The following is a 115,343-nucleotide window of genomic DNA, read 5'->3' as shown; positions in this document are numbered from 1 at the left end:
TCCTGCTTCATTTTCCGAAAACTTTGCAACGGTCCCTGTGCCGAAAAAGTGTTCACAACCCAGGCCGGAATGTCGCCGCCCGGATCGACCTGCAATGTGTAAACAATGCTGATTTTGTCTTTGGACAATGGTTTAATGATCCACAGTCCTTTCGAATGGCTGATACGGACAATGCCCGTTTTGGGCGGAACAAATCCAGGAACAGCAGGCGCATTGACCGTCACCACTTTAGTAACTTTGTCCTGCGTGACGCGGATATGCGCAACAAAATCGCGGTTGGAGAGCGGCCACGGCATGCTTACTTCTGAGTAATAATACAGTTCTGATGGAGAAATCTTTTTCAGCAAATCACACGATTTGGTATGAAAAACCCACTTTTCCGCCGCTTTCACATCGAGCAGCATTGTAACGAGCTGACCGGCAGTTGCTTTCACTTCGCATTCGACACGCAATGCATTGATTCGGGAATCGGGAACACTTTGGGAGAAAACCTTAATGCCGTCAGATTCAGTTACAAGCTTCCAATCGCGCTGCGCAAAAGCATTTGATATCAACAATAAAAACAGGGGAAAAAGGCTCAGTAAACGGCGCATGTCATCAAATAAACGTTCATTTCTTCATTTGCAACGCGGTTTGAGCCTTTATAATTCGCAACGGTCGAAATGCAGCAGCGGAATTTTTTCATGAAGCTTTGAAAAGTCTGACGCCATAAGCGATCAGCAGCAAGCCAAATATTTCTATCGCCATCCGTCCCATGCTGATTTGGTAAAAAAGTGATGGAAGATCGTTGTAAAGCCTGTCGGAGAAGAAAAGGATCAGAATAGAGAATGTATTAATGCAAAAAAAGCCCCAAACGATCAGGTTCAGGGCGTCGGTGCTCAGCGAGTTGCCGACTTTATTGATGAAGTGTTGTTTAAAAAAAAGAATGGAAACGATGATTAAATACAAAGCCAGGCAAAATGAGCCCATTTTTTGTGCATCCTTGTAACCTTCTACGAAAACCGTGTTACCGATTTCCAGCACAAAAAGACAAACTGAAACCACTTTAATAATGCGTCCGGTGTTGCCTTGGACAATGCGACTGAAAAATATGCCCAGAAACCAGAATTCATTGAGATAATAAAATGGCGAAATAAAAAACGTGTCGTCAATCTCGAAACGCGTGAGATAAGGCACGAAAAAATCGGGAAATGTATTGACCAAGCCGATAAACGACGATTCGAAAATCGCGATCAGCAGCGCGATCAATGCATACCAAAACAATGGCCTGAGAATCCGGTTGTGCGGCACGCCGCCGAAGCGCACCAAAAACACGCATAAAATGGCGCCTCTTGCGGCTAACAGCACATATCCAACCTTGATTACCCATTGCCCAAATTCCGATTCCGTCATGTTGGTATCCGCACCTTTACGCCCTCGCCGCCTTCGCCGCCGCCACTTTCGTTGCACGCATGTTCACTTCCGGCAATGATGAGTGATTTGCTCGGCGTGGTGTAAATGTAAATGTTCAAATTGTCAAATGAGCCGCGTAACATCTTGGTTTCCAACACAGAGCGCAACACAGCGAATCCATTGTTAAGATCCTGTTTGTTAAAATACTTGGAAACGCGAATGTCGGGTTTGCCGCTGGCCCGTTTAATGATGCGGAGCAAAATTCCATCGGCGCGGTTCCCGGTGTTCAGCACGCGGGAGATGGCAGCCTTGGTGCGGCATTTGAGCTCAAAACCCGCTGGAATAGGCTCTTGATTTTGCTGCATACTGTCAAAATCGGCCGTTGTGATGATAAAATCTGGCATGATGGGGGCTGTTTTGAATTTTAGTTATTTGGCAGTTTCGTAAGCAATGTATCTTGGGAAATGTTTACGGATGATCTTTTTCAGGTCGGCAAAAGAATAAGGTTCACGGTAATGTATGCCGATGGACGGCATTTCGGACAGTGAAACGTAGCACTTTTCGCCTTCCTGAGTGAACACCATAAAAGTTAAATTACCGGGTTGCAGGTGCAGCAGTGTGTAATTTGGCTCAAAATGATTGACATGCCAGCCTGTATTTTTCTCTTTGAAACGCAGCTTGACATTGGAAATGTTTTGATCCGTAAAATAGCTTTCCCGAATTCCAACAAATTCATAAGAGGCTGGCTCGTTGCCGGTTGCAGGTGTTTCAGCGATCATTATTTCCAGACTGTCCTTCTTGCTCGTCAGGACTTTGAGTAATTTCAATTCCTGAAAAGGCTCTTCATCAAGAAATTGTCTCAAACTCTGGAAACGCGACGTGATCACAGCCTCTCGCATTTTCAGTTCTTCCAGTTTTACCCGGAAAATGGATTCGTCAAGAAACAGGCCCATCACCATGTTACGGATGTCTTCAATACCGCCCGTATTTTGCAGTCCTGAAAATTCAATCGGCGTCGGTTCGGGCGGTGAGGCCATTAATGACGCAATGGCTATTTTTTCAAAATTGCAGACGACGGAAACGAGTGACGGATCGCTGCGGTTGAGATTGCGGAGATAAGAATAACTCATGTAAGCAATCTTGCCCGGCCCTGACACACAGATATTTGCGCTTGTATGATTCGAAAACGGGTCTACAATGTGCAGCAATTTTACATCCTGGCGTTTGACACAACTAATGACCACAACCGCATGATTTCCGTTCAAGATTCCGGGATATTTCAATCCCAAGATCACTGGTTTTCGGGCGTCCGTGTTGCGTTTCAGAAAGCTGAATGTAGGAATGTTGTCCTGAAATTTTTGAACTGAGCGAATTTTGAAAACTTCCAGCAAGATCTTCTGATAATAATTGTCATCATGGCTTAATGTGGGATAGCCGTCCCCTATTTCGCAAAACGTGTTAAGCATATCTTCCTCCGAATTGTCCACGCTGCCATCCAGGCCATAATAATGTTTTAAAATCCGTCGCTGTAAAGGCAGATCTGCCCGGGGAATGTTTTCAAAGCTGCCTTCGGGATTGAGGAAACGCGCGACCATTTCGATGCAGGCGGCCCAGCAAATGGTGGAATGCACCTGACGAATGTTTGGAAAATTGGGGATGCTCATGATTATTAGGGGTTAAACGAGCCGCCATTCGAGTGCCTTAACGACGGCTTCCGGGGCGGAATTGACATGAAGTTTTTCGTAAATGTGATTCACGTGTGTTGCCACCGTGCTAAAAGAAATGCTGCAAGCGTCGGCTATCATTTTGTAACTCATGCCTTTGACCATCAATCGTAAAACTTGCTGTTCCCGTTGCGTCAGCTCTACAAAAGTTAATTCACTTTTCACAAACTGGTGTTGAAACATTTCCAGTACACGCCGTGCAATCGAAGGCGAAAGGTGCGACCCGCCCGTGTTAACCTCCTGAATTGCTTTTACATAAACCTCGGGATTTGGATTTTTAATGATATAGCCTGATGCACCCGAGCATATGGCCTGAAAAATCTTGTCGTCGTCCTCAAAAACGGTCTGAATGAGCACCTTAACATCGGGCGCATGCTTCTTAATCTCGACCATTGCCTCTATTCCGGACCGGTGCGGCATTTGAATGTCCATTAAAACCACGTCAGGTTTGTGCTTTTTGACCAGCGGCCAAGCCTCTTTTGCATTGGGATAAGCATCTATAAACGAGATCCCTTCGGTTACAGAAAGATACATGGCAAGGCTTTCGCGCAGGTTTTTATTATCCTCGAATAGTAAGACACGAATCATGCACTTGATCTTTTGAGGTGATAATCACGTTTTTGATAAGGCAAAAATGGCAGCTTATTTCAACACAAAATATCAACAATTCTATGGATGCCGTTTTTACATTATCACACAGCAATCTGCGTTTTCAGCCGGGTTCCTTTGCCGCTTTCCGACTCAATGAGCAGCTCAATGCCGGCTTCCAATGCCCTTTCTTTGAAATTGAAAAGTCCATTTCCATCGCGTTCTTCGGACATATCAAATCCTTTCCCGTCATCTTCAATGCCAATTTGTATTACATCTTTCGAGCGCGAAACACGGACTTTCACCATGCTTGCCTCCGCGTGTTTCACCACATTATTTATCGCTTCCTTAAAAATCAGATAGACACTTTTGCGCTGGTCCATTGTGAAATTGACTTGTCCAAGATCCGTTTCCACTTTAAAATCAAAACCGATTTCCCGGCTCGAAAGCATGCCAGAAGCAAAGGATTCCATGCGGTCGAAAAGTTTCTGAATGTTGTCGTTTTTGGGGTTAATGGTCCAAACGGTGTCCTGCATCAATGCCACAGACTCTTTGGAATTGGTGATGATCTTTTCCAGGACCGGAAGCATTTCGGGCGGCGCTTTCTTTCTCAACACTTCAACAAAAATGGCAATGCTGTTCAAGTTAGAACCCACTTCGTCATGCAAGTCAGCGGCAATGCGGTTCCTCACTTGCTGCATGCGCAGTTTTTGCCTGAAATCGTAAAGCATAAACAAATAAATGCTGACGCCGATCAGCACGACAATGTAAACGGCGATGGACGGAAAAAACCACCATTGGTCCCAAAACCCCTTTTCCTTCGCAATGCGGATCTGAGATTCAAATTGCTTTTTATTTCGTTCAAACGACTGGATATGAAAAACATAATTACCGGCTTCCAGCTGCGCATAACGTGAAACAGGATATTCAGACTCGATCCAAACCGGATCAACGCCTTGCAATTGATAACGATAATAAACCGAATCGCCACTCGCCGGTCTGAACTCTACAATGAGATCCCGGTCGCCGGGTTTGAGTTGGATGCTGTCTCCCGAAATCGAATGCGGTTTTCCATTGACCAAAACTTTCCCGATCTGCATTTGAGCATGACACAAAATTGATTGAAAAATGAGCAGGAACAGAAGAGCATAACGCATGACACAAACCATGTTTCAACGTTTAAGAAAGCACCAAAGTAATGCAATATGTATTGGTAAACAAGCTGTTATCACTCGAAAAACAACTTATAACCTGTTTGTAAATATCATTGTAGGAGGCTTTTAAGCGTCTTGTAAAACTAGTTGAGATCCGGGCGTGACGAAGCAATTTCAATAAGCGAGTAACCGACCGCAGGCAATAACGCCGATCCACACGACGATGGAAACGACAGCAGAAATCCTTGCCGCAAATGGAAGTTGTCCGGACACGGAAGCGCCGTGTTTTTTGAAAGTGTAGTTGTGAAAAAAGAGCACATTAAGTGCTGCAATGAGTATCAACGCAAGTTTTAGCCAAAACACCGCATCAGTGCCCAACGCCTGCGCATTGGTAAGGAACAACAAAATGCCAGATGGGATCACAAGCAAAAGACCCCGCCGCGACCATGGCAACAGATGGTCGGCGAGGCCCGAAACTTGGAGGCTTTTGGAATAACCCAGCAGCCGAAGGTCAAACATGAAGGCGGCGCCCACCAACATAACTATACCCAGTATATGTACAATTTCCAAAGCCGGATACAACCACGCCGATTGGCGGATGCCAACCGCCCAGGATGTCTTTTCAAGCGTTTCAAAAAATGCAATTGCGGATGCCTGCACGGTTATCGCAATTCGTATTTCGTTCCGTCCACGAAGATCCGTTCGGCGCGCATTTCGGCTTCCTCCGTTTTGTGCGGATAAGCCACGAGCCTAACTTCTGTGCCTTTTTTGATCATTTCGGCGGATAATCCGCGATCAGTCATACGCGTTGTAGGCGCAAGAAAAACAGTCCACACTTTCTTGTTGTATTTAACTTTTGCCAATGCATGCGGATTTTCGTAAACCGATTCTTCGATCTTGCTTTTAAAATCCAGCACTTTTGTCTGGTCATAATCAGCCCATCCATGATGTAGGAACGTGAAGGACGCACCCAGAAAAAGTACAACTATTAGCAATGCACTCTTTAAATAAGCCATAACATGAAGCGGTTAGTGTTCTTTAAATTTAACCAAAACATTGGCTTTCCAAAAGTTTTTCCGTGCTTTCGTTTCCCCTTACCATGCCTACGTTTCGCCTGATCCATTTTACGTTTCACCTGACACGCCGTAGCGCGGCAGCTGGCTGATACGCAAATTTGAAGCATCAAATAAATTTATTAGCGATGAAACATTTCTTACTATTGACAATGCTGATCGCTTGTGTGCAGCTCCATGCGCAGCAGGCAACGCAAACGATCCGCGGGACGATCCGCGACGAAGTTTCCCAAACGCCTGTAATTGGCGCTTCGGTGATGTTGGTCCAGCAAGATGGCGCCAATCCGATCGGCGCCATTACGGATGTGAATGGCGAGTTTAAAATGACCGGCGTGCCGCAGGGAAGGCAAACGTTTCGCATTACTTCTGTGGGATATGAGGAACAGCGACTATCCAATGTGCTGCTTACTTCGGGAAAAGAAGTGGTCGTCAATGTGACGTTGACAGAGAACGTCCAGGCGCTGAACGAAGTTGTCGTGACTGCTGATCGACAGAATGATAAGACCAAGACCAACAATGAGTTATCACTTGTAAGCGGACGCTCATTCAACATTGAAGACACCAAACGTTATGCCGGCTCATTGGGCGATCCGTCGCGCATGGCGGCTAATTATGCGGGCGTGGTGTCGGGCGACGATTCGCGTAATGACATTGTGGTTCGCGGCAACTCCCCCACCGGAATGTTATGGCAATTGGAAGGTCTTAACATTCCAAATCCAAACCATTTCGGCTCGTTATCCGCCACTGGCGGACCAGTCAGCTTGCTCAATAACAATGTGTTAGCAAAGTCAGATTTCATGACCAGCGCGTTTCCAGCCCAGTATGGCAACGCTTTGTCCGCCGTGTTTGACCTGCGCATGCGGGAGGGAAATAATGAAAAATCGGAGTTTTTAGGTCAGGTGGGTTTCAACGGATTTGAACTTGGTGCCGAAGGGCCGTTTTCCAAAAATTCAAAGGCGTCCTATCTTGTAAATTATCGCTACTCAACATTGGGCGTTTTCAAAGCTTTGGGCATTCAGTTTGGAACAGGAAACGCGGTTCCGGATTATCAGGATCTCAATTTTAAAGTGGCAGTTCCGACCAGCGCCAAAGGGAAGCTGACGTTGTTTGGCATAATCGGCGCGAGCGACGTGCAATTCCTTGGCAATGATGTGGATACGACCGAGACGAACCTTTACGGGACGGAGAATTCAAACACGAAAGTCCGTTATGCGACAAACATTCTGGGCGTGTCATACGAGCACAGTTTGACCCCAAAGACATTTGCAAAATTGACGTTAGGCATGAGCACAACTGATCAGAAATTCAATGGTGACTCGATCAGCAATGTTACGCGGGAAGCGTTTGCAAATTCGGAGGGCCGTTTCAAAACGCGGAAATATTCAGCCACGTTAAATGTTCGGCATAAGATCAATGCGAAAAACAGCCTTTATGCTGGCGCTACGACCGATTTGCTCAATTTTGACCTTTATAACCGGAACATGTATCAGGCTGGAAAGTTTGACACGGTTCGGGTCAATGTCAAGGGTGAAAATTCGTTGCTTACGCAGGCCTATGGACAATGGAAATATCGGCTAAATCAAAGCATGTTGCTCACCACAGGCATTCATTTTCAACATTATCGTTTGAACGAGAAGGTTTCCATTGAACCGCGATTTGGATTTCAATATGCTTTCAAAAACGGACAATCGCTTAGCGCCGGATATGGGATGAACAGTCAGGCGCAGGATGTTTACACTTATTTTGTACAAACAAAAACATCTTCCGGTGCTGTCTTCACCAACAAAAACCTTGATTACACCAGGAGCCATCACTTTGTATTAAGCTATGAAAACCGGCTGACAGAGAATTTGTTACTCAAAATCGAGCCCTATTATCAAACAATCAACAACGCACCGGTCGAGCGAAGGAAGTCATCGTTTTCAGCGCTTAACATCGGCAGCTCGTTCGGGCCGTCGGATCGCGACAGTCTGGTCAATGGCGGAACTGGGCAGAATGTGGGGATTGAACTGACATTGGAAAGATATTTCAACAAAGGCTATTATTTCCTGATCACTTCATCGCTTTTTGAATCAAAATACAAGGGCAGTGACGGCGTTGAACGCAACACTGCATTTAACACGCGCTATGTGCTGAATGTGCTGGCAGGCAAGGAAGTGAAGGTCGGACGGAACAAAAACAGCGTTTTAAGCGCCAGCATCCGGACAACGCTGGTGGGCGGAAAATACATTTCACCGCTAAACCTGGAAGCTTCAAAAAACCGCGGCGAGGCTGTTTATGATGAACGGCGTGCGTTTTCACTTCGTCAGGACGCTTATTTCAGGACAGATTTGCGGTTTTCGTACAGAAGAGAATATCGCAAAAGCACCATGGAGTTTGCGCTTGATCTGCAAAATGTTACAGCAAATCAGAATGTGTTTCAGCAGACTTACAACCCGCGGACAAACAGCTTGGCGACTCAGTATCAGCAGGGATTTTTCCCAGTCCCCCTTTTCCGATATACTTTTTAATTGCATTTTGCATCGGCATATATGAAAGAGAACTATACATTGAATGATCGCAAAATGAGGCTGATCGGCATTCCGTTGCTGTCTGTGCTCATCCCTGTAATTGTCAATTTAATTCATGGCGAATCGAGATTCACCGTTCTCTTCATATATAACATTATGATATCAGCGGCGATCACCTTCTCACTTTGGGAAGGTAATCGCTTGATCATCATTAAAATGCGCAGGGTCTTCCCGGATTACAGCCAAACCGACCGACGCTTGCTGATGGAGGCTGTGCTCGCACTTGCGTACACATTCGTTGTAACATTTATCCTCGATGAAGTCCTTTGCAAGATCCTGCTAAAATCGAAAGGAACGCTGATCGGGTTCAGCATCAGCATCATTCCAACCATCCTTGTTTATCTGGTTTACGAAGCGGTTTATTTCTTTGAAGCCTGGAAAGCCAATGTTCGCAAAACCGAATCGCTGATGCGGGAAAGCGTGCAATCGCAATTGGAAGTGCTTAAAAATCAGCTTGATCCGCACTTTCTATTTAACAGCATGAACACGCTCGCAGCATTGATCGACGACGAGAACACAGATGCGCAGGATTATTTGGAAAGGTTATCCGACGTTTACCGCTATGTGCTCGTGAGCCGAAATAAGGATACGGTTTTGGTTGAAGAAGAACTGGCTTTTGTGGACGCTTATGTCTATCTCAATAAGATCCGTTTTCGGGATAATTTGTTGGTGGAGAAACAATTGAGCAGCGCAACTTACCAGCAGCACGTGACGCCGCTAAGTCTGCAAATGCTGATTGAAAATGCGATCAAGCACAATGTGGCATCGAAGGAAAATCCCTTGAAAATTGTGATCCGTGAAGAAAATGGCCAATATCTGGTCATCGCAAATAACATTCTTGAAAAAACGGTCCTTGAAAAGTCGACGCGCGTTGGTTTGCAGAACATCATTAATCGTTACAGCTTGCTCACAGAACGACGCGTTGAAATCCTGCGAAGCGATAACGTTTTCACGGTCAAAATCCCTTTGTTGGGAACTATGGCCTGATTTGCCCTAAAAAAACATGAAAGTTGTCATCATTGAAGACGAATATCCGGCGGCGGAGCGATTAGAAAAGTTGATTAAAAAACTAGATCCGCGGATTGAGATCACGGCAGTGCTAGAAAGTGTAGAATCCGCAAAGCGCTGGTTTGAAACGGCAAGCACCGTCGACCTGATTTTTTCCGACATTCAGCTTTCGGACGGACTGAGTTTTCAGATCTTCGAAGCATTCCCGGCGCATAGTCCGATCGTTTTCACGACATCTTATGACGAATATGCGATCAAGGCATTTCGAGTAAAAAGCATTGATTATCTGTTAAAACCGATCAAATTGCCTGAGCTTGCCGAGGCAATTAAAAAGTTTGACGGATTAAAGGAAGATTTCTCGCCGAAAGCTTACGCCAGAAAAGTGGAGTCATTGTTGGACAGTCTGGAAATGTCCAAGAAAGCATTCAAAACGCGATTTTTGGTCAAAAACGGAGAACAATTAATTCCTGTTCACCAGGATCAGGTTGCGTATTTTTACACTGCCAATGAGCTGTCATGCCTCGTGGGAACGGACGGTCGGCAATTTCTTGTCGACTATAAGCTTGAAGAATTGGAAGCCTTGGTCGACCCCGCAAGCTTCTTCCGCCTCAACCGCCAATTTATCGCCCGCGTAACCGCAATCCAAAAAATCCACACCTATTTCAACGGCAAACTAAAAATCCAGCTCCGCCCCGACACTCCACAGGAAATAATCGTCAGCCGCGAAAAAGCCCCGGCTTTTAAGGCTTGGTTGGAGAATTGAAAATGCCCGCTGATTTGTGATCAAGCGGGCATTTTCAATTGGTCAGGAGGACTAAATTTAGCCCAAAAAGCAACTATTTAATCGAATACCAATCCCTCAGCCTTACATCGATTTTGGAGTCGCCGGTGTTGACTAATTTTTTGAATGCTTCGGTGTCGCTGAATCCGTTTTGGCCGCGGAAGTGATATGGATACACGACTTTTGGCTTGAATTCGAGAACAGCATTGGCTGCCTCTGGCACGTCCATCGTGTATGGCAGATTCATGCAAACGAACGCCACATCAATGTTTTTCAACGATCGCATTTCAGGAATTCCTGCTGTGTCTCCACTGATGTACACCGTTTTATCACCAAATTTTAGGACATAACCATTGCCGCGTCCTTTCGTATGCTTTGCGTCAGCCGCTTCCGGAAGATTATACATTGGAATCGCCATGATCGAGACATCCAATTTGCTGATCGTCTGTCCATTGTTGACCACTGTAGTTTTTGCTTTCAATGCGTCGGACATCAAATCTGCGACAGCTTTTGGCGCAACAATAATCGCTTTACTCAAATCAAGTGCTTCAAGGGTTTTTGCATCAAAGTGGTCACCGTGAATGTCCGAAATCAGGATCAAATCAGGCGCTGCGATGCCAGCAAAGGTTTTTGCGCCGCCATAGGGATCAACATAAATTGTTTTTCCACCCCAGGTCAAGGACATTGTGGCGTGGTTGAGCGGCTGAATTTTCAACGGTCCTTTGGAAGTTTGAAGGTCGTCGGCAGCCGGAAGCTGTGCCCATAACGGGGCTGAAATCATGAGTAATAATAGTGCAAACGTCGTTTTCATGTTTGAATTTGGTTATTTGATCAAAGTAAGCTTTTCCTTTGATCTTTGCAACCGAAGAAGCGAACGACGGTTTTTTCAAGTTTTAAAAATTATTATTTATTTCAACTAATACATTGCTTAACGCAGTTACATTGATCAACGAACAAACCAAAAATTGCTATGAAAGTCCACACAACCAATTACAAAGACGCATTCATACAAGTCGCTGACGACAGTCCGGCAAAAGGAGGCGAAGTTCCGCCGGTAAAGGCGTCAGAAAAATCCGTTGCCACCATTCAGTTTGAACTCATCAAAGATCATCCTTACAAATATTCGTCCGACGACGTGCTTTTTCAAACATTCGCAACCCGAAACGGCATTAGCGAAGAAGAGTTAACCGCGGAACGTGAGAAATTCTTCTCTAAAGGTCAGGCCTGCCTTCGCGCTTCGCCATTAACAAAACGCTATGGCTGGGGCATCCACAGCGACGCAGACGGAAAAGTGGCCTTAGTAGGCGTCGATTCCGAAGAATATAAAAAGTTTTCGTCAGATGAAAAGCTGGAAGTTGTAAAAGCAATGCGGTCAAAACGGGTGTAATTACCGCCGCTCAGCTCGGCTGAAATTGAAGTAGCGATATTTTCCTAGCGTGGTGAAGTAAAGCGTTAGTTTGTAGGTTCCCCATGGATATTTTACTTCGCTAACCAATGTTTCTTCGACGACTTTTCCGGGAGATTGACCAGGCTTTTTCAGCAATTCAGAAATGACCCTTCCGTCCATTTCTTTGGGGATCGGCAGTCCGTAAATTGCCAAAATGGTCGGCGCAATGTCCACATTGGATGTTGGCAAATTAGTTGTTGCCAGTTTTTTAATGTCTGGCCCGAATGCGGTTAAGGCAATTGTAATTTCGTGTGGACTTGAACCGCCGTGACCGGCGACACCCAGGGCAAAATCAGCTCCGGCGAATCCATTGGTGTTCTTTTCATTGTTCCACTGCGGAGAAACGAGGATATCGCCCGTTCGCTTGGGATGATTAAAATGTATCGCATCGAACGAAAAAGTGCCTTCAAGCCAGCCTTTCGTGCTGCCGGGTTTGTATGCCTTTGTAAAAACAGCCCCTACCCACTCCTCTTTGTGAAGCGCAACAACAATCTTTTCAATGGTTTCCTCATTGCGATCCTTCACATAAATCAAGCCGTCAGCAACAACGACGTCATCTGATTCTTTATCTTTCTTAAAGCCTGCTTTGATCAGAAATTCAGTCAAATCCTGCTTTCCGGAATGTGTTACAAATCCGTGGTCGGTTGAAATGATGATGTTGTATTGCTCTGCGAGTCCGCGTGCATTTAATGTGTCCAAGATGCGGCCAAACTGTGCATCCACAAACTTGATTGCGTTCACCGCCTCGTCAGACCCAATTCCCTTTTCATGCGCAGCACCATCGGGATCCGAAAACCAGATGGCGCTTACTAGCGGCGCTTCTTTGCTCAAACTGTATTTTACCAACCCATCCGTGATCCATTTGTGACGGTTTTCATCTTCTGACCCCTCGGTTGCAACAGGCCCAATGTCGGCTAAAACCTGCGTTTTGAACGAATCAGGCAAGATCAGGCCCGGGTTAATGATGGCTCCGCCGCTAATTTTGTAATTCTGCAAAAATGCCTGACCCGTCGTTCCCGAACTGAAAACCATCATTTTTTCACCGGCGGATTCTAAAACTTCGCCAAGCGTCACAGCAGTCAGCAACGGTCCCGAAATGGCGGACATCACTTTGGAAAGATCCCCATGCGACGTGTTAATACTTTTGTTTTTATCAACTTCCGGGAAATACACTGCATTGCCCAGAATGCCGTGCGTTCCGGGATATGAACCGGTGGAATAAGATGCAGCATTGACGCGCGTAACGGTCGGAAAAACGCTGTGATGGCGCTCGCCGGTTGACGCCTTCTTTCTGAATGCGAACAGGTTAGGCATTTGCTGCTCCGTAATGTAATCCGGTCGCAACCCGTCGAAAAATACAAGCAGTGTTTTGTTTTTATTGCTTGTCGCGGGACTTGCTGTTTGCCCAAAAACCATTGGGCTGAAAGAAGCAATCAGCAGGAAACAGGCGAAGATTTTTGACTTGTTTTTCATGGATTGCAGCGGTTTAACTTACTTAATCTCAGCTGAAATAATTTTGTTTTCGGCCCGGTTAATGCCGAAAATGATTTGCTTATTCTTCTGCCAGTGATCCATCGCAATTCCTTGCCCATGCATCGGCGCGGGCACGGTCGCAATGTGTTCGAGTGTAAAGCCAGACTTTGGAATTTTCATAACATAAAGTTCGTCCTCGTCATGGCCCGTGCAATACAGCAGGTTGTCGTTGCCCCAGGCACCGCCGGAATTGCTTTTCGGCGTAAACAGGTCGACGATAATTTTAGGAAAAATCCAGGATTCCAGCTGCCTCCACTCCATATCAAACTTCACCACGGAAGTCCAGCGCACGTCGCGGCCTTCGCTTGCCTCCTTGCCTGCATAGTGCGCAAAACCGCACCACCAAAATCCGTCTTTCTGGTCAATCCAAGTCAGGGAACCGTGCTCAGCAATGCCAAAACTGTGGTTATCAATATGTTGCATGGTGTTCACATCGAATATTTCAATAGAGCTCGCCATTGGGATTTCGGGATAATTTGTATTTGCACAATACATTTTGCCTTTAATGACGACCCCGCTGTTCAGGTGTTTGATCCCATCTTTCGTCCCGTCCCACATTGCGACCTGCTCTCCGCCTGCCTTCTTATGCTTCGTAATTGTGCTGTTATTAATCACATAAAAATACATTTCATCAACCGCAACCGCCTGTTTCGCCTCCGCAACCTGAAACGACTGAACTTCCTTAACCGACTGCCCAAAACCAGCAAACGAGACAAAAAAGCTAACTGCCAGGAAGAACTGCACAAAAGCGCTGCGTAAAGACATAAAGAATAGAAATTTTTGCTCGCTAAAAGTAAAGAATTATTTTTCCAGGCGATTTACGCAATGATTAATATATTGTAAGAAATAAATTGAGAACTGATTGAGCGAAATGCATTAAAATGGAAGAAAAAACAGAACTCAGTGAAAAAATAGAGGCCTTACTAGCGGAAGGTGACGCCGCGATAGCAGACGCACGTTCTTACCTGATCAGTCGGGGCGAGTTGGTGGATCTGTCGCAATGGGTGACCATTAAAGAATATTGTGATCGCTTCGGGATTAGGAATGTCGAAACTGTTCTAAACTGGATTAAAAGAGGCATTATTCCCAAAGAAAACGTGCTATTGGTTGCGGAATTCAACAATACAAAATTGATAAAAGCTATCCCATATGGCGTAAGAACTACAAAAGTCTCCTAAATCCCCGCGTCAAACTCATTAACCATAATATCGCGCTTTTAACAGCTCCATCATGTACACATTAATTTCCCATTGGTTAGCAATGGGCATTTGGGTGTGGGGAAGTGACGGCATGTAGGGCGCGGGACCAAACTCAGTTGTTATGGTCAGCTGCGTGGCATTTTTTTGATGCGCCGCCACAACCTGATCCCACCATTTAAGGTGCGCTTCCAATGCTGACTCCCACTCAGATGCTCGCGGGTCGTTAACCTGCGGACCTTCCGGATGCCCTACCCGACTGTGAATGTGATCCGTATGCGCGATGGCGAGTGCCACCGCTTCGGCTTGATCTTCAAGCAATGATTCATGCACGTTGCACCAATGCGAAATATCAAGCGCAATTCGTAAACTGGGAATTTTGGTCAAATAATCTTTGGTAATGTGCGCTGCAAACAAGCTTTTTCCTCGATGCGTTTCGTGAATAATGCGAATGCCCGACGCATCAGAAAGCGAAGATGCGAGGCCGAAAAGCCGCTCATTTTGATCAAACGAAAAGTAATCTTTCCCCGTCTGGCAGTTGATAAAAATGGGCTTGGCCGCAATGAGATTGGTTAAATATTTTTCATAATTCGCCGCATGCGCATCAATGTCGGCCTCAATCGACTGCCAATATTGCCCGATCAATTCAAGGCCATATTTGGCGAGATTTTCCAAAATCGACTCTTTTTCTTTCGGCTCAAAAGGCAAAGCCATCTCCACACCATCATAGCCGGCTGCTTTTACCCGCTGGCAAAACTGGTCAAACGGCAATGTGTTCCCCCACTCGGGCGCATAAAATTTGATCTTCATTGTTGGACTTTGTCGGTTTGCTGGAAAAAGACTCACATCAGATGAATTCTACCAATATTTCGGCAAAATGGCTTTTAAGAGGTTGGCAGGCTGTTATTAATGATATTATTTTTAATTTGCCAGAAAACGATCCAACCTAGATCCTGAAATTTACAAATGAAGTTTGTCCCGGTTTCCAAATATTTTCTGCTACTAATCGTCCTCGTTGCACCCCAATTTTCGAGCGCGCAATCGAAGCTGGATAAACCCAACATTATTGTTTTTCTGGTGGATGATATGGGCTGGCAGGACACTTCCGTGCCGTTTTGGACACAAGTGACGGCGTTTAATAAACGCTATCGCACGCCTAATATGGAGCGCTTGGCAAGGGAAGGAATGAAGTTTACCAATGCATATGCAATGCCCGTTTGCACGCCGTCGCGCGTGAGCTTGCTAACCGGCGCCAATGCAGCACGAACGCACGTTACACATTGGACTTCACCGGATAAGGACAAAAACACGGACTACGAAGATCCCATCTTAAAGCCTGTTGACTGGAATATCAATGGTTTCAGTCCTGTCGCTGACATTGCGCACACATTCTATGGAACGCCTTTGCCCGCCATTCTCCAAAAAAACGGTTATTACACGGTTCATAGTGGTAAAGCGCATTTCGGTTCGACAGGCACGCCGGGTTCTGATCCAAAAAATGTCGGCTTTGATGTGAACATTGCCGGCAGCTCCATCGGCCATCCAGCGAGTTATCTTGGCGAAAAAAATTACGACAATCCGGTCAAAGGAAAGCCTCACCGCAATGCTGTTCCCGGCCTCGAAGCTTATCATGGCACCGATGTTTTCCTCACCGACGCGATTACGACCGAAGCATTGAAAGCAATCGAAAAACCGGTGACTGAGCAAAAGCCATTTTTCTTATATCTGGCGCATTATGCCGTTCACACGCCTTTGAATGCGGACAAACGTTTTTTGGACCTTTATTTAAAAATGGGGCTGGACAGCTCGGAAGCAAAATATGCGGCACTCGTTGAAGGCATGGACAAGAGCCTGGGCGACGTGCTTAACTTTCTGGATAAGAATAAGATCGGCGACAACACGCTCATTCTTTTTATGTCGGACAATGGCGGTTTGAGCACAACGCCTGCGCGCGGCGGGCAGGCCTGGACACACAATTTGCCGTTGAAAGCTGGCAAGGGTTCCGTTTATGAAGGCGGCATCCGCGAGCCGATGCTCGTGCGCTGGCCCAAGGTCGTTAAGCCTGCGAGTGTCGCTGATCAATATGTTATCATTGAGGATTTTTTTCCGACCATTTTAGACATTGCCGGAATTAAAAATCACAAATTGGTCCAAAAAGTGGATGGAAAAAGCTTTCTGCCAATTCTTAAAAATGCAAATGTTAAAGATCAGAGCCGTGAAATTTTGTGGCATCATCCGAACCGCTGGATTGCAGCGGAAGGGCCCAACATTCACTATGCAAGCGCTTTCCGCAAGGGTGACTGGAAACTGATTTACGATTACCGCAATGCCAAATTGGAATTGTATAATCTGAAAGCCGATATTGGCGAGCAAAATGATCTGGCAGCTTCGAAGCCTGAAAAAGTGAAAGAACTAGCCACATTATTTTCCAAAAAATTAAAGGAAATGAATGCGCAATGGCCGGTTTTTAAAAGCTCCGGCGAACAGGTTCCGCTGCCCGACGTCGTTGCCGCTAAGCTTTAACCGTTTCCAGCAACTGCTCATTCAAAATTTCAATAAAGTCGATCAGGACCGTATTTTGGTCGTTTTCGTTGAGATATAACTTGATTTTCCTGACGAAGTCGTAAAGCGGCTCGTAATATTTATGCCCGGTCTCATCCTGGAATTCCTGGATTGTAAAAGCATTTCCTTTTTTCATAATCAGGTAAACGGCGATGAAGAAATACGAGATCGGTAACTTACTGCCTTCCAGCACAGTGCCGCTTTGAAGCGTGGTCCGAAACCTGCATTGCTTGCATTGGAACTGTTGCTTCGGAGCCAGCCAGTAATGTCGCGTTCCGCCGCATTTTTTACAGGTTATGCCTTTTCTCAACCGCAATTCCTTAAAAGCTGCCGTAGCAACTTCCTCATTTTTGTAAAAATCTATCAATTTTCCGGTTTGCATAGTTTACACTTACAATGGATTCCATTTGTCCAAAACTACAAAATACAAACGAAAAAATATAAAGTCTATCGAATTAATATAGATTGGAAAATCAAAGGCCTGGTTTTTTAACATTCAGTACAAAACCAACATTAGAATCAATTGCTATGAGAATTGCAACATACAACGTGAATGGCGTGAATGGCCGACTGCCGGTGCTGCTGCGCTGGCTGGAACTTACCAAACCGGACGTCGTTTGCTTACAGGAATTAAAGGCTCCACAAGAAAAATTTCCTGAAAAAGACCTTCTGGAAGCGGGTTACAATGCAATTTGGCACGGGCAAAAAAGCTGGAACGGCGTTGCAATTCTTTCGCGCGGATTGGAGTTAAAGGAAGTTCGCCGGGAGCTGCCGGGCGATGAGGAAGATTTGCACAGCCGTTATATCGAAGCCATTGTCAATGGCATGCTGGTGGCGTGCTTGTATCTTCCCAATGGCAATCCCGCTCCTGGCCCGAAGCTTGATTACAAAATGCGCTGGTTCGAACGCTTCACTGCACACGCAGCCGAGCTGATTGCTTATGATGTGCCCGTTGTGCTTGCTGGCGACTATAATGTGATGCCTACCGAACTCGATGTTTATAAGCCGGAGCGCTGGGTTGACGACGCCCTTTTCAGGCCGGAAGTGCGGGCGGCTTTCAAAAATGTTGTGGATCAAGGCTGGACGGATGCCATCAGAAAATTGTATCCCGGTGAAACGATTTACACATTCTGGGATTATTTCAGAAATGCTTTCGGCCGTAATGCGGGACTTCGCATTGACCACTTTTTACTAAGTCCGCATCTGGATTCGAGGCTTGTGGCTGGCGGGGTGGACAAGGAAGTCCGGGGTTGGGAGAAATCAAGCGACCATGCGCCAACGTGGATCGAGATTAAGGACATTTAACAGCGCTTGCAACCGAATGTTCATTGTAAGCCGCCTGCAAATAATTAGGTAACCGACGCTGGAAAAGGTTGGTTATTTTGACTGCATGAAGACGGTCACACTTTTCAATTGGCTCGCAATCGGCGTCTATTCAATTGGCATTTTGGCAACATTACTATTTGCTAAAACCCAATCAGATCGGCTGATGGCTAACGGCATGTTGCTCATGCTTTACATTCCGCTGGCTATCCTCGCGGTGCTTAATTATTTGCCGTATAAGATGACCAAAATCATTGCAATGGTCATTAACATCTATCCCGTTGCAATGGGTGTGTTTTATCTTGGGCTTGGGAAGGTCATTGCCAGTTATCAGTCGAAAAGTTATGACCAGGAGGTTCGTGCGCAGGCGGATGGCTCGTTTTATTTTCAAGATCCACTGAGAAGAAATCTGGCCACGCACATTGCAGCCGGTGATATTAAGCAGTTGAAAAATGCATTGCAACAGCCCATTCCGAACCTGAATGCGAGTGGAGAAGACCACGTTGCTATGTTGGATTTTACGGCAATGCAGGCAGGCAAACTATCAAAGCAAACGGTTATTACAATGATCCAAATGCTGATTGATAAAGGAGCTGAAATTGAAACAAGAGACGCATTGCGCACGCCAACTCAATTCCTCGTTTTGGCTTCTGATCCTGATCTTCTAAAAGTCTTGTTGAAAAATGGTGCTGACGCCAATGCAATAGAAAAAGAACGGAATTATCACATCCTGTTTCTAGCGCTTTATTTGGATTCAACCGATCATTATAAAGCTGAAAAAGTAAGATTGCTGCTGGACCACGGCGCGGATCCGAATGCCTTGTCGCCTAAAAGTGAGGACGTGATTGTCTCGTCAATCCTGGCCGCCGCAGCGGATGCGGAAGAATGGGAAATTTGTAATTTGCTGCTCAAATATGGCGCAAAATTAGATTCAGTTTCGAAAGAAGGCCAAAATATAAGAAATGCAGTTGATATGCATTGTCAGCAATTTGAAGACTTGGATAAAATGCCTCCGTTGGAGCTCGCTTTTTTAAAAGAGCGCCTAAAAAATATGCGTTAGCATTGCTTAGGCGCTCTTTTCATTGCGAAATCAATAAGTAAGGCTTTTCAGATAAGCCATTGTTTGCGGCACTTGCGTTGCGTAACTCGGACTTTCGTCTTCAATGTAATAATGTTCGATTGCGGATTTTTTCGCAGCTTTTAAAATCTTAGGAATGTCAAGCTGGCCTGTTCCCAATGCGACATCGTTTTCAACTGGCGTTCCTCCGGAGAGATTTCCTTCAACGCCTTTTTTCAAATCCTTCATATGCATGAGTTTGAAGCGTTTCGGGTATTTTTCAAGCAAACCGGCTGGGTCGCCGCCTGGGAAAAATGCCCAAAGCAAATCGAGTTCGAAGCTTACATATTGCGGATCTGTTTTTTGGATTATGTAATCCATTAAAGTGCCGTCTTCATGTTTTTCGAACTCATAACCATGATTGTGATAGCAGAATGTGAGTCCGAATTCATCTTTCAACTGTTTTCCTATCTTGTTGAAATCTGCAACCGTTTTTTCTGCCATTTCAAGTGTAAACGGACCTTTATGCGGAACCCAGGCAACCCGAACGAACTTCGCGCCGAGCGTCTTAGCATTTTCACCAACCTCTTTGGTTTTGTCCAAAGCATCGGCATAGTTCACACCAAAAGAAGAGCATTTCATGCCGCGTTCGTCAAGCAATTTTCTGAGCTCCGCTGCTGTTTTGCCAAATAAATTTGAAAATTCCATATCCTTGATGGCCAGTTTTTGCAGCGTATCCAGCGTGGCAGCAGGATCTTTTGCCAGACTTTTTCGAAATGTGTAGGAAACCATTCCCGGCGTCTGCGGAAAAAGCGGTTTGCTCTTCTGGGCATAGGCTGCATTGAAGCCAAAAGTCAGTAGAAAAAATGCGATTAGCGATCTGTTGATTTTCATTGTCAAGGTTAAAGTGATTTTCAATAAAGACGAAAAAACGCTGATCATACCCTATTGTTTCAAATCCTTCGCAAGCGTCCGATTTGGCCAAACGAATGTCCGAAAACGAACAGCCGCCAATCAGAAAAATCACCTGAAAATGCATTCTGACATCGCTAACAAACATTTCAAAAAATGGTATGACATTTGATCGACATTATCGTATCAAATACTGAATGATATGAAAAGAACCTTCTTGGGAGAGTTTGAAGAAGTTGTTTTGCTGACTGTTGCCATTCTTGGCGAAGACGCATACGCCGTAACCGTCACGCAGGAATTGGAACAAAAAACCGGTCGTGTGGTCGGATTCAGCTCCGTGCATACAACATTGCAACGGCTCGAAGAAAAGCATTTTCTGTCGTCCATGATGGGCGGAGCAACTGCTGAACGGGGTGGTCGGCGCAAGCGGTTTTTCGCTGTTACGGCATTGGGTCGCAAGGCGTTAATGGAAGTCAAGCAGGTCAGAGAAGAGCTTTGGAATGCACTGCCGCCGCAAACGTTGCAATTAATGGGTTTGTAATATGATTAAGAACAATCCCTTACCCAAACCGCCCTGGTGGGCAACGAAGCTGCTTCATTGGTGGGCTGACCCGAACACTTCCGAAGAAGTTGAAGGAGACTTGCTCGAAATGTATGCTTACTGGCTCCAAACAGCTGGTTCACAGCGAGCTAGATGGCGATACGCTGTAAGTGTTTTCAAATTGCTAAGGCCATTTGCAAAGCGTAAAACATCAAAGGACTACACGAAAACTTATCTACTTAGCCATGCCATGATACAAAACTATCTCAAAATCGCTTTCCGGAACCTCTTGAAAAACAAGGGATATTCCGCTATTAACATTGGCGGCTTGTCTGTGGGCATGGCCGTCGCAATGCTCATTGGCTTATGGATGTTCGATGAATTGTCTTTTGATCGTTCTCACAAAAACCATGATCGTGTGGCGCAGGTTTTCCAGTTTGTCACATTTGAGGTTGAGAAATCCATTTACGACGTAATGCCTATTCCGCTGGCGGATGTACTCCGGGCCAAATATCCTGACTTCAAATCGGTTGCCTTATCCAAACGCCAGGGCCAGATTCTTGCGGCTGGTGACAAGAAATTTGAGAAATCCGGCAACTCCGTGGAGCCTGCGTTTCTGGACATGATCTCGGTTGATATGCTGGCCGGGAATTACAGTGCCCTGGATGAAGCCAATTCGATATTGCTCTCAGAATCGTTGGCAAAAGCGCTTTTTGGCAATGCAAGCCCGATTGACAAGCTAATCAAAATTGATAACAAGATTGACGTGAAGGTTACGGGCGTTTATTTAGATTTTCCGGCAAACAGCACGTTTAAAGAAGTGTCTTTTTTGACGCCGTGGAATTTATATCTCAACAATGATCCCTATGCGAAAGGGATGGCAACGGATTGGGATAGCAACAATTACCAAATTTATGCGCAACTGAAAGATGGCGCTGATTTTGATAAAACCTCTGCCAAGATCAAGGATATCAGAGTAAAGATGGAAAATCCGCCAGGTTACAAACCGGAATTTTTTCTGCATCCTATGGACAAATGGCACCTTTATGGGGAGTTTAAAAATGGTGTCAACACGGGTGGATTAATTCAGTTCGTCTGGCTTTTCGGCATCATTGGCGCTTTTGTTTTGTTTCTCGCGTGCATTAACTTCATGAATCTGAGCACTGCGCGGTCCGAAAAGCGTGCGAAAGAAGTTGGCATAAGAAAGGCAATCGGTTCGTTACGCGGGCAGTTGATCAGCCAGTTTTTCAGCGAATCGCTGCTTGTCGTATTTTTCGCATTCATGCTCTCCGTCTTTTTGGCTGCTGCGGCTTTGCCGTTTTTCAATGAAGTTTCCGGGAAAGAAATGTCTATTCTTTGGGCAAATCCCTATTTCTGGCTTTCCGGCATTGGTTTCAGTTTGCTTACCGGCATTATTGCAGGAAGTTACCCAGCGATTTATCTCTCCTCTTTTCAACCATTAAAGGTTTTGAAAGGCACATTCTCGGTGGGTCGTTTTGCTGCTATTCCTCGTAAGGTGCTTGTTGTCATGCAATTCACTGTTTCGGTAACGCTCATTATTGGCACGATCATAATCTTCCGCCAGATCCAGTTTGCCAAAAACCGCCCCGTGGGTTACACCAAACACGGTTTGATCGAAATCAAAATGAACACGCCCGAGTTGTTTCGACATTACAACGCATTGCGGTCAGATTTGCTGAATACAGGCGCCGTGACAGAAATGTCTGAATCTTCGGGTGCCATTACTACTCAGGACGGAGGCACGACCGATGTTTCATGGGAGGGAAAAAGGCCTGACATGCAGCCGCTGATCATGTCAAATGCTGTGACGCACGAGTATGGGAAAACGGTTGGCTGGCAGCTCACCCAGGGACGCGATTTTTCGAAAATCTTCTCAACGGACTCATCTGCAATGATCCTAAACGAGTCCGCAGTAAAGTTGATGAACTTTAAAAAACCGCTCGATTCGTTCGTAACCGCCAGCGGTAAGCCTTACAAAGTAATTGGTGTGGTCAAGGATATGATCAAGGAAAATCCGTTCGCGCCTGTCAGCCCTTCGTTTTTCATCATCAATTATCGAAATGTTGGCATGATCAATATCAGACTGGCGCCGGACATGAGTGCCAGCGAAGCGTTGGCCAAAGTTGAAAATGTATTTGAGAAATTTAATCCTGGCAGTCCTTTTACTTACAAATTTGCGGATGAAGAATATAACAAGAAGTTTGGCAATGAAGAGCGGATCGGAAGGCTCGCGAGCTTCTTTGCAATCCTGGCAATCTTCATTTCTTGCCTCGGACTTTTTGGACTGGCATCCTTCGTTGCCGAACAGCGCACCAAAGAAATCGGCATTCGTAAAGTGCTTGGCGCCTCTGTCGCCAATTTGTGGGGCATGCTGTCAAAAGACTTTGTTTTGCTCGTTATCATTGCATGTTTAATTTCCGTGCCGATCTCCTGGCATTTCATGAGTGAGTGGCTTAAAAAATATCAATATCACACAGCTATTTCCTGGTGGATATTTGCCGTAACCGGCATGGGCGCCCTTGGAATTACGCTCCTGACTGTAAGTTTTCAAGCGATCAAAGCCGCTCTGGTTGACCCGGTTAAGAGCTTGCGGAGCGAGTGATATTGTCTTTTTCGCAAAACCAGTTTGCCCCGAAAAGCAATGTTCAAGTCAAAAAATATTGATGTCAAAACCACTAAATAAGAACATCGGCTGAGATGGTCTGATCGTGCCGACTTTTACCAATATTTGCGCCCGACAACTTTAAATCTCAACCTAAATTCTATTACGTATGAAGACTTCAAATCTACTGCGATTTGCCCTTTTTGGCCTGACGCTCGCCCTTAGTTGCACAGACCACGCGCCGGACCCGGTTCAATTTAACAGCGAAGAATTTTCAAAAGGACAACTGATTGCCCCAATCGCGATCACCAAAGGCGACAACAACACACTTTGGGTGACGGAACAGGGCTCTGCGGCGGATTCGATCGACACATTTGACGGAAGGGTTTCTGTGCTGGGAGCTGACGGAACGGCTTATCCCGCAATTACCGGATTCAGGTCGAGAACCAGTCCTGAGCATATGCCTAGCGGACTGACACACTTACTTTACAAAAACGGATGGCTTTACATTCTGCACGGCGTGGAAGGTCGGCTTTACAAAGCGAATGTAGGCGCCTGGAAGCCGGGAGACGCTCCATTAGAGGCCAAAAATCTTGAATATGAAAACATTGGTGATTTTGTAAAAAATCAATTCCCTAATCCATCAACTGCTGAATCAAACCTTTATAACCTGACTTGGGGGCCAGGCGGTGACCTTTTCATCACGGATGCTGCCGGTAACATGATCGTTCGCAGAAAAAGTGATGGCTCATTAAGCAAGTTTGCGACTTTCGATGATTTCGTTAACCCAAAAGCACCGGTTGGCGGTCCAACGGTTGATTTTGTTCCAACAGGAATTGCATGGGATGGCAGCAAATTTTACGTAACATCGCTTACTGGATTCCCATTCAACAAAGACCTTGCGGAAATCAAAGTTGTGGATCAAAATGGCGCCGTGTCTGACTACAAAAAAGGCTTTACAACGCTTGTGGACGTTGTACTTACGGATAGCAACAAGCCGCTAGTCTTGCATTTCGCAGACTTTTCACCTGCTTTCGAATTTGTGCCTGGAACAGGAACAGTTTCAAACGAAGACGGACTTGTGGTCCAAGGTGGTTTGGTGATGCCAACTGACATTGAAAAGGTTAACACGAACACATATTACGTCGTTTCGCTTGGTCTCGGCAAAGTGCTTAAACTAACGTATTAATGCATTGAAGAACACTTGCTCAGAAACAAAAAAGATGCCTCCCTGTAATGGGAAGGCATTTTTTTTGCATGTTGAATAAAAGCAAATTATGTAGGAAACCAAATATTAAACACCGCTCCATGACCCGGACTTGACTCGGCAGCAATGTAGCCGTTGTGCTGCTCAACGATTTTTTTCACAATGCTAAGCCCGATTCCTGTGCCGGAATACTCGTGCTTGCCATGAAGTCGCTGGAAAAGACTAAAAATCTTCTCGCTAAATTCCTGCTCAAAACCAATTCCATTGTCCGAAAACGTGATGCGTTGAAAACGGTCCGTCGCGTTTACAGGCAATGGTGACACCACATCGGTCCCGTCAACAATGTTCGATTCAATTTTGATTTCGGGCTGTCCGGTTGAGAATTTAAGCGAATTACTGATCAGGTTTGAAAACAACTGATTGATCTGAAAACCATTTCCATGAATTTTAGGCAACTCACCGAACAGGATATTCGCGTGTTTTTCCTCTATTAGCAGCTCAAAATCTTCTTCAATGTCTTTTAGTATTTTATTAAGGTCAACCTCTGCGTAATCGTCTCCAATCGAAGCCAGTCTGCTGTAAGTCAAAACGGATTGTATAAGGTCGCTCATGCGCTGGGCTGATGCATTTATCTTATTATAATAAGCTTGAACGGCCTTTTGATCGTGGCCATTCTTTTCAATCATGTGGATAAATGTCTGGATTTTCCTTAACGGCTCTTGCAAGTCATGGCTGGCAATATAATTGAACGATTCCAATTCCTTGTTCGCCTTTAACAAATCCTGGGTGCGTTGCTGCACTTTCAGTTCCAGCCGCTGTTCCACTTCTTTCCGAGCCTTGAAAATCTTGATTTGTGCCTTGATCCGCGCAAGCATTTCATTTGCAGAAAAAGGTTTGACCAGATAATCATCCGCACCAATTTCCAAACCTTCAATCTTCGATTCCTCACCCGCTCTTGCTGTAACGAGCACAATGGGAATCTCAGCCGTGTTGGGATTGGTTTTCAGACGCCTTAACAATTCAATTCCATCCACTTCCGGCATCATAATATCACTTAAAATAAGCGTAGGGCGTTGTTCATGAATTTTGGCAAGCGCATCCGCCCCATTTGTTGCCGTTATCGTATTGTATTTTGTCGAAATTAAGGACTGAATGTGCTGGCGCATATCTGCATTATCATCCACAATCATGACCAGATCCCGCCCTTTGACATTCGCATCGGGATTATTTGTCGGTATTGTTTCCTGCTGCGCTTTATCGCTTGCGATCATTGCGGCAGCTTCCTGCAAATGCAGGCTTGAACCGGAAATCTCGAATTCGGAGTCGCGTTCTGATGTTTGCGAACCGGGTAAATGCGCCTTTCCAACAGGCAGCGAAACCGTGAATTTACTTCCTTCACCTTCCACGCTTTCGACATCAATTGTGCCCTGGTGCAACTGAACAAGCTCTTTGATCAGGGACAATCCAATTCCAGTTCCTTCATAAGTCCTTCCCGCCGTATTTTGGATCCGGTGAAAACGCTCAAACATGCGTGGCAATTCTGCTTGTGGAATGCCCACGCCAGTGTCTTCCACATTCAGCATCACATGCTTGTCATTGGCGTCTAGAGATAAAGTGATGGTGCCTTTTAATGTATATTTGAATGCATTGGATAGAAGATTAAAAACAATTTTTTCCCACATCTGCCGGTCCAGATACACCTGCGGAATGTCGTCGTTAGCAATTATTTTCAGCTCTAAATCAGCCTTTTCTATTACGGAACGGAAGTTAGCTGCAAGATTCCTGGTGTAATTAGCAACGTCAGTTAATACGAAATTGGCAAGATGCCTGCCACTTTCAATGCGGCTAAAATCAAGCAATGTATTTACGAGTTTCAGCAAACGCAATGCATTGCGGTGTGTGACTTCAATCCGCTGCTTTTCCGCACTTCCCAATTTGAGAAACGGCTGATTGAGCAACTCTTCAAGCGGCCCCAAAATCAGCATTAAAGGCGTTCTGAACTCGTGGCTAATGTTGGTAAAAAAAAGCGTTTTCGCCTTATCCAGCTCTTCAAGCGCATTGGAACGTCTCCGCTCCTCTTCGTAAGCAAGTGTGTTGTTAACCCCAAGCGAAATCTGGTCAGCAATGAGGTGAACAAAATTTCGATAAGCGTCGTCAAATTTGCGATATGGATTCAGCCCGACCGTCAGAATTGCGAGCGGGAACTGTTTGTTAGCAGATTTAATGGGAACGTCCAGAAACAACCGGGGCGAGACGTCCCAGGCTCCGCGCGGCAAAACCTGCCACCTTTCCGAACTGCTTGATTCAATAACGCCGTTTTCATTAACCGCTCTCGAAATGCTCACCGCATTGGCTGTGGCAGACTGCAAATCAATGATCTGCCCGAGTGGTTGCTGACCCGGCTCAAATCCGGCAGCGCCAACGATTTCAGCAATGCTTCCTTCGTGTTTTATTTTGTATAAAATCACAAAAGGAAAATCGCGCGTATTCATAGAAAGGGCTTTGACAGCCTGCGCATAAACCTCCTGCTCTGTTTTCTTTTGTGCAAGCGTGTCCAGCTGCTGCATGGTTTTGAGCGACCTTTCATTGATAATGCGCTCAGTGTCAGCCGTATTGTAGCATATTATTCCCTCCGGAAGCCCATCGGCTCCGAGCACGGGTGTGTAAGAGAATGTATAGTAAGTTTCCTCCGGAAATCCGCTGCGCTTCATAATAAGCAACTGGGATTCGACATATGTGCCCTCGTCTTTTTCCATCGCGCGTGAAAGGAGCGGCGCTATATCTTTCCAAATGTCTTGCCAAACCACCGAAGCCGGCTGGCCAAGCGCAATAGGATGTTTGCCTCGCACAATGTCAATGTAAGCGTCGTTGTAAAGCTTGATCAGCTGGCTCCCCCATCCTATCCAGATCGGCTGCTTGGAACTAAGCATAATCCGGACACACGTTTTCAGGCTTTGTGGCCACGATTCTGGTTTCCCCAAAGGTGTGGCATTCCAATCGTGCACGCGCATGCGCCCGCCCATCTCGCCTCCGCCAGCAAGGAATTCCAATGATTTTATTTCAGAATCAATCATCAAGGGTTGCCTAGACATATTCTGCCACAACTTTTTTTATTTCTTCTTTCACCTTATCTGTGTTTGCCTGTTTTTTGATAAGATCAGAAGCTCCCAGATCCTTGCATTTTTTTACAATGGCATTTTCATCTGAGGTTGAATACATTATTGCCGGGATATGGAACAATGCAGGTCGTTTTTTCAGCTCGACTAAAAATTCCATACCATTCATTCTCGGCATGTTGATGTCAATGAAAATAATGTGCGGATTGACTGAACCTTGCTCCAATTTTTCGAGTGCATTCAGACCGTCTTTTGCAAATACACATTCTGCATCGGGCAGTGCATCTTCAACCATCAGGGAAAATATTTCCTGATCGTCAATGTCGTCGTCAACTAGAAACACGGTCAATTTCGTTGGCATTAAGATGAAAATTCGGAGTTGGGATGTGGCGGCAAGATAATAAAAATCCTTGCTTCATTAAGCCGATATGCACGTCAGATAAGCCCTTTTTAAGGAGGAAGTAATGTCGTCATAACGCAGCGGTTTGGAAATGTAATCATCCATTCCGGCTTGAAGACAGTCTTCCCGGTCCTCCTTCATGGCGTTGGCAGTCATGGCGATAATGTATGGCTGGTCAATGTGTTGCTTGCGAATGCGACGGGTTGCTTCGAGCCCGTCGAGCTCCGGCATTTGCACATCCATAAAAATGACATCGCACTTTTCAGCGATTGCTTTGGCGACGACTTCAATGCCGTCACGCGTGACTTCGGGCTGGTAACCCAGCTTGCTGAGGATTTTCACAAATAACATTTCGTTGATCTGGTTGTCTTCGGCGATGAAGATTTTCAGTGGATATTTTAATGCAAAGTCCTCATTCAGTGGCGCTTTCACGGGAGACAATGCTGGTTCCCGCACTTGATCACCCTGATTTTTAAGTTCAAGTTGTATCAGTTGTCCAAGTTGCTGATGTTTGACAGGTTTGGTCAAAATCGCGGCAAATAAATCTCTGAAATTCTTTTTCTTGTCGTCCCCGACCGAGCTCAGCAAGAAGATCGGCAACGTCGGAAAACGCTCCTTAATCTTGCCAGCCAGCATAATGCCATCCATTTCGGGCATTTGCTGATCGCTAATTACTAGGTCAAATTTGGCACCATTATCTAATATTTCAAGCGCTTCTTTCCCGGATGTGGCCAGGGTCGGCAACAGTTTCCATTGCTCCAACTGCGCCTGAAAAATGCGCAGATTCGTCTCGTTATCATCAACCACCAACACACATTTCCCTTCATTTTCGGCCGTATTGAAGTGCACGTATTGCCGCTGCGTCTCCGTACTGATTTGCGCACAAATCGAGAATTGGAAACATGTGCCTTTGTCGGGTTCGCTGTCGACGCTGATAGTGCCTCCCATCAGGCTAACCAGTCGCTGACTGATCACGAGGCCAAGTCCCGTGCCGCCATATTTGCGCGTGTGAGAAGAATCCACCTGAGAAAATGCCACAAAGAGCCGGTCGAGCTTATCTGCGGGAATGCCGATGCCTGTGTCTTTGATCTGGAAATTCAGCTCGATCTCGTCGTCGCTGATATTTTTTACAAATTTTACAATGACCAGAATTTCACCCTGCTGCGTAAACTTTATCGCATTTCCGACCAGATTAATGAGGATTTGCCGGAGACGCTGGCTGTCGCCCATGATCTGGTTTGGCACTTGCGGGCTGATCTCGTAGACCAGATCGAGCCCGATTACGGCCGCTTTGGAAGAAAATATATCCAAAACGCCTTCAATGCAATCGCGCAAGTTGAAGCTGATCTTTTCCAACTCCATATTGCCCGATTCGATTTTGGAGAAATCGAGAATGTCATTGATAACCGTCAACAGACTATCGCCGCATTTGATAATCGTGTCTGTATATTCAGTTTGCTCCTCATTCAGAGGCGTTTGCGCCAGCAGCAGCGCCATCCCGATCACGCCGTTCATGGGCGTGCGGATCTCGTGGCTCATCGTTGCCAAAAACACGCTTTTAGCCATATTGGCTTTTTCGGCATCTTGTCTCGCGTGCAATTCGCGTTCATGCTGACCGTGCAATTTCGTATTCATTACTTGCAGATCAGCTGACTGCAATTCCAGCTCATGCTTCTGGTTATTGACCTCAATAGTCCTTTCTTCAACTTGCTCTTGCAAGTGGTTTTTCTGTCTCTTAATAACCCCAATCCTCCAAAAATAAACGCCGAAAACCAGCCCCGCAATCGACAGCGCCGCCAATGTTCGGAACCACATTGTTTGCCAAAATGGGGGTGTAATGTGCAGGATAATGCTCGTGCCTTTTGTATTCCAGACTCCGTCATTGTTGGAAGCTTTCACCTTAAACACATAATCTCCCGGGTCAAGATTGGTGTAAGTGGCTTTGCGGTTTGTCCCTGAGTAGATCCAGTTTTTGTCGAAACCTGCCAACTGATAGGCGTATTGATTTTTGTCTGAAAGCGTGTAATTCAATGCTGTAAATTCAAATGAAAGCATCGATTGCTCATAGGAAACCGTGATTTCTTTGGCTGCGCTGATTTCATTTGCAATCGGTGAATGCTCCCCCTGAACATGCACGGGCTGATTGAAAATCTGGAAGTCGGTGATAAAAACAGGTGGGATAAACGAATTGTATTTAATGCTGTCCGGGTGGAAATAGTTGAGCCCATATTGGCCGCCAATAAAAATAACGCCTTCCTTGTTCTTGTAAAGCGATAACCTGTTAAACGACCCTTCTTGCAACCCATCGCTGAAATCAAAATTTTTGAACTCGCTGATTGTTGGGTTTAGCCTGGACAAGCCTTGATTGGTGCTCACCCAAAGCATTCCGTGCGCATCTTCCGTGATTCCCTGCACGACATCATTGGGCAATCCATCCTTCTTTTGATAATGCTTAAATGTCTTAGTTTTCTCATCAAACACATTCAAACCGCCGTTTGTAGCAATCCACAGTTGCCCTTTTTTATTTTCAAAAATTGCATTCACCCGATTATTAGACAAGCTGTTAGGTTGCGAAACATGGGCTTTGAACGCTGTAAACTTGCCGGTTCGCTCGTCCAACATGTTTAGTCCATTCCCTTCGGTGCCGACCCAAAGATTGTGCTGCGAATCCAAGAGCAATGAAAGCACGACGTCACCGCTGAGCGAGCCTGTTATTTTGGGATTATGGTTGTACGCGATGAATGCACCTGTGGCTTTGTCAAATTTCAAAAGGCCTTTTGACGTGCCAATCCACAGACAGCGCCGATCAGCGTCGTTGATAATCACGTGAATGTTGGCCTTGATCGCCGAAGCCGCATTGCTGCCATTATTCAGATTATGTAACGTGCCCGATTTTTTGTCATAAAAGCTGAGCCCGCCCTTGTAATTTCCAATCCAAACATTTGCATTTTCATCTTCACACATGGTAATGATGTAATTACTCGCTATGCTTTTCGCGTTTCCTGAATCGTGTGTAAAATAGGTGAATTGATTAGTCGTCCTGTCAACCAAATTAATGCCGCCGCCATCCGTTCCCAGCCAAAGCTTTCCCGTAACATCCTCAATTACAGACAAAACATTGTCATTGTTCAGGCTTTGCGAGCTGCTCATGCTTGTCTTATACAAGCCAAACTTTAATGGTTCGCGGTCCAGCACGTTCACACCGCCGCTGTAAGTTCCCACCCACATTGTGCCTTGCGGATCGCAATACATGGCATAAATAGAGCCATTATTTAGTCCATCAATGTCATACTTATTGTGTCTAAAATGCTTGAACTGATAGTTTTCCTGCAAAATATTGATCCCCCCATTGCGCGTGCCGACCCAGATTTTTCCGCCTCCATCTTCCTCAATCGAAATCACATCATTATGGGAAAGTCCCGTCGGCTGATCATTGCGCTTGAAACTGGTGAATGTGCCAGTTTTGCGATCATACAAATTGAGCCCGCCGCCTTCGGTCGCAATCCACAATCGGCCGCGCGAATCTTCCACAATTTCATTAAGGTCATCGTGACTGATGGATCTGGGATTAGCTGGATTATGGCGATAATTGATGAAACTTTTGGTTGTGCTGATAAAGCGATTAAGCCCTCCACCGCCCGTTCCAATCCAGACAGTCCCATTGCGGTCTACCGTTATGTCACTCACCTCATTGTGGCTCAGGCTTCCCGAAAGGGCAGGATTGCTGATATAATTCGTGAATTTTTGGGATTTGGGATTAAACACGCTCGCTCCCGCACCGATGGTTCCCAGCCAGATATTGCCGTCCTTATCCTCTGCAATCGCATGGACTTTGTTGCTGCTTATGGTAGAATTATCGCCCGTTTTGTGTAGATAATTTGTAAAACTCTCGCGGTCGCTGTTGAACAAGCTTAGCCCGCCATCGTCAGTCCCCACCCAAATTCTTCCAGATTTGTCCTGGAAAATTGCGTGTACATAATTGTGGCTGAGACTTTTGGAATTTTGAGGATCGTTGCGGTACACAGTGAATTTGTAGCCGTCGTATTTGTTCAGCCCATCTTGTGTGCCAAACCACATGAAGCCGCGTTTGTCTTTTATAACGCAGGTGACATTATTCTGCGACAAACCCTGACCCGTGGTGAGGTGCCGGAATTTGGCATTAATATTTTGTGCAAAAGAATGGGTGAAAAAGAGAATTAGAACAAGCGCGCTGGTAAACGTTTTTTGCATGCAAACCAATCAGTTAGAAGTATTTCTACGTAAATTTAACTGAAATTGTTACTCTGCAAAGAAATTTTATAAAATAACGCCCAACAAGCGGTTCTTACAAAGAGAAGATTATTGGATGACCATTGTCTCCCGAAGTTTTTCAGCCAGCATCTCAACCGAGCTGGGTTTAGAAATCACCTTCAAAATGCCAAGGGCATCATAACTTGGCAAGTCGGAGAGCTGAAAACCGGTAAGGATAATGATTTCAGCTGAACTTGCTCCAAGTGCTTCATTAATAGAGAACAGGCATTTCGGAAACTCCATGGCAGGCATGTTGACGTCCACAAAAATGCTGTCAGGATGCGGATATATTCCTTTTTTGATTCTTTCAACGGCATCAAGGCAATCAAATGCGTGTTCGCAATTCACATCAGGAAATGCCATTTCCAATGCGTAGTTAAAAATTTCGTGATCGTCGGGATCGTCATCAATTAGCAGAATATTCTTATTCATGGCTGGCTCAATCGGTTACATTAATGAACCATTAAAATAATTATTCCCGAAAACGGTCCGAGATGAAAATTGTCCTATTTTCTGAATTTCATCTCAACAGCGGGAACAGGCATCACTACTGGGCTTGAAATCATGTAATAGCGGTTCAGCTCAGTTTTCGGCGCCTCCTTTTCTGAAAGATCAATGGATCTTTCGAAAAATGCTTTGAACTCGGACTTCGGGCTAAACAATGGCTTAAACACACTCAAACGGCTCTTTCTGGTGTAAAAGTCAGGCTGTTTTTCTCGAATGTGGATGGGCAGCTTTTGTATTTCAAGATCAAACGGAATGACCATCGTATATCGAACAGCGACTGCTTTCCCATTTTGCCGGGCAGGTGTCCATTGTGGCATTTGCTGTACAAGTCGTACAGCTTCTTCATCAATCCCCCACCCTGGCCCGTTCACAATCACTGGACTGCTGATATTTCCTTTTTCGTCCAAAAAAAATGAAACAAAAGCCTGACCTTCAATGCCCGCCTGCAACGCCTCGGCCGGATATTGCAAGTGATGCGCTAAAAACTTGACCAGTTCCTTATTGCCTCCTGGAAAGCGCGGCCACCTTTCCAGTGTCAATCCGCTGCCCAAAGTTTCATTCGCAACATCAGATGCTTTTCCGTTTTCGTGGGAAACATTGCTCTGTGCAACCCAGCCTGGCTTTCGTTTCAACGCAATTTCCAACTCCTTTGTCGACTTCTTAACGGTGATCTCGAAAGGCACATATTCGGAGTGATTAACTTGGAGCAAACTGTTCTCTGCAATGCCGTTTATTTCAAAATATCCTCTCAGATTAGTGACAGTTCCTGCTGTGGATTCTTTTACAAAAACGGCCACATTGGCAACGGGAATCCCATTTTCATCTTTGACCGTTCCTTTGATGTCGAACGTTTCCCGCCTGACAGCAGCATTAATGTCAACAATGAAAGCACTGAAAAGAAAGCAAATTAAAGTTGTGCGGAGAAATGTTGTAGTGGCAAGCGAGTTCTTAATCAGGCAAAGCGGCTTTTTCATGAGGGCTTCAATTTTGATCTTTTGAACGGAAAAGCATTGCGGGATAATTGTCTGTAAAATAGCAAATAACCCACTTTTTCCCAACGCAAAACGCATTCGGTTTATGCGCCCCATTCCACAACAAATTTGCACGCCCGAAAATAATTTTGGTAAATATTTTTTCGTACGAAGGATTTCCCGCTCGGCCCGCACGATCGCTGGCTTGCATCATATGCACAGGCTCGGCAGAATGCGTATACATGAGGTCGGTCACGCGTGGAAATGGCAAATGAGGCAGTCTGCAGCTAAAATGGGTGTTTATAAATCCATTCTTTTGCTCGAATCTGAAATTGTGCAGTCGCCCATTTTGCAGGGATTTTTTGCCAGTCCAGCCTTATCGTTCACCGGGTCTGATAATCAGTTATTAAACCGCATTAAAAGGATCATTTTCAAGATCAATAAACAACTTAGTTCTATGGATAAGTTTTCAATAGCAACAAGCATCATTGCCGTAACTTTCTTGTCAGCAGCGTATTTCGCACCAATTGAAGTTGCGAGAAAGGCCGCTGTTTCGCATCCTGTGCAAGAAACTGCGCTCGCCGCCCAAGGCAAAAATCAGATGCCAAAAGTGATAATTGGAGATTTTCATGCGCCCAGCAAACGTCTCAAAAAATCAGAACAAAGCGCACCAACTGACTCCTTACAAGTGTTGTCAGAAATTGATCAAAAAAGGCAGTTGCACAATGCGCGCAACTGCCTTTTTCTTACCATTTTTTAAATGTCCCGAGCGGCGGACCCACACGCTTGAAACCGTGTTCTTCTCTAAGCTTATCCTGTTCAGCCTCAGTCATATTTTTAGCAATGCCCTGACTTATTTTGGTAAAAAATTCCTCCATTTTACCAGCTGGCTGAAAAATCATAAGCAGCTTGCCTTCTTCTTCACCCACTTTTGAAAAACTGTGCGGAACCATTCTCGGCCCAAAAACGCTGTCTCCGGCCTTGGCTTCATAAGTCTTTTCACCAACCTTGATCATAAAAGTCCCTTTAAGCACATACCACCATTCGTCTTGCTCGAAGTGCGTGTGAAGTGACGGCCCGCCCTCTTTCATCCGTGAAGATTCAAAGACATAAATGTCGCCTTCCGTGTCTTTGGTCGAGATTTTTGTGGTAAATGTGTCTCCTTCAAAAAGCTTGATAGGACTGCCAAACCGGTCTGCGGTAGAATCGACTTTGAATCCTTCTGTAACCCTTTTTCTTTCTTTTGCAGCTGCCAGACTGCGAAATGGTGCAGCACTCATTGCACCCACGGTCAATAGAAATTGCAGGAATCCATTGCGTTTCATAAATTGAGTTTGTTTGGATTAAATTGTTTGATTATTAGCTTGTTGTTGTAACAAGTCTAACCTAATCCCGATGCATTTCAAAGCCGTTAACTAACATTGACTGAATCTGCATAACACGCTCGGCTCAATAGCGATACGTGAAAAATATCTGTTTTAAAAACGCAACGCTTTCGGTTTCGGTCAGTGTCTCTGCTTGTGAATGCCGTCACTGAGTAAAATTTTAGCCCACCTTTTATCGATATGAAAGCCTTTGCACTGATGATTGTCTGCCTGCTTGCCATTACTTCGTGTAATCAGGTGAATGATTTACAGACAGTTGAGCCTGAGCCAATCCCTTCCAAAGTAATTCAGCGGGTTAAGGAGCAGTTTCCTGTTGCAAAGGATCTGGTGTTCAGATCGCTTCTGGAAAAGCAGGTGTGGGAAGTAAAATTCAGTTCGGGAATGGATAAATATGTGTCAATGGTGGACAGTCTCAAAATGTGGCAGACTTTCAGATACAACCCGGATAGCATTCCAAAACAATTGACGGATCTGCTCAATGAGGGCGGTTTTAGAGGCGGAAAACTCTCTGAGAATACGGAGGATATTGGCTTCTACACAACACCAAACCGGCGCAATAAGGCCATTTACACGTTCTACGGACACGATTATGTATTGGACTGGCTGTTTGTAGACGCGCGTTCTGTAAGCCTGATGTTTAGTCCCGCGCTGTATTTTGTAACCTCGCCGAAATTGAGGGAGCTTCCTCCCAAAATGCAGGATTTTTTTAATGCCAATCCGGATTTGACGTATGACCAGGGCGACATTTATTTCCTCTTGAATAACGAAAAACTGTTCGATATGCAGGTTTCTTTTGACAAAGACGGGCAACGCGTTATTGGTCGGATGCTCTTCGATAGTGATGGTGATTTGAAATGGATTAGCCGCGCATTCAATGAGCCCGCAACGCCACAGGACCCGTCCAATGTGGATGAAATGCCCGACGCAATGCGCCAATACATTGAATCCTCGCCTGAACTCGCTGAGTTTTACACACTTAATATGGCAGCCTTTAAATGGCGGAGTGAGTACAAAGGATTTAGCAGTTATTACATACAGTTCAGCCATAAAACTGTGCGGCAAAACTGTGAGATGTTCTTCGATAAGGATGGCAATTTGATTAATAAAAGTTACTATTTCGCTTTGTAATAAGTTGCTCACGTTCAGTATTATATGAAGTTTTTTCTCTCAAAAAAATACAGTAATCTGACTACGCTGGTAAATGCCTGTCAAAGGCAGGACGCCAGTGCGCAGACTGCATTTTATGAGCGATACAAAGGGCGGTTGACGGGAGTTTGTCAGCGCTATGCTAAGACCAGAATGGAGGCAGAAGATATTTTCCAAGAGGCTTTTATCAAGATTTTCAACAACATACAGGATTTAAAAGACCCGGATTCGGCAGACAGCTGGGTGAAAACCACAGTGGTGCGAACGGCCATCAATTATTACCACCGCACAACGAAGCTGCAAGAACGGAACGGCTCTCTCGATAATATGGAAATTCAATTGGAGTCTGGTGACTATGAGCGCATTATAGACCAAATGAATGTGGACGACTTGCTCGTTGTGATCAACGAACTGCCCGATAAATACAGAACGATTATTAACCTGCATTTGATCGACGGATATACACATGCTGAAATTGGCGAACTCCTCTGCATTCCCGACGCCACTTCGCGGTCGCAATTTATGAGAGGACGTAATTTGCTTTTAAAAAAATTAGAACTTAAAGGGATCGTGCATCATGAAAACTTCTGAGGAAAAACTCAACGAGGCTTTGCGAGCAGCCCTTAAACGCAAATTTGACCATTTCGAAGCTGAGCCAGATCCGAGGTCTTTCGAGCGCATTCGAACGCACCTGAAACCTGCCCGACAATGGAAATATTTATTTTTTGCACTGCTGTTTATTGGAATCGGGATTACCGGCATCATGACAGACCAACATTTCCTCAAAAAAGACGCAGCCAATAAATTAGCCAAGGCCACTTCAACTAAAAAAATCAATGGTTCCCGTGCCTTCGCGAGGTCAAAAGCTCACGAAAAGCCAGAAAAGCAAAGTGTTGCATTGCAAGGGATTATGGATTTAAAGTCAAGTTTAACCACTTCCAAAGCTTTGTCTACGGTCGCCGTTTTGACAATTAGAGATCGTCAAAAATCTACTTTATTGGAGGAAAATACATTGAAATCAGAGATTGATATTAAAGATAATAGCGACGTGAAATCCGAAAAAGCCCTGTCGTTGCAGCAACGAAAAATTTTTAATAAACAACTGAAAGACAGCAAGTTAAACATTGCTAGCATTCCCTATGAACCTGAAAGCGAGTCAGAGCAGCATGCAATGCAGTCATTTAAATTTAATGCAAACCCGCTGTCCATCAATCAAGCAAGATTTACGTCGGCAGACGCCAATTTGCCTGGAATAAAGCTTCCCGTTCATGAAGCAGTCGGTAATCCTGTGAAAGAGAAGCTGAGCTTGCTTTTTAATGCTGCGGCTTTACAATCCTATCAGATTTTGACAGTGCCATCTGGTGGTCAGGAGTTTCAAAATTTCCAATTCCCTTCCACATTCTCTCTTCGGTCATTGGGTTATAAGTTTAGCATTGGAGTTGAGAAAAAGGGTTTTCAATTGTTAGTGCATTACAGCAGATTCCATCAATCCTATTCATATGAAATTGCTGGTAATGAATATGTTGTGCAACCGGTGGATAACGATAGTTACCATGTCGTTCGGCAAGGAATAAGGGTAAGCCAGAAAAAGGAATTCAGCCTTTTGGGAATGGGGATAAATAAACGGATCAATTGGGGAAATTCAGTTCAAAATAAATATTACGCCTCCGCAGGTCTGGAATATTCGCATTCGCTTCATGCCCGGCAAAGCATTGGCTGGGTAAATGTTGGCATAGGAAAACAATTTCCTGTGAGTCGCGGCGCTTCCGTTCAGATCGGCCCTTATGCAGAATTTAGCCCGGTAAAGTTTTCAGGATCAGACGATCCATTCCTTTACCAGCCTTACCGGGTTGGTATTTCGGCAGGATTGCGTTTGAGCCGATAGGCTTGTTTCAAAATCATCTGAAATTTCGCCCAGATGGAAAAATTTCAGTTTGAATATCTTTTCGAACCTGGGTTCGTTTGTTAACCGCCTGAGTCGCATACTCATCTTTTTCATCGGCACGTGAAAGCGTAAGAATCGCAGGCTTATCATCTTCAATGGTGGTAAGTTTTTTTAACAAAACAGACAAATCATAGCATTTCTGAACGATAACGTGGGTTACGTCGCCCTCGCGTTGCAATTTCCCTTCCACCATGAGCAGCCGGGCATACAAGATTTCTTTTCGATATTTTTCAAAAAGACCCTGAAAAACAACGAGGTTAGCAAAGCCAGTCTCATCTTCAATGGTGATGAAACAAACGCCGCCTGCCGTTCCGGGACGTTGTCGCACGAGCACGAGGCCCGCCACTTTTACGGGTCGCATATTGCCAATCAGGTCCAGTTGTTTGGTCGAAAACACATTCAATGACGCCAATTTCTCTCGCACAAAACTGACCGGATGCGCTTTCAATGACAGAGAAGTCGACGCGTAATCCTGCACAACATGCTCAGAAGCAGACATTAACGGCAGTTCGACCGGCGCTTCCGAAGCACTTTCCGAAGCATGGCCTTGAAACAGGCCAACCGGCCTGTCATTCAAAGCGGACACCTCCCACAAAGCCGCCCGCCTGTCCAAACCGATCGACCGGAATGCGTCGGCATCCGCCAACCGTTCCAGCGCAGCCTGCGAAACTCCGGCGTCGCGGAGTGAATGTATATTGGCAAATGGCTTGCTTCGGGCAGCAATCAAAGCTTGAATGTCCTCCTGCCGCATTCCTTTTATTTGCCTGAAACCCAGCCGGATCGGGCAATATTTACCTGTTTTTTCTTCCAAGAGATTATCCCATTCGGAATAATTAATGTCCACAGGCCTCACTTCAACATCATGCTTTCGAGCATCAATAATAATTTGAGCTGGCTGATAAAAACCCATTGGCATGCTGTTCAACAAGGCCGTGGCGAACACATCGGGATAGTAACATTTGAGATAACAAGACACATAAACCAGCAATGCAAAACTGGCGGCATGGCTTTCGGGAAACCCATAGCTTCCAAACCCCTCCAATTGTTTGAAAACGCGCAATGCAAATTCCTCTGTATAACCATTTTTGGTCATGCCTGCCACGAGTTTCTCCTCAAATTTTTTCACCATTCCCTTCACTTTGAAAGTGGCCATGCTGCGGCGCAATTCATCAGCCTCGGTCGGCGTAAAACCGGCGGCAACAATGGCAATTTTCATGGCCTGTTCCTGAAATAATGGCACGCCAAGGGTTCGTTTTAGAATTTCTTCAAGCTCTTTGGTTGGATATACAACTTCCTCCTCACCATTGCGCCTGCGCAAAAAAGGATGCACCATATCCCCCTGAATCGGGCCCGGACGCACGATAGCAACTTCAATAACCAGATCGTAAAAGCAACGGGGACGCAGTCTGGGCAGCATGGATTGTTGCGCACGGCTTTCAATTTGAAACACACCAATGGTGTCCGCCCGGCATATCATATCGTACACTTCCGTTTCATTTTGCGGGATATTGGCAAGCGTATAACCTTTTCCGTAATGTTTTTTTGCCAGATCAAAAGCCTTGCGGATGCAGGTTAGCATGCCTAGGGCGAGCACATCAATTTTCAAAAAACCCAATGTGTCAATGTCATCCTTATTCCACTCAATGTTGGTGCGGTCCTCCATCCGCGCATTCAGGATCGGGCAGAGATCTGATAGTTTGCCCTGCGTGATCACAAACCCACCCGTATGCTGTCCAAGCTGCCTTGGAAATCCCATGTATTGCTTGGTCAGATCAAGAATTTTGAGCAAATGAGGATCATTGGGATTAAAACCCTGCTCCACAACACGCTTACCGTCAAACCATTCGTCCGTAAATTCCCATATCGAATTGGCAAGTCGGTTAATGGCATCCAGCGACATTCCCATTGCTTTCGCAACATCCCGAATCGCGCCGCGCTGGTGCACCTGCGTCACAGTTGCAACGATTCCCGCCCGGTCCCGGCCATACTTTTGATAAATGTATTGGATGACTTCCTCCCTGCGCTCATGCTCGAAATCCACATCAATGTCCGGCGGCTCATTGCGTGCCGACGATATAAACCGCTCAAAAAGCAGATCAATTTCCATCGGATCCACAGAAGTGATTCCCAGACAATAACAAATCGTGGAATTAGCCGCCGATCCCCTGCCCTGACATAAAATTTTTTGCTCCCGCGCGAAACGCACAATGTCATAAACGGTTAGGAAATAAGGCGCATAGTCCATTTCCTGCACAAACTGCAATTCATAATGAATGGCATCCTCCACTTTTTGCGGAATGCAATCTCCAAAGCGCTCACGTGCTCCCTGCCAAGCCAGATCTTCCAGTTCGATCAATGGCGGACGGTTCCCGCTCGTTATTTCTTCCGGGTAAACATATTTTAAGTCGCTTAAAGAAAACTGACAAGCCTCCGCAATTTCCTGTGTGCGATGGACCGCGTCCGGATAATTCCAGAACAATCGCAGCATTTCATCATTTTCTTTCAAATAGCGCTCGCCATTTTGGTAAAGCAAAAACCCTGCATTGTTAATGGTGCATTTCTCCCGAATGCAAGTCAGGATATCCTGCAACTCCCTTCTGATCGGATTATGATAATACACATCATTCGTGGCCACCATTGGAACATCCAGTTGCTCAGCCAGTTGCGAAATGCGGTGAATTCTTTTGGTGTCATCGCCCTGGTAAGAGCGGGCAGCGGCAATGTAAATGTCCTTTCCCAACGCCCACTTGTATTCTCTCAATGCGTTCTTAAAGTCCAGCTCAAAATCAAAGTTGCTGTTAAGTGACGCGGGCGGGACAACGACCAGTTTCATTCCCTTGGCATACTTGAAAACATCCGCTCTGTACAAATCACATTTGCCCTTTTCGGTCCTGAGATTGCCTAGGGTTAGTAATGCAGAAAGCTGTGAATAAGCTTGTTGCGTTGTTGGATAGGCCAGCAAACTTGGTCCGTCCAGCAGGTCCAACCGACAGGCAGGAATAATCTTGATGTCCTTCCCTTTCGCAGCAGCATGCGCGCGAACGATACCAGCAAGCGTGTTCCTGTCCGTGATCGCGATTTTTTTATAACGATACTTCAATGCCTGCAACACAAGCTCTTCCGGGTGCGAGCCGCCCCGGAGAAAGCTAAAATTTGTCGTGACTTGCAGTTCAGTGTAAATCATTTTATTAGCTAAAATGGGTCATGCAAAAAAGCCATGTATAAACCAGTTAGAATTGTTATCACCGTTATAACCAAGTCGAAAAACCCAGTAACGTGCGCCATCTTCATCTTCCAGACAGAAATAATCGCGATGCAGACCTTGTTCCAGCCACCATTCCCGCTCAATCCTTTCCGGACCGTCCGATCTTTTAATGTTGTACACTTTCCCTTTGTATTTAAACAGCATGGGCGCATAATCGGGAATGGGTGCTGCAACACGGATAATCAAAGGGTTTTCCAATAAATGAACAGGTCTTGGCCGGTCAACCCGCCAGCTTGTTTGCGGCTTTTCTAATAAAGAATCAGCAATTTTTACAGATCTTTCGGGCCAATAATGTTCATCGGGCAAGTAACGGTGAATGGCCTGGATTCCAGTTCGGCCCGCGAGCCTATCCAGTAATTCCATCAAATGTACATTGTCATTGTTCCCAGTAAAATGCCATATCGACTCCTGAACCGGATCAACATCCTCAACAACAGGAGCTTCCAAAACAAATAACTCTATTCCAAGATCCGGCTCAATGGTTGCAATCTTCAACTCAAAAAGTCGGAACAAATGCGCAATATGATGTGAAGCGCGGTTGGTAACAATGTCAATTTGCTCCACTTTGCCATCCACTCTGTAACCCTTAAAAATCGCAGTTCGAAGTCCTTTTTCCTCTTTCACAAACCTGCTGCAAAGCATTTCCAAGAGTTTTTGCAAAGCGATTTGAATCCCGGTTGCCGTCACAATCGGCTCCATACAAGGCAGCCGCTCTTGGTAAGGCACAACTGGCTTAACTGGCTGAATAAGTTCGATTGCATGTCCCAAAGCCTGATCAATCCGTTCCAAAAGCTGTTGCCCAAACCGCCTTCGCAACACAGAACGCGGCATGTGGATGAAATTTTTGATCTGATAAAAGCCTAGCTTGTGCATCCGCTCTATAATCAACGGCTCCAACCGCAACGCAGCGGGAGGGAACGGCAACAGTGCTTCCAAAAGCCGGCTCGGTGGAATAATCCGCTTTTCATTCCCGAATCGCGAAACTGCCCAGGCTGTTCCAATGGTGTCCGCAATGGCTATGCTTATATCATAACCCGCATTGCGCATCCGCTCGGTCATATCTTTAAAATAGGCACGCTCCCCACCCCACAAATGTGCGCATCCGGTAATATCAAGGATCAGGCCTTCGGGTAAATCCACCGCAACCACAGGCGTGTAACGAATACAGCTTTCAGCCAGCTCATTTAACAACTCCTCAATCTTTACAGTTTTGTAATCAATTACTTCCAATGCAGGAATTAATGCTCTCGCGTCCGCCAGCACCATTCCCGTTGCAATGCCGCTGGCTGCCGCCTTCGGACTTATCGCCTTCACCACCAGCCTGCCACGCTCCGGCGCAGCCAGGACGAACTCCACGCCTTCAAGCTCAGGGCGCTCTTTTACGACCCAATCTGTGAGTAAATGTCGGAACCATATGGCGGCGAAGCGTTGTGGCATTGCACTATAAAATTTCAATACAAATAATTGATTATCAATTTATTAATATAATATTGATATTTTAGATATCTTTAATTTGGTTACAATGATATCAAATTGCTTGTTCACTCGCAAGATTTTTCTTTACTTTGTTTCAGTGAACAAAATCATTTTTACACACATAAACAGATCATCATGAATGCAAATCAAAGCCCCTCACTATTTGAAGAAATCCGTAAAACTGACGACAATGGCAACGAATTTTGGAGCGCCCGAGATCTGGCAAAAGTCCTAGAATACACAGAGTATCGGAACTTCAAACCCGTCATTAAGAAAGCGAAAGAAGCATGTAAAATGAGTGGGCAGCTTCCAGAAAACCATTTCGTGGAGTTGCACGAGATGGTATCGATTGGTTCAGGCGCCTCTCGACAGTTTGAAAGTGCTAAGCTCTCTCGTTATGCGTGCTATTTGGTTGTCCAAAACGCTGATCCGGCCAAAGAAGTGGTTGCACTCGGACAGACCTATTTTGCAGTGCAAACGCGTTTGCAGGAAATTCGGCAGATGGAAGAGTATGCTAAGCTTCCTACCGAAAGTGAAAAGCGTATCTTTTTACGGAGTGAAGTCACCCGGCACAATCTGCTGCTTGCAGATGCTGCCAGAACGGCCGGCGTAGTTGAACCGAAGGATTATGCCATTTTTCAGAATCATGGTTACATGGGCCTTTATGGCGGACTCGATGCGAAAGCCATTCATGAACGTAAGGAATTGAAAAAGAGCCAGCACATTCTTGATCATATGGGCAGCACTGAGTTGGCAGCGAATTTGTTCCGTACAACGCAAACTGATGATAAATTGAGGCGTGAAAATATTACTGGTAAGCGGAAAGCAAATCAGACTCACTTCGAAGTTGGCCAAAAAGTGCGACAGACAATTGTAGAACTGGGAGGAACGATGCCGGAAAATCTTCCGAAAGCAGACAGCATTAAGAGGTTAGGACAAAAGGAGCCGAAGCGAATTAGAAAGAAGTAATGTTAAAGCAACATGAGAAATGGAACAGTTGAAACTATTTGACGATCGGGAGCACCTTTTGTTGCCTCAGCATTTGATGACTTATGAGCCGGAGTTTTTCAATGCAATGGATAGCGAACGATTTCTCGACACTTTTCTGAAAACTGTTCCATTTCAGCAAAGCAAAGTCATGATGTATGACAAAGAAGTTTTGACACCCAGACTGAATGCCTGGTTTGGTGACAGACCGATGCGCGACGGCGATCGGCGCCCTCCTATTCCATGGACTGCCGAATTGCTCGAAATTAAAACCAAAGTCGAGGACCACACAGGAATGATTTTCAATGGCGTTTTGCTCAATTATTATAGAGACGGCCATGATTCCGTCGCGTGGCACAGCGATAAGGACACGATTGTCGGCCTGAAAACTGAAATCGCATCCGTCAGTTTCGGACAACCGCGCAATTTTGATTTCAGAAACAAAGAAAATCACCGGCAACAGCATTCGCTGGAATTGGGCAATGGCTCATTACTTTTGATGAAAGGCGATTTGCAGAAATATTGGGAACACAGAATCGCGAAATCAACCGCGCCCATGAAGCCGCGGATTAACCTGACTTTCCGGAAGGTTTTGTAATAGTTCGGTTTATGTTGAATCAAACATTGTTGTAAAGAGGGAATTTCTCGGGATTAGGAAAAAAAACGCTACTTTTCTGCGATTTCCAGTTCGTTGCATAGGCGCAACCACAACTTGACTAAATGCAAACCCAATGAGTGAGACCAAATTTAATATTGCCGTATTGATTGATGGCGATAATGCGCAGGCAAAATTCATGAAGGAAATGTTGGAGGAGGTTTCCAAATATGGTAAAGCCACCGTGAGGCGGATTTATGGCGACTGGACGAGCTCCAATATGAATAGCTGGAAAGAAATCGTCAATCATCACTCAATCAGCCCCATACAAAAATTTTCCTACACAACCGGAAAGAATTCAACGGACAGTTCGCTCATCATTGATGCCATGGACATTCTTCACAGCAAAAGTGTCGACGGATTTTGTATCGTTTCCAGCGACAGCGATTACACCGGATTGGCAAAAAGGATTCGGGAAGAAGGGCTGTTTGTAATGGGCATCGGCAGGAAAACTACGCCGATTGCATTTGTTAACTCCTGTGAAATCTTCACATTTAGCGAAAACTTAGTCGCAGAATTAGAGCCGCAATCGGATGAGCAGGAGATCAAAAAAATAGACGTTGCCCCGCAGGAAAAAATTCAAAAAGAATCCAAAAAGGGCGAGCCCAGACAGAAATATCCAAAAATTGACATAAGCGTCATTGATAAGGCATTCGAAATATCTACAAATGAAGAAGAGGAGGCACTGATTTCAAAAGTCGGGTCGTCACTCCGTAAAATTGATCCAAGTTTTGATTCCCGGACTTACGGGTTCAAAACGTTGACGCAGCTTCTCAAAAGCCTTTCTAAATATAAGATCGTTAATAATGAAGTGAATGGTCTTAATCACCCACTGATCAAGCTCAAATAAGCACATTCAGAATATTTCTGTCAAATAATAAAAGTTTTCGCTCCCAAAATTTGCGTAAGTAAATGCTTACATGTACTATTGTGTAAGCAAATACTTACATATTATGTCAATTGAAGCCAGGCGAGACGTATTTCAAGCCATAGCAGATCCAACCCGACGGCAGATTATCAACCTCATCGCGCACAAGCGAATGAATTTGAATGCCTTAGCTGAAAATTTCAATGTTAGCAGACCAGCAATCTCCCAGCACATTAAAATTTTGACAGAGTGCGGAATGGTGGTTGTAAAACAAGAAGGACGGGAACGATTTTGTGAAGCGAAGCTCAACGGACTGAGCGAAGTGTCCAATTGGGTGGATCAGTACAAACAGTTTTGGAATGAGAAGTTCGATTCACTTGGAAGCTATCTCAATGAAATTCAGGCCAATAATCAATCAAATAACGATCAATTAAACAACTAGCAAGATGGAACAACAAGCAGAAGAAAAAGCAGGATTGAAAATTGTCAGGCAATTTAATGCGCCTAAAACGTTGGTGTTTGATGCATTCGCATCACCGGAGGCATTCGGCAAATGGTGGGGACCAGCGGGAAGCCAGCTTTCAGTAGAAAGTTTCGACTTTAAGCCGGGCGGAAAAACCCATTACAAAATGGAGTCTAACGGTCACACGATGTGGGGATTATTCCAATACAAAAACATACTGCGTGCGGACCTGCTCGAATTCATAAACTCGTTTGCAGACGCCGAAGGGAACATCATCACTTCCCCGTTTCCAATGGATTTTCCACTAGAAATATCAAACAAAATCACATTAGAAGAAAGTGAGGGAGTCACTACACTAACCATCCAGGGACATCCGATAAATGCAACGCCAGAGCAAATTGAAACCTATAAGTCCATCACAAACAGCATGGAACAAGGATTCGGCGGAACATTTGATCAATTGGAAGCATACTTAACAGAACAGCAGCAATAATTTCAATTCGAGACGGTCCGGAATTACGGGCCGTCTTAATGTTTGAGAAATTCCTTTGGAACCGGGTTATTTTCAAGAAAGATTTTCATTTCCAGAGCTTTCCGGGATAGCGGTCGCTTAGCCGTTTAATGAATTTAATTTAAGCAATCATTTTAGGTTTAATTACAACGCCCTTACGCCCCACCAAAGAAATAACCGCATGAAGGAAAAAATAAAATATACTTGGTATTTCGAAATGGGTTTGTGCTTTCTTAATAGACGCTCTGTGAATGCGAAACACTTTGAGCTCCTGTCTGATCTTTATCAAAACCCAAACTTAATCCCAAACAAAATGATCAAACCACTTTATCCTTGCCTTTGGTATGACGGAAATGCGAAAGAGGCTGCGGAATATTACTGCGGCATTTTCAAGAGCTCCAAAATCACCGCCGAGAACCCGATGGTCGTTACATTTGAGCTTAACGGCTTCAAATTCATGGGTTTAAATGGCGGTCCGCATTACAAGTTTTCTCCGGCAACCTCCTTTGTTGTCGAATGCGATACACAGGAAGAAATCGATTATTACTGGGAAAGATTGGGCGAGGGCGGCTCCTACAACCAATGTGGCTGGCTAGATGACAAATTTGGAATGTCATGGCAAGTTGTCCCGTCCGTTTTACAAAAATTAATGGCTGATCCTGAAAAAGCACCGCGTGTCATTAAGGCATTTATGCAAATGAGCAAGTTCGACATTGCAACGCTGGAAAATGCCTGATAAGACACTTTTCGTCCTATGCCCTCATTTGCTATCCCTTATTCACGCCTGTCCCGAAAATTCAAAAATGCTCAAATTCATTCTTCCTACACTGCTTTCCCTTTCCTTCCCCACTGCCAAAGCGCAACTTGTTTCCGATTCCCTGCTGATTGAAGGGCATCAGCGCGTGTTTGTGTATGATAAATCTGTTCGGGTGAAACCTGGAGCCAGCCTCATTTTTCTGATGCATGGCTCGGGTGGTGAGCCCATGGGATTTGCGCCGCGTGCTGCCAAGTTGCAGGCAAGGGCGGAGGCTGAAAACTTGGTGCTCGTTTACCCGGCTGGTTATAAGAAATATTGGAATGAATGTCGAAAAGCCTCAACAGCCATCGCTAACAAGGAAAACTTGAACGAAGAGGCTTTCTTTTCGGCGATGATTGAGTTCTTTTTTGATAAGTATAAAATCAATAAAGCACACGTTTTTGCCACCGGTTTTTCGGGCGGCGGGCACATGTCGTATAAATTGGCGCTGACAATGCCCGGCAAGATCAAAGCCATTTCGGCCATTGTCGCCAACATGCCGACGGACGAAAACATGGATTGCACGCCCATGAATGTTCCCCTTCCGGTGATGATTACGAATGGCACGGCCGATGAAACCAATCCTTACAACGGAGGAGAAGTGAAAACCGCGGGCGTAACGCTTGGCACTGTACGCGCGACGGACATGTCGTTCCAATATTGGGCCAAACTCGATGGTTACAGCGGAGCGCCCGTCAAATCCATGATGCCTGACAACGACAAAGCCAATGATATCACGGTCGAAAAATATGCTTACCAAACCAAAGGCAAACCAGAGGTGACGCTTTTAAAAGTCATCAATGGCAAACACGAATTTTTCTCCGACTTCGACATTTTTGAAGAAACCTGGGCATTTTTCAAAAGACAAATGTAACCCAGGCAATTCTTACGCATCAGAACTAACAAACCGTTAGTGATGCACGTCACTCACTACAAATACAAAATAAATCAGGAGAAATTTGTGCAACTGTAAAGTTGCGCTTATATTTGCAACCATAACGTTGCATAATAATTAAGGCTATGCCGAAAGATTTAAGAAGAGACGTATTTCAGGCCATTGCAGATCCGACCCGCAGGGCGATTTTAAGCCTGATCGCATTGCAGGCGATGACGCCGAACGCACTGGCTGAGCACTTTGACACAAGCAGACAGGCCGTTTCCAAACACATTAAAATATTGACCGAATGCCAGTTGGTAACGCAGAAGCTGGCCGGCAGAGAGATATATTATCATTTCAATGCAAAGCAAATGAAGGAGGTGGATCAGTGGCTCGAACAGTTCAGAAAGCTTTGGGAAGATCGTTTTAACCAGTTAGACCAAGTTTTATTCAACTTAAAACCAGATGATTATGAAAACTAACCTTTTGATGAATTTTAATGTAGACAAGGAAAACAAAAAGATTAGCGTCGAAAGAGAATTTGCTGCCTCGGTGACAAAAGTCTGGGCGGCATGGACACAGAAAGAATTGCTGGATCAATGGTGGGCGCCAAAACCATGGAAGGCCAAAACCAAATCGCTCGATTTCAAAGAAGGCGGTCACTGGCTTTATGCAATGGTTGGTCCCGAAGGAGAAGAACATTGGGCACGCGCTGATTACGAGACCATTAGTCCTTTAAGAAGTTTTTCTGCAAAAGACGCGTTCTGTGATGAAAATGGCACTGTGAACGAAGCACTTCCTGGCTCGCATTGGGAAAATACATTCAAAGAGGAGTCCAACAACACATTGGTTTTCATTGAGATAACATTTAAGGAACTTGCTGATCTTGAAGCCAATATGCAAATGGGCTTCAAAGAAGGCTTCACATTGGGTCTGGAAAATCTGGACGAATTGCTGGCATTGCAGCAATAATATATCATTGCCGTTTCAAATGCTTCAAAGTTCCAGTTCAATGGACTTTGAAGCATTTTGTTTAAAAAAAGTGCTTTACGCCGTTTTAAAGACAGTCGTTTTTTCCTGCACAGCCATTTTATTCCTGATATACTGAAAACCGCCCGATGACCATTCCAGATCCCAGCTCGTAGGCTCGCCATTTCTTACTTTTTGCAATTCGACATTCCATCGTGGATGACCCACGCCGGGCATTCCTGGTTCGAGCTGACTCGCAATGGGCGCAACTTTCCAGCGGGAAACACTTGCCAATGTGTTGGCTGTGCGTGGATTGCATCGATGCAAAAATCCGGTAACCCGGCTTTGCTCCACCGCAAGCTGCAACCGCCGCGACTCGGTGAGTGTCACCTCACAGACCTCTCCCACAACGGCCGCGACCGCATCACATTTGAGCGATTCTTCAATGGCCCAAAGCAAATCTTCCTTTTTCTTGATATCAACGAAAATAACGCGGTCCGGTTCAATGCCAAAAAACTTTAAAGCCGGTGGAAAGAGCAGCCGATTAATGCTGATCCAAAGGCAAGAACCGCGTGCTGGCATCACCTTACCTAGCAATGCAGCCATAAAACCGGTCGTCGCGGCAGACTCTTCATTGGTGACACTTATAAATTCATGAATAGCCCCAACAGGGAAAATGCCATTCGGAAAAGCCAGCTCCATTTCTCCCAAACCAAAATGGTTACGCTGCCCGTCAGCATGCGAGCGAAAACCCTCCAAAGAAAGAATTTCCTTTTGTAACCTTTCAGCGATCTCACTCTTCGCAACTGGCTGTTTCATAGGTCATTTGAGTGAATTGTTATTTTAAGTAACAATATCATGATCTCAAAAATACCAAATTGCGCAATCAGCCGCAAGAATTTTAATTTATTAATTACAGTTTGCGCAACTTAATATTACGATACCAAACTGTGCTGCCCCAATCCTGCAACCCGATTCGACCAGCATAAGAGCCCTTCGCAATGGGTGCAGCTTTTAGTCCGCTGTTCGCAATTTTTTGTTTCCAATCGGCGCTATTCAGGTCATGTTCCTGAACGACGAACTCGTTTTGATAAACGGTTAACTTGCCCTTTTTCACAATAAAATGGATCTTATTCCACTCACCTTGCGGATTTCCTTCACGCAAACGCGCATTGGCCACACTAAAAAAATCACTCGCGCGATGTGTGTTCTCCTTTGCACCTTCATAAATTTTATCGTCGGTCACTTGCAGTTCAAGGCCAGTATCGTGCATGTTTTTGTTTTTGGGAGATTCGTTTACAAAAAAGAAAATCCCGCTGTTGGCATATTTGCTGACCTTCCACTCGGCTTTGAACTCAAAATCGCCGTTAATAACTTCATCTATAACAATGTCGCCGCCATTTTTCGCTTTGTTTCCGGCACGTTCGGGCACATTCAATTTAATGGCCCCTTGCTCAATCTGCCACGCCGTTCCCACTTCTTTCCCGCCATATGCATGCCATCCTTTCAAATCCTTTCCGTCAAATAACAGCTTCCAGCCATCCTTCTTTTCGGCGGCGGAAAGCGTGTTCAATGCCTGGGAAAATGAATTTGTAAATGCAAAAATCAAGGACAATGTTAACAGGGCAAAGCGGCTCATATTTTTTCGATTTTAATGTTAAAATACAAGTGTGTGCTTTAATAAAAATACTTGCCGGTCCGCAAAATGTTTGACAGAAATCCTCAGTCAGCCAGGACATTATTTACAATCGTCCCTGAGGCCTGTTCGCAAAAGTCTAGTCCCGAATAATCAGGATTATGCCCACCAATATAAGGAACGGCCATAATGTAAATGCGCTGATTGCCTTTGCCAAAATGGTCTAAAACCTGAAAATTATCATTGATCGCAATGCCCGGCACTCTCAGGTAAAAATCGCCATTGGCCAGCTGCTCCACATTGTCCCTACCTGCTTCCATTGCAGCGCTTCCCGTCTCGGCCGACCTGAACTTCAACAACGCCGGACTCACAGTCCCGTTGGTTATCAGACTCTTAAACGGAAATGCTTCAAATGGCAAATGCGGCTGGCCTACACAATTGACGAATGTATGATAATAAACGGCCTGCTCTTCCCCGTTGTCATCTTTGTAAAAATACGTCACACCACCACCATTCTCGGGATCCACACGACTATCGTCGCCTACGGTTATAATTTCAAGCCGTCCGGCGTCGTCCAATGCCAGCAACTCGTCGGCTGAACTCTGCGGAACAAACGCGATGACAACTGAAACAAGCGGCATCAATATCTTTTGCATGCGCTGCATATCTTCGGCAGACATATATTTGGCAGGATAATTCATCGCAAAACTCAGCACCGCCAGGATTTCTTTCCAGTGAATGGATTCCTCATTTCGGATTGACTTTTCCGCCTCCGCATATTCGCGCCTAAACAACATGAACGGCTCCGTTTTTTCGCGAACTTCCATCATGGAGTTCACAAATTCCTCCATTTTCATGTCCTTAATGCGCTCGTAAAACACGGGATCTTTCTCCCTGAACAGGTCCTTGAATGCTTTTTCAAACATAAAATCCAATTCAAGAAAACCATCATTTTCACTCCGGTTTTGCGCAACTTCTTCTTCGGAAAGCAATGCTTCGTCCGACAAAAGGGGATCTTCCAAATGGAAGCGGATGGCAGGGAGCAGCCCATTACGCGAATGCATGACGAGTCTGAAATCAGGGCTTGTGTCTGAGGGAATAAATTTTACTTTTCCATTTTCATCCTTTTCAAATGAGCCATTATGCCGCGCCAAAGTTCTGATTGCGTCAATGGCCGTGAGCGATGAACCTCTGATGGCGATCGGATGATTGAGCGCTAATTTGAGTTTGGATGGTGGATAAGGAGATTCAAAATAGCCTGGCGTGGTACCTTCGTGTTTGTTGGGCCAGTTATGTCCTGTACACACAATCACCTGATCGAATGTCGCCAATCCCAGCCGTTCCACGGCAATGTCAACGGCGTTTTCAGTGGGTTTATCAATGATATCCAGCACATTACAGCCTGTGTGAACGCAGGTTTCCAGTCCAATATCGGCTGCTTTTTTAAGCAAAAGATCAAATTGCCCAGCCAGATATTTACCAAAAAGCAATCGCGGCAAAACTTTGTATTCGTTGAATTTGGTTTTGTCAATAGTGAAACCTTCCAGCGCCTCGTCGGGAACTGTTTGGATCCATTCGCCAATGGAAGTTACAATTTCAGGGATCTCGTTATCAGAAACATTAGTAATGTGCTCATTGTTAGAGCCTTGATAACTGTAAGGCATTCCCGCGCCTAATAAATTTTTGCTTTCGTAGATGTGTATTTCCAGGTCGGTTTGACCCGCGTCTACAAATCTTTTATAAACAAACAATGCACTGGGGCCTCCGCCCAGGATGGCAATACGTTTCTTCAATTCTTTAAATATTAATATTAATGATAGATCCGATGGTTTTTCAAAACTTATACATAAACAATTATACCAAGCTTATTGGGAATGATTTTTTGAAAGATTCTTATAATTTCCATGGATCTTTGTCCGCACCATAATCTTCCGCAAATGCATTTATCAGAAATATGGATCTATCCTGTAAAATCCCTCGGCGGAATACGTTTGAAAGAATCGCAGGTGGAAGAAGAAGGACTGAAATATGATCGCCGCTGGTTGATTGTGGATGAAAAAGGCACTTTCCTAACCCAGCGGGTCAATGCACAAATGGCCTTGCTGGACGTTCAGCTCTATGAAGAAGGATTGCTTATCGCGCATCGTTATCAGCCTGAAAGACCAATTCTTATTCCATTCCAACGAAATTCGGATGCAGACATGCAAGTGAAAATATGGAAGGATTTCGTCACCGCCCGAACGGTTTGCGATGAGGCTGATGCGTGGCTTTCGGAACATTTGGGTAAAGCCGTTCGCATTGTAGAAATGACAGCAAACACCCAGCGCAAACAAGATCCAATGTATGCGCACGGCGAAAGTCACGTGAGTTTTGCAGACGATTTTCCTTTCTTACTGATCTCGCAGGCGTCACTGGATGACCTTAACAGCAGACTTGCTGAGCCGGTCACAATGAAGCGCTTCCGTCCCAATTTTGTTGTGGCGGGCACGTCGCCCTATGCGGAAGATCAATGGAAAAATATCAGCATTGGAGACACCAGTTTTGAAGTTACCAAACCCTGCGAGCGCTGCATTATGGTGACCATTGATAATAAAACGGGCATTAAAGGCTCGGAACCGCTGAAAACTCTGGCTGGTTACCGCAAAATAGACCGCAATATTTTCTTCGGCCAGAATGTGATCGGGCTGGGAACGGGGACAGTTCGGGAAGGCGACGAAGTTGTTTTGCTATCTTCTAAGCATTAACCGAAACTAGCTTCTCGTGCTTTGGCGCCGGAATAACGACCAGCGTGATGATCGTCGCCAGGACTAACGCGCCGGACATCAATGTATAAGACGCATTGAAATTTCCGGTTTCACTATTGAGATAACCCACCAGATAAGAGCCTGCAAACGAGCCTAATGCGCCCAAACTGTTGATTAAACCGATTGCGCCGCCAATCACATTTTTTGGTAAAACATCGGCAATTGCTGCAAAAAACGGCCCATATGGCGTGTACAAAGCGCCTCCGGCAATTACAAGCAGCACATAGGACAGCCAGAATTTTTCAGGTCCAAGCCAAACGGTGGCGTAAAGACATATGGCGGCGATGAGCAGAAACGGCCAGATAAAAACCTTCCGGTTGCCTGTTTTATCAGAAAAATAGGAAGCACTGAGCATGCCAATGACAGCCAGCAGATACGGAACGGACGACAGCCAGCCAGTTATAACCATGTTCATATCGGGCGCGGCTTTGATGATCGATGGCAGCCACATCACAAATCCATACACACCAACGCTCCAAAGCAGATATTGCAACGAGAGCAAAATGACCTTTTTGGACTTGAATGCTTCCGCATAGTTCTTGACCGGCTTAATGCCGACCTGCTCTTCTTGCAGGCGTTTTTCAAGTTCTGTTTTTTCAGAATCAGACAGCCATTTGGCCTCCAATGGGCGCTCATCAATCATTTTCCACCAAATGAATGCCCACAGAATTCCAGGTGCGCCTTGTAAAATAAACATCCACCGCCAGCCCATCGAATCGATCAGATAGCCGGAGAGCACGGACATCCAGAGCACGGTAACCGGGTTTCCGAGGATCAAAAATGTGTTTGCGCGCGAGCGTTCTTCTTTGGTAAACCACTGGCTCAGCAGGATGAGCATGGCGGGCATCACCGCACTTTCCACAACGCCAAGCATAAATCGGATGATGATCAGCGTTGTCGTGTCGTTGACCATTCCAGTCGCTGCCGCTAATCCGCCCCAGCAGATTAAAGAGATGAATATTAGTTTCTTGGCAGCTTTGTGTGCGGCATATTGCGCTCCGGGGATTTGAAAAAAGAAATAGCCCAGAAAGAAAAGCGAGCTCAGCAAGGTCGATGTGTTGGGCGTAATGTGCAGATCACCCGCCATTCCGCCGGCGACTGCAAAGCCAAAATTGGCCCTGTCCAGATAAGCCAGACTATAAGTTACAAACACAACAGGAATAATCCTGAACCACCTTGCCTGCGCCAACTTTGGTTTCATGCTTTATTCAATGAAGTCATTTTGTAAAAATGTTAAGGCACGAAATGCTCGATTATACTAGTTGAAATGCATTATGCGCTTCATCAAAAGCCTTACATTATGGTAAATAAAAGCGACCGGATACTTTGATAACTAATTGTCCCTGAATGTCATCAAGCTAATCTCAGTTGCCATGAAACACATTATGATTTTCGCGCTGCTCATTGTTGCGATGGCTTGTAAAAAAGATGATGTGAAGGAGCCCATGGTTGAAACCGAGCCTTGCCTGCTTCTGGGTTATGTGACCGACACAACGGGATCGGGCGCTCGTGTTGAGATCTTTTACAACAAACAGGATCTGATCAGCGGCACCACATACGCGTACACCGGATATTTTGGCGACACGACTAAAATGACGAGCACCGTAAGTTATTACGACCAGCAACGGCCGTCTGTCGCAACCAATGTGGTTCAAGAAATAAATGTCAAATTTGAATACGATGCCAATAAGGTTTTGGTCAAAAAAACCTGGTTTGAAAAAGAAACATTGCCCAGATATTCAACCCGGTTTGAGTGGAAAGCCGGCAAACTCGACCGCATCATTCAGAGTTCCTACGAAGTCACTGGCGCACCGGGCAGCACCCAAAATTACAAGGAAACAGAACATTCCTATGCCATGCTCGATATCGGCGATGACGGCAATTTGCGAACATTGAAACGCTTTCGAATGGACGGCAAAGCATTGGAATCATACGCATTCGAATATGACAAAAGCCCAAACCCATTCAGAAAACTATACGCAATCCAAAGCACTTATTTCGACCAATATGCCCATTTGATGTCGACCAACAACATTACACGCACAACCATTCGTTATCCCGAAGAACAAAAAGAATATGTTCAGGATGTGAAACGCGCTTATAATCCCGCCGGTTATCCGCTTGATGGCTTCTATCCGTCGCACCGTGCGCTTGCATTGGTTTATAAATGTCGTTAGCGTTTCGTGTCCGTCGGTTATTTATTTACAGGATTTCTCTGGAAGATGCTTTTGCATATATTGAGCATCATTTATCAACTTCTTTATGACCGGCAGTTCGCTCCCCATTGTCCGTTTCATTGCCATTGACGACAATCCGCTGGACTTATTTTCAATTACAGAATATGCCAAAGCGTTTCCTTTCCTTCAAAATTGCGGCACTTATCCCAATGCACTGGAAGGTTACGAAGCGCAGCAATACATTAAGCCTGATCTGGTTTTTCTGGACATTGAAATGCCGGGCATCAGCGGGTTGGATCTTTTGCGAAAAATCAGGGCCGACGTTTCAATGGCCGTTTTTATCACGTCACACCATGAGTTTGCGCTCGATGGTTACGAATTGTCTGCATTGGATTATATCCTTAAACCGCTCACAGAAGAACGCTTCGTGGAAACCGCACGCAGGGTGCGGGAATATGCGCTCATGAAGCAGCGCGCTGACGCTTATGAAGTGCTTTTTGAGCAGGATACGCTAACCATTAAAGAAGGTTATAACCAAGTAAAACTGGCACAAAAGGACATTATTTACTTGGAAGCGATGCAGGATTATACCAAGATCATCACCCAGCAAAAGAACTATGTGACCCTTTCTTCGCTCACTTGTTTTATGGAGCAGCTTCCAGCCGACCGTTTCATGCGCGTACACCGCAGTTATGCCGTTTCATTGAATCAGATCAAGGAGCTGCGTCACTCGGAAGTGGTTTGCAACAAAACGGTCATCCCGGTTGGAAAAACCTATCGGTCTGCCATTGCCAAGCTTAGAATCTGATCTCAAATGAAACAGACTTTACTCTTCATATGCGGCGTTCTTCTTTCACTATCAACCGCTTACAGTCAGATTATTCCCGATTTGACGCCATACAAGTCGGTCAGGGACAAGCTGGAAGCGCTTGCTGATCTTTGCGATTCACTTGCCAATATTGATGACCTGGAAAAGGAGAAGTTCGTGGCACATTATGCCTTGCGGCTCGCTCCTGCAAATGATTTTTATTATCGATCGATTTTCCATTACAACCTTGGTTATGCCTTTGAAACCTCTAATAGTGACAGCGCCTTTTATCATCATGAAAAATCGCTTGCACTCGCGCGCAAAGGCAAATTGCCACGACGTGTTCTGATGTCCCTTAACCGTCTTTTGTTTGAATACAACAATTCGGTTGGAAACAAGCAAAAGGCTGATGCAACGCTTCTGGAAGTGCTGAAAAGCATTGACACCACAAAAAATGAATATGAAAAAGCCTCGTTGTACGCAACAATTGGCAATTATTACGCCTCAAAAGGCGAGTATAACACGCAGGTCAATTATTTGCTCAAAGCGATTACAATCAAGAAGCAGCTGATTCAAGTTGGAAAAATTAAGGATCGGGAGGAACTCGTAGTGGACTTAATGAGTCTCGGTGAGCTGTATACTCAGCTGCAACAAGGAGAAAAAGGGCTTTATTATATCAAAGAATCAAGAAATTACATTGTTGCCTACAAGCCATATCTCAACTATTATTATAAGGATATTTCCGGGGCTTATTTGCTCATGAAGCAACCCGCAATGGCCCGGATTTACTATGACAGTCTAGCCGCAATGATCACTCCTGACGACAAGCAGACGGGTCGGCGATCTAACAAAATCGCGCTCGACCTGACATTTGCTGATCATTATCTAACCCTAAAAAAACTGGACAGCGCGCAACTTTACCTCGATCGTGCCAATGCGCTTGCGCCAAAGTGGGCGAGCACATTGCTGCTGTCGCAGGTCAATTTCATGACTGGAACTGTGCTTTTGGCTCGGAAACAATTTGAAAAAGCGCTGCCATATTTGAAAGCATCGGAGCCTCACAGCGATGGCTTGGGACTGGAGATTCACGTTGGCCTGTTGCAGTCGCTCGCTAAATGTTACGCCGCGACCGGTCAATGGCAGCAGGCCTATGCTTATTATGATAAATATGCGCCACTGCGGGATTCGTTGTATCTGGAATCGGCGCGAAAAAGCATTGCCGATGCGGAAGCGCAGTATCAAAACAAAGACAAGCAGCAGCAGATCGAAGTCAAGAACTTACAAATTGACCGCGCCAAAAAAGAGCGGCTCTGGCTTATTTCGGGCCTGACGCTTTTGGCAATTTCGCTCGCACTTTTGGCTGTTATTTACAGGAATAAAAGGAAGAATGCTGAGATCCTGGACATGAAAAACCGGGAACTGGCGTCGCTCATCAGCGAACTCGAAGAAGCGAATCGCACCAAAGCCAAGCTTTTCAGCATTATCAGCCACGACCTGCGCTCGCCGATCAGCCAGGTTTATCAATTTTTAAAGTTGCAGCAGCTTAATCCCAAGTTGTTAAGCGAAGGTCAAAAAGCAGAATTGAGTGAGAAAATCCAGACCGCAACCGGGTCACTTTTGGAAACCATGGAGGATTTGTTGCTTTGGTCAAAAACCCAGATGAACCAGTTTAAAGCAGACATTCAGCCCGTTGACATTTCTCATATTGCCGCGCAAAGTCTGCGGTTGCTGCAACTGAACATTGAAGCAAAAAATCTTCAAATACAAAATCAAATTCCGCCACAGATCATTGTAAACACAGACCCCTATTATTTGCAAGCCATCATCCGCAATCTTTTGCAAAATGCCGTCAAAGCCTCGGACGATGGCGGGATTATTCAATTAGGATTCACTGAAAGCGCACAGCGCAAAGCACTTTTTATAGAAAATTCAGGCGCTGCATTTACACAAGAAGGTTACACAACTATTTTATCCCAAAATGAAAACAACCCGGGCTTGTCTGGCCTGGGGCTGAGGCTGGTCGGCGAACTGTCCGAGAAAACGGGTTTAAAAGTTCGATTTGAAAATCCATCAGAAACACTAACAAGAACATTGATCGTTTTTCCTGACGACAATATTTATCAAACTAGTTCGAAGATTTAACAAAATCTCAACAAACGGTTACAAAAAAATTTCTAGATTTGGACGGACGTCAATCATTCGGATTTATGAAACAATTGTTACTTGCTTTTCTGATTTTTTCATCCATTTCCAGCATCGCGCAAATTGCTTTTGTCGATTCTTCTTTGACATGGGAACAACTTGCAAAAAAGGCCAAAGACGAGAATAAACTCGTTTTTATTCATGTGGAAGGCTCCGGCTGCGAGCAATGCAACACAGTCGCTACACAGGGTTTCAGCTCACCGATTTTAAAGGAAAAATTTGCAAAAAACTTCGTTTCCACGCGGGTTAACATTGAGTCTAAAAACGGCTTAAAATTTGCCGAGAAGTTTAAAATTCCGCATCCATTGATCTCGCTGTTTGTTGATGCGGATGGCAATGTGCTGCATAAATACGTAGGCTCCACTTCCAGCGGGATCACTTATGCGCAGCAAGCGGACATGGCCATTTCAAAAATTGGCCAAAAGCCCTTTGCAGCTTATGAAAAGCAATATGAAGCTGGGGAAAGATCACCGGCTTTCATTAGAGAGTTCATTACCAGGCAGAAAGAAATGCAAATGCCAATCGATCGTTTGCTTGACGAATATGCGGGCATGCTTACAATTGACTCGCTGCAAAACTTTGAGACCGTTAAGTTTATTTACAAACAAAGCCCGACAGTGGACAGCCGCATTTATAAGGCAATCCAGGCCGTGACACCGCGCAAAATAATCGACAGCATCTATAAAAACATTCCTTACCCTGAGGCAGTTGCGATAAATAATGGCATTATTGGAAGTACATTTCGCAAGGCTGTCAAAACAAAAGATCAAAATCTCGTTTTCCAATTATCCAGCTTCATCCAAGGCACTTATGGCAATGATTATGAAGTGGGCTACATGGCTTCACAAAGGAATTTAAATCAATACATGCACGCCATTAAGGACACGGCGCAATATATAATGGGTGTTTCAAATTTTATAAATCACCATTATATGATGTTATCCGTGGATTCGCTGAAAAGAATTGATGCAAAGCAACTCGCTCGTCAGCCGAAAACGCAACACAATGGTGGCCCGGGCGTCACTTCGAGCGTTGTGAGCTTTCCTCCACCTTCGCAGTTTTACCACATAGAGCTTAATGAGCACGCCTGGCATTTTTATGAAATGTCAAACCGCAAAAGTGATCTTGAAAAAGCGCTGATGTGGTCAAAGAAATCGATCGAGTGGTTTGATGAGCTGAATAAAGGAAAAAACCACCCGATGACGCTCGGTAACCCCGCTTATCTCGACACTTACGCGCATTTGCTCTACAAACTAGGCCACAAGGAGGAAGCAATCGTATGGCAGACAAAAGCAGTTGAAGCAAGCAAAGCGGCCAAACAACCATTTCCGACTATTGAAAAAGAGCTGGCAAAAATGAAGGCCGGCACGCTTTAATACTGCATTTATAAGCACACTGGCAGTAGCCGCTGACAGGTTTGTCTTTTCCATTGAACTCGGTAATTGTTACTGTGGCTCCACCGGAAATCCACGTTGCAGACTTGTCATAATAACCATGCATGTAAGGCACTTTCCCGAAAACCATCGGTGAAATGATCACCGTGCTTTCTGTCTCCGGCTGACCGGTTTTTTTGTTTTGTTTGCCCAAAATTATTGCAGGCAAACGCTGCCATTAACTGCCATCCCGGATTAATCGCTGCATTCATGTCACAAACTAACGCAACCGCAAGCTGAATTAGGAAAAAGAAAATCGGACTGATGGGTAATTTATTAGGGTTCTTTATTTTTGATTTTAACTTGTCAAAACCCTCAGAAAACCTTGAAGCCGCGTTTTTTCTCCCGATATGAATGGTGGTATCACCTCGCGATGATGCCCGTTTTTTTTGCCGTCGGCAACTATTATTTTATTGGAGAAAAATATTTCACAAGCCTCGACATTTTCCTTCCCGCAACGGCATTAGTATTTGTTCTTTATTGGTTCTCGATTATAACGCTCACCATGGTTGTGCGCTGGGTGATCAACCGTTATCCGCATGTCGATCAGACGCGCAAACGCCTGCTAATCACGCTGCTTGCCGTCGGTGGGCTTACGCTGCTGCTTGCTGTGTTTGATGTGTGGGCTTACAGTCTTGTTCCCCGATTTGCGGTTACATTCAAATGGCCCAATATCTGGCCGATTATGATCCTGGGCGCTTTTTTTGACATTTTCCTGTGCGCAATGCTCGGGCTTTTTTATTCACTGGAACAATGGAGGAACAATCAGGCGGAGAGTGAAAAGCTGGAAAGGCAGTCGCTGCAACACCAGTTTGATGCATTGAAAGGACAGGTTAACCCGCATTTCCTATTTAACAGTCTGAACACGCTTTCAGCGCTCATTGGTGACGATCAAGCAAAGGCGGAGATTTTCGTGGAAGATCTTGCCAGGATTTACAGATACATTTTGCAAGGTTCCAAAACGGACCTGGTGCCCGTCCAGGCCGAGTTTGAGTTTTTACAAACCTATGCACGCCTCCTGAATGCGCGTTATGGCGAAAGCTTGCAAATAATTCAGCCAGAACCTTACGCTGGTGATCTGTTTGTGCCGCCGCTTGTGTTGCAGGTTTTGGTCGATAATGCGATCAAATTCAATACAATGACAAAAATCAGACCATTAATTATTCGCATTGAAATCGCTTTCAGCCAGCGGATTCGCGTACAAAACAACATGCAAAGCAAAGTGCGGCCGATGCTAACCGATCAGGGCGGATTAAGCGAACTCAAAGCCAAATATCACGCGCTCAGCAATCGTGAAGTGCGAGTGGAGCAAACGGAGGCGCATTTTGTTGTCACGCTTCCCATGTTGTCGGCCAAAGCGCGCACGTAAAAATACGCATTGCACATTTCATGACAATTCATGTGTTTATTCAAACAATTGATACAATTATCATGAACCATTTCCTCAGGCTTCCTTTACATTTGAAGCAACCTAATCATTGACAGACGACGATCACGAGTGGACAGCACACCATGGCAACTGAAAAATTAACAGAAAAATTATCGGGAAGTTTCAGCTCCGGAAGCCGTTGGTCTTTCGTGCTTACGATGCCAGCTTTCCTGATGTTTTTCAATTATTTGATGGTTGGTCCGGGATTCATCCGTAGTTGGCAAACGTTCGCAGGAAGCACGTTTCTCAATGGATGTCTGCTGTCCATAACCTTTTTTATCCAAACCAAAGTCAACGAAAACATTGCCCAGCGCTATCCGCGACTGGACCAAACGCCCAGACGAATTTTCGTTTCAATTGCCTCGCATGCAGTGTTATCGGGCATTTTTTTGGCTTTAATCGCCTGGCTCTATATCGGTTTCAAGTTGTTTGGATCATCATTGACGCCGCACCGGATCTTAATGATTTACCTGATTAACATGGCCGCCATTTTGCTTGTAATGGGCATTCATGAATCTTTCAATGCGATCAGCAGATGGAAACAGCACGAGGTGAACCGCGAACGGTTGATGAAGGAGAATGTCAATGGACAACTTGAAAGCCTCAAAGCCCAGGTGAGCCCGCATTTTTTGTTCAACACATTGAATTCATTATCGACGCTCATTGCCGAAGATCCGGAAAAAGCGGAGCAATTTGTGGATGAAATGGCGCGTGTTTACCGCTATCTTTTGCAAACCAATCACGCTTCGCTGGACGAAGAAGATTTCAGCCAACTGACGACTTTGCGCAAGGAATTGTCATTCATGGATTCTTACGGACATTTGCTCAAAACGCGTTACGGCGATGGAATGAAGCTTTATATTCACGTCGAGAAGCATCTGCTGGATCACAAAATTCCACCGTTGACCTTGCAGCTTTTGGTCGAGAATGCAGTGAAACACAATGTAATCCGCGTCAGCCGGCCACTAACGATCTTCATTTTAAGCACGCAGCAGGGAGACTTGATGGTGCGTAACAATTTGCAGAAAAAAACGCTCACAGCAGGAGCAGAAAACCTTGAATCGACCGGCGTTGGATTGATCAATATCATTACAAAATATAAGCTCCTGAAAGCACATCAACCCACATTGCGAGAGCCTGTGATTGAAAGTAACCACGAATTTTTTACCGTAATTCTGCCATTAATTGCCTGAAAAATATGAACGCACTCATTGTTGAAGACGAAGATCTCTCGGTCCGGAGATTGAAGAAATTGCTGACTGAAACCGCTCCTGAGCTCATCATCAACGGCGTCACGGACAGCATTGAAGAAACGGTCGAATGGCTTTCTTCTAACCAGAGAAAAGGCAACGCAGACCCCGACATTATTTTTCTGGACATAGAACTGTCTGATGGACAAAGCTTTGAGATCTTCAATCAGGTTCAGGTTTCTAGCACGATCATTTTTACAACGTCATACGACGAATATGCATTGCAGGCTTTCAAGCTTAACAGCATTGATTATCTGCTCAAACCGGTTCACCGCGACGACTTGCAAAGGAGTTTACAGAAATACGAAAACATGCGCGCGCAGCCGGCAACGGATTCGCTGGAAGGAATTAAAAAGCTCCTTGAAAGTTTTAGAAAACCCGCGCGTAATGATTACAGGCAGCGATTTTTGGTAAAACAGGGACAGAAAATGCTCTCTGTGGAAGTCAGTGAGATCGCTTACTTTTTCACAGAAGATCGTTACAGTTTCTTTATCACCGACACCAATCAGAAACTGCTGGTCGATTATACATTGGATGAGCTCGCGGAAGTGCTTGATCCCGAGCGCTTTTTTCGGATCAATCGTGGCATGATGGTCACGCACAAGTCAGTCGACAAGATCGATCCGTATTTTGGGAATCGTCTTTCGCTAAGCCTGCGGCCTTTACACAACAAAGAAGTGCTGGTAAGCCGTGAGAAAGTGAGCGATTTCAAGCATTGGATGGGAAAATGATGAAGTAAGAATTTTTCATTATTTTATTGTTATATTTCCAGTAAACTCATGTTTACGATTTATGACAAATTTATACGCTCAATGTCAGAGCCTGATCGGCGTTGCAAGAAACGTGATCACCGGCACTGTGCTTATTTCGCTTGCCGCGTTCACGGTTCAGGACACGCCTCAGAAGCCGGATGAAAGCCGCTTCACCCCTATCGTCGTTTCCGACAATCTGGACGAACCCATGGTTTTTGAAGTGCTGCCCGACGGTTCGGCTTACATTATCGAGCGGAAAGGCGCTTTGAAAAAATACAATCCCTCGACCAAGTCAACCGACCTGATCGCCAACATTCCGGTTAACACCAAATACACGAGCGCAGAAGGCGTTTCCAGAGAGGCCGAAGAGGGTTTGATGGGTTTTACAATGGACCCGAATTATGAGAAAAACCATTGGATTTATCTTTATTACGCCCATCCAACCGAAAAAAAGCACATTCTCGCTCGCTTTGAGATCAAGGACGACCAACTTGTAGAAAGCTCCAAAAAGACAGTTTTGGAGGTGGAAACACAGCGCGAAGTTTGCTGTCACACAGGCGGCGGCATGACGTGGGACAAAGCCGGAAATTTGTATCTGGCGGTGGGTAACAACACTGGAAATCAAAAGGCTGCGCAAACAGATGAGCGTCCGGGAAGAGCCAGCTGGGACGATCAGGGACACGCTGGAAATACGAATGACCTGAGAGGGAAAATTCTAAAAATTCATCCTGAGCCAGACGGCTCGTACACCATTCCCGAAGGAAATCTTTATCCCAAAGGAACTGCAAAAACACGTCCGGAAATATATTCAATGGGCCACAGAAACCCATGGCGCATTACGGTCGACAGCAAAACGGGTTATTTGTATTGGGGAGAAGTAGGTCCGGATGCGAACGAAGATTCGGAGATCGGGCCTCGGGGTTATGACGAAATGAACCAGGCGCGCAAGCCCGGAAATTTTGGCTGGCCTTGGTTTGTGGGTGATAATCAAGCCTTTCCGGTTTACGATTATGCAGCGAATAAGCCATTGGCAAAAAAAGACCCGAACAAACCAATTAATGAATCGCCAAATAACACAGGTTTGAAAGAGCTTATGCCGACAGCTCCGAATTTCATTTATTATCCATATGGCGTTTCGGACAAGTTCCCGCTGGTGGGCTCAGGTTCGAGAAGCGCAACAGGCGGACCGGTTTATCACCGCTCCGATTTCAAAGCCCCTGCGCGTCCTTGGCCTGCATACTACGAAAACAAATGGATCACAGCCGACTTCTCACGTGGCTGGATCATGGCCGTTTCGATGAGCGAAAACGGAGATTATCAATCCATGGAACGCGTGTTGCCAAGTTACCATCCCGTGCAACCGATTGACATGAAGTTTGGCCCTTCGGGTGATTTATATGTGCTCGAATATGGCAGCAACTGGTTCCGAAAAAGCGAAAATTCAAGGCTGATCCGCATCGAATACAATGGCGGAAATAGAAAGCCAATCGTGCAGGTTTCGACGGATAAAAAGGGAGGGACGGTTCCGTTTGAGGCAAAACTGTCGGCTGACGGCACGAAGGATTTTGACGGAGATAATCTGAAATACAGCTGGAAAATAACCGGAAGCGGCGCTGCGCCAAAGACATTTAACACTGCAAACCCGACTGTGAAATTTGACAAACCAGGCGTTTACACCGCAAATCTGACGGTTACGGATGCCAAAGGCGCTGCCAATTCACAATCCATCAAGATCATTGCAGGCAATGAACCGCCGAAAGTTGCGGTAAGCCTGGAAGGCAATAAGACATTCTTTTTTGCGGGAAAATCAATTCCATATGCTGTTGACGTTGTCGATAAGGAAGATGGAAGCTTAGCCGATGGGAAAATCAAGCCAGACCAAATCGCGATCAGCATTGATTACGCCTCGGAAGGTTTCGATTATGCGGAAGTGATTCAGGGTCAGCGCAGTGTAGACGCTAGCACGCAGTTTGCCGTTGCGCAGGTTTTGATTGGAAAAAGCGATTGCAAGGTTTGTCATCAGCCCAATACAAAATCGGTAGGCCCTTCATTTGCAGACATTTCCAATAAATACAAAGGCCAGCCGGGCGTCACCGAGAAGCTGGTTGAGAAAATATTGAAAGGCGGTTCGGGTGTTTGGGGCGAAGTGGCCATGGCCGCCCACCCTGCCCTGCCCGTTGCGGACGCGGAAACGATTGTGAAATACATTCTGAACAGCACCGACAAAACGCTGAGCACGCTGCCCGTAAAAGGAGAATACACGCCAAAAATTCCTGCGAAAGATAATGGAAAAGGCACGGTGCTGATTCGAGCTGCGTTCACAGACCGGTCGGTGAGTGGCAATAAGGCCATTCCTGCGCAAACAACGGAGGAAATGATTGTGCTGCGCAGTCCGGAAATCAATGCTGCCGAGGCGCCCATTGTACAAGGTGCGGAAATGAAAGCGTTGGGAACGGCCGGCCTCGGTTTCAGCGTGGTCACATTTGCAAACAGCTTCCTGGCATTCAAAGAATTTGATTTAACGGGCATTAAGGAGCTCGAAATGAACGCCGCAGCGCAAAAACGCGAAGGCGCTATGGGCGGCAAGGTGGAAGTTCACCTGGACTCTCCAACGGGCACATTAATCGGTGAAAAATCGGTTGAAATCGCGCCGGAGGTGGATATGGCGAAGATTATGGCTGAGTTGGAAAGCCAGAAAAAACCGGGTGAAACTGTCAAACCACCACGCCGTCCGACCCGCGAGCCGGTTGTTGTAAAAATCGAACCGACGAGCGGCAAGCATGACATTTATCTGGTTTTCAAAAATGCCGAAGCCAAGCCCGTTGAACCATTGATGACGCTTTCGAAGATCACATTCAAACAATAAACTGCTAAGTTTCAATCACAAAACGATCGGCCAGGACAGCATTCACTCCTGGCTCGATCCGTTTTTCATGCGGAAGCGCATAAAACTCAGTCGTAAGCCGAAGCCCTTTTTCGGTCCTTTCAATTAAAACTTTCAGAAAACCGTGCTTGTTGTCGCAATAATTTTCAAGTGAAACATTGTTGAAAAGCGCGTTATTGCCCGTAAAACGCGAGTCACTTGTAGACGCCACAGGATGCAGCTCGTCATAACCACCTCCGCCTGCGACGATAAACGGGACCGTTTTTCCATCAAAATAACGCTTCGAAAATCTTTGGTAATTGTGCACATGTCCACTAAAGACAATGTCGGGGCGCACGCCGGTTTGTTCAAAAACACCATCCAGAAACTGGATCATCGGCAAGCTCGAACCGTGGTTAATGTCCGCTGAGTAAGGCGCGTGGTGCACGCACAAGATAATCGCTTTTTCGGGACGATCTGCGTCCGCACTTCTCAATTCTTCCAAAAGCCATTTCCGCTGATCCGGCGTGATGACGCCGAATTTGGTCACATTTCCATACATGCCAATTATCCTCGCAACAGGCGTAACGAGCGACCAAAACACATTGGGCTGCGTCATGCTCTTGCGCTCAGCGCCCCCACTAAAAGAAACGGTTTGCGACTGTTTGTCACAAAAAACCTTCATGAAAGGCTCTAAACTTTTATAAGAAACGCGGCTCTCAGGATTTACGTCGCTATCGTGGTTGCCTGGAATTGCGAAAATCGGTCCTGGATATTTTTGATAAGGGTCGAAGAATTGTCTTTTGTATTGACTTGCCTCGCCGAAATTGTAAACAATGTCGCCTAAATGATACAAGAACATCGGTTCCAGGCCAGTTCCGTCCGTTTGCTGATATTGCTTGATCATTTCCCCAACAACCAGTTTTTGGAAATCCGGATTGCGAATGCTGCCCGTGTCACCCAGCATATGGAAAGCGAGCTTATCGCGATCATTTAATGCCTGAACATGCTCTAAATCAAGATGATAAGGATATTTTCCGGAAGATTCAGGAACGGGTTGAAATTTATAGGAGTCGTCCGGCTGGTGCTTTTTAAAAACCGGTTTGTCGTATTTTTTATCGAAGAAAGCGTTCATTCAGATGCAAATAACCAATGTGCAATGATGCCCCGATTAACTCAGGGCTCAATTTCACAACGGGTTGGCGTCTTTTTTGGTTCTTTCCAAAACCTTTAAAACAGCAGCCGTTCAGCGCTTTTGCGTTTGAGTTTGACCAGACAAAGCAACGGCGCCTTGTAAATGGTGTCAATGTTGGCTTTCGGAATAAATTTCTCTGCTAGTCCAGCGTCGTCTGCCAGCACATAATCGTAATAAAATGGTTTTTGTGCATTAGGCAGTGAAGCAAACTCGCGGCGATAACGAATGTATTGCATTTGGCCGGGATTTGTCACTTTTGTCGCCGCCGCAGCCCAGTAATGATAAAAACCGAAGTCGTTGCGGAAGAGCACGCCAATGTTTTTCCGATCGCCATCAATGTGATTAAGCAAAGGTTTGAAGCTTTCGTAATCCAGCTGATGGCTCAGGAAATAACTCTTATCGCGTTCGGTGGCAAAAACCGTGGCTGTCTTGTCCTCATTGTAATAACCCAGTTTATCCAACATCCTAAAAACGCGCAGCCGCTCGCCATATCCCGGCCAGGATTTAAGCGGATGACACGTTTGTCCATCCGCAATGGTGTAATAGGAACTCAACTGATCCCTAAAACGCTTGGTTTGGGCAGGATCGGGTGAGCAAATGGCCACGGGAATGTGGGCGAGGAAGTTCTGGGTCAGATAGACGATCGGCACCAGCGCCTTATTTGGATTTCCGTAAACAAAAACGGAGGAAAGCATGAACAGCGGCATGGCGATTAAAAGAATCTTCCACCGATAAACATGTGAAAAAATGTAGCTGACGAGCACCGCTCCTATCGCAAAAAACGGCATATGCGTTCTGCTGCTCCAAAGCTGGAATTTTAATAATGTGCAAAACAGCACAAAGCCCAGCAATGCACAAAGCCAGAGCCATTTAACTTCCCATCGGCCACGCAGGAAGAACAAGGGCAGAGAAGCGATGATCATAAGCCAGAAGTGGAACGTGTTGGCAGCCATATCCTCATGAACGGAATAGCGTACACGGAACCAGTCGAGGCGCAGCGCAGGGTCGTCAATGTCCACACCGATCGCTTCATGAAATTGCCTTATCCCTAGTTCAATAAGCTGATTATAAGCAGTGTTAGGCAAGCTCATGTGCAAACTTGCATTCTTGACAATGCCTGAAACCGTAAAGAGAAAGCCATGCTTGTCCACCGGAATTTTTTCAGCAAAAAGCCGCGTTTGTTCCGGCGGGCTCATTACGCTTCCGAAGAGCGCATAATTACGCAGAAAAAACGGTGTGAAAATGATCAAAAACAGGCCAATAGACAGTGCCAGGACTTTTGCCGCGTAAATAAATTTGTATCGTAAAAGGATTCTGACAGCAAAGTAAATTGTGAAAGGGATGGCAAAAATGAGGATCGTATATTTTGTAAAACCGCCCAGAACGAGCGATAATAACATCGCCAGCAGCGTTGAAAAGCGCTTTTTCTCCAACAGTTCAAAACCGAAATAAACAAATGCGATGAAGAAGAAACATGCGACGTAATCAACCTGTGTGCTCGTGCTTTCGAATATGCCGATTGGTAAGGTCAGCATAAACATGGCTGCAAGCAACTGAGCGCCAGGCTTCATGCCCAATTTTTTAGCCAGCAAACTCACGGCCGCCATTGAGCCAATAAACGACCCGAACTGAACCAACCCCGCAAACTGATCCGATCCCGATAGCAGCACCGTGTGGAGCACGAGATATTCTGCGAAGACATTGAGATACAATTGAAAAATATGCTGCGTCGGAAAATGATCCAGATTGCCATTGTTAACCCAGAAAAGAATGCGGTTCAAATGGTAACTGTGCGTGTCAAAATTATTGGGAGGAGCATAAATCGCCAGAAACAGCAGAGGAACAATGTAAAACAGGCCAGCGCAAGTGACTACGATTTTGGCGGTCTTACTCATGCCTTTCAGTTGCAGAAACTGTTTCCACTCGCTCAAATGTGCGATTCGGAGCGGATTTGTTTTCCTTTGATAAAATAGATAAGCGGCGAGCGAAGTTGCTGTTATCAGCCAGAAGACAATGGCTGATGCGGATTTAATGCCGTCGAATGTTGAGAAGATTTCGTTGTAAACGAATGCCAGAACTGCACACGCGATCAGCGTTTGAACAATTGCGACCCGCAATTTTGAATAAATTCCTTCATTGGATTGTGCCAGATAGCACACAAGAAAAATCAAGAAAGCCGAAAACGGCAGTAAAATAAAACTCATCTGAAAAGAGGGTTTGAGCAAAAGTCGGCGCTCAGGTTAGCGATCAAAACTACAAATTATGTCCTGATTTTGGCGTCCCAGTTTTCAAACGACATTTATAAATTAGTTACCGGAAAATAAAATGGGCGCTGGTTATGAAAACCAGCGCCCATTTTAAAATTGCCTTGAAAGATCAAGGCTTGAACTTCAACTTTTGCGCGATGTTATCAGCGATAATTTTGCCGTGAATGAGACTGACTTCGCAAGTTTTACGGTAATGAATGCCCGCATAAACCCTCGAAATTGCCGCCTCCGCTGCCGCTTCGTTGAAAGAATTAAAACTGCGCGGACTAAACCCAACCAAGTTATACGGTGTGTCCGTGTAATGATAATTTTCTCCAAAAAGCCTGGTCAGCGTCTGCGCGGCTGCCGAAGATATCACCGCGTGACCCGATGGATATTCCGGATGCGGCGGCGTCGGAATCAGCGTATTCCAGGCCGGCTTGTTCATCACCGAACGAATGTAAGTGACGGGCCGGACGGTGTTGTAAAAGTATTTTTCCTTCAACAAGCTTACCGACGCGTCCGACATGGCAATGCCCAGTTGCGTGAATGCGACAGCAGCGACATCCAGTTTCGGCTTTTCAATGGCCAGGATCTGGCTTAATACATTGTGCCAGGAATTGTCAGGCCAGAACGTTGCGATGATCTTCTGCTCCCCTGTCAGGCTTTGCGAAATGTCATAAACTTCCTTTGCCTGCGCAAAATAGGGAGAAGCCGGATCTTCGGAATAGGCCATGGGCGCACCTTGTGGCGCATTGGCGTCACTGTTACTGACAATCAGTCGGTTAGCGCCCCAATTGGAAAGAATGGCGGCAGCGAACGCGGGCGGCGTAGGAACCCAATGTTCTGCGCCGGGCACAAGCTGATAAGGCGTTGTGTTGTCGTAGCCATCCGTTTTGGCCCAGGCCAAAATTGAAGCCGCAATCTCCTTGCCAAATGCTGCCGACCTTTCCAGCTCCGCAGCACTGCTTTTGGGCAAATACAGCGCCCAGTTAGCCGCTTCCAGCGAATCAACCGACGCTTTACGAGCCGCCGTGATGGCCGGAAACAAACTCCGGTTCATTTCCGCAAGTGCTGCGTTGGCGGACGCTGGCCAGTAATAACTCATGCCGGTGCTGATCTTTGGCAATGCTGGCAATCCATTTAGTTGCGGCGCAATCGACTGGTAACCAACCAATCCCGGAACGATGGATTCATACAATGCGATGCCCGCGTAAGCAAAGCGCCTTGCAGCAATTGGTGGTGGACCGGGCATGGCCTGCGAAAGTTTCAATTGCATGGTCAGCCAGGAATTCACTACATCGGCGGGGTAACTCCCCGCATCGGGCGTCTGCGGACCTTCGTGGTCTGTGCAGGAAGTGTTGATCAATGCGCAGATAAATAGGATAATCAATGCGCGCAAAAGCTGTTTCAATGGTTCAATCTGGATCATGGACGTAATCGTTTTTTGGTTGCAAAACTACCGCCCCGCCACGCCCATAATCTTGTAATCCTGATCCATTTCCAGGTATTTACGAGACCAATAATCTCATTGTTTTGTCAACAACCCCAATTTGAAAGATGAGGCCATAATTGGCCAAAACCGTAAAATAAGAACCAGCACAGGTTGTCACACAGTTTTTTGGATCGCGATAAGAAGTTGATTATCATTAAAATAGCATTTACACAACCACTTCAACAAGCACAATTATGAAAAATTTACAGACGATCGGCAAATCGCTTTCTTATTTCGTTTTTTGCATTTTGGGAATTGCCCTTTCCTGCACAGATCACGAAACGCCGGAAATTCCAAATGATCCAGAGTCTGCCTGCACGTTTCGAAACGGCTTACCGCGCACTTATCCCTGCGAATTCAAGATTGAAAAACTGACATTTTACAAAAAAGACGGCAGTGTAGCAGGCGAAATTTGGGCAGGCGCGAATGAAATCACGTTGAAACGATCGGAGGCGAAGGCTGACAACAACCCGGGTGCAACGGCAGTGGATGCTGTTGGCCAATTGACTTTTGATGTAAAAGCCACGATCAAGCGGATTGCTGCGCCTTCATTTCCCGTTTCGGCTGGCTATCAAATGCGCTACACGACGCACCCGTCCGGTCTTGCCGCGCTCACAACGCCGGGAGAATCTTATCAAACCGGTAGTTCTGTTCCGCTGACAATGGCGATAGGCAGCACTGCCGAAGTCAATTTTGAGCTGTCATTTCTTTATCAATTGGCCAACACGCCTGGCGGCATTAAGCCAATCATTTCTCGAGACTTAAAAGCATTCCTGATTTACAATGACGTTACATCAGCCAATTTGGATAAGCATCCGAGTTACATTGGTGATGTGGCAGAAGCTTCTCTGCCGATTGTAAACAAAGTTGCCGAGTAAGCTGCTAAAATTCTTTATCCCCGAACTCGCTGACCGGAAGTTTTGATTTTTTGGTCAGTAAGTTGAGGTTATAGCTGACATTGAGCAGAAAAATGTCTGTTTCCTGAATGTAGTTGGTGGTGGTGAAAAAGTTTTTCGCAAATGTCGTGATACGCTGCTCGTTTGAGCCTAGCAGGCCGAGATCCATGTTTTGCCATTGTAACAAAGCCGCCAGTTTACCTTTCAAAAATGTCTTTTTGACGGAAAGTCCCGGGTTCAAGAATCGCGAATCTTCTCCTTGCGCGGTGACTCTTTTCGACAAATAGTTGACCGAAAGCTGCAAACTCATGGTTGGAGACAACTTTAAACCAGTGTTCGCATTGATGGAATACACGATTCCCGCACTATTTACAGCGACATTGTTTTCGAAAAGGGAGCCTTTGATTTTGTAATCATATACATTGCCTCCGGCATAAAATTGCCACCATTTGGTCAGTTCCAATGTCGTTCCCGCCTCTATTCCCCAGGATGTGGCCACGCCTGCATTGGTATAAATCCGGTTTAAAATTGTGTCGTTATAGACGCTGTTGACTCTGTTAACGACGTTTTTGATCCGCTGATTGTAAGCCGTCAAAAAAGCATTTCCTTTTCCGAAATCCTTCACGACACCAATTTCCGAAAGGTCGATAAACTCCGGCAGAATGTTGGGATCACCCGATTCCAATGTCTCAGAATGCTCACGTTCGGGGAATGGGTTGAGCTCTGCATTGGTTGCCCGCTGCACGCGCTTGCTGTAACCGGCCTTCGCTTTGAAAGTTTTGCTAGCCTGATATTGCAGGTTTAATGTTGGAAAAAGATTGGACAAATTCAGATTGCGGAGCGGATCATTTCCAGCTGAAAATGCGCGGGTTGAATATTCATAACGCAAGCCCGCAATGTATTCGAGCTTGTCAGCTTTCGCGCCATATTGTGCGTAAACAGAGTGGATTTTTTGTAAAACTTTGGTGTTGCTGCTGAACTCGGGGACGATCTCAAATGAGCCGTTTTCGAAATTCAGATCCAGATATTGAAATTTTCCTTTTTGCTCCTGGTTACGAAATTGATAGCCCATTTCGATTTTTCCTTTGGGCAAAATAATCGTGTAATCTGCCCGCAAGCGATACGCTTTCAAAGGGTTTTCACTCGGATTTCGCGTGCTTTGAAGCACTGTTTCGCGATTTGGCTCGGCGCGGTTAATGTTCGTTGTCAAGCCTTCCAGATCCGCCTGTTCATACAAACCAGACACACTTAAAGCCGATTTGTTTGCAAAAGTGTGTGTATAGTCAAGATTTCCGAGCGTAATGTCGGCCGTCTTTTTAGCAATGTTTGAATTGAAATATGTGATGCGCCCGACTTCCTGCTGCGTTGTCAGATTCGTCTTTGTGTTGTGATAAATAATGTCAGCTCGCCGCGCCTGTGACCGGTAACCTTTGTACACGCCGGCGGAAAATGCATTGTTCGCATTTGGCGTGTAAGTGAGCGACGTGCGTCCTGTGTAATTGTAACGAATGAAACTGCGCTCGCCATCAGAAGGAAAGGACGTGAAAATATTGCCAATCGTGGTGTTCACATTGCCTACCCGCCTGCCTGCAATGTCATTTCGCAGATAACTCCCGCTCAGCTGGAAGTCCCATTTGGACGTCCGGATGTTGTAGGCAGCATCAGCGCCAAACCGAAGCGGACTTTTGAGATTATCGTAAGTGTAAACCGACGGCAATCCGCCCTGAACATTTGCCGAAAAAGACCGCTCGCCAGCTTGTGGCACTTTGGTTGTAATATTAATGATCCCAGCCTTGCCATCCGGATCAAACCGTGCAGAAGGCGAAGTGATCACCTCCACATTTTCAATCAAATTCGCAGCTATCTGGCTCAGCACCAAGGATGGATCTGATTGCACCGGCTTGCCATTAATCAAAACCAAAAACCCGGCCGACCCTCTTAATGTAATGTCCCCCTCGCTGTTGACGGTCACAGAAGGCGTATTTCGCAGGACATCGATGGCAGTGCCTCCTTTGCTTCCCAGGAATTTATCCGCACGGTAAACCTGCCGGTCAATCTTGTTTTCAACACCCGCCTTATCTCCCACCACATTCAGTTCGCTCAATGTTCTGGCGTCGGCACTGAGCTCGATGGCTTGCTTAATGGGCGCACTCTCCAATGCCGGAAGCGTAAGTCGAAACTTGTAATAACCAATGTATTGAGCTTCAATATAATACTGGCCCGGAGCAACATTTAGGAATTGATATCCGCCATTCTCGCTGGTAATGAGACCGTTGACCAATGTCGAATCCAGGCTCTTGTATAATGCCACTGACGCGAATGCCAGCGGTTTTTTAGACTCCTTATCCCTAACCTGACCGGAAATGGGAAGGTTATTTTGCGCATTCGCGGAAACGCCGGCAATCCAGAAAGTCAGGATTGCAATAAAAAATTTCATGGTGAGTATGTTTCGCCTGCCCGTAATGAATGGGCAGACAAATATATCTCTTGTGATTAAATAGACTTAGTAGAATAGGTAAAATAACTGGTATATTCAGGAAATTCCTTTGCGGTAAATCGCAGGCATGACGCCGATTTGTCTTTTGAAAAACTTGTTGAAATGAGACGGGTCGCTGAATCCCAGCCCGTATGCGATCTCGGAAAGTGTTTGGTCAGAATAGAGCAACAACTTTTTGGCTTCGATATTTAGCTTTTCAGTGATTATCTCGCCAGCCGACCTGCCCAGTGTTTTTTTACAAATGTTATTGAGCGTTTTAGAAGTAATGTGCAGCTGATTGGCGTAGAAACCAATTTCATGATCCGTCTTAAAGTTCGCTTCCAATGCACTGAAAAACTGCTTTAACTGCTCCGGAAGCGGGTTGATCTCCTCGGTTTTCGTTTCTCGCTTGATCAGGTTGAAAAGCAATTGGAGATAAGTCTGGATAACGGCGTGGTAATTTTCTTCCTTTCGGTTGAACTCGTTTTCAATGTTTGTAAAAATGTCCGTGATCGTTTCATTCACATGTTCCAATGCATAACCGCTCTTGAATGTGACCGGAAAAGCCTGGAATAAATAGTCATAAAACGGCTGGTTAAGCAGGAAATCTTTTTGCAGCATGATCACAAAGCCTTTCGGAATGGCGGTCAAATCCCAGCTGTGGATCTGCCCGGGCAAGATCATATACAAAGCGAATGGATTTACTTCAAATGCTTGATGGTCAATGTGATGTGTGCCAGCTCCTTCATGCAGATAAATAATTTCGAGGTAATCTTTGTGACCGTGCGGATCGGTCGTTTTAATCACCTCCTTCATTCGTTTAATCCTGAAAAGCTCGTCTTCCAGCAGTTTGTTTTTTATCGGGATGGTCATAGGTTGTGAATTTCAATACTTTGGCCGCAAATGCCGGACGGCATATTAAACAAAGATTTTGAAATTACAACCTCATCGCCTTCAAACGCAAACTGTTGCTGACAACGGACACAGAACTCAATGCCATTGCCGCACCTGCCAGCATCGGGTCCAGCAAAAATCCGTTCAATCCATACAACGCGCCGGCAGCTAGCGGAATCCCGATCAGGTTGTAAATAAATGCCCAAAACAGGTTCTGTCTGATGGTTTTCACTGTTTTTGCTGAGAGTTTGAGCGCTTTTGGAATCGTGTTCAAATCGGATGTGATTAGTGTCATTTTGGCGACGTCCATGGCGATATCCGAGCCTTTTCCCATGGCAATGCTCACGTCCGCTTGCGCCAATGCATGGCTGTCGTTGATCCCGTCACCAACCATTGCCACAACTTTTCCTTCGCGCTGCAATGCTTTGACAAAATCAGCTTTTTCCGATGGCATAACCTCTGCTTTGTAATGCTGCAAACCAACCTGACGCGCCACACCGGCGGCAGTTTGCGCATTGTCTCCTGTCAGCATATAGACGTCAATGCCCATGTTTTGCAAAGTTTCAATGGCCTGCCGCGACGTCGCTTTCACTTGATCAGCGATGGCAATCACTGCGAGCACATGCTGGCTGTCAGCAAAATAAATGACCGTTTGCGCTTCATTTTGCCAACTTTCAACAATTGTAAGCACGTCATTTTCAGCAGTCGCGTGGTTTGAGGATATCAGCTTTTTATTGCCGACAAAATATGTTACGCCATTGCTCACGGCCTTGACGCCTTGGCCTGTAATGCTTTCAAATGCTTGCAGAACAGCCGCTTCTGCGTTTCCCTGTTTCAAATGATTAACAACAGCTGCTGCCAACGGGTGCTCGGAAAGTGATTCCATAGCAAATAAAATTTCCTCTAAATGCCTTTGATCGGAAAGTTCGGAAGCCCATTGAATGCTCGTCACAGCCGGTTTTCCTTGTGTAATGGTGCCTGTCTTATCTAAAATAATCGCATCAATCTTATGCGCAAGTTCCAGACTTTCAGCATCTTTGATCAAAACATTATGCTCGGCTCCCTTCCCTACCCCGACCATAATCGCAGTTGGCGTGGCCAGGCCTAATGCGCACGGACACGCAATAACTAGCACGGTTACGGATGTGAGCAATGCATGCGTAAAGGCATTTTCACCGCCAAAGATCATCCAGACAGCAAATGTTATAACTGCGATCGCAAGCACAACCGGGACAAAAATGCCGGCGATTTTATCAACCAGCTTTTGAACCGGAGCCTTACTTCCCTGCGCCTGCTGCACCATTTTAATGATCTGTGCCAAAATCGTGTCGCCACCGACTTTCTGAGCTTCGAAAAGAAAGCTGCCTTTTTGATTGATCGTTCCTGCGAAAACCTTTTCGCCTTTCGATTTCTCAACTGGAACCGGCTCGCCGCTGATCATGCTTTCGTCTACAAACGAGTTCCCCTCCGTCGCAATGCCATCAACCGGGATCTTGTCGCCAGGTTTTACGATAATGATGTCTCCTACCAAAACTTCCGAAACGGGAATTGCGGTTTCAGTGCCACTTCTCATCACAGACACCGTTTTTGGCTGCAATCCCATCAGCTTCTTTATCGCCGACGACGTGTTTGATTTCGCCTTTTCCTCCATCAGTTTGCCCAAAGAAATGAATGCAATGACGACTGCGGCGGCTTCAAAATAAACATGCGCATGCAGGCCCCTTTCGTGCCAAAAAGCTGGATTAACAGTGTTGAAAGCACTGAAAAAGAAAGCAATGCCCGTGCTTAATGCTACAAGCGTGTCCATATTGGCTCTGCGGTGCCGCGCTTGCTTGTATGCATTAATGAAAAAACTTTTGCCCAAAACAAAAACAACTGGTGCAGCAAGCACCATCATGATCCAATTGCCATAAGGCAGCGCACGCGCCGAACCTTCCATAAAAAACATCCCGATGATCACAATCGGCGCTGACAAAATGGAAGCCCAGATTGTCCTTTTTTTCAGTTCCTGATAATGATTTTGCTGCGCTTCGGCCTGCACTTGCTGCGGATCTTCGGCGTCTACGACCAGGTCGTAACCAACGGAACGGATTGCGTTTTGAAGATCAACTGGCGAGAGGGAACTGTCGTAATCTGCCCATGCGGTCTGATTTGCGTAATTTACACCCGCGTCGTGAACGCCCTTCAAGGATTTCAGCATGCTCTCGACGCTCACCGCGCAAGCCGCACACGACATTCCCAAAACCGGGAAAGTTTGCTTTATATTTTTCGTTTTTAAATCTTTTGCTTTCGCTGAAACGGTCGCTTCCATGACTCTGTAATTTTATACAAAGTTAACCCTGTGACAAGCAGCAAAATTTACACAATTAGATCGATGCGTTGTATAATTATTGGGCGTGCCAGCTTGCGGTGCAAATGAGAGCATTGCGGGGCCGATCAGGCCATAAGTTGTCGGAAATTTCGGAGACAAAATCTGTCGTGAATCAATAGATTTGTCACACAACATCACTTTTGTTCTGCAAAGAGTTTAGCCATGTCAAATACAATTGAAACTGATCTTGTTAAAGCTTGTCTTCAAGAAATAGAAGCAGCGCTTTCTTGGGGCAGCAGCGCGGAATGGTCCAATTACGATTTTGAAAAATTGAGCGAAGCGATTTTTGAACAAACAAAAGTGCGGCTGAGCGTGACGACGCTGAAACGCGTTTGGGGACGCATTAAATACGACCACGCACCCAACACGGCGACGCTTAACACCATTGCTCAGTTCGCCGGCTACAACGATTGGCGACATTTTATAAAGCAGCATGACGTCCCGCCAGTTACAAAGATCACTGCTCCCATTCACGCGCCTCACGCACCTGAACCGGTTGTGAAGCAAAACCCAAAAACGCTTTCCTGGACGGTTGCGGCGGTGTTCGTGCTCATTAGTGCCGGTTATTTTATTTATCAAAATGTCCTCGGTTCAGGGACAGTTGATCCTGCGCATTTCGCCTTTAAAGCAGACAAAGTGCTTACCCTAGGCGTGCCCAATTCGGTCGTGTTTACTTATGATGCCGCAAGGGCGAAAACGGATTCGGTTTACATTGTGCAAACCTGGGACATTACGCGTAAAACGCTGGTTCCCAAGATGCAAACCAAGCATTCAGCGATTTACTATTATCCCGGATATTTCAATGCGCGGCTGATCGTAGACGGGCAGGTCGTCAAAAGACACGTTGTCCAAATCGCTACGGATGGCTGGCTTGGGCTCGTTGAAATGGAGAACAAGCCATTTTATTTTGACAAAAAAGACATAACGAGACCCGACCGGATTGAGATCAATGCGGATTTGCTGAACGCCAATAATTTCGACCTCAAACCAGTTGCGCCGAGGGTAAGGCTGTTCAATCAGCGCGATATGGGCACGTTGACGAACGACAACTTTGAGTTTGAAACAACATTAAGGAATGACTTTAAGGATGGGAACAACACTTGCCATTCCGTGGAAGTGCTCATTCAATGCAAAGACGACATCATTTTCCTGCCCCTCACAAATCCGGCTTGCATTGGTGACGTAAAAATGTATGCAGCCGGAAAAATGTTTGATAGCAAGTTCGCAGATCTGTCGGGCTTCGGCGCCGATCTGAGCAAATGGACCACGCTGCGGGTCACATGCAAGGATAAAAAGATGCAAATTTTTGTGAACAACAAAAAAGCATTGGACTTCACCTTCCCAAATGCCCCGACCGGCATTGTCGGCCTGCAATATCGTTTCAACGGCGTCGGCGCTGTGAAAGATACATGGTTCAAAGACGCCGCGAAGGAGCTCATTAAAATGTAAGTGTTTGAATAATAAGCTGATCTCCTTTAACAAGTCGCAGCGAGACGAAGAAGATGACCTCGTTAACACGCACATACAACTTCGGCAAAGCAACCATCAACCCAAAAAAAGCAAAGCAAAGTGAAGAAGAAACCCGCGCCGGGAATTAAGTGAATGGATTAATGATCATGCATTCGAAATCTTTGAAAAAAACGGCTATTTTAGAATCTGATTGCAAGTCTACGGGCAATCATTCGAATGCACTTTTCTATCAGCTAAGCAAACATGGAAAGCCATATCCTATCTCATCAACACACATTGCGCCTCCAACGTAAATGGCTTCATTAACAGCTTCCGCGTTGAAGCTGTGATTCGCAAACTTGGTGATCCGAAAGAGCAACACAAAACCGTTCTGGCGCTTGCATTGGAATCGGGTTTCAATTCAAAATCGACATTCAACCAGGTTTTCCGGCAACACACAGGCAAGTCGCCGTCTCAATATCTGCTGGTTCAAAAGTGAAACTTCCCATTGAGGCAACTCAATTCCTAATTAAGCCTTAATGCGTCCGAAAACACGAATTCGGACGCCCCAAAAGACGTTAGCGGGAAGTTGACTTTGACTCCTATCTGACAAAAAATAGAAGCAAATATGCCAATGCGCTCTCCCAGGTCAAAAACGGTCTTCCCGACAGCTTGTTCGTTCCTGCAATGGAGGCTTTTTACCAAGGCCATTTCGAAAGTTATAATCTCGTCGCAAGTCTTACAATTCCGCCTGGAATGGGCTTCGGCGCGCGGTTTAAGCTGGATCAAAAAAGGCATGCTTTCCATGTTTTCGGCGCATTTGCTCCGGCCAGGTTCGATGATTCCACGCAATTGGATATGGGTTTTAATGATGAGAAACATCGGTCGATCCTTCATTTACTTGCCACTGTTGCTTCCGGAGCTCGAAAAATACAACGGTAAGCAGCTGACTTCCTATGCACAAGCGGTTCAAAATGCAATGAATGTGTTGCTGGAAGAAGTTCGGAAGCATAAATAAGGCAAATTGTGCGGGGAAAGCGCGTTTTAAATCCTAGCGGCGTTAACCGCCTTTTTAACTTAAATTTTAACCGAAATTCCAAGCCAATTTCACCTCCGGCCCAACCTCCATTATAAGATCGTTTACAAAAAATCTCAACAAAAGTTAAAAACGCAATCCTATATACGATTGAAATGTAACCGAGCGTTAACGTGTTTTAACCCGACGCTAAGTATGCATAGAAAGCGCTACCAGTTACTATTTTTACTTTTGATTTCGTCCCGGCTTTTTGCACAGCAACAAGTTACAATCAGCGGTTTCGTGCGCGAACAAGGCAGTTTGGAATTGCTGCCGGGCGTAAATGTTTATCTGCAAAACTACTCCACCGGCACAGCCACAAATACATATGGCTTTTACTCCATCACAGTGCCAAAGTCCGATTCCGCTGTCATATCATTCTCATTTGTGGGTTATGCAAAACAGGATTTGCGCATCGCAGCTAATGCGGATCAACAGCTAGACATTTCGCTGGCAACCGACAACCAGCTTGACGAAGTCATTATTTCCGGCACGCGGCAAACAGAGAAAGTAAGCGAATCTGTGCAAATGAGCCAGATTGAAGTGCCAATTTCGCAAATCAAAAAAATCCCTGCATTCTTTGGCGAAAAGGATGTGATACGCGTTTTGCAACTCATGCCGGGCGTTCAAAAAGGCACGGAAGGACAAACCGGACTCTATGTGCGCGGTGGCGGTCCTGATCAAAATCTGATAATCCTGGATGACGCCGTGGTTTACAATGCGAGCCATCTTTTCGGTTTTTTCTCCGTTTTTAACAGCGATGCATTAAAAAGCGTGGAGCTTACCAAAGGCGGATTTCCCGCCAGATATGGCGGCAGACTTTCCTCTGTCGTTGAAATGAACATGAAAGAAGGCAGTAAGGAAAAACTGCACGGTGAAGGCGGAATTGGCCTCATATCCTCTCGCCTTACATTGGAAGGGCCATTGGCAAATAAAAAAGCATCGTTCCTGATTTCAGCCCGGCGCACATACATTGACGTGCTGGCCGCCCCGCTCATTGCGCAGCAACAATCCGGTTATGACAGCAAAGTGAAACCCGGCTACTTTTTTTACGATCTGAATGCGAAGGTGAATTATGATTTTGGAGCAAAAAACAAGCTATATCTCAGCGGATATTTCGGTCAGGATCGATTCAAGGTCAGGGAAAAGAGCACGAACAGTCAAAACACTTCGGGCCTTAACTGGGGCAATGCAACCGGAACGTTGCGCTGGAACCACCTCATTAACCAAAAACTTTTTGTCAACACGTCGGTGATTTACAGCCATTTTAATTTTAATATTTTTTCCAATGACAAGGATTTTGACAAAGGCGTTGTTGTCGATGAGTTTAGTTTGAAATACAACAGCCTCATCCGGGATTTAAGTTTGAAAACAGATTTCGACTTTTATCCAAATCCAAATCACAGCATGAAATTCGGCTTGCAGGCAACAACGCATCGCTTTGTGCCCTCCGCACTGGCATTGGAAGGAGACTTTTCTGACGATGAAATCGATTTACAAGCCAAGCCAATTAACACACTCGAAGCGGGCGCATACGTGGAAGACACCTGGCAACCATTCACGGCATTGAAGGTCAACGGAGGTTTCAGGTTGAGTTTGTTTGAGACCAAAACGAAAGTTTACATTCGCCCGGAACCACGCATTTCTGCTGCATTAAAACTCGCCAAAGACTTTTCTGTAAAAGCTTCATATGCGAAAATGAACCAATATGTTCATCTTTTAAGCAACACCGGGCTCGGTTTGCCAACAGATCTCTGGGTGCCTACGACCGACCGCATTGCGCCGCAGCAGTCGAGCCAGGTGGCATTCGGGCTTGCGAAGGATCTTGACAAGCCGGGGCTGGCGGTGACTTTGGAAGGTTATTACAAGACAATGAACAACATTATCAGCTATAAAGAAGGCTCTTCATTTATCAGTTTGAATGGTGAAAATGCGAATGAACTGAATTGGGAAGATAATGTGACAACGGGCAAAGGATGGTCTTACGGTGCGGAATTTATGGTGCAGAAAAAAACCGGGAAGCTTTCTGGCTGGGTCGGTTACACATTGTCCTGGACCAAATGGAAGTTTCCGGAGCTTAATTTCGGTGAGACATTTTACCCGCGCTATGACCGCCGGCATGACCTTTCGATCGTCGGAATTTACGAGCTTAGCAAACGGATCACGCTGTCGGCAACATGGGTTTACGGCACCGGCAATGCGCTTACCATTCCGATTTCAAAATTTGCGACATACGAAAACAGATTTGTGCCCTCCAACTGGGGCACGCCAGCCGGCACCGGACAGATCATGAATGAATACGGCAAGAAAAACAGCTTCCGGGCTGAATCCTATCACCGCATGGACGTCGCGATTCAGTTTCACAAAAAGAAAAAGCGGCATGAACGAACCTGGGAATTTGGGCTTTACAATGCTTATAACCGCCGAAATCCTTTTTTCTACAACATCAATTCCAAGTTGAATGGAAACCAGCAGACCAATGTGCTTACGCGCTACTCGTTGTTCCCGGTGCTTCCTTCATTCAGCTATAACTTCAAATTCTGAGCCGATATGCGCCTGATCAGCAACATTGTTTTGCCGAAAAATCTTACATTTTTTTCCCTTATGCTGTGCATTGTATGGTTGTCCGGCTGCGGAAGCCTGGTCAATGATCTCGATCCTGACAAGCTCGTCAAGGTTGAGTCGAAGCTGGCTGTTTCCTGTTACATTTCGCCGCAGTCGCCGAGATTAGAGGCCATCATTACCGAATCACAGCCATTGCTCGGTCCAGCAAGCTTTTATCCGGTCGTCGTCCCGAATGCCTCGGTTGTTCTTTCCGATGGAATTACAACTGTGCAGTTAATTTATGACGATTCTTTGCAACAATATATGGCCGATACGAACACATTGAAAATCGTTGCCGGGAAAACATACACGTTGGCTGTTAACGACGGAAAACGTTCCGTGAAAGCGCAATGCACGGTGCCCGATCAGTTGCCAAAGATTACCAATGCTACTTTTGAGAAAACGACGCTCCACGCCGTCGATACGATGGGAAAAGTCCAGATTTCATGGCAGGATGTAAAGGGTGTGACCAATTATTACGCCGTTCGCGGATCGGTCACCACAACGCTTGTCAACCTCAATTATGATTCGAAAACAGGTGACTATGCGCCTTTTCTTTATAGAAACAAACAGGAAGTTTTTTACGGAAGAAACATTTACAATGACGTTAACCTCGACGGAATTACATTCAAAAGTCCGGAAACGCTCTTTTTTATTCCGCTAAAACAGACCATAACTTATCAGGATAAAAGCGGTGCCATCAAGTCATTTTACAACGACGCAAAAATCGATGAGGTCCGTTTGGAAGTGTTAAGCATTGACGAGCATTATTATAAGTTTTTCCGCTCGCTTTCCAACAACAACAGTGACAACCCTTTTGTAGAGCCGACCCTTATTTACACCAATGTTGAAGGCGGACTAGGCTGCTTTGCTGCCTTCAATGCCGTGGGTGTGACGCTTGATCCGGAGTAAATAAATGGTTCAGCGTTTCTGAGAAAATGTCTATCTTGGCGGCAACGAAACCATGCATTTTCGATCCATTTGCCCATGAAGCCATCCATTGCCGTCTTGCCATTTGTAAACCTGAGCAACGATCCCGAAGAGGAATATTTCAGTGAAGGTGTCACCGAGGAGATCATCAATGTGCTGAGCCGCGTGCCAAGTCTGCTGGTGGCTGGGCGCACTTCATCTTTTATTTTCAAAGGGAAAGATCAGGATTTGCGCATGATCGGTGAGCAGCTGCATGTGGATCACATTCTGCAAGGCAGCTTGCGAAGCGCTGGTAATAAGCTGTTTATCAACACACAACTAATGAATACATCGGACGGCTCGCAGATTTGGGCCGATCAATATGACCGCAATCTCGACGACATTTTTGACATTCAGGACGAGATCGCACTGGCGATTCTTGGCGCTGTAAAAGTTGAGCTGCTGGGTGAAGAGCCTGCGACGACTTTCAAGCGATATACCAATAATAAAGAGGCTTATCAGCTCTATTTGCGCGGCCGGTTTTATCATAACAAATTCGCCGGAACGGAAGAATACAATAAAGCGATCGGCTATTTCGAATCTGCTATCACGCTCGATCCCACCTATGCAATCGCCTACGCAGGCATTGCTTCTTCCTATCTGAACATGTGGTTCTATAGGCATATGCCTGCTGCGAAAGCTTTGCCGCTTATTAAGCACGCCACCACGCAAGCCCTCGCCCTCGACAGCGAAATTGCGGAAAGTTATCTTGCGCTGGCCCGCATGCAAATGCTTAATGAGTGGGACTTTGCGGGTGCGTCGGCTGCATTCAAAAAAGCATTGGAGCTGAACTGGAATACGGCGGACTTGCACGGTCAATATGCCCTTTATCTGGCACTTACGGACAATCCTGCCGAAGCGGAAGATGAAATTTCGCTCGCATTGTCGCTCGAACCATTTTCGCTGATCAACAACTTTTATGCTGCCTACGTATATTGGATATCGGCGAACTTTGAAAAAGCGGTCGAGCAAGGCAGAAAACTGGTTGAACTGGAACCCTTATTTTGGGGCGGGCACATGATCATCGGCTTGAACCTGATCACGTTGCAGGACTTTCCGGCTGCACAGGATGCATTGGAAACCGCTCTCGAAATCAATTACAATGGCATCACTTTAAGTGCCTGCGGCGCACTGTTCGGTCTGTCCGGCGAAACAGAAAGTGCCTATGACATCATCACGCAAATGAATGCATTAAACAAAACACAGGTCGTTGCAAACTACGATATGGGCATTGTGTATGCCTGTGTGGGCGAAGTTGACAAGGCTCTAGATTACTTTCAAAAGGCAATTGATCAGCACGAGCCGCCCATGTTGTTTTTCAAATACATTGTAAGAGATTGGCTATCAAACAACGACCAGGCAATTCAATATGAATCGATCATCAAACAAGTAATTCGTGAACATTAGTGCATTCGTGGCTAGAAAAAGCCTCTTAATACAACATTGGCCTAATTTTTTATCATAAAAAGCCAAAAAACAAAGAGCCAAATGAAACCTGAAATCAAAAACATAATAGGCGGTGTCGCCGGAGCCGTGATTCTTAATCTGGTGCACGAAACAGCCAAACGCCTGTCTAACAAGGCCCCAAGAGTGGATCTTGTGGGCGAAGAAGCATTGAGCAAAACAGCATCTGCAATCGGCATCACGCCACCAACCGGCCAAAAACTTTATTTATCTACACTAGCGGCCGACCTTTCAAGCAATGCCGCATATTACGCAATGATCGGAAAGGGAGACAGGGACACGATCCTTTTAAGAGGCGCCGGTTACGGTTTAATGGCTGGACTGGGTGCAGTAGGACTTTCTAAACCACTCGGACTGAATGATCAGCCTGTCACCAAGACGAGCGAAACGAAGCTGATGACAATCGCCTGGTATTTGATAGGAGGAATTGCTACGGCTCTCGTCATCAAAAATCTGAAATAGCGAGTCAGTAATACAAATTACAATTATTGGGAGAGCAAGCGCCGTTACGGGCGCTTTTTTTGTGACTTCTAAAAGCCGCCGTTACTGGTATGTTTTTTTAAATGCCGCCCACAAGCGATATAAGCGGTCCATGCTTGATATCGAATTTCTGACATCATGAGCTACTTAAATAAGACGCAATATGGGCAATAATGAATTGGAAGCGTTACACCCAGTTGTGCGTGAACCTTCCCCATCCGACAAGATACAGCATGCGGCAAACGAGACATTGACCGGCATGGACGAACAGACTGGTGTGTTGAGTTACGAGTTGTTCATGGAGCTTGCCAATTACAGGGCCAATTGCTGTGTAACCATCTATTTACCTACACATAAATATGCGTGCCAGTGGAACGAGAGGCAGGATTTGATGCTCTTCAAAAACACATTGAAGAATCTTTCCGAACGACTCGAAGCAAGTGGATACGACGCAAGTGCGATTTCAAATATGCTCATGCCGGCATATGATTTGTTAAAAGATGACAAATTTTGGGCAAGCACAAGCAAAGGTCTGGCCATATTTTTGACAGAAGATTATTTCAAATGCATTAAAATGAACATTTCGCCGGAGCCCGAAATGACTTGCCAGAGGCGTTTTAACATGACCCCGGTGACTCCCGTTCTGGAACATTCGAAAGATGCGGTTACAAAATATGCCGATCAAACAAACACAGAACTTACATCTTCAACTGCGGCTGACGTGATTGAGGCGGCATATTACGGTCGCATATCCCATCTTTTTGTAGAAAAAGGCGCACATATCTGGGGATCGTTCGAAGAAATGACAAGCGAGCTGATCTTAACGAACGGAGAAAATTGGGATGATGAGGACTTACTCGACATGGCTGTGATAAAAACACTAACCAATCGCGGAAATGTTTTTTTGCTGGACAGGGACAAAATGCCTGTACAATCGCCCATAGCAGCCATTTTCAGATTTTAAAGAACAAAAAAGCCTTTCAAATCGATCTAAAAAAAAGCGCCTGCGGCTCAAATGCCCAGGCGCTTTTTCGTCACTTAGAATCCCTCAACTGCTGATTATATTGTTTCAGCACACTTTCCAGCCGAGCCCGCGTGTCCGGATCATCGCAATCAACGCGAAACCGGATTCCGGAGCGTTCGTCACCAAACACATGCAGCTTGACAGGATGTTCCGAAAAATTATACGTTGCAGTCAGATCTTGCATTTTGGCAATCTGATCATTCCAAGTGCTCTGACTTTTCGGACTGCAAACAAAACTGTTAATGGTTGTTAGCCTTTCCATGTTCAAAGATTTAGAAGTCACCGCCTCGGTTACAAAATCGTGCCAGCAAACTTCCAAGAAATGGCTTAAATCATCTTCTAAGAAACATTGGTCAGTCAGGCCGCTGTGTGCTCTGTTTAAACCTCAAACCAAATCCCACTGCTTCCGCGGCTTCCTGGACAGCAGTCGGTTTGCTTCTTTGTCGCCTACAAATTTTTCCTTAGCAGCATTCCAGTTGAGCTCTCGCTTCAGGCGATAAGAAATCAATCCCAAATGCATTGGAAGCGTCAATTCACGCGCATAAGCAAGATTTGATTCAGGTTGCGTTCTGTTTTTAACCGCATCCACAAAGTTTTGCTGATGTCCCGGCGACCGTGGATTAGTGATGGGAACGGTGGCAATGTCCTGCATTTTCTCACCGTTGATCGTGATCTCGCGGGTGTTGTAATCACAGATCAACGTGCCCTTATCACCCTCGAAAAACGCTCCTATCCCGCGGTCAGCGGCTCCCGGAACATTCGGCGGAACGGCTGTCCAGAAGATTTTCAATCCATCAAATTCATAATCCACATCCAGCGTTTTGGGTGCGTCAGCAATGCCAGCATAAGCCTGTCCACGCGCATTGATTTTTTTCAAACCTTTCGGTTGGATAGACGAGTAAACGACATCCGCAATGTGACACCAGAAATCGGCAAATTCTCCGCCAGAATAATCAAGAAAATAGCGATAAGTGAAATGGCATTTTTCAGGAATGTATTCGGTAAAAGGCGCAGGCCCGAGCCACATATCCCAGTTCAAAGTTTTAGGGACGGCCTGGACAGTCGGCGAACCGAGTTCCTTGGTGTTGGATTGCTTCCACAAGCGCACGGTGTGCACATTGCCGATGGCGCCAGATTTGATAATTTCAACAACCCTGTGAAAGTTGTCGCCTGCATGAATCTGGTTGCCCATCTGGAAAATCCGGTCGTGCTTATTCATGTGCTTCAACATCATCTGACCTTCCTTAACAGAATAGGAAAGCGGTTTTTCACCATAGACATCCTTACCCGCCTGAAACGCGAGCGTGGCAATTTGTGCATGCCAATGATCCGGCGTGGCAACCGTAATGGCGTCGATATCTTTACGATCCAGGATCTGACGGAAATCCGCATATGTATCAACTTTGGTGCCGGGCTTCATCGTTTCGAGCTTCTTACGCGTTTCGCCGAGATGCAGTTCGTCCACATCGCAAAGTGCCACAATCTCCACTTCGGGCAAGTCGGCAAACCATTTCATATGGTTATTGCCCATGCCGCCTAGGCCAATGTGCGCCACCCGCAGCCGGTCGCTGGCCGCAACTTTGCCATACAATGATGGTAAAATTGTAAAGCCCAGTGCGCCGAGCCCGACCATTTTTACAAAATCTCTCCTGTTGGTGTGCACACTCATTTGTTTGCTGGGTTTAGGATGATGGTTGCCTTTTGGGATTTTACAAAGTAAAGGTTAGAGCCATGCGAAAGTTACTCAAAGCTTCACGTTCCGTGCTTCTGTGATCAATAAGCATGAAAGCAAGATGCGAAAATTCGTCGTTTTTAACTATTTTTCACCACAAAGCATTCCTAATCCATTAATTGTAACATATTCGATATGAAACATTCTTTTCTCCTGATTTTTACTTTTTGTTGTGCAATCTGGCAGGGCACATTGTGTGCTGCCCAAAACAAATCTCCCAAAGAGCTTCCGCGCATTGCCATCGCAGGACTAGGCATAGAGTCCAGCACATTTTCTCCTGCGTTAACGACCGAGGAGGCTTTCCACGCAAAAAACGGAGATGAGATTTTCAGTTCTTATCCTTTTTTGGCCAAAGATTCTGCCGACCGAAACCGCGCCAACTGGCTTCCCGCACTGGTTGGAAAATCACTTCCCGGTGGCGCAGTGACACGCGAAGCTTATGAATCGCTCGTGAAACAGACATTGGCTGCCTTGAAAAAAAATGGCCCCTACGACGGACTTTTCTTTGACATTCACGGCGCAATGAGCGTGGTGGGTTTGGACGATCCGGAGGGCGATTTGATTGTGCGTATTCGTGAAGTGATTGGAACAAAAACGATTATTTCGACATCCATGGACCTTCATGGCAATGTGTCCTGGCGGCTTGCTCAAAATACAGACCTCATCACGTGCTATCGCATGGCGCCTCACGAAGATGCAATGCAATCAAAGAAAAGAGCGGTCGACAACCTGCTTGCCCGAATCGAAAGTGGCAAAGGAAAACCTGCTTTCAAGGCCTGGATTCCTGTTCCGATCTTGCTGCCGGGTGAAAAAACGAGCACCCGAATTGAACCAGGAAAGACATTATATTCCAAGGTTGCTCCGGCCGCCGTACAAAAAGGCGTCATTGATGCGGCGATATGGATTGGTTACGCCTGGGCGGACGAGCCTCGCAATCATGCAGTTGTGATGGTGACCGGCGATGATAAGGCTGTGGTTTCCAAAACCGCCGAGCAACTGGCAGCCAGCTTTTGGAAAGTAAGGTCGGAATTTGAGTTCGTCGCGCCCACGGGATCATTGAAGGAAGCTTTGGACAAAGCGGTTAAGAGTCAAAAACACCCATTCTTTATCAGCGACTCAGGCGACAACCCGACGGCTGGCGGCGCAGGGGATGTGACCTGGACATTGAAAGAAATTCTTGCCCGTCCCGAGTTCCAGTCAGAAAACGGCCCTGCCTTGATTTACGCCTCCATTCCCGGACCGGAATTTGTGAAAGCGGCCATTGCAGCTGGTGTAGGCAACAAGGTGGACGCCTATGCTGGCGCCAAAGTGGATGCACGTTTTGCTCCGCCATTGCGGCTTGTAGGCACGGTTGAAGCCATCGAACATGGTGACCGCAATGCTGAAACTGAGGTGGTTGTGAAGGTGGGAAGTGTGCACATCATTGTTACTGGAAAGCGGAAACCTTATCACAAAGAAGCAGATTTCACGAGATTGGGGCTTAACCCAAGAAAAGCGGACATTGTCGTGGTGAAGATCGGTTATCTGGAACCGGAGCTTTACAACATGCGCGCGGATTGGATTTTGTCATTGACGCCAGGCGGCGTGGATCAAAATTTGGAACGACTTGGTTACAAGCGCATTAAGCGACCAATGTTCCCACTGGATAAGGATATGAAGGAGCCTGACTTGAAAGCGCAGTTCGTTCCGGCATCAGACGCGAAATGATTATAAAGAAAGCGATCTCACATTGCTGTGAGATCGCTTCTATTTGTGTCCGTTACTTCGGGGCATATTTTAATTCAATGTCATCTGAGCATGACTCAGATCCTAATTATTATTTCGTCTCTTTTTCTTTTGTGAATTGTCAACAAGCGCACCAGTTGCCGTTCCGACTCCCGCTCCAATCAAAGTCCCCACAATTGCACCCTCAGCACGGTTTTTATTAACAAGCGCTCCGGTTACCGCTCCTGTTCCTGCGCCCACCACGGCTCCTTTTGCCATGTGATTCCATCCTTTTTTGCGGCGAGTTGCTGCTGGTGCAGGACTTACTGCCACATTGTTGCTGGCAACAGCCTGGTCAACCTTCGCATCTTTTTCCTCCGCCCGCACTCCCTCAGCCTGTTTCGCCGCCTCGCGCTTAGCCATCACTGTGTTCATCGAGTCAACAATCGCTTTCTTTTCCATCACAAGCTTCATAGAATCGATCGCAAACTGCTTTTCTTTCAATAACGCAGCCTCCTTATCAGCACCGCCATTGCAGGACGCCAAAAAGATCGCAGCACTGATTATTGAAATCGGTAATTTGTTCATTTTGATAATAGGTTGGTTAACATCACGGTCTAATCCTAAAATCGTGCCAGTATGACGCAGATCTTGTAGAAATGCATTGACATATATTGCTTAATATGGTTGATTGTGAGGCATTAAGGCATGGTATGGGCGGATGGGTGTTCGCAGTGCGGTCTTGCTATTATCTAAGTCCTGATATTCTTAGGTGGTGATCCTTTCAACAATTTCGATATGAATTTCGGAAATACCTTCGGGACAATCGCGGCGGGTTTCAATCCACCGAAACAATTGCGCCGGGTTAAAACCCGCCGCTAGGGATACGGGCCGAGCCTACGGCTCTTGTTGCTCGTATTGGTTGGATTGTTATATCAGAACTCAGAGGTTAGCGTTTAAAGGGATTACGCAAAGTGAAAAGCTCAAATTCTCGGTCCCAAGAGCCAGCGGCTCGACCCATATTCTAACAACGGATTTTAATCCGTTGTACGCGACGTTGGACCCGCCATGGCACGCGCCGTGGCACTCACCGGTAAACATTATGCATCCCACGAACAATCGCGCCGGGTTGAAACCCGCCGCTAGGGATATGGGCCGAGCCTACGGCTCTTGTCGCTCGTATTGATCAACTGCTTTATCCGAACTCAGAGTTTAGTATTTAAAGAGATTATGCAAGGTTAAAAGCTCAAAATCTCGGTCCCAAGAGCCAGCGGCTCGACCCATATCTCAACAACGGATTTCAATCCGTTGCACGCGCCGTTGCGCCTGCCGTGGCACGCACCGTGGCACTCGTCACCAAACGTAATGTATCCCCGCGAACCACGAACAATCGCGGCGGGTTCAAACCCGCCGCTAGGGATATAAGCCGAGCCTACGGCTCTTGTCGCTCGTATTGATTTGACTTCTTTATCCGTACTCAAAATCTAGCTTTCTATGGGGGATGCATGGTTAAAAGCTCAAAATCTCGGTCCCAAGAGCCAGCGGGTCGACCCATATCCCAACAGCGGATTTTAATCCGTTGCACGCGACGTTGCATCCGCCATGACACACGCCGTGGCACTCACCGGTGAACATTATGCATCCCACGAACAATTGCGCCGGGTTAAAACCCGCCGCTAGGGATATTGGCCAAGCCTACGGCTCTTGTCGCTCGTATTGATCAACTGCTTTATCCGAACTCAGAGTTTAGCATTTAAAGGGATTATGCAAAGTGAAAAGCGCAAAATCTCGGTCCCAAGAGCCAGCGGCTCGACCCATATCCTAACAACGGATTTTAATCCGTTGCACGCGACGTTGCACCCGCCATGGCACGCGCCGTGGCACTCACCGGTGAACATTATGCATCCCACGAACAATCGCGGCGGGTTCAAACCCGCCGCTAGGGATATGGGCCGAGCCTACGGCTCTTGTCGCTCGTATTGATCAACTGCTTTATTCGAACTCAGAGTTTAGCATTTAAAGGGATTACGCAAAGTTAAAAGCTCAAAATCTCGGTCCCAAGAGCCAGCGGCTCGACCCATATCCTAACAACGGATTTTAATCCGTTGCCCGCGACGTTGCACCGCCGTGGCACTCGCCATAGCACACGCGGTGGCAAACGCCGTGGCACTCACCAGTAAACATTATGCCCCCCACGAACAATCGCGCCGGGTTGAAACCCGGCGCTAGGGATATCGGCCGAGCCTACGGCTCTTATTTGCTCGTATTGATTGGACTTCTTTATCCGTACTCAAATCTAGCTTTCTATGGGGGATGCAAAGTTAAAAGCTCAAAATCTCGGTCCCAAGAGCCAGCGGCTCGACCCATATCCTAACAACGGATTTTAATCCGTTGTACGCGACGTTGCACCGCCGTGGCACGCACCGTGGCACTCGCCGTGGCACACGCCGTGGCACTCACCGTGGCACGCACCGTGGCACTCGCCGTGGCACACGCCGTGGCCCTCACCGGTGAACATTATGCCCCCCAGAAACAATCGCGCCGGGTTGAAACCCGGCGCTAGGGATATCGGCCGAGCCTACGGCTGTTGTTGCTCGCCTGAATTGCATTAACCCCAGAATTCCAAATTTGCCGCTTAAACGCCGCAGAAAAACCGGGACAAAGAAGTAACTTCAAAGATTAACTTTGCTTCAAAACAACTTCATGATGAGCAAATTAACCATATCTGACCAAATCCGTTTTTTACGGAAAAGCAAAGGATTTTCGCAGGAAGCTTTGGCGGAAAATGCGGGCATTAACCTTCGGACATTGCAGCGAATTGAAACGGGAAATACGGTCCCGCGCGGGGAGACGCTGCGGCTGCTCGCGCGGGCGCTGGATGTGTCGGTGCAGGAATTGTCGGAATTTATTAATGAGCAGCCAATTTCCACGGAACAGGATCCGGGTTTTCTGAAACTGATGAGTCTTTCCGCACTCACATTCTGGTTTATTCCCTTTGGAAATATTTTAATCCCGCTCGCATTCTGGATCTTCAAAAAGAACAAGATCAATGGCGTTGCAGAACTTGGAAAGCGCATTGTAAACTTTCAGATCATTTGGTCTGTCGTGACTTATGGCGTGGCAGTGCTCCTGATTTTTCCTGCATTTTTTGGAGAAACATATATCGACCCCTTTCTCATGATGCCAGTGATGTTGCTGTTTTTCATTGCCAACACAATTTACATCATCATTTCAACTCGAAAAATTTCTCGGGGCCAAAACCAAGTTTACGCTGAGGTTTGAAGATCGGTTTAGATGTGTCTATAAATGAGCACTTTGAGCTGCAATGTGTTTCTGGCAGGCTTTTTGTCTGATCGCGGAAAACTGATTGCTATGCTTCATCAAAAAACGATCGATGACCTCTTAACGATTCACGAAATTTACATGGAACCAGATGTGCCCACTTACGAGCGGGGACGGGAAATTTTAGCTAAATATCCTGATGCCAAGCACATTGAGGTGGAATCGCATTGGAAGATTCCTGAGCTTTTTGGTTTCGAAGGTTCGGTGGATGACTGGCTTTGGAACAAAAAGAATGTGCTGATCCTGGGCACAAAGAAGGGCCTTACTTGCCGGCCCAACACCCGGAGCTCTCACTGGGTCGCGCCATCCCAGTCCAACGGCTGCACCATGTCTTGCTCCTATTGTTATGTTCCGCGCAGGAAGGGTTATGCCAATCCGATTTCCATTTTTGTGAACATTGAGCAGATTATGAAATATTTGCGCGGACACGCCGGGCGACAGGGAATCAAGCCCGAAGCGGACCTGATCGATCCGGAATATTGGGTTTATGAAATTGGTGAAAACGGCGATTGCTCAGCGGATGCAGCGATTTGTGACAATGTGAAGGACATGATCAACCTTTACAAAGAGTTGCCCAATGCCAAGCTCACATTTGCGACTAAATTTATAAACCGCGAGATGCTGAATTACGATCCGCAGCGCAAAACGCGCATTCGCTTCAGTTTGATGCCGCACCAAATGTCCAAGCTGGTCGACGTCCGTACAACGCCTATTAGCGAACGCATTGCGGTGATGAATGAATTTAAGGATGCTGGATATGAGGTTAATGTCAGTTTTGCGCCGGTGATTTATTACGAAGGATGGCTTGACGACTGGTATGCCCTATTCGAGGAAATGAACCAGGTTTTGGACGAACAAACAAAAGCACAGTTAGCGACTGAGATCATTTTCTTAACCCACAATGACCGCCTTCACGAAGTCAACATGGGCTGGCATCCCAAAGCTGAGGAAGTGCTTTGGAGACCGGAAATTCAGCAAGTAAAATACAGTCAGACCGGTCAAAAAAATGTTCGCTACAAGAATAATATTAAACGAGAAATCGTGTCGGAGTTGGTTGAAGCTGTAAAAACGCAATTGCCTTATTGCCAAATTCGCTATGCTTTTTAAGTCAATCACTTTCTTTGTTAACCTGTCCGGTTTCTACTACGCCATCGTTTTTGTATGAGGCGATTATCACGCCAGTTGAGGAAACTGCGTGTCCGGTCATGTTGGAGCATGGATTTAGTAAAGTTGGCATTTCCGACTTCTGGAAATGAACCCTTTGAATTGACTATTTAGCGACCACGAATACGCCTTTATCCCCAAACTTTCCAACCTCCATCAACTTTGCCTCGCATTCCTTTGCCTTGGCGGCGTCACCCTTTTTAATGTAAAGCTTCGCCAGTCCGGCAAGCCCGATGCCGCTATTGGGAAACCGTTTCAAAACATTTTGATAAACCTCCGCAGCCTTATCGATTTTCCCCGCTTTTTCGTAAGCAGTCGCGAGGCTGACCGCGACAGGGCGGGGATAACTTGGCGGCTCACTGTAACCCAGAGCAATTTCCCCTTTTTGCGCTTTTTCGAGAATTTTGACGGCGTCGTCATATTTTCCCTGAGCCGTTTTGACACAGCCTTGCAGTTCCTGAGAAGCAACATTGAGCCAGTTTTGGTGCCATTTTTGCATTGTACTATCCTTGCCCGCCTGCTTTTCATTTCGCCATAAAAACGCGTCCAATGCATCAGAATGCTTTGCCGCCTCTTCCGTTTTCCCCTTTGCGATGGCGTCCATGCCTTTTACAAAATGCAATACTCCGTCGCGGAAATTCATGTTGGAAAGATTGAAAACCGTATCCTTATCGACGATCAGTTCGAGCTGCGCGGCGGCTTTGTTCCAATATCCGAACGCCATCTCCATCCGCGCCGGCGCCATGAGCCCCTGACCGAAAAATGTGCCGTCATAAATTTTCTTCCTATCCTTATTGATCGGCATATCTTTCAATTTTTGGGCATAAAACAGACCCTCCTGATAACGCCCGTCATGCGCACAATTGGATATTAAATAGTTGATATTGTGAATGTAATTCCAATTGTCCACTTCCTGGATGCCATCGTTTTTCATATAAGCCGAATCCGTTTTCACAGCCGCTACAAATGAATCATGCGCCTTTTTGTAATCCCCCACCCGGTTGTAAATGTGCCCCGGCATGTGCACAATGTGGCCCGAAGCGGGGGCCAACGAGGCCAACACGTCAGCACTTGCGAGTGCTTGTTCTGGGCAGCAATTTTCCATTTGATGAATCCAATAATGGTGAAATGCGTGGTTTTGGGGGTCGAGGCGCTGGACGTCTTTCAGCAGGAATTCGGCGTAGATTGTGCCATCTCGGGGGGTGAGATCACCGTCGTAGCCGCTCATTTTTCCCAAAGCGAGCATCAGCTTGGCGTTAATGTCGTCGGGAAATTTGTGAACGATCAACTCATATTTTTTAAGCGTTTCGGGCCAGCCTTTTTCTTTCAGCGAATCACCTAAAAGGGCCATTTCGGCATAAAGCTTCTCATGCTCGTTTGCTTTTTTAACCAATCTTTTGATCTGCTTCACCGCCACTTTTCGGGTTGCCACCAACATGCTATCCTCGTCCGGACCCGGCACTTGCAGCAGCCCGACGTAAGGCATCACCGCATTCGAATCATTGCGAATGGCTTCTTTGAAAGCGCGATAAGCTTCCAAATCCCAGAAATCATGCAGTAAATTCAGTCCCTGATTATAGTAAGCCTGCGTTTTTTCCGATGTGGTCTCGATCTTCATCTCCGATTTTCCTATGCCGGTCATTAGTTTCGGCGCCGGAAGATTATGAATGTAAAAAGTCTTTGCTCTCGAAGCCTGCATATGGGCTAAATGGCTGTGGTTTGTTTTGTCGTCATCGTGGTGATCGTGTTGCGAATAACCGGCGGTTGCCAATGCCAAGAGGCTTAATAGGAGAATTGTTTTCATCTTAGAAATCAGTTGAGGTTCATTAGTTTGTTTTCTAATTTACTGTATTTCAGCTGATTTTGGATTTGTTGTTATTAAGTGGTTTGGTGGGTTTGGGTTGTTGTTAATTCTTGGCTTATTCCGCTATTCAGTTCTCTTACTTTTTGTCTTGACACAAAAAGTAACAAAAAGGTCAAGGCGAAAAAAAGCTTCTTGCGCACATAGCCTACGCACCCCCGCTTTTTCGCCGTGGCCTCCCGCGCATATTTCACTTTTTCGGACAGATTAATGTCGCTAAGAAAAACCACCCTTTCCAATTCGCAAACGTTTGGAATCACTTGACGTCATCGAGGAATAGAGACTCTTTCCTTCTTGCAACCCGCCTTTTCTGCTGTGCGACGGGTTCGACTTCAATGGTGGGATTCAAAGTGATCTCCAATTTATTTTCAAAATACTTTACCGTAACCTCCTCACCGCATTCAAATCCTAAATCGAGCAGCCACTTTCCGCAAAGCCTGATTTCAGGCATAACCACGTATTGATACCAAGCCCGCGGAACATATTTTCTTGTGATTTTCAGACGTCGCTCGCGAGGTTGAAGAGATTTATTTTCGTGTGTCATGGTGTTTATATTTAGCTATAAGATCGATAAAGATAGTAGTATTTGCAAAAACAATGCGCATAATATTACTATTTAAAAGCGTATAGACGATTTTTAATCTTGAAATTATTTTGTATAATATTGACACGAAACAGCTAAAAACAGGCTTCTCGTGTCCAAATTACGTCTTAATAGAATCAAACTTGTTCTCGTAGAAAAGGAGAAAACTAGCCGGGATTTGGCCAAACATTTGGATAAAACTGAATCTACCGTCTCACGTTGGTGCCGGAATGAGATTCAGCCTACATTGGAGACGCTTTATGAGATTTCGGTTTGGTTGAAGGTTGATATTCGGGAGTTGCTGGTGAGCACGGCAAGCTGAGCTTGAAGCTAAACTTATACAATGCCTGTCAATCGCGAATCCTGAGATTATCGGCAAGGCAAACAATTTCCGAATTGTACTATTCTACTAAACACCTTCCCTATCAGAAGAACTTCAACCTTCTGCTGAATAATAGTAAACTATTGACAACCAACCTTCGTTAGTCAAACCGAAGGCAAATGGACGCATTTAGAAACAGCAGATATTTTCCTCAAATCATAACTATTTTAATACCACAGAAAAGCCCTGACGAAATGTAGGGCGTTGAAACAGACATTATCATGATACGATTACTAAAACACACGAAACAGAATAAAACAAATGAGCAGGGCCGGGAATCTTCGGCTAATCGTTACTCTGTACTTTATACGCTTAAAGGACAGTATCAACATGTGGGATGTTCATCGGAGGAAGATGCGCAATATGTGCTGGGGATGTTGATGAAAGATGGCAACCGCATCCCGGTCGGGATATACGATTCAAAAACGGATTCTTTCGAATGGGAGATCATTGGCCAGTATTTTCACAGCCGCGACTCCATCACTGATCAGCAAGAACGTCTACACGAAGTGCTCAACATATCGCGCACATTGCGCCGTCGCGATTCCAGCTGGCAGGCGGGTTATTTGCAGAAACCTAGCTTTTTTGCTTAACAGCAGACATTGGATACGGGCCTACTTGGTTGCGCCCGCCTACAACAATATAGAGATTTCTTTGCTAGACTGGCATTGCTCTATGTTGTTGCTCAGAAACTCCTCCGCCATTCCTACCGAATATGTAAAACAATCAACGCCACAATTGCAGGCAGCGCCTGCACGAAAAATATCTTTTTGCTTGCGGTTAGTGCTCCATAAATTCCGGCGACGATTATGCAGGTGAGGAAGAAAACGGCAATGTAAAAGGCCCAATGGTCGTCTTCGATGAAGAATGTCCAGATCAAACCAGCTGCTAAAAATCCGTTGTAAAGACCTTGGTTTGCAGCAAGTGTTCTGGTTGGCTTGAACAGGTCGGGAGCAAGTGAGCCTTTGAATGTTTCCTTGCCCTTGGTTTCCCAGGCGAACATTTCAATGTAAAGAATATAAAGATGTTCAAGCGCAACAATGCCGACAAGGATTTTTTGAAGGATTTCCATAAGTTGCTCGGTCAGGTTGGTCGTTCGTTGACTTTCATGATTTCACTAAGCCAATTGCAACAAAATTTTCAGCTTAGTGTTTAGATAAGAAAGTTCGGCATCTGAAAGTCTGCCCAAAAGACCTTTCGCCAATGATCGATCAAGCGTAGCAATTTTGCTGGTTTTGATTAAAGACAGCTTTTTAAGCCCGTTTGTAGTCGTTGGACTGAGCGGAACATCGGTTGCCTCTTGCCAGCCAATATTTGATGTGATAAAACAAACGGTTAAGTCAAGATTTGTTTCGACAAGAACCACTGCCGGTCGCAATTTACTGCTGCTTAGATCTGGAAAGGTAATCAATACAATGTCTCCCTTAGCCATTGTAAATTTCCCTTAAATCTGCGAGTGAGTAAGATCATCTTCCTTATTTAGAAAATTGAAGGACGAACTATCCGCGATTAAGCTTTGGATCTCACTAGTTAGTTGGTATTCTTCATATCGTTTCCTTACATAATCTGCAAATTCGTATATTTCTTCTGCCTTGTCGTTCGGAAGCTGATTTATCGCTTCAATCGTCTGCTCGATGATCGCTTGTTTTGTCATGACTTGATAGTTTGTGTATTTCAAATATAATGATTGTGTTTATGGCCTCAAAGAAACAATATTTCCCACACCACTTTTTAACATCAGCGGCTGCACCATTGGAATTTCATCCAAAAAATGCAGCCGCTTAAACAGAAACTCTAAACTCTTGACTTTAAGCTCGTAACGCCTCACTTAAAACTTACTTCAACCCCTTCCCAGTAGCGGCCCAGTAAATTCCGCCGTACAAATGGTCCAGGAATGATTGATCGGAGTAAACCAATCCGATGTGGCCCAGGCCGGTGTAAAATCCGCGGCCGCCGTCGTAGTTGTGATACCAGGACATAGGGTGTTCGGCGCCCATGCCGGTCCCTTGGTTGGTTTTTGGATCGTATGTTTTTTCGTCCAATGTGATCAGGATTTTCAGGTCGTCGGCGTTGTATGGTTTTTTGTATTCATACCATTCGTCAGTCCAAAGAATGCGTTTTGGAAAACGCTCCAAACCTGGAAAGTTGCTGTCTTTCACGTCCAAAAACGCGGTTTGCTGCGCTGGGTGGGTTTTGAAATACATTCCTACCAACTTGCCATACCAGGCCCAGTCATATTCCGTGTCGGCCGCTGAGTGAATTCCCACGAAGCCTTTCCCGCTTTTAATATATTTTTCAAATGCCGCCTGTTGTGCATCATTCAAAATATCGCCCGTCGTGTTCAGGAAGATAACGGCCGCATAATTAGCCAGACTTTTTTCATTAAAAACATCTGCATTTTCCTGCCAGTCGACAGAAAAGTTGTGGCGCGAAGCAAGGTTGCGGATTCCGTCAACGCCTTCATGAATGGAAACGTGGTGAAAGCCGGCGGTTTTGGTAAATAATAAGACCTTAAACTGCTGTGCCTGAGAAGCGGCGGTGCTCGCGATAACAAAAAGCAGAGCCAGTAATTTTTTAAACATAATAGTTTGGATTCGGTGTTTAAAGGGATTTTGTAATAAGTATTAAAACAAAAAGAAGCAGGAATATACTTTCCAATGCTTCATTTTCCCGACTGCCAGCAAAGTGAACAGCTAACATGATAGACCGGAGACAGCATTTCTCTTCATATCCTTAAATGCCCAAACAGCCATCGCATTAATCACTTGTTCCAGCTCCCGCCCAGCCTCGGTGAGTGTGTAAGTAACATATGGCGGCACAACGGGCCTGGCTTCCCGAATCAGCAATCTGTCGCTTTCCAATTGCTTCAAGTGCTGAATCAGCATTTTTTCGGTGATATGCGGCATTGCTTTCTTTATCTCCGAATATCGCTTGTTGCCCGATAGCAAATGAAACAAAATGATCGGTTTCCAATGTCCGCCAATCTTGTTCATCACATATGTGACCGGACATTCCTGCATAACAATCTCCCTGTTGGCATTATATGTCGAGCTTTCTTTGACCTTTGTCATGATACACACTTTGGGGTAAGTACTTGTCTAAAAGTAAGTACAAATATAGCTTTGCTGCACAATTAAACAACTTACAAACATGAAATATATCATCACAGGGTCGTTAGGAAACATTAGCAGACCTGTTGCAAAAAATCTCGTTGCAGCGGGACAAGACGTAACCGTTATCAGCAGCAATCAAGGAAAACAGTCCGAAATCGAAGGTCTGGGTGCTAAGGCAGCAATTGGCTCTCTGACTGACGTTGCGTTTTTAAAGGAAACATTTAAGGATGCAGACGCGGCTTACCTAATGATCCCGGCAGATTTTTCGCTTGCGGATTATGGCAAGTTCCAGTATGAAGTGGCGGATAATTATCTGGAAGCGCTCAAAGGCAGCAATATTAAGCATGTGGTTTTGCTCAGCAGCCTGGGTGCACACATGCGCAAAGGCGCCGGCCCTATCGATGCATTGGGATATCTTGAAGAGAAGTTGCTGGAAATTCCAGACCTGAACGCCAACTTCCTACGCCCTTCTTATTTCTTTTCCAATCTGTTCACCTTTGCGGGGATGATTAAGCATGCTGGCATTGCAGGAAACAATTTTGGAGACACGGATGAAAAGCTTGTGCTGACGCACACGGACCACATTGCCGAGGTGGCGACAGATGCTTTGCTCAATCTTTTCACCGGCAAAATGATCACCAACATTGCTAACGACGAGCGCCATCCAAGCGAAATCGCTGCCATCCTGGGCAAGGCGGTTGGAAAAGAAAACACGCCTTGGATCGCCTTTTCCGACGAGGACGCATACAACGGCATGCTAGGCGCTGGCCTCAATGAAAGCTTCGCGAAGCTTTACGTTGAAATGGGGCAGGCAATTCGCAGCGGACAAATGCAAGCAGATTATTGGCAAAATCGACCTGAAAAGTTGGGGCATTACAAGTTGGAAGATTTTACGAACGAATTTGCAGCTGCGTATGCTGGGGCTTGATTATCTTCCCATCTTCAACCTTGTCTGCGCGCCGCCTGAGGCATCTTTCAGTTCTACTTTAAGACCGCCTTCTTTTACAATTCTTCTGTCAATGACAAGTGTTATTTGCTGAATTCCTTGCGGCAATGCTGTTGCAATATTGCCGTCGGTTACTTTAAGTGGTTTGTTGGCGGCGAATGCGGTTACTCCATTGTTGATGTTTGACGAAAGCGCCACGTTTCCTTTGGTGAGCACTTCGATGTCAAACCTAACAATGCTGATCGATTTGCCGCCAGCGGATTCAATGACAGGCAATTCGTCCAACGGCAATGCGCCGGAAACTTTGCTGTAAACTGGCGAGGCTGTGATTTTGGCGCCCTTTGCAAAAATTAATGTAGGATCTGCTGACAATTTATTGGCCGTTTGTTTATCAGCTGTAACGCTTTCCCAGCGCCTTACAAACCTTGTATTAGGAACCCGAAAATCTCCCGATTCGCCCAGTTTCGTCAAATAACCAACTAAATCAATAAATTCCGTCTGGTCTAGACTGGCAGTTAATCCGGGCGGCATAAGTGAGCCGGGAACTTTCTCCATTGCCTGCACCTGACTTTTCGCAATCGAAACCTCCTTGCCAGTAACATCGCGGATCACAACTTCCGACGCGCCGTCGCTAGCCAGATAACCCAGCATGTCGGAGCCGTCTTTTTTCACAACGCGCTTTAAATCGTAACCTTCCTTAATAGACAAGTTGGGATATAAAATCGAGCGAATGATCGTTTCTGCTGGCGAACTCGTTCCCAAGCTGCTTAAATCGGGGCCAATAAGTCCGCCTGCGCCGCCAATTGCGTGGCAGGTTGTGCAGCTTGATTCTGCGCGCCGGAAAATCTGTTCACCTTTTGCCGGATCGCCTTTTTCTCTGACCAATTTCGCCAGACCAGCGATTTGGTCATCGTTCAAATCCTGTGGCATCTTCTGCGTCGGTAATGCGCCGCCCGATGCTTCCAATGCTTTTTTTAATGCCAACATTTCGTCAATGTTCTGGCGCGTCCATCCTGCGCGGGCCTGAACGAGTCTCCTACCCGCTTTGGCCGTTGCTTCGGGGATTTTTTTTGCGGCAATGGCATCCGCGAGTGCAGCTGCGCCCGGATTTGTGGATACGAATGCCATGAAAAGTTCGGTCATATCCGTTTCGGCAGGCAATGTGCGCATGAGATCTGTGCCAATGCGCGCCGCTTCTTTTGGGTCTAATGTGGCCAATTGAGCCACAGCAATCACGCGAACTTCCGGCGTATTCTTCGGGCCTGCGAGCTCTGTTGTCAATTTCAATGCCTTGTCTTTGTCGATGGCGTTGAGCGAAGCCAATGCGGCTTTTTTGGTGTTTGGGTTTCCGGTTTGAATCAAACTGGCCAGGCGATCACTTAACTGGGTCAATTTCCACAGTCCGATCAACCGGATCGCACTCAGGCTTACTGCTTCATCCTCACTTGCCACCAGCGAGGCAATGCGTTCAGGAGCCTTGTCCGGCTTCACATTGCGCTGAGCAGCAGCACTTTCCAATGCTGCCAACTGTGCGGAAACGTTTTTATCTTTTCCTTGCAGCGCCAGATCTAGCAAAACATTCAGGTCCGAAGACTGCCCTAATCCCGCTATGCTGCTGAGCACGTCATTTTGATATTCTTCGGGATTCTGACCTTTTTCATAAAGCCGGACAAGCATAGACGCAGCCTCAGGGCTCGTTGCCGATTTCAATGCATAAGCGGTTTTCTTCGCGTCACCCAAAAAACCAGGATCTGATTTCAACTTTACTAGCCAGATTGGCTCCAATTCCCTCACCGTCTGCCACAATGCGAAGTCAAGAAATTCGTCCATTTGTCCGTCTAAAACCGACAATGCATTCTTCGCAGCATCGGCGGTTTTCGTTTTGCGTAAGGCGATCACCGCTTCCATCCGCACCTGCGCATGCTCGTCCTTCACCGCCTTGGCAAGCAACGCAGGCACATTCTGAACTTTTGGAAACCATAATTCCAATGCCCGCAATGCTGCCGCGCGTGCATTATGGCTTTTTGCATTCAACAAATCTGTTAAAATTAGTTGATTAAAGGTTTCCAATGTCTGGTAAACCCAAAGCGCTTCCAGCAAATTGTGCTCGTAATTTGCATCATTCTTATCCAATGTCTGCACCCATTTTTCCAAGGCAGGAATCACCTCTTTTGCGCCTTTTGCTTTCAAAACCTGCTTGGCTTGCAAGCGCGTCCATTCTTCGGGCAATTTCAGCGATTCCAATAATTCGACAGTGCTGGCCTTTGCCAATTGCGGCTTCTTAACCAGCGGACGATTTTTTGCCACAATGCGCCAGATGCGACCATGTTGCTGATCACGCCGCGGATCGTAGAAATCGACTTCACCGTGTTGAATAATGGGATTATACCAGTCGGCAACGTAAATCGCGCCGTCCGGACCGACATTGATATCGACCGGACGAAATGCAACATTATCCGTCCACATCAGGTCGTCCGCTTGCGTTGAAGCGTAACCTGCGCCTTGTTCTTCCAACTTAAAGCTGTTGATGCGGTTGGCGCGAAAGTCGTTTGTGATCATTCTGCCTTGCCATGCATCGGGCAAATGCGTTCCGGAAACCACATCGAGGCCGCTATGCTTTGGCTGACCCGGATTAAGGCCTCTCATGATGCGCGCTGCCCCTGGTGCCGTGAGGAATGTCGCACCCGGGAAGCCGTAGTTAATGCCTTCACCACCAGCACCATCCGTAAGAAATGACTGCCCCCAACGGTCAAATTGCAGACCCCAAGGATTAACCAAACCTCTCGCATAAACTTCCATATCCAGATTGCGTGTGTTAAGCGCCCACACACCGCCGCCTTCCAATCGTTTGATTCCAAAAGGCGTTTCGACGTGACTATAAATGTAGATGGACTGGTTGAAATACATGCGTCCCTCGGGTCCCCAGCGGAAAGTGTGGATCAAATGGTGGGTGTCTCCCGTTCCGAAACCGTTCAGAACTCTGCGCTTTTTATCCGCTTTGCCATCACCGTCCGTGTCAGCGAAATGCAAGATCTCGGTTGAATTGGCAACATAAACGCCTCCGTCTCCCGGCAAAATTCCCGTTGGCTGAATGAGGCCTTCTGCGAAAATGGTCGACTTATCAGCTTTGCCGTCGCCGTCCGTATCTTCCAGAACGAAGATTTTGTCATTGGCAGACTCACCTGTTTTCAAATGTGGATAAACTGTGCTGCTAACAACCCATAATCTGCCCTCAGCGTCCCAGTTCATCTGAATGGGTTTGGCGACCATTGGGTCGGATGCAAATAATGTAACTTCAAAGCCATCAGCGACTTTGAATGACGCAAGCTCTTTTTGCACGTCCGGATCTGGATCCTCCTTGATGCGCTGAACATTGTTCGAAGAGGTCGTCAACAGGATCGTCGCCAGGAGCGTCGCCCCATATAGTAGTCGGGTTGCTTTCATATTTTTATAGGCAGTTAGCAAACCACCTTTCTGATGTTGTTAATGTCTGATTTTGAAATAAATTCCCATTCTGAGCATGCGGAAGGCTTACTCCATTTTCCTCAACTCATACACCACTTCTTTCGGCTCGCTGTTGAGAATAATCTGGCCTTCGAGCCATTTGATGAGAATGTTCTGTTCTTCAAGCCCTTTCACATGACGGCCCTGCTCATATCTGCGAAAACCAACGATGTAAGTTTGGTTCAGCGGACGATATTGAAAAAAGTGTAACTCATTCTTTTTCAAAATCATGTTACGCACTTCTGCAACCTGCGAGAATTGCGGCCCTTGATGGATCGCAACACCTTTTTCCCAGTCTTTGGCGGAAGCAGCCGCAACCTGAATATGCTCGGAAACCAGCACATAATAACCTTTTTTCAGCCCTGAGATCTGCACAATGCGTGCATTGTCCGAAATGACATTTGTTGAAGTTGGCGAAGGCAGTGGAAGATATTTGTTGTCTACGGCAAACTTGGCGAGCGTAGCCGCGTTGTCTGTCGTTAATGCGCGGCCGTTGGAGACATCGGCTTTATTATTGGAAATTGTGATAGCTGTTGTTGCTTTGGCAACTTCAAGACCCAACGCTTTTTCCAGGATCTTAGCCAAATGATAATAACCGAGTTCATTTAAATGCACTGTGTTTTCAATGATCGGTTCCTTTTTGCTGGCGCTTAATATGGGATTGTAAATGTCGACAAACAGCTTTTTACGCTGCGTTGCAACCTCTGAAATTGTTTTGGAATACAGTTCAAGATCCGCATTTCGCTCGCTGATGTGCTGGGCGGTGTCGCTTGAAACGACCGGGATTGTTGAAAATAGAACGGTTTTAGCGCCTAACTGGTCAATTTTATCAATTAATTTATTCAAACCATCCTTGAAATGCGCGACGCCAGCTTGGCCTTCCTGCGCTTCCACGCCTCCATAAGCAAGAAAAACAACCGTCGGCTGCGTTTTGGTGATGTCTTCCATCAAATGCTCATACGGCGTTGGAGGATTGGTGTAAGTGCTGCGCGCCTCTCCCCAGACATTGTCGCCTGTCCAGCCTAAGTTCCTGAATGTTATGCCTTTGTCTGCAAATCGCGTGGTAAGCGCCAATTCGAGATAGCCAAACTGAAAATCGTTTTCAAAGATTGAATTGCCCAGAAAAACGACACGATCGCCGTCTTTTAATGCAAAAGGGCCCGGAGATGGGGCCTGCGCTGTGGCGGGAAAATTTGATAATGTAATTAATAAAAAGAAAATGCAGCCCAAAACGGCCGTTACGCGTGTCTTTCTCATGCATGTTGGGTTTAGTAATGCCTTGGAACAATGTATAAAGGAAGACGCGGAGATAACTTAACCGTTGGTTGGAATAAATAAATGCGGACGGCCTCGCCTAGTTGAAGGACTGCCTGAATTCCAATGGAGAAAGATTCGTTTTGCGTTTAAAGATCTTGTTAAAAGACTGCGGATGCTCAAATCCGAGTTGATAAGCGATTTCAGCAATGCTCAGATTTGTCGTGCTCAGCACGCCTTTTGCTTTCTCAATAAGCTTATTATGAATGTGTTGCTGCGTATTTTGACCCGTATGCGTGCGCAGCATATCACTCAAATAATCTGGTGACACGTTCAGTTTTAGTGCAACGTCTTTCACCGTCGGAAGAGCCAGATTGAGGTTGTTATTGAAATGCGCTTCCAGCAACTCTTCTAGCTTCACCAGGAGGTCGTTGCTGGCAGCTTTGCGGGTGATAAATTGTCGGTGATAAAAACGGTCTGCATAATTCAACAGCACTTCTATTTGCGAAATGATGACGCGCTGACTGAAACTGTCAATGTTAGATTTGTATTCCTGTTCAATGTTTTCAAGAACGCCATAGATTGTATTTTCCTCTTTTTTAGACAAATACAATGCTTCATTTACTGCATAGGAGAAGAATTTGTAATTTTTTATCTCGGTCGCGAGCGGATGTCCCAATAGAAAATCGGGATGGAACAGGAGCATAAAACCGGATGCCGGCCTGTCGCCTACTTCCTCGTAGCAAATTTGACCGGGCGCGATAAAAGACAAAACGCCTTCGTCAAAATCATAATAGTTTTGTCCATACCGGACTTTGCCATTAAAATCTCTTTTGACTGCGATAACATAAAAATTAAGGACGCATCCGTCACTATAATCGGTCGGGGAATAGAAGATTTCGTCAAACCGCACGACGCTTACCAGCGGATGTTCTACTTGTGCAATGCCATGCATGCGGTGCAGCTCGCTAATGGACTCAATCACAATCGGATTGTATTTCTTTTTCATCATATTTCAGAAAAGAGAGCCGTTGTCAGTCAACGACTCCCTTGTTTAAATCATTTGTCAATCCAACCCATGCCGGCCTCGTCGTAACGCTCACCCGTAACGCCCAAAGGCACAATACTTTCCAGGTTCGCAATTTCTGCCTCAGTTAATACAATATTTATGGCAGCAATGTTCTCTTCGACGTATTTTACACGCTTCGTCCCCGGAATTGGAAGATGCCCTTTGGCAATGATCCAGGCAAGTGCGAGCTGCGATGAAGTTACATTTTTTTCGGATGCCAATGCTTCGATCGCATCTGCAAGTTCGAGGTTTTTATAAAATTGCTCCCCTTGAAAACGTGGAATGCTTCTGCGGAAATCGTTTTCCGGAAAATCGTCCGGACTGGTAATCCTTTCACCAGAGATAAAACCTCTCCCAAGCGGAGAATAAGCCACAAATCCAATGCCCAGTTCTTTCAATGTGTCCAATATGCCCGCTTCTTCGACTGTTCTTTCAAACAACGAATATTCTGTTTGCAATGCGCTGATCGGGTGCGTCGCGTTTGCTTTGACAAGCGTTTGAGAGGAAACTTCCGAGAGCCCTAAATAACCCACTTTTCCTTCCTTAACAAGCTCGGCCATAGCGCCGACCGTGTCCTCAATGGGCACTTCGGGATCCAATCTGTGCAGATAATAAAGATCAATGTAATCCGTCCCGAGATTTTTCAATGAACGCTCGACAGCTTTTCTGACATAATCCGGTTTGCCGTTGAATTTCCAGGTAAGCTGCTCATTGTCATCGATTTCAAAACCAAATTTGGTTGCGATAACGTAACTGTCGCGGTTTCCTTTGATTGCTTTTGCGATGAGTCTTTCATTCAGCAGCGGGCCGTAAAGATCGGCTGTGTCCAGAAAGTTTCCGCCCAATTCCAATGAACGGTGAATGGTTTTGATCGCTTCCGTCTCATCCGCTTTACCATAAATATCCGCGCCTGCAATTTGCGTCATGCCCATGCAGCCCAGTCCTATATTGGGCACTGTGAGTCCCTGCTTTCCCAGTTTAAATTGTTTAATGCTCATTTTTTTTCATGTTTTATTTGATACAAAACTACCGTTCGCTAAAAAGACGACTGTATCCAAAACAAGGAAGGTTGTATCCAAAAACCGGCCCAGCAATTTTCCGTCAAATTTCCGACCTTCGTCGCAAAATCTATACACAACCTCAATCCACAATATGCGATTACGTTTTTTATGCTTGCTCCTTTTTGTAGCGCGCCTTTCCGCAGCTCAAACGGAGGCTCCCCAGCAATCCCTGAATCATTACATCAATTTCCTTGACAAAACCACGGAGCAGTTTATCAGGCGGTTTGAGATGCTTTCGAAATATGAAGCAGCAGTAACGCAGCATCGCAAAAAGCCGGTTGTCCTGCCCAACCTTCCTTCATCGGGCCCATTGGAAGAATATTATTTCAAAACGGCAAAAGCAGGAAAAGGATTAAAAGCGATTGAACGTGAGGAGCTTAACATCGAAACCGAAGCAATATGGCAACACTTGAACGACCTTGATCTAACCTGCAAAAAACTGGAAACGTATGTTCATTTGAAAACTTACGAAACGGATCGTTTCAAACAGTCGGACGAGCACATTGCAAAAATTCAGGAATATTTCGAGCAATACAGCAAGCAAAAAGACGCTTTTTATAAACAAATTCATCAAATTTATCGTCGCCAGCCATCCTATTCTTCGTCCGACTCCTATTTAATTACTGAAAAAGCGATAGAACAAATCATCCTCAACCAAAGGCAGTTGCTTGATTCCCTACCCTACTTTTTGAATGCAGAAACACGCGCTGAGTGGCCGATTGAAGCGGTGAGAAGGAGCATGCTGGACGATGAAAAGTCACTGGAAACGATCGCGAGCACACATTCAAAACTTAAATATCCGGCTTCTGACGCATTGCTTTCTTTCAAATCGGCGCTGGCTTCCATGCAAGATGTAAAACGCCGGATTATTGACAGTTACACGTTTACAGCCAGACAATCCGCGGCGCATGGAAACGATGCATATGTCTCGCTAATGAACCAATTCAACCAGGATTTATTGGCATTTTACAAATCATTCGTCGATTACAGCGTAACTGCGCGGCGTCTGCTTTATTATCCTGCTTTCAGCCCGGTTTTCCTGAAATCCGCGACCGTCAGCGGGGTTAAAAAGTTATCCTTAACGCCAAATTTTCAGGATAAGCCTGCGCCGACATTTAATGTTAAGAAATCAACTTCACCAGCGTCCGCCGCCCTAAACAAGACGCTGAATGATTATGTTGAATTTGTAAATGAATCGCTGCGGCAGATGCATTTGTTGCAATTGACACTGCGCAGTTATCAATCTTCGGCTGAATATTATCGTGATCCTGCAAAGGCACAGTCGCGCTCCGGCCTGACTTACTCACATGAAAAATTTCAGCTTCCATCCTCTGCCTATGCATTGCTTCTGAATGCAAGCGCTTCCGTTCCAGAGTCTTACCGCGCATCCATTAATAGCCAGACGGAAGTTTTGATGAACATATTGAAAGAAATGGATCGCCTTAGCATTGAATTGATCGCTTACACGTCTGAAAAGCAATATTTGAAAGATCAATTAAAACGATCCGATGACATTCTGGATCGCTATATGACGCTTTTTGAGACGTTTGACCAAAAGAAAGAACTGCTTCATACAGACTTGCGCCGCATTCATGAAAGCTTTCCAAGCGCCAATCCTGCCAGCTCATGGATTATTGCGGGCAATGTTTTGCAAAAGGCGATGGACGATGATAGAGACGTTTTGTTTGGGATCAAAAGCTTTTTAAAATCAGGACAAACGCAGCTGCCCAACACAGCAAACATTGAGTCGAATGCCAGGCAACTGATTGCAGATGAATACACTAACCTTAAAGGTCTGCAACGTTATGGACGCAGCAATGGCCTCTGCCCCTATTCACCTTATGAGGATCTGGCGGCCAATACAACGCGTTTTGCGGCGATGACACAACAGGTCAAAACGAACTTCAATGGCAGCGGTCGGCATCCTTTTGAGTCATTCTATTATTTTTATAACAATGAGCTGGTTTATCAATACAACAAATTCGTCGAGCTGGCAAAAGGCGGTTTGTTAAAAGCGGTCAACCAGCCGGATCTGTTCATTCTTCGTAAAATATCTCCTGTCAAAAATCTCCAGCAAACTGCGCCTGAACCCGAAATAAAAGAAAGCATCCAAGATCCTGAACCAGGGAATATTGCGGCGACGAAGCCGATTAAGTCGGTTGACAAAACGGAAAATCAAGCACAACCAACGACAACGCAATTCGAGCAGAAAACCGATACCGTGTATGTGGAACGCGTGAGAGTCGACACTGTTTTTGTGGATCGAGGCAATGTAAATCAACCGGTTACGCGCTCGCTGGACGGCTTTGCTACGAATAATATGGTGCTCTTGCTGGATGTTTCGTCTTCCATGAACTCCCCTTTTAAGATGCCGCTTTTGAAACGATCGATCAAATCAATGCTCACATTGCTTCGTCCGGAAGACCAGATTTCCATTGTTTTATATTCGGGAAAAGCGCGGGTTGTACTCAAACCAACGTCCGGGTCCAAATCCTCCGAGATCGCGCGAATGATCGATTTGCTGCAATCTGACGGCGATACAGACGGGAATGAAGGCATCCGCTTGGCATATAAAACGGCAAATAAGCAATACATTCGGGGCGGCAACAACCGCATCGTTCTCGCCACCGACGGCGAATTTCCGGTCAGCGACGAGGTTATGACGATGATTGAGCAAAATGCGCGTCAGGACCTTTACTTAACCGTTTTCACATTCGGCCGCCATGCGCACACAGGTCTGAAGCTAAAAAAATTGAGTGAACTGGGCAAAGGCACGTACGCGCACGTGACCGAGGAGAGCGCCGATTTACAGCTGATTTTGGAAGCGCAAGGAAAGAAAACCGCGGCCCGTTAATTACCAAGCCCGTTCTCAACTGACGCAGACGTTTGTTCCAAACCATCCCGGACTGAAAAGCTCAAAAACTTAACACCTTATTAATTAACCATTACCCAACTAAAATCTACAACATGACAGCAAACACGACGACGCTGACCACGCAGGAAGTTGCAGCAAGATTTCATGAACTTGCGCAGGAAGAGCAGTGGAGTGCGATCCAGGACGAATTTTTTGCAGACAATGTAAAAAGCATTGAGCCCGAAAATTCCCCATATTTTTCAAATGCAGAAGGCAAAGCGCTCGTCCGCCAGAAAGGTGATGATTTCCTTCAAAAGATAAAGGCCATTCACAGACTCTACACCAGCGAACCGATAGTTACTGGCAACCATTTCGCCGTAGCAAGAGAAATAGATGTCACCGTCCTCGGCTCCGGCAGAATCCAAATCAACCAAATCATGCTCTACAAAGTCCAAAACGGCAAGATCGTTTCGGAGCAGTTTTTTTATTAAGGAGGATATTTGAATTTGAGAAGGTTGATCGGAATAAAAAAAGCGTCTCTCGGCGCTTTTTTTATTCCGCTGGGATTCGAAGCCGTTCGCGGCCCCGGCCAGGACCCATACATTAAACGAAAAAAGCGCCCTTTGAGGCGCTTTTGGTGATCCCGCTGGGATTCGAACCCAGGACCCATACATTAAAAGTGTATTGCTCTACCAGCTGAGCTACGGAATCCTATATTAATTTACTGTTAAACATCAGTCACTCTTCCCCCCTGCCCTGTTCCTCAATCGTGGTGCAAAGGTACATTTTAATAATTTTCTTCCAAATCGTGGGGAAAAGTTTTTTGAGCCTTATACGTTGCCCTTCACCTAACATTCTGTCTTAAAGACAAATGACTTTGCAAAAAAATTTGTCAAACGCAGCATGATGGCCCCGGCGTATCTTTTGAATGCGATATCATTTCAAAAATCCGTCATGATTTTGCCAAAAAACTACTACGAGAGAACTAACTCTCGGATTAACTGCATATTAAGCTTTTTGTAAATTTTTAGTTAGCCTTGTTGGAACTTAATAAATTATTACTACATTTCGAACAATTAATATACTACAAACATATTCTATAATTGTCTATATACGTTTGATTTGACTATTACTCCTCTTTCTCAAATAGTTAAACACCCCCATATCAGCTTTTCAAAACAGGGTTCGCCCCTTACACCTGAAAACAAAACACTTCTTTTTTTAAAGTTTTGTCTAACCGTTTTTTACGACCTGTTTATTTTTAATTCAACTTTTACCTGATTTACATTGATGAAATTTTTACAGAAGCTAGTGTATGCGAGCGGGTTGCTGAGTCTTATGATGGCGGCAACCCCGGATGACGAGTTGCAGAAGAATCAGTTTGCGCTAGCGACGCAGGTTAACTGCGGGGGAAGAACCTGGACTCACGACGAATTACTGGGCAATGTAGGCGGAAGGCCGGTTTACACGATCATCCACGAAAACAGAATCTACATCAGATGGGACGGAAACCCAGATCAAAGCCGCAAATCACAGGCATTTGATAACACGGCCATCCTGTTGCACATGGACAACAACAGGTTTCCTAATGATGAAAATGGAAACCGGATTGTCAATTCTTGCGTCAATTCCATTGATCCAAGCACTATGGGCAACAATTATCTTGGCGCCCAGCAAGGAAACATGATCCCGTGTAACGGAAAACCCATCACGGACGGACTGCGACTAGGGACATATATCGGTGGTGATAATGTAAAAACGTTCCAATATGCGATCATTAAGGATGGTTTGCTTCGCGTGAATTTTCACCGTGAGACGAACACTTACAGTCGCGATGCGATTTCGATGGGCTTGATTCGCCAGACCATTGAGGGTGAAAATGGAAGCTCTATGAATCCTAATATGGGGTTCACCTTGAATTACAACGAGGTTTTGAGCTGCTTTTGGAATGAACTTCCGAAAAATCCGGATTCAGTGGTTAACCCGGAGCCTAACTGCCCTGGCGGACCTACAATCGGAGGCGTAAGCAACATTTCACAAACCGGCTTGCGTTTTTCATATTCCGGTAGCGGCGTTCCTAACATTGACTGGAGAATCAAATCAGGCGGCACAGTTGTTCGCAACGGCCGGACTGGAAATCTGGGATCTACCAATGTCGACATTTCATTCTCGACGCTTTCTGCCGGAAATTACACTTTGGAAATTGAAGGCGGTGACTGTACTTCATCTGTAAGTTCTGCATCATTCAGTGTTAACCAGCCAAACTGCCCGAGCGGACCAACGATTTCAAGCGTAAAAAATGTTTCACCAACGGCTCTTACAGTTGATTTCAACGGCTCAGGCATTCCTAACCTTACATGGCGCGTAAAACAAAATGGCAATGTTGTCAGAAATGGCAAAACAGGTAATCTGACTTCTAATTCAACTTCCATCACATTTAACAGTCTTGGCGCCGGCACTTACGCATTAGAAATAGAAGGTGGGGATTGCAGCTCTTCGGTAAGCACTTCAAACTTCACGATCGTTCCGGGAACATGTCTTGGCGGACCTACTTTGGGCGCCATCAGCAATATTTCGGCATCTGGTCTTCGCTTCCAATTTGACGGAAACGGTGTTCCTAACATTACGTGGAGAATCAAATCCGGTTCCGAGGTTGTCCGCAATGGAAAAACCCCTGGCTTGACTTCTTCACTTGTTGACATTTCATTCGCTACGTTGAACGGTGGAAATTATACATTGGAAATCGAAGGCGGCGATTGTGTTTCTTCGGTAAGCTCCAAAACATTCTCGATCGGCTCAACCAACTGTGCTTCGGGACCGACTATTTCAAGCATTAAGAATGTATCTTCAACAGGTCTAACGGTTGATTTTAATGGCGCAGGCGTTTCGAGCGTTACGTGGAGAATCAAACAAGGCGCTAATACGGTTGCGAATGGCAAAACAGGAACTTTGAGCTCAAACTCTGCTTCCATTACATTCTCCGCATTGGGCTCCGGCAATTATACATTGGAAATCGAAGGCGGAAACTGTACTTCTTCTGTTAGCACTTCCAACTTCTCAGTATCGCAGCCTAACTGTGCCAGCGGACCAGCAATCACGACCATCAAGAACGTTTCCGGCACAAGCCTGACGGTTGATTTTAATGGTTCGGGCATTCCAAACCTTACATGGCGCGTAAAACAAAATGGTAATGTTGTAAGAAACGGCAAAACCGGAAATCTTGGTTCAAACTCTGCTACAATAACATTTGCAAGTCTGGGTGCAGGCACTTATTCGCTGGAAATTGAAGGCGGTGATTGCGTTTCTTCGGTAAGCGCTTCCAACTTTACAGTTAACCCAGGCACATGTCCTGGCGGACCAACGCTTGGGATGATCGCTAACATTTCGGCATCTGGTCTTCGCTTCCAATTTGACGGAAACGGTGTTCCTAACATTACATGGAGAATCAAATCGGGTTCCGAGGT

General features: G+C 45.8%; 97 protein-coding genes and 1 tRNA gene (1 of these 98 running past the window's edge). 51 read left to right on the top strand and 47 right to left on the bottom strand.

Translation table 11 applies throughout. The features are described 5' to 3' along the window. From LZG73_RS04960 to LZG73_RS04925, 8 genes are all read right to left on the bottom strand, one after another. Window positions 1-593: the 5' portion of an START domain-containing protein gene (locus tag LZG73_RS04960; RefSeq protein ID WP_233846612.1), read on the bottom strand. The gene continues 52 nt to the left of window position 1, outside the view; the window shows 593 of its 645 coding nt (coding positions 1-593); its start codon is at window positions 591-593; the stop codon falls past the left edge of the window. Between the two features lie 88 nt (window positions 594-681). Continuing rightward, complete coding sequence (locus LZG73_RS04955) at window positions 682-1,392, bottom strand: hypothetical protein (RefSeq protein ID WP_233846611.1); 711 nt, start codon at window positions 1,390-1,392, stop codon at window positions 682-684. After that, window positions 1,389-1,796, bottom strand: coding sequence for a hypothetical protein (locus tag LZG73_RS04950; protein ID WP_233846610.1), 408 nt, complete (start codon window positions 1,794-1,796; stop codon window positions 1,389-1,391). The genes LZG73_RS04955 and LZG73_RS04950 overlap by 4 nt, the downstream gene beginning before the upstream one ends. Window positions 1,797-1,820: 24 nt before the next feature. Beyond that, window positions 1,821-3,056, bottom strand: coding sequence for a hypothetical protein (locus LZG73_RS04945; protein ID WP_233846608.1), 1,236 nt, complete (start codon window positions 3,054-3,056; stop codon window positions 1,821-1,823). A gap of 12 nt (window positions 3,057-3,068) precedes the next feature. Then, a complete protein-coding gene (locus tag LZG73_RS04940; protein WP_233846606.1) occupies window positions 3,069-3,704 on the bottom strand; it encodes a response regulator transcription factor in 636 nt (211 codons plus the stop codon). A 104-nt stretch (window positions 3,705-3,808) separates the two neighbouring features. Continuing rightward, entirely contained in the window at window positions 3,809-4,861 is a 1,053-nt protein-coding gene (locus LZG73_RS04935) for a histidine kinase (protein ID WP_233846605.1), read from the bottom strand. 171 nt (window positions 4,862-5,032) lie between these two features. Continuing rightward, window positions 5,033-5,518, bottom strand: a complete 486-nt coding sequence (locus LZG73_RS04930) for a DUF6644 family protein (RefSeq protein ID WP_233846604.1) — start codon at window positions 5,516-5,518, stop codon at window positions 5,033-5,035. Window positions 5,519-5,520: 2 nt separating this feature from the next. Then, window positions 5,521-5,874 (bottom strand): DUF6152 family protein, encoded by a 354-nt coding sequence (locus LZG73_RS04925; protein WP_233846603.1) that lies wholly within the window; start codon window positions 5,872-5,874, stop codon window positions 5,521-5,523. 185 nt (window positions 5,875-6,059) lie between these two features. Here LZG73_RS04925 and LZG73_RS04920 point away from each other — a divergent pair, with 185 nt between their 5' ends. From LZG73_RS04920 to LZG73_RS04910, 3 genes are read left to right on the top strand one after another with little or no spacing between them, the layout of a single operon-like run. Then, window positions 6,060-8,441 carry a TonB-dependent receptor gene (locus LZG73_RS04920; RefSeq protein WP_233846602.1) on the top strand — a complete coding sequence of 794 codons (2,382 nt, stop codon included), beginning with the start codon at window positions 6,060-6,062 and terminating at the stop codon, window positions 8,439-8,441. A gap of 21 nt (window positions 8,442-8,462) precedes the next feature. Further along, window positions 8,463-9,488 (top strand): sensor histidine kinase, encoded by a 1,026-nt coding sequence (locus LZG73_RS04915; protein WP_233846601.1) that lies wholly within the window; start codon window positions 8,463-8,465, stop codon window positions 9,486-9,488. A 16-nt stretch (window positions 9,489-9,504) separates the two neighbouring features. After that, window positions 9,505-10,272 carry a LytTR family DNA-binding domain-containing protein gene (locus LZG73_RS04910; protein ID WP_233846600.1) on the top strand — a complete coding sequence of 256 codons (768 nt, stop codon included), beginning with the start codon at window positions 9,505-9,507 and terminating at the stop codon, window positions 10,270-10,272. Between the two features lie 73 nt (window positions 10,273-10,345). Here the strand turns inward: LZG73_RS04910 and LZG73_RS04905 are convergent, their stop codons facing one another. Continuing rightward, window positions 10,346-11,101 carry an MBL fold metallo-hydrolase gene (locus LZG73_RS04905; protein ID WP_233846598.1) on the bottom strand — a complete coding sequence of 252 codons (756 nt, stop codon included), beginning with the start codon at window positions 11,099-11,101 and terminating at the stop codon, window positions 10,346-10,348. 159 nt (window positions 11,102-11,260) lie between these two features. Between LZG73_RS04905 and LZG73_RS04900 the strand changes: the two genes are divergently transcribed. Then, complete coding sequence (locus LZG73_RS04900) at window positions 11,261-11,677, top strand: DUF6157 family protein (protein ID WP_233846596.1); 417 nt, start codon at window positions 11,261-11,263, stop codon at window positions 11,675-11,677. Here LZG73_RS04900 and LZG73_RS04895 read toward each other — a convergent pair whose 3' ends face one another. Continuing rightward, window positions 11,678-13,210, bottom strand: a complete 1,533-nt coding sequence (locus tag LZG73_RS04895) for an alkaline phosphatase family protein (protein WP_233846594.1) — start codon at window positions 13,208-13,210, stop codon at window positions 11,678-11,680. 18 nt (window positions 13,211-13,228) lie between these two features. After that, window positions 13,229-14,035 carry a hypothetical protein gene (locus LZG73_RS04890; RefSeq protein ID WP_233846592.1) on the bottom strand — a complete coding sequence of 269 codons (807 nt, stop codon included), beginning with the start codon at window positions 14,033-14,035 and terminating at the stop codon, window positions 13,229-13,231. 116 nt (window positions 14,036-14,151) lie between these two features. On the opposite strand from LZG73_RS04890, the gene LZG73_RS04885 reads away from it, so the two are divergent. Next, complete coding sequence (locus tag LZG73_RS04885; RefSeq protein WP_233846590.1) at window positions 14,152-14,448, top strand: hypothetical protein; 297 nt, start codon at window positions 14,152-14,154, stop codon at window positions 14,446-14,448. Between the two features lie 18 nt (window positions 14,449-14,466). On the opposite strand, the gene LZG73_RS04880 is transcribed toward LZG73_RS04885, so the two are convergent. After that, window positions 14,467-15,276 carry a sugar phosphate isomerase/epimerase gene (locus LZG73_RS04880; protein ID WP_233846589.1) on the bottom strand — a complete coding sequence of 270 codons (810 nt, stop codon included), beginning with the start codon at window positions 15,274-15,276 and terminating at the stop codon, window positions 14,467-14,469. A gap of 156 nt (window positions 15,277-15,432) precedes the next feature. Between LZG73_RS04880 and LZG73_RS04875 the strand changes: the two genes are divergently transcribed. After that, complete coding sequence (locus LZG73_RS04875) at window positions 15,433-16,989, top strand: sulfatase (protein ID WP_233846588.1); 1,557 nt, start codon at window positions 15,433-15,435, stop codon at window positions 16,987-16,989. Here LZG73_RS04875 and LZG73_RS04870 read toward each other — a convergent pair. Continuing rightward, window positions 16,979-17,410, bottom strand: coding sequence for a transposase (locus LZG73_RS04870; RefSeq protein WP_233846587.1), 432 nt, complete (start codon window positions 17,408-17,410; stop codon window positions 16,979-16,981). The two genes, LZG73_RS04875 and LZG73_RS04870, sit on opposite strands and share 11 nt — an antisense overlap. A gap of 146 nt (window positions 17,411-17,556) precedes the next feature. Here LZG73_RS04870 and xth point away from each other — a divergent pair, with 146 nt between their 5' ends. Beyond that, the gene (gene xth, locus LZG73_RS04865; protein ID WP_233846586.1) at window positions 17,557-18,333 is read left to right on the top strand and encodes an exodeoxyribonuclease III; all 777 of its coding nucleotides are present in this window, start codon (window positions 17,557-17,559) and stop codon (window positions 18,331-18,333) included. Between the two features lie 85 nt (window positions 18,334-18,418). Further along, window positions 18,419-19,411: a hypothetical protein gene (locus LZG73_RS04860; RefSeq protein WP_233846585.1), complete on the top strand. Its 993-nt coding sequence runs from the start codon at window positions 18,419-18,421 to the stop codon at window positions 19,409-19,411. Between the two features lie 30 nt (window positions 19,412-19,441). Here LZG73_RS04860 and LZG73_RS04855 read toward each other — a convergent pair whose 3' ends face one another. Further along, window positions 19,442-20,302: a sugar phosphate isomerase/epimerase gene (locus LZG73_RS04855; RefSeq protein ID WP_233846584.1), complete on the bottom strand. Its 861-nt coding sequence runs from the start codon at window positions 20,300-20,302 to the stop codon at window positions 19,442-19,444. A 220-nt stretch (window positions 20,303-20,522) separates the two neighbouring features. On the opposite strand from LZG73_RS04855, the gene LZG73_RS04850 reads away from it, so the two are divergent. The 3 genes from LZG73_RS04850 to LZG73_RS04840 all read left to right on the top strand — a co-directional run bounded on the left by LZG73_RS04850 (window position 20,523) and on the right by LZG73_RS04840 (window position 24,673). Next, the gene (locus LZG73_RS04850; protein WP_233846583.1) at window positions 20,523-20,861 is read left to right on the top strand and encodes a PadR family transcriptional regulator; all 339 of its coding nucleotides are present in this window, start codon (window positions 20,523-20,525) and stop codon (window positions 20,859-20,861) included. Between the two features lies 1 nt (window position 20,862). Then, window positions 20,863-23,484 carry an ABC transporter permease gene (locus LZG73_RS04845; RefSeq protein ID WP_233846581.1) on the top strand — a complete coding sequence of 874 codons (2,622 nt, stop codon included), beginning with the start codon at window positions 20,863-20,865 and terminating at the stop codon, window positions 23,482-23,484. Between the two features lie 169 nt (window positions 23,485-23,653). Continuing rightward, the gene (locus LZG73_RS04840; RefSeq protein ID WP_233846579.1) at window positions 23,654-24,673 is read left to right on the top strand and encodes a ScyD/ScyE family protein; all 1,020 of its coding nucleotides are present in this window, start codon (window positions 23,654-23,656) and stop codon (window positions 24,671-24,673) included. Between the two features lie 86 nt (window positions 24,674-24,759). On the opposite strand, the gene LZG73_RS04835 is transcribed toward LZG73_RS04840, so the two are convergent. From LZG73_RS04835 to LZG73_RS04815, 5 genes are all read right to left on the bottom strand, one after another. Continuing rightward, a complete protein-coding gene (locus LZG73_RS04835; RefSeq protein WP_233846578.1) occupies window positions 24,760-27,783 on the bottom strand; it encodes an ATP-binding protein in 3,024 nt (1,007 codons plus the stop codon). Then, window positions 27,776-28,168, bottom strand: coding sequence for a response regulator (locus tag LZG73_RS04830; protein WP_233846577.1), 393 nt, complete (start codon window positions 28,166-28,168; stop codon window positions 27,776-27,778). The genes LZG73_RS04835 and LZG73_RS04830 overlap by 8 nt, the downstream gene beginning before the upstream one ends. 57 nt (window positions 28,169-28,225) lie before the next feature. After that, window positions 28,226-32,437 (bottom strand): hybrid sensor histidine kinase/response regulator, encoded by a 4,212-nt coding sequence (locus tag LZG73_RS04825; RefSeq protein WP_233846576.1) that lies wholly within the window; start codon window positions 32,435-32,437, stop codon window positions 28,226-28,228. Between the two features lie 108 nt (window positions 32,438-32,545). After that, window positions 32,546-32,929 carry a response regulator gene (locus LZG73_RS04820; RefSeq protein ID WP_233846575.1) on the bottom strand — a complete coding sequence of 128 codons (384 nt, stop codon included), beginning with the start codon at window positions 32,927-32,929 and terminating at the stop codon, window positions 32,546-32,548. A gap of 74 nt (window positions 32,930-33,003) precedes the next feature. Further along, a complete protein-coding gene (locus LZG73_RS04815; RefSeq protein ID WP_233846574.1) occupies window positions 33,004-33,978 on the bottom strand; it encodes a TonB family protein in 975 nt (324 codons plus the stop codon). A 103-nt stretch (window positions 33,979-34,081) separates the two neighbouring features. On the opposite strand from LZG73_RS04815, the gene LZG73_RS04810 reads away from it, so the two are divergent. After that, window positions 34,082-34,735 carry a hypothetical protein gene (locus LZG73_RS04810; protein ID WP_233846573.1) on the top strand — a complete coding sequence of 218 codons (654 nt, stop codon included), beginning with the start codon at window positions 34,082-34,084 and terminating at the stop codon, window positions 34,733-34,735. Here the strand turns inward: LZG73_RS04810 and LZG73_RS04805 are convergent. Beyond that, window positions 34,722-35,300, bottom strand: coding sequence for a cupin domain-containing protein (locus LZG73_RS04805; protein WP_233846572.1), 579 nt, complete (start codon window positions 35,298-35,300; stop codon window positions 34,722-34,724). The genes LZG73_RS04810 and LZG73_RS04805 overlap by 14 nt on opposite strands. A 240-nt stretch (window positions 35,301-35,540) precedes the next feature. Between LZG73_RS04805 and LZG73_RS04800 the strand changes: the two genes are divergently transcribed. Genes LZG73_RS04800 through LZG73_RS04790 form a run of 3 tightly spaced genes read left to right on the top strand, consistent with a single transcriptional unit; the run spans window position 35,541 to window position 38,391 of the window. Further along, window positions 35,541-36,488, top strand: coding sequence for a hypothetical protein (locus LZG73_RS04800; protein WP_233846570.1), 948 nt, complete (start codon window positions 35,541-35,543; stop codon window positions 36,486-36,488). 24 nt (window positions 36,489-36,512) lie between these two features. Beyond that, the gene (locus LZG73_RS04795; protein WP_233846569.1) at window positions 36,513-37,097 is read left to right on the top strand and encodes an RNA polymerase sigma factor; all 585 of its coding nucleotides are present in this window, start codon (window positions 36,513-36,515) and stop codon (window positions 37,095-37,097) included. Beyond that, the gene (locus LZG73_RS04790; RefSeq protein WP_233846568.1) at window positions 37,084-38,391 is read left to right on the top strand and encodes a hypothetical protein; all 1,308 of its coding nucleotides are present in this window, start codon (window positions 37,084-37,086) and stop codon (window positions 38,389-38,391) included. Before LZG73_RS04795 ends, LZG73_RS04790 begins: the two co-directional genes overlap by 14 nt. Window positions 38,392-38,404: 13 nt before the next feature. On the opposite strand, the gene LZG73_RS04785 is transcribed toward LZG73_RS04790, so the two are convergent. Together LZG73_RS04785 and LZG73_RS04780 are read right to left on the bottom strand one after the other, a co-directional pair. Continuing rightward, window positions 38,405-41,635, bottom strand: a complete 3,231-nt coding sequence (locus tag LZG73_RS04785; RefSeq protein WP_233846567.1) for an error-prone DNA polymerase — start codon at window positions 41,633-41,635, stop codon at window positions 38,405-38,407. An 18-nt stretch (window positions 41,636-41,653) separates the two neighbouring features. Next, entirely contained in the window at window positions 41,654-43,153 is a 1,500-nt protein-coding gene (locus tag LZG73_RS04780; protein ID WP_233846566.1) for a DNA polymerase Y family protein, read from the bottom strand. Between the two features lie 174 nt (window positions 43,154-43,327). Between LZG73_RS04780 and dinD the strand changes: the two genes are divergently transcribed. The 9 genes from dinD (at window position 43,328) to LZG73_RS04735 (ending at window position 49,321) form a co-directional block, all read left to right on the top strand. Next, entirely contained in the window at window positions 43,328-44,161 is an 834-nt protein-coding gene (dinD, locus tag LZG73_RS04775) for a DNA damage-inducible protein D (protein ID WP_233846565.1), read from the top strand. 19 nt (window positions 44,162-44,180) lie between these two features. Beyond that, on the top strand, window positions 44,181-44,777 hold the full coding sequence (locus LZG73_RS04770) for an alpha-ketoglutarate-dependent dioxygenase AlkB (RefSeq protein WP_233846564.1): 597 nt from the start codon (window positions 44,181-44,183) through the stop codon (window positions 44,775-44,777). 133 nt (window positions 44,778-44,910) lie between these two features. Continuing rightward, window positions 44,911-45,684, top strand: coding sequence for an NYN domain-containing protein (locus LZG73_RS04765; protein WP_233846562.1), 774 nt, complete (start codon window positions 44,911-44,913; stop codon window positions 45,682-45,684). Window positions 45,685-45,787: 103 nt separating this feature from the next. Then, window positions 45,788-46,144, top strand: a complete 357-nt coding sequence (locus LZG73_RS04760; RefSeq protein WP_233846560.1) for a helix-turn-helix transcriptional regulator — start codon at window positions 45,788-45,790, stop codon at window positions 46,142-46,144. A gap of 4 nt (window positions 46,145-46,148) precedes the next feature. Next, the gene (locus tag LZG73_RS04755) at window positions 46,149-46,658 is read left to right on the top strand and encodes an SRPBCC domain-containing protein (RefSeq protein WP_233846559.1); all 510 of its coding nucleotides are present in this window, start codon (window positions 46,149-46,151) and stop codon (window positions 46,656-46,658) included. A 331-nt stretch (window positions 46,659-46,989) separates the two neighbouring features. Further along, on the top strand, window positions 46,990-47,412 hold the full coding sequence (locus tag LZG73_RS04750) for a VOC family protein (protein ID WP_233846558.1): 423 nt from the start codon (window positions 46,990-46,992) through the stop codon (window positions 47,410-47,412). 67 nt (window positions 47,413-47,479) lie between these two features. Next, window positions 47,480-48,346: a PHB depolymerase family esterase gene (locus tag LZG73_RS04745; protein WP_233846557.1), complete on the top strand. Its 867-nt coding sequence runs from the start codon at window positions 47,480-47,482 to the stop codon at window positions 48,344-48,346. A gap of 146 nt (window positions 48,347-48,492) precedes the next feature. Beyond that, complete coding sequence (locus tag LZG73_RS04740) at window positions 48,493-48,831, top strand: helix-turn-helix transcriptional regulator (protein WP_233846556.1); 339 nt, start codon at window positions 48,493-48,495, stop codon at window positions 48,829-48,831. After that, on the top strand, window positions 48,821-49,321 hold the full coding sequence (locus LZG73_RS04735; protein WP_233846555.1) for an SRPBCC domain-containing protein: 501 nt from the start codon (window positions 48,821-48,823) through the stop codon (window positions 49,319-49,321). Before LZG73_RS04740 ends, LZG73_RS04735 begins: the two co-directional genes overlap by 11 nt. 75 nt (window positions 49,322-49,396) lie before the next feature. Here LZG73_RS04735 and LZG73_RS04730 read toward each other — a convergent pair whose 3' ends face one another. From LZG73_RS04730 to LZG73_RS04720, 3 genes are all read right to left on the bottom strand, one after another. Beyond that, a complete protein-coding gene (locus LZG73_RS04730) occupies window positions 49,397-50,137 on the bottom strand; it encodes an ImuA family protein (RefSeq protein WP_233846554.1) in 741 nt (246 codons plus the stop codon). A gap of 94 nt (window positions 50,138-50,231) precedes the next feature. Then, complete coding sequence (locus LZG73_RS04725; RefSeq protein ID WP_233846552.1) at window positions 50,232-50,957, bottom strand: DUF1080 domain-containing protein; 726 nt, start codon at window positions 50,955-50,957, stop codon at window positions 50,232-50,234. Between the two features lie 83 nt (window positions 50,958-51,040). Continuing rightward, window positions 51,041-52,747: an FAD/NAD(P)-binding protein gene (locus LZG73_RS04720; RefSeq protein WP_233846550.1), complete on the bottom strand. Its 1,707-nt coding sequence runs from the start codon at window positions 52,745-52,747 to the stop codon at window positions 51,041-51,043. 144 nt (window positions 52,748-52,891) lie between these two features. Between LZG73_RS04720 and LZG73_RS04715 the strand changes: the two genes are divergently transcribed. Beyond that, the gene (locus LZG73_RS04715; protein WP_233846548.1) at window positions 52,892-53,698 is read left to right on the top strand and encodes an MOSC domain-containing protein; all 807 of its coding nucleotides are present in this window, start codon (window positions 52,892-52,894) and stop codon (window positions 53,696-53,698) included. Here the strand turns inward: LZG73_RS04715 and LZG73_RS04710 are convergent. Next, window positions 53,688-54,959 (bottom strand): MFS transporter, encoded by a 1,272-nt coding sequence (locus LZG73_RS04710; protein ID WP_233846546.1) that lies wholly within the window; start codon window positions 54,957-54,959, stop codon window positions 53,688-53,690. The two genes, LZG73_RS04715 and LZG73_RS04710, sit on opposite strands and share 11 nt — an antisense overlap. 172 nt (window positions 54,960-55,131) lie before the next feature. On the opposite strand from LZG73_RS04710, the gene LZG73_RS04705 reads away from it, so the two are divergent. The 8 genes from LZG73_RS04705 (at window position 55,132) to LZG73_RS04670 (ending at window position 66,675) form a co-directional block, all read left to right on the top strand. Next, the gene (locus LZG73_RS04705) at window positions 55,132-55,935 is read left to right on the top strand and encodes a hypothetical protein (protein WP_233846544.1); all 804 of its coding nucleotides are present in this window, start codon (window positions 55,132-55,134) and stop codon (window positions 55,933-55,935) included. An 85-nt stretch (window positions 55,936-56,020) separates the two neighbouring features. Beyond that, on the top strand, window positions 56,021-56,743 hold the full coding sequence (locus LZG73_RS04700) for a LytTR family DNA-binding domain-containing protein (protein ID WP_233846542.1): 723 nt from the start codon (window positions 56,021-56,023) through the stop codon (window positions 56,741-56,743). Window positions 56,744-56,749: 6 nt separating this feature from the next. Further along, on the top strand, window positions 56,750-58,885 hold the full coding sequence (locus LZG73_RS04695; RefSeq protein ID WP_233846540.1) for an ATP-binding protein: 2,136 nt from the start codon (window positions 56,750-56,752) through the stop codon (window positions 58,883-58,885). A 65-nt stretch (window positions 58,886-58,950) separates the two neighbouring features. Further along, the gene (locus LZG73_RS04690) at window positions 58,951-60,321 is read left to right on the top strand and encodes a thioredoxin family protein (RefSeq protein WP_233846539.1); all 1,371 of its coding nucleotides are present in this window, start codon (window positions 58,951-58,953) and stop codon (window positions 60,319-60,321) included. A gap of 382 nt (window positions 60,322-60,703) precedes the next feature. Next, on the top strand, window positions 60,704-61,747 hold the full coding sequence (locus tag LZG73_RS04685) for a sensor histidine kinase (protein WP_233846537.1): 1,044 nt from the start codon (window positions 60,704-60,706) through the stop codon (window positions 61,745-61,747). Window positions 61,748-61,890: 143 nt separating this feature from the next. Then, on the top strand, window positions 61,891-63,000 hold the full coding sequence (locus LZG73_RS04680; RefSeq protein ID WP_233846535.1) for a sensor histidine kinase: 1,110 nt from the start codon (window positions 61,891-61,893) through the stop codon (window positions 62,998-63,000). 5 nt (window positions 63,001-63,005) lie between these two features. Continuing rightward, the gene (locus LZG73_RS04675; protein WP_233846533.1) at window positions 63,006-63,788 is read left to right on the top strand and encodes a LytTR family DNA-binding domain-containing protein; all 783 of its coding nucleotides are present in this window, start codon (window positions 63,006-63,008) and stop codon (window positions 63,786-63,788) included. A gap of 61 nt (window positions 63,789-63,849) precedes the next feature. Continuing rightward, the gene (locus LZG73_RS04670; RefSeq protein WP_233846532.1) at window positions 63,850-66,675 is read left to right on the top strand and encodes a PQQ-dependent sugar dehydrogenase; all 2,826 of its coding nucleotides are present in this window, start codon (window positions 63,850-63,852) and stop codon (window positions 66,673-66,675) included. A 4-nt stretch (window positions 66,676-66,679) separates the two neighbouring features. Here LZG73_RS04670 and LZG73_RS04665 read toward each other — a convergent pair whose 3' ends face one another. The 3 genes from LZG73_RS04665 to LZG73_RS04655 all read right to left on the bottom strand — a co-directional run bounded on the left by LZG73_RS04665 (window position 66,680) and on the right by LZG73_RS04655 (window position 71,545). Further along, a complete protein-coding gene (locus tag LZG73_RS04665; RefSeq protein WP_233846531.1) occupies window positions 66,680-67,807 on the bottom strand; it encodes a metallophosphoesterase in 1,128 nt (375 codons plus the stop codon). A gap of 95 nt (window positions 67,808-67,902) precedes the next feature. Further along, the gene (locus LZG73_RS04660) at window positions 67,903-70,071 is read right to left on the bottom strand and encodes a glycosyltransferase family 39 protein (RefSeq protein WP_233846530.1); all 2,169 of its coding nucleotides are present in this window, start codon (window positions 70,069-70,071) and stop codon (window positions 67,903-67,905) included. 172 nt (window positions 70,072-70,243) lie between these two features. Then, a complete protein-coding gene (locus tag LZG73_RS04655; RefSeq protein ID WP_233846529.1) occupies window positions 70,244-71,545 on the bottom strand; it encodes a vanadium-dependent haloperoxidase in 1,302 nt (433 codons plus the stop codon). Between the two features lie 257 nt (window positions 71,546-71,802). On the opposite strand from LZG73_RS04655, the gene LZG73_RS04650 reads away from it, so the two are divergent. After that, entirely contained in the window at window positions 71,803-72,486 is a 684-nt protein-coding gene (locus tag LZG73_RS04650; RefSeq protein ID WP_233846528.1) for a hypothetical protein, read from the top strand. 4 nt (window positions 72,487-72,490) lie between these two features. Here LZG73_RS04650 and LZG73_RS04645 read toward each other — a convergent pair whose 3' ends face one another. From LZG73_RS04645 to LZG73_RS04635, 3 genes are all read right to left on the bottom strand, one after another. Then, window positions 72,491-74,941 carry a TonB-dependent receptor domain-containing protein gene (locus LZG73_RS04645; RefSeq protein ID WP_233846527.1) on the bottom strand — a complete coding sequence of 817 codons (2,451 nt, stop codon included), beginning with the start codon at window positions 74,939-74,941 and terminating at the stop codon, window positions 72,491-72,493. Between the two features lie 96 nt (window positions 74,942-75,037). After that, the gene (locus LZG73_RS04640) at window positions 75,038-75,853 is read right to left on the bottom strand and encodes an AraC family transcriptional regulator (protein WP_233846526.1); all 816 of its coding nucleotides are present in this window, start codon (window positions 75,851-75,853) and stop codon (window positions 75,038-75,040) included. A gap of 64 nt (window positions 75,854-75,917) precedes the next feature. Beyond that, on the bottom strand, window positions 75,918-78,185 hold the full coding sequence (locus LZG73_RS04635) for a heavy metal translocating P-type ATPase (protein WP_233846525.1): 2,268 nt from the start codon (window positions 78,183-78,185) through the stop codon (window positions 75,918-75,920). A 222-nt stretch (window positions 78,186-78,407) separates the two neighbouring features. Between LZG73_RS04635 and LZG73_RS04630 the strand changes: the two genes are divergently transcribed. The 8 genes from LZG73_RS04630 (at window position 78,408) to LZG73_RS04595 (ending at window position 87,250) form a co-directional block, all read left to right on the top strand. Further along, on the top strand, window positions 78,408-79,694 hold the full coding sequence (locus tag LZG73_RS04630) for a DUF1080 domain-containing protein (protein WP_233846524.1): 1,287 nt from the start codon (window positions 78,408-78,410) through the stop codon (window positions 79,692-79,694). Between the two features lie 211 nt (window positions 79,695-79,905). After that, on the top strand, window positions 79,906-80,193 hold the full coding sequence (locus LZG73_RS04625) for an AraC family transcriptional regulator (RefSeq protein WP_233846523.1): 288 nt from the start codon (window positions 79,906-79,908) through the stop codon (window positions 80,191-80,193). 129 nt (window positions 80,194-80,322) lie between these two features. Further along, window positions 80,323-80,712, top strand: a complete 390-nt coding sequence (locus LZG73_RS04620) for a hypothetical protein (protein WP_233846522.1) — start codon at window positions 80,323-80,325, stop codon at window positions 80,710-80,712. 213 nt (window positions 80,713-80,925) lie between these two features. After that, complete coding sequence (locus LZG73_RS04615) at window positions 80,926-83,313, top strand: TonB-dependent receptor (RefSeq protein WP_233846521.1); 2,388 nt, start codon at window positions 80,926-80,928, stop codon at window positions 83,311-83,313. A gap of 6 nt (window positions 83,314-83,319) precedes the next feature. Then, window positions 83,320-84,285, top strand: a complete 966-nt coding sequence (locus LZG73_RS04610) for a DUF4249 domain-containing protein (RefSeq protein ID WP_233846520.1) — start codon at window positions 83,320-83,322, stop codon at window positions 84,283-84,285. 75 nt (window positions 84,286-84,360) lie between these two features. After that, entirely contained in the window at window positions 84,361-85,749 is a 1,389-nt protein-coding gene (locus LZG73_RS04605; RefSeq protein WP_233846518.1) for an AraC family transcriptional regulator, read from the top strand. Window positions 85,750-85,830: 81 nt separating this feature from the next. After that, window positions 85,831-86,268 carry a hypothetical protein gene (locus LZG73_RS04600; protein WP_233846516.1) on the top strand — a complete coding sequence of 146 codons (438 nt, stop codon included), beginning with the start codon at window positions 85,831-85,833 and terminating at the stop codon, window positions 86,266-86,268. 181 nt (window positions 86,269-86,449) lie between these two features. Further along, window positions 86,450-87,250 carry a hypothetical protein gene (locus LZG73_RS04595; RefSeq protein ID WP_233846514.1) on the top strand — a complete coding sequence of 267 codons (801 nt, stop codon included), beginning with the start codon at window positions 86,450-86,452 and terminating at the stop codon, window positions 87,248-87,250. 70 nt (window positions 87,251-87,320) lie between these two features. Here LZG73_RS04595 and LZG73_RS04590 read toward each other — a convergent pair whose 3' ends face one another. Both LZG73_RS04590 and LZG73_RS04585 read right to left on the bottom strand, forming a co-directional pair. Continuing rightward, window positions 87,321-87,572, bottom strand: a complete 252-nt coding sequence (locus LZG73_RS04590; RefSeq protein WP_233846512.1) for a hypothetical protein — start codon at window positions 87,570-87,572, stop codon at window positions 87,321-87,323. A gap of 123 nt (window positions 87,573-87,695) precedes the next feature. Beyond that, window positions 87,696-88,979 carry a Gfo/Idh/MocA family protein gene (locus LZG73_RS04585; RefSeq protein ID WP_233846510.1) on the bottom strand — a complete coding sequence of 428 codons (1,284 nt, stop codon included), beginning with the start codon at window positions 88,977-88,979 and terminating at the stop codon, window positions 87,696-87,698. 198 nt (window positions 88,980-89,177) lie between these two features. Between LZG73_RS04585 and LZG73_RS04580 the strand changes: the two genes are divergently transcribed. Then, window positions 89,178-90,749 (top strand): M81 family metallopeptidase, encoded by a 1,572-nt coding sequence (locus LZG73_RS04580; RefSeq protein WP_233846509.1) that lies wholly within the window; start codon window positions 89,178-89,180, stop codon window positions 90,747-90,749. A 102-nt stretch (window positions 90,750-90,851) separates the two neighbouring features. On the opposite strand, the gene LZG73_RS04575 is transcribed toward LZG73_RS04580, so the two are convergent. Continuing rightward, the gene (locus LZG73_RS04575) at window positions 90,852-91,334 is read right to left on the bottom strand and encodes a YMGG-like glycine zipper-containing protein (RefSeq protein WP_233846508.1); all 483 of its coding nucleotides are present in this window, start codon (window positions 91,332-91,334) and stop codon (window positions 90,852-90,854) included. A 2,115-nt stretch (window positions 91,335-93,449) separates the two neighbouring features. Between LZG73_RS04575 and LZG73_RS04570 the strand changes: the two genes are divergently transcribed. Further along, window positions 93,450-94,028, top strand: a complete 579-nt coding sequence (locus LZG73_RS04570; RefSeq protein ID WP_233846507.1) for a helix-turn-helix domain-containing protein — start codon at window positions 93,450-93,452, stop codon at window positions 94,026-94,028. Window positions 94,029-94,052: 24 nt separating this feature from the next. Next, on the top strand, window positions 94,053-95,195 hold the full coding sequence (locus LZG73_RS04565; protein ID WP_233846506.1) for a spore photoproduct lyase family protein: 1,143 nt from the start codon (window positions 94,053-94,055) through the stop codon (window positions 95,193-95,195). 163 nt (window positions 95,196-95,358) lie between these two features. Here the strand turns inward: LZG73_RS04565 and LZG73_RS04560 are convergent, their stop codons facing one another. Both LZG73_RS04560 and LZG73_RS04555 read right to left on the bottom strand, forming a co-directional pair. Next, a complete protein-coding gene (locus LZG73_RS04560) occupies window positions 95,359-97,056 on the bottom strand; it encodes a tetratricopeptide repeat protein (RefSeq protein WP_233846505.1) in 1,698 nt (565 codons plus the stop codon). Window positions 97,057-97,369: 313 nt separating this feature from the next. Continuing rightward, window positions 97,370-97,657: a hypothetical protein gene (locus tag LZG73_RS04555; protein WP_233846504.1), complete on the bottom strand. Its 288-nt coding sequence runs from the start codon at window positions 97,655-97,657 to the stop codon at window positions 97,370-97,372. 151 nt (window positions 97,658-97,808) lie between these two features. Between LZG73_RS04555 and LZG73_RS04550 the strand changes: the two genes are divergently transcribed. Together LZG73_RS04550 and LZG73_RS04545 are read left to right on the top strand one after the other, a co-directional pair. After that, window positions 97,809-98,018, top strand: a complete 210-nt coding sequence (locus tag LZG73_RS04550; RefSeq protein WP_233846503.1) for a helix-turn-helix transcriptional regulator — start codon at window positions 97,809-97,811, stop codon at window positions 98,016-98,018. Window positions 98,019-98,299: 281 nt separating this feature from the next. After that, window positions 98,300-98,671: a hypothetical protein gene (locus LZG73_RS04545; protein ID WP_233846502.1), complete on the top strand. Its 372-nt coding sequence runs from the start codon at window positions 98,300-98,302 to the stop codon at window positions 98,669-98,671. 113 nt (window positions 98,672-98,784) lie between these two features. On the opposite strand, the gene LZG73_RS04540 is transcribed toward LZG73_RS04545, so the two are convergent. The 5 genes from LZG73_RS04540 to LZG73_RS04520 form a co-directional block, all read right to left on the bottom strand. Continuing rightward, entirely contained in the window at window positions 98,785-99,150 is a 366-nt protein-coding gene (locus LZG73_RS04540; RefSeq protein WP_233846501.1) for a DUF1304 domain-containing protein, read from the bottom strand. Between the two features lie 45 nt (window positions 99,151-99,195). Then, window positions 99,196-99,510, bottom strand: a complete 315-nt coding sequence (locus LZG73_RS04535) for a type II toxin-antitoxin system PemK/MazF family toxin (protein WP_233846500.1) — start codon at window positions 99,508-99,510, stop codon at window positions 99,196-99,198. 12 nt (window positions 99,511-99,522) lie between these two features. Beyond that, window positions 99,523-99,732: a hypothetical protein gene (locus tag LZG73_RS04530; RefSeq protein WP_233846499.1), complete on the bottom strand. Its 210-nt coding sequence runs from the start codon at window positions 99,730-99,732 to the stop codon at window positions 99,523-99,525. Between the two features lie 181 nt (window positions 99,733-99,913). Further along, entirely contained in the window at window positions 99,914-100,660 is a 747-nt protein-coding gene (locus LZG73_RS04525; RefSeq protein WP_233846498.1) for a ThuA domain-containing protein, read from the bottom strand. Between the two features lie 111 nt (window positions 100,661-100,771). After that, window positions 100,772-101,149: a helix-turn-helix domain-containing protein gene (locus tag LZG73_RS04520; protein WP_233846497.1), complete on the bottom strand. Its 378-nt coding sequence runs from the start codon at window positions 101,147-101,149 to the stop codon at window positions 100,772-100,774. 79 nt (window positions 101,150-101,228) lie between these two features. Here LZG73_RS04520 and LZG73_RS04515 point away from each other — a divergent pair, with 79 nt between their 5' ends. After that, the gene (locus LZG73_RS04515) at window positions 101,229-102,119 is read left to right on the top strand and encodes an SDR family oxidoreductase (RefSeq protein ID WP_233846495.1); all 891 of its coding nucleotides are present in this window, start codon (window positions 101,229-101,231) and stop codon (window positions 102,117-102,119) included. Here the strand turns inward: LZG73_RS04515 and LZG73_RS04510 are convergent, their stop codons facing one another. From LZG73_RS04510 to LZG73_RS04495, 4 genes are all read right to left on the bottom strand, one after another. After that, window positions 102,120-105,581 (bottom strand): PVC-type heme-binding CxxCH protein, encoded by a 3,462-nt coding sequence (locus LZG73_RS04510; protein ID WP_233846494.1) that lies wholly within the window; start codon window positions 105,579-105,581, stop codon window positions 102,120-102,122. Between the two features lie 87 nt (window positions 105,582-105,668). Next, window positions 105,669-106,898, bottom strand: coding sequence for a GDSL-type esterase/lipase family protein (locus tag LZG73_RS04505; protein WP_233846493.1), 1,230 nt, complete (start codon window positions 106,896-106,898; stop codon window positions 105,669-105,671). Between the two features lie 97 nt (window positions 106,899-106,995). Then, on the bottom strand, window positions 106,996-107,907 hold the full coding sequence (locus LZG73_RS04500; RefSeq protein ID WP_310588365.1) for an AraC family transcriptional regulator: 912 nt from the start codon (window positions 107,905-107,907) through the stop codon (window positions 106,996-106,998). A 47-nt stretch (window positions 107,908-107,954) separates the two neighbouring features. Then, window positions 107,955-108,962, bottom strand: coding sequence for an aldo/keto reductase (locus tag LZG73_RS04495; protein WP_233846492.1), 1,008 nt, complete (start codon window positions 108,960-108,962; stop codon window positions 107,955-107,957). A gap of 154 nt (window positions 108,963-109,116) precedes the next feature. On the opposite strand from LZG73_RS04495, the gene LZG73_RS04490 reads away from it, so the two are divergent. Next, complete coding sequence (locus LZG73_RS04490; protein ID WP_233846491.1) at window positions 109,117-111,879, top strand: VWA domain-containing protein; 2,763 nt, start codon at window positions 109,117-109,119, stop codon at window positions 111,877-111,879. Between the two features lie 113 nt (window positions 111,880-111,992). Then, window positions 111,993-112,370: a SnoaL-like domain-containing protein gene (locus LZG73_RS04485; RefSeq protein ID WP_233846490.1), complete on the top strand. Its 378-nt coding sequence runs from the start codon at window positions 111,993-111,995 to the stop codon at window positions 112,368-112,370. Between the two features lie 144 nt (window positions 112,371-112,514). Here the strand turns inward: LZG73_RS04485 and LZG73_RS04480 are convergent. Next, a tRNA-Lys gene (locus tag LZG73_RS04480) sits at window positions 112,515-112,590 on the bottom strand. A gap of 579 nt (window positions 112,591-113,169) precedes the next feature. Between LZG73_RS04480 and LZG73_RS04475 the strand changes: the two genes are divergently transcribed. Then, the coding region (locus tag LZG73_RS04475) for a hypothetical protein (RefSeq protein WP_233846489.1) at window positions 113,170-115,343 on the top strand (2,174 nt) is incomplete at its 3' end.

The sequence above is a fragment of the Dyadobacter sp. CY326 genome (assembly GCF_021390515.1).
Classification (GTDB): Bacteria; Bacteroidota; Bacteroidia; order Cytophagales; family Spirosomataceae; genus Dyadobacter.
Note: the sequence above shows the minus strand (reverse complement) of the source record. Positions and strands in the feature narration are given on the sequence as shown.

What these genes read in the sequence shown, in the direction of transcription:
- LZG73_RS04955 (WP_233846611.1), bottom strand. Translation starts at nt 1,392, where the DNA reads ATGACGGAATCGGAATTTGGGCAATGGGTAATCAAGGTTGGATATGTG.
- LZG73_RS04950 (WP_233846610.1), bottom strand. Translation starts at nt 1,796, where the DNA reads ATGCCAGATTTTATCATCACAACGGCCGATTTTGACAGTATGCAGCAA.
- LZG73_RS04945 (WP_233846608.1), bottom strand. Translation starts at nt 3,056, where the DNA reads ATGAGCATCCCCAATTTTCCAAACATTCGTCAGGTGCATTCCACCATT.
- LZG73_RS04940 (WP_233846606.1), bottom strand. Translation starts at nt 3,704, where the DNA reads ATGATTCGTGTCTTACTATTCGAGGATAATAAAAACCTGCGCGAAAGC.
- LZG73_RS04935 (WP_233846605.1), bottom strand. Translation starts at nt 4,861, where the DNA reads ATGCGTTATGCTCTTCTGTTCCTGCTCATTTTTCAATCAATTTTGTGT.
- LZG73_RS04925 (WP_233846603.1), bottom strand. Translation starts at nt 5,874, where the DNA reads ATGGCTTATTTAAAGAGTGCATTGCTAATAGTTGTACTTTTTCTGGGT.
- LZG73_RS04920 (WP_233846602.1), top strand. Translation starts at nt 6,060, where the DNA reads ATGAAACATTTCTTACTATTGACAATGCTGATCGCTTGTGTGCAGCTC.
- LZG73_RS04915 (WP_233846601.1), top strand. Translation starts at nt 8,463, where the DNA reads ATGAAAGAGAACTATACATTGAATGATCGCAAAATGAGGCTGATCGGC.
- LZG73_RS04910 (WP_233846600.1), top strand. Translation starts at nt 9,505, where the DNA reads ATGAAAGTTGTCATCATTGAAGACGAATATCCGGCGGCGGAGCGATTA.
- LZG73_RS04905 (WP_233846598.1), bottom strand. Translation starts at nt 11,101, where the DNA reads ATGAAAACGACGTTTGCACTATTATTACTCATGATTTCAGCCCCGTTA.
- LZG73_RS04900 (WP_233846596.1), top strand. Translation starts at nt 11,261, where the DNA reads ATGAAAGTCCACACAACCAATTACAAAGACGCATTCATACAAGTCGCT.
- LZG73_RS04895 (WP_233846594.1), bottom strand. Translation starts at nt 13,210, where the DNA reads ATGAAAAACAAGTCAAAAATCTTCGCCTGTTTCCTGCTGATTGCTTCT.
- LZG73_RS04890 (WP_233846592.1), bottom strand. Translation starts at nt 14,035, where the DNA reads ATGTCTTTACGCAGCGCTTTTGTGCAGTTCTTCCTGGCAGTTAGCTTT.
- LZG73_RS04885 (WP_233846590.1), top strand. Translation starts at nt 14,152, where the DNA reads ATGGAAGAAAAAACAGAACTCAGTGAAAAAATAGAGGCCTTACTAGCG.
- LZG73_RS04880 (WP_233846589.1), bottom strand. Translation starts at nt 15,276, where the DNA reads ATGAAGATCAAATTTTATGCGCCCGAGTGGGGGAACACATTGCCGTTT.
- LZG73_RS04875 (WP_233846588.1), top strand. Translation starts at nt 15,433, where the DNA reads ATGAAGTTTGTCCCGGTTTCCAAATATTTTCTGCTACTAATCGTCCTC.
- LZG73_RS04870 (WP_233846587.1), bottom strand. Translation starts at nt 17,410, where the DNA reads ATGCAAACCGGAAAATTGATAGATTTTTACAAAAATGAGGAAGTTGCT.
- xth (WP_233846586.1), top strand. Translation starts at nt 17,557, where the DNA reads ATGAGAATTGCAACATACAACGTGAATGGCGTGAATGGCCGACTGCCG.
- LZG73_RS04860 (WP_233846585.1), top strand. Translation starts at nt 18,419, where the DNA reads ATGAAGACGGTCACACTTTTCAATTGGCTCGCAATCGGCGTCTATTCA.
- LZG73_RS04855 (WP_233846584.1), bottom strand. Translation starts at nt 20,302, where the DNA reads ATGAAAATCAACAGATCGCTAATCGCATTTTTTCTACTGACTTTTGGC.
- LZG73_RS04850 (WP_233846583.1), top strand. Translation starts at nt 20,523, where the DNA reads ATGAAAAGAACCTTCTTGGGAGAGTTTGAAGAAGTTGTTTTGCTGACT.
- LZG73_RS04845 (WP_233846581.1), top strand. Translation starts at nt 20,863, where the DNA reads ATGATTAAGAACAATCCCTTACCCAAACCGCCCTGGTGGGCAACGAAG.
- LZG73_RS04840 (WP_233846579.1), top strand. Translation starts at nt 23,654, where the DNA reads ATGAAGACTTCAAATCTACTGCGATTTGCCCTTTTTGGCCTGACGCTC.
- LZG73_RS04835 (WP_233846578.1), bottom strand. Translation starts at nt 27,783, where the DNA reads ATGTCTAGGCAACCCTTGATGATTGATTCTGAAATAAAATCATTGGAA.
- LZG73_RS04830 (WP_233846577.1), bottom strand. Translation starts at nt 28,168, where the DNA reads ATGCCAACGAAATTGACCGTGTTTCTAGTTGACGACGACATTGACGAT.
- LZG73_RS04825 (WP_233846576.1), bottom strand. Translation starts at nt 32,437, where the DNA reads ATGCAAAAAACGTTTACCAGCGCGCTTGTTCTAATTCTCTTTTTCACC.
- LZG73_RS04820 (WP_233846575.1), bottom strand. Translation starts at nt 32,929, where the DNA reads ATGAATAAGAATATTCTGCTAATTGATGACGATCCCGACGATCACGAA.
- LZG73_RS04815 (WP_233846574.1), bottom strand. Translation starts at nt 33,978, where the DNA reads ATGAAAAAGCCGCTTTGCCTGATTAAGAACTCGCTTGCCACTACAACA.
- LZG73_RS04810 (WP_233846573.1), top strand. Translation starts at nt 34,082, where the DNA reads ATGCGCCCCATTCCACAACAAATTTGCACGCCCGAAAATAATTTTGGT.
- LZG73_RS04805 (WP_233846572.1), bottom strand. Translation starts at nt 35,300, where the DNA reads ATGAAACGCAATGGATTCCTGCAATTTCTATTGACCGTGGGTGCAATG.
- LZG73_RS04800 (WP_233846570.1), top strand. Translation starts at nt 35,541, where the DNA reads ATGAAAGCCTTTGCACTGATGATTGTCTGCCTGCTTGCCATTACTTCG.
- LZG73_RS04795 (WP_233846569.1), top strand. Translation starts at nt 36,513, where the DNA reads ATGAAGTTTTTTCTCTCAAAAAAATACAGTAATCTGACTACGCTGGTA.
- LZG73_RS04790 (WP_233846568.1), top strand. Translation starts at nt 37,084, where the DNA reads ATGAAAACTTCTGAGGAAAAACTCAACGAGGCTTTGCGAGCAGCCCTT.
- LZG73_RS04785 (WP_233846567.1), bottom strand. Translation starts at nt 41,635, where the DNA reads ATGATTTACACTGAACTGCAAGTCACGACAAATTTTAGCTTTCTCCGG.
- LZG73_RS04780 (WP_233846566.1), bottom strand. Translation starts at nt 43,153, where the DNA reads ATGCCACAACGCTTCGCCGCCATATGGTTCCGACATTTACTCACAGAT.
- dinD (WP_233846565.1), top strand. Translation starts at nt 43,328, where the DNA reads ATGAATGCAAATCAAAGCCCCTCACTATTTGAAGAAATCCGTAAAACT.
- LZG73_RS04770 (WP_233846564.1), top strand. Translation starts at nt 44,181, where the DNA reads ATGGAACAGTTGAAACTATTTGACGATCGGGAGCACCTTTTGTTGCCT.
- LZG73_RS04765 (WP_233846562.1), top strand. Translation starts at nt 44,911, where the DNA reads ATGAGTGAGACCAAATTTAATATTGCCGTATTGATTGATGGCGATAAT.
- LZG73_RS04760 (WP_233846560.1), top strand. Translation starts at nt 45,788, where the DNA reads ATGTCAATTGAAGCCAGGCGAGACGTATTTCAAGCCATAGCAGATCCA.
- LZG73_RS04755 (WP_233846559.1), top strand. Translation starts at nt 46,149, where the DNA reads ATGGAACAACAAGCAGAAGAAAAAGCAGGATTGAAAATTGTCAGGCAA.
- LZG73_RS04750 (WP_233846558.1), top strand. Translation starts at nt 46,990, where the DNA reads ATGATCAAACCACTTTATCCTTGCCTTTGGTATGACGGAAATGCGAAA.
- LZG73_RS04745 (WP_233846557.1), top strand. Translation starts at nt 47,480, where the DNA reads ATGCTCAAATTCATTCTTCCTACACTGCTTTCCCTTTCCTTCCCCACT.
- LZG73_RS04740 (WP_233846556.1), top strand. Translation starts at nt 48,493, where the DNA reads ATGCCGAAAGATTTAAGAAGAGACGTATTTCAGGCCATTGCAGATCCG.
- LZG73_RS04735 (WP_233846555.1), top strand. Translation starts at nt 48,821, where the DNA reads ATGAAAACTAACCTTTTGATGAATTTTAATGTAGACAAGGAAAACAAA.
- LZG73_RS04730 (WP_233846554.1), bottom strand. Translation starts at nt 50,137, where the DNA reads ATGAAACAGCCAGTTGCGAAGAGTGAGATCGCTGAAAGGTTACAAAAG.
- LZG73_RS04725 (WP_233846552.1), bottom strand. Translation starts at nt 50,957, where the DNA reads ATGAGCCGCTTTGCCCTGTTAACATTGTCCTTGATTTTTGCATTTACA.
- LZG73_RS04715 (WP_233846548.1), top strand. Translation starts at nt 52,892, where the DNA reads ATGCATTTATCAGAAATATGGATCTATCCTGTAAAATCCCTCGGCGGA.
- LZG73_RS04710 (WP_233846546.1), bottom strand. Translation starts at nt 54,959, where the DNA reads ATGAAACCAAAGTTGGCGCAGGCAAGGTGGTTCAGGATTATTCCTGTT.
- LZG73_RS04705 (WP_233846544.1), top strand. Translation starts at nt 55,132, where the DNA reads ATGAAACACATTATGATTTTCGCGCTGCTCATTGTTGCGATGGCTTGT.
- LZG73_RS04700 (WP_233846542.1), top strand. Translation starts at nt 56,021, where the DNA reads ATGACCGGCAGTTCGCTCCCCATTGTCCGTTTCATTGCCATTGACGAC.
- LZG73_RS04695 (WP_233846540.1), top strand. Translation starts at nt 56,750, where the DNA reads ATGAAACAGACTTTACTCTTCATATGCGGCGTTCTTCTTTCACTATCA.
- LZG73_RS04690 (WP_233846539.1), top strand. Translation starts at nt 58,951, where the DNA reads ATGAAACAATTGTTACTTGCTTTTCTGATTTTTTCATCCATTTCCAGC.
- LZG73_RS04680 (WP_233846535.1), top strand. Translation starts at nt 61,891, where the DNA reads ATGGCAACTGAAAAATTAACAGAAAAATTATCGGGAAGTTTCAGCTCC.
- LZG73_RS04675 (WP_233846533.1), top strand. Translation starts at nt 63,006, where the DNA reads ATGAACGCACTCATTGTTGAAGACGAAGATCTCTCGGTCCGGAGATTG.
- LZG73_RS04670 (WP_233846532.1), top strand. Translation starts at nt 63,850, where the DNA reads ATGACAAATTTATACGCTCAATGTCAGAGCCTGATCGGCGTTGCAAGA.
- LZG73_RS04665 (WP_233846531.1), bottom strand. Translation starts at nt 67,807, where the DNA reads ATGAACGCTTTCTTCGATAAAAAATACGACAAACCGGTTTTTAAAAAG.
- LZG73_RS04660 (WP_233846530.1), bottom strand. Translation starts at nt 70,071, where the DNA reads ATGAGTTTTATTTTACTGCCGTTTTCGGCTTTCTTGATTTTTCTTGTG.
- LZG73_RS04655 (WP_233846529.1), bottom strand. Translation starts at nt 71,545, where the DNA reads ATGATCCAGATTGAACCATTGAAACAGCTTTTGCGCGCATTGATTATC.
- LZG73_RS04650 (WP_233846528.1), top strand. Translation starts at nt 71,803, where the DNA reads ATGAAAAATTTACAGACGATCGGCAAATCGCTTTCTTATTTCGTTTTT.
- LZG73_RS04645 (WP_233846527.1), bottom strand. Translation starts at nt 74,941, where the DNA reads ATGAAATTTTTTATTGCAATCCTGACTTTCTGGATTGCCGGCGTTTCC.
- LZG73_RS04640 (WP_233846526.1), bottom strand. Translation starts at nt 75,853, where the DNA reads ATGACCATCCCGATAAAAAACAAACTGCTGGAAGACGAGCTTTTCAGG.
- LZG73_RS04635 (WP_233846525.1), bottom strand. Translation starts at nt 78,185, where the DNA reads ATGGAAGCGACCGTTTCAGCGAAAGCAAAAGATTTAAAAACGAAAAAT.
- LZG73_RS04630 (WP_233846524.1), top strand. Translation starts at nt 78,408, where the DNA reads ATGTCAAATACAATTGAAACTGATCTTGTTAAAGCTTGTCTTCAAGAA.
- LZG73_RS04620 (WP_233846522.1), top strand. Translation starts at nt 80,323, where the DNA reads ATGCCAATGCGCTCTCCCAGGTCAAAAACGGTCTTCCCGACAGCTTGT.
- LZG73_RS04615 (WP_233846521.1), top strand. Translation starts at nt 80,926, where the DNA reads ATGCATAGAAAGCGCTACCAGTTACTATTTTTACTTTTGATTTCGTCC.
- LZG73_RS04610 (WP_233846520.1), top strand. Translation starts at nt 83,320, where the DNA reads ATGCGCCTGATCAGCAACATTGTTTTGCCGAAAAATCTTACATTTTTT.
- LZG73_RS04605 (WP_233846518.1), top strand. Translation starts at nt 84,361, where the DNA reads ATGAAGCCATCCATTGCCGTCTTGCCATTTGTAAACCTGAGCAACGAT.
- LZG73_RS04600 (WP_233846516.1), top strand. Translation starts at nt 85,831, where the DNA reads ATGAAACCTGAAATCAAAAACATAATAGGCGGTGTCGCCGGAGCCGTG.
- LZG73_RS04595 (WP_233846514.1), top strand. Translation starts at nt 86,450, where the DNA reads ATGGGCAATAATGAATTGGAAGCGTTACACCCAGTTGTGCGTGAACCT.
- LZG73_RS04590 (WP_233846512.1), bottom strand. Translation starts at nt 87,572, where the DNA reads ATGGAAAGGCTAACAACCATTAACAGTTTTGTTTGCAGTCCGAAAAGT.
- LZG73_RS04585 (WP_233846510.1), bottom strand. Translation starts at nt 88,979, where the DNA reads ATGAGTGTGCACACCAACAGGAGAGATTTTGTAAAAATGGTCGGGCTC.
- LZG73_RS04580 (WP_233846509.1), top strand. Translation starts at nt 89,178, where the DNA reads ATGAAACATTCTTTTCTCCTGATTTTTACTTTTTGTTGTGCAATCTGG.
- LZG73_RS04575 (WP_233846508.1), bottom strand. Translation starts at nt 91,334, where the DNA reads ATGAACAAATTACCGATTTCAATAATCAGTGCTGCGATCTTTTTGGCG.
- LZG73_RS04570 (WP_233846507.1), top strand. Translation starts at nt 93,450, where the DNA reads ATGATGAGCAAATTAACCATATCTGACCAAATCCGTTTTTTACGGAAA.
- LZG73_RS04565 (WP_233846506.1), top strand. Translation starts at nt 94,053, where the DNA reads ATGAGCACTTTGAGCTGCAATGTGTTTCTGGCAGGCTTTTTGTCTGAT.
- LZG73_RS04560 (WP_233846505.1), bottom strand. Translation starts at nt 97,056, where the DNA reads ATGAAAACAATTCTCCTATTAAGCCTCTTGGCATTGGCAACCGCCGGT.
- LZG73_RS04555 (WP_233846504.1), bottom strand. Translation starts at nt 97,657, where the DNA reads ATGACACACGAAAATAAATCTCTTCAACCTCGCGAGCGACGTCTGAAA.
- LZG73_RS04545 (WP_233846502.1), top strand. Translation starts at nt 98,300, where the DNA reads ATGATACGATTACTAAAACACACGAAACAGAATAAAACAAATGAGCAG.
- LZG73_RS04540 (WP_233846501.1), bottom strand. Translation starts at nt 99,150, where the DNA reads ATGGAAATCCTTCAAAAAATCCTTGTCGGCATTGTTGCGCTTGAACAT.
- LZG73_RS04535 (WP_233846500.1), bottom strand. Translation starts at nt 99,510, where the DNA reads ATGGCTAAGGGAGACATTGTATTGATTACCTTTCCAGATCTAAGCAGC.
- LZG73_RS04530 (WP_233846499.1), bottom strand. Translation starts at nt 99,732, where the DNA reads ATGACAAAACAAGCGATCATCGAGCAGACGATTGAAGCGATAAATCAG.
- LZG73_RS04525 (WP_233846498.1), bottom strand. Translation starts at nt 100,660, where the DNA reads ATGTTTAAAAAATTACTGGCTCTGCTTTTTGTTATCGCGAGCACCGCC.
- LZG73_RS04520 (WP_233846497.1), bottom strand. Translation starts at nt 101,149, where the DNA reads ATGACAAAGGTCAAAGAAAGCTCGACATATAATGCCAACAGGGAGATT.
- LZG73_RS04515 (WP_233846495.1), top strand. Translation starts at nt 101,229, where the DNA reads ATGAAATATATCATCACAGGGTCGTTAGGAAACATTAGCAGACCTGTT.
- LZG73_RS04510 (WP_233846494.1), bottom strand. Translation starts at nt 105,581, where the DNA reads ATGAAAGCAACCCGACTACTATATGGGGCGACGCTCCTGGCGACGATC.
- LZG73_RS04505 (WP_233846493.1), bottom strand. Translation starts at nt 106,898, where the DNA reads ATGAGAAAGACACGCGTAACGGCCGTTTTGGGCTGCATTTTCTTTTTA.
- LZG73_RS04500 (WP_310588365.1), bottom strand. Translation starts at nt 107,907, where the DNA reads ATGATGAAAAAGAAATACAATCCGATTGTGATTGAGTCCATTAGCGAG.
- LZG73_RS04495 (WP_233846492.1), bottom strand. Translation starts at nt 108,962, where the DNA reads ATGAGCATTAAACAATTTAAACTGGGAAAGCAGGGACTCACAGTGCCC.
- LZG73_RS04490 (WP_233846491.1), top strand. Translation starts at nt 109,117, where the DNA reads ATGCGATTACGTTTTTTATGCTTGCTCCTTTTTGTAGCGCGCCTTTCC.
- LZG73_RS04485 (WP_233846490.1), top strand. Translation starts at nt 111,993, where the DNA reads ATGACAGCAAACACGACGACGCTGACCACGCAGGAAGTTGCAGCAAGA.